At 74.1% G+C, this 107,659-nt stretch carries 100 protein-coding genes, 1 pseudogene and 1 riboswitch (1 of these 102 only partly in view); of the genes and pseudogenes, 58 read left to right on the top strand and 43 right to left on the bottom strand.

Annotated elements, in window-relative coordinates; translation table 11 throughout:
• Positions 1-296 precede the first annotated feature (296 nt).
• From IEZ31_RS14175 to IEZ31_RS14165, 3 genes are read left to right on the top strand one after another with little or no spacing between them, the layout of a single operon-like run.
• Positions 297-923 carry a dihydrofolate reductase family protein gene (locus IEZ31_RS14175; RefSeq protein WP_190250269.1) on the top strand — a complete coding sequence of 209 codons (627 nt, stop codon included), beginning with the start codon at positions 297-299 and terminating at the stop codon, positions 921-923.
• A gap of 14 nt (positions 924-937) precedes the next feature.
• Positions 938-1,273, top strand: coding sequence for a YciI family protein (locus IEZ31_RS14170; RefSeq protein WP_190250268.1), 336 nt, complete (start codon positions 938-940; stop codon positions 1,271-1,273).
• Positions 1,270-2,469, top strand: coding sequence for an RNA polymerase sigma factor (locus IEZ31_RS14165; RefSeq protein WP_190250267.1), 1,200 nt, complete (start codon positions 1,270-1,272; stop codon positions 2,467-2,469). Before IEZ31_RS14170 ends, IEZ31_RS14165 begins: the two co-directional genes overlap by 4 nt.
• On the opposite strand, the gene IEZ31_RS14160 is transcribed toward IEZ31_RS14165, so the two are convergent.
• The 3 genes from IEZ31_RS14160 to IEZ31_RS14150 all read right to left on the bottom strand — a co-directional run bounded on the left by IEZ31_RS14160 (position 2,453) and on the right by IEZ31_RS14150 (position 4,750).
• Positions 2,453-2,644, bottom strand: a complete 192-nt coding sequence (locus IEZ31_RS14160; protein ID WP_190250266.1) for a DUF1918 domain-containing protein — start codon at positions 2,642-2,644, stop codon at positions 2,453-2,455. The two genes, IEZ31_RS14165 and IEZ31_RS14160, sit on opposite strands and share 17 nt — an antisense overlap.
• A 68-nt stretch (positions 2,645-2,712) precedes the next feature.
• Positions 2,713-3,705 carry a zinc-binding alcohol dehydrogenase family protein gene (locus IEZ31_RS14155; RefSeq protein WP_190250295.1) on the bottom strand — a complete coding sequence of 331 codons (993 nt, stop codon included), beginning with the start codon at positions 3,703-3,705 and terminating at the stop codon, positions 2,713-2,715.
• A 37-nt stretch (positions 3,706-3,742) separates the two neighbouring features.
• Complete coding sequence (locus IEZ31_RS14150) at positions 3,743-4,750, bottom strand: Acg family FMN-binding oxidoreductase (protein WP_190250265.1); 1,008 nt, start codon at positions 4,748-4,750, stop codon at positions 3,743-3,745.
• A 216-nt stretch (positions 4,751-4,966) separates the two neighbouring features.
• On the opposite strand from IEZ31_RS14150, the gene IEZ31_RS14145 reads away from it, so the two are divergent.
• Positions 4,967-5,608, top strand: a complete 642-nt coding sequence (locus IEZ31_RS14145) for a response regulator (RefSeq protein ID WP_190250264.1) — start codon at positions 4,967-4,969, stop codon at positions 5,606-5,608.
• Between the two features lie 43 nt (positions 5,609-5,651).
• Positions 5,652-7,319 carry a GAF domain-containing sensor histidine kinase gene (locus tag IEZ31_RS14140; RefSeq protein WP_373294582.1) on the top strand — a complete coding sequence of 556 codons (1,668 nt, stop codon included), beginning with the start codon at positions 5,652-5,654 and terminating at the stop codon, positions 7,317-7,319.
• 167 nt (positions 7,320-7,486) lie between these two features.
• Here IEZ31_RS14140 and cydC read toward each other — a convergent pair whose 3' ends face one another.
• The 6 genes from cydC to IEZ31_RS14110 form a co-directional block, all read right to left on the bottom strand.
• Entirely contained in the window at positions 7,487-9,247 is a 1,761-nt protein-coding gene (gene cydC / locus IEZ31_RS14135; RefSeq protein WP_229834959.1) for a thiol reductant ABC exporter subunit CydC, read from the bottom strand.
• A gap of 140 nt (positions 9,248-9,387) precedes the next feature.
• On the bottom strand, positions 9,388-11,049 hold the full coding sequence (gene cydD / locus IEZ31_RS14130) for a thiol reductant ABC exporter subunit CydD (protein WP_190250263.1): 1,662 nt from the start codon (positions 11,047-11,049) through the stop codon (positions 9,388-9,390).
• Positions 11,046-12,050, bottom strand: a complete 1,005-nt coding sequence (cydB, locus tag IEZ31_RS14125) for a cytochrome d ubiquinol oxidase subunit II (RefSeq protein ID WP_190250262.1) — start codon at positions 12,048-12,050, stop codon at positions 11,046-11,048. Before cydB ends, cydD begins: the two co-directional genes overlap by 4 nt.
• A gap of 11 nt (positions 12,051-12,061) precedes the next feature.
• Positions 12,062-13,462 carry a cytochrome ubiquinol oxidase subunit I gene (locus IEZ31_RS14120; RefSeq protein ID WP_190250261.1) on the bottom strand — a complete coding sequence of 467 codons (1,401 nt, stop codon included), beginning with the start codon at positions 13,460-13,462 and terminating at the stop codon, positions 12,062-12,064.
• Positions 13,463-13,527: 65 nt separating this feature from the next.
• Positions 13,528-14,412, bottom strand: a complete 885-nt coding sequence (locus tag IEZ31_RS14115) for an NAD(+)/NADH kinase (protein ID WP_190250260.1) — start codon at positions 14,410-14,412, stop codon at positions 13,528-13,530.
• A gap of 37 nt (positions 14,413-14,449) precedes the next feature.
• Positions 14,450-15,508: an SPFH domain-containing protein gene (locus tag IEZ31_RS14110; RefSeq protein WP_190250259.1), complete on the bottom strand. Its 1,059-nt coding sequence runs from the start codon at positions 15,506-15,508 to the stop codon at positions 14,450-14,452.
• A 79-nt stretch (positions 15,509-15,587) separates the two neighbouring features.
• Between IEZ31_RS14110 and IEZ31_RS14105 the strand changes: the two genes are divergently transcribed.
• The 4 genes from IEZ31_RS14105 to IEZ31_RS14090 are packed head-to-tail and all read left to right on the top strand — an operon-like array spanning position 15,588 to position 19,209.
• Positions 15,588-16,253, top strand: a complete 666-nt coding sequence (locus IEZ31_RS14105) for an NUDIX hydrolase (RefSeq protein ID WP_190250258.1) — start codon at positions 15,588-15,590, stop codon at positions 16,251-16,253.
• Positions 16,250-17,200 (top strand): serine hydrolase domain-containing protein, encoded by a 951-nt coding sequence (locus IEZ31_RS14100; RefSeq protein WP_190250257.1) that lies wholly within the window; start codon positions 16,250-16,252, stop codon positions 17,198-17,200. The genes IEZ31_RS14105 and IEZ31_RS14100 overlap by 4 nt, the downstream gene beginning before the upstream one ends.
• 31 nt (positions 17,201-17,231) lie before the next feature.
• Positions 17,232-17,915 carry a sporulation protein gene (locus tag IEZ31_RS14095; RefSeq protein ID WP_190250256.1) on the top strand — a complete coding sequence of 228 codons (684 nt, stop codon included), beginning with the start codon at positions 17,232-17,234 and terminating at the stop codon, positions 17,913-17,915.
• 28 nt (positions 17,916-17,943) lie between these two features.
• The gene (locus IEZ31_RS14090; RefSeq protein WP_190250255.1) at positions 17,944-19,209 is read left to right on the top strand and encodes a L,D-transpeptidase; all 1,266 of its coding nucleotides are present in this window, start codon (positions 17,944-17,946) and stop codon (positions 19,207-19,209) included.
• 74 nt (positions 19,210-19,283) lie between these two features.
• Here IEZ31_RS14090 and IEZ31_RS14085 read toward each other — a convergent pair whose 3' ends face one another.
• From IEZ31_RS14085 to IEZ31_RS14075, 3 genes are all read right to left on the bottom strand, one after another.
• Complete coding sequence (locus IEZ31_RS14085) at positions 19,284-20,282, bottom strand: hypothetical protein (RefSeq protein WP_190250254.1); 999 nt, start codon at positions 20,280-20,282, stop codon at positions 19,284-19,286.
• Positions 20,283-20,529: 247 nt separating this feature from the next.
• The gene (locus IEZ31_RS14080; RefSeq protein ID WP_190250253.1) at positions 20,530-21,783 is read right to left on the bottom strand and encodes a sialidase family protein; all 1,254 of its coding nucleotides are present in this window, start codon (positions 21,781-21,783) and stop codon (positions 20,530-20,532) included.
• On the bottom strand, positions 21,780-22,301 hold the full coding sequence (locus tag IEZ31_RS14075; RefSeq protein ID WP_190250252.1) for a SigE family RNA polymerase sigma factor: 522 nt from the start codon (positions 22,299-22,301) through the stop codon (positions 21,780-21,782). The genes IEZ31_RS14080 and IEZ31_RS14075 overlap by 4 nt, the downstream gene beginning before the upstream one ends.
• 116 nt (positions 22,302-22,417) lie before the next feature.
• On the opposite strand from IEZ31_RS14075, the gene IEZ31_RS14070 reads away from it, so the two are divergent.
• Both IEZ31_RS14070 and IEZ31_RS14065 read left to right on the top strand, forming a co-directional pair.
• Entirely contained in the window at positions 22,418-23,035 is a 618-nt protein-coding gene (locus IEZ31_RS14070; RefSeq protein ID WP_229834951.1) for a ThuA domain-containing protein, read from the top strand.
• Positions 23,020-24,108 carry a Gfo/Idh/MocA family protein gene (locus IEZ31_RS14065; protein ID WP_190250250.1) on the top strand — a complete coding sequence of 363 codons (1,089 nt, stop codon included), beginning with the start codon at positions 23,020-23,022 and terminating at the stop codon, positions 24,106-24,108. Before IEZ31_RS14070 ends, IEZ31_RS14065 begins: the two co-directional genes overlap by 16 nt.
• A 47-nt stretch (positions 24,109-24,155) precedes the next feature.
• Here the strand turns inward: IEZ31_RS14065 and IEZ31_RS14060 are convergent, their stop codons facing one another.
• The gene (locus IEZ31_RS14060; RefSeq protein WP_190250249.1) at positions 24,156-25,439 is read right to left on the bottom strand and encodes a sialidase family protein; all 1,284 of its coding nucleotides are present in this window, start codon (positions 25,437-25,439) and stop codon (positions 24,156-24,158) included.
• On the bottom strand, positions 25,436-25,987 hold the full coding sequence (locus IEZ31_RS14055) for a SigE family RNA polymerase sigma factor (RefSeq protein ID WP_190250248.1): 552 nt from the start codon (positions 25,985-25,987) through the stop codon (positions 25,436-25,438). Before IEZ31_RS14055 ends, IEZ31_RS14060 begins: the two co-directional genes overlap by 4 nt.
• An 84-nt stretch (positions 25,988-26,071) precedes the next feature.
• Here IEZ31_RS14055 and IEZ31_RS14050 point away from each other — a divergent pair, with 84 nt between their 5' ends.
• The 3 genes from IEZ31_RS14050 to IEZ31_RS14040 are packed head-to-tail and all read left to right on the top strand — an operon-like array spanning position 26,072 to position 27,669.
• A complete protein-coding gene (locus tag IEZ31_RS14050) occupies positions 26,072-26,452 on the top strand; it encodes a PPOX class F420-dependent oxidoreductase (RefSeq protein ID WP_190250247.1) in 381 nt (126 codons plus the stop codon).
• Positions 26,449-26,760: a hypothetical protein gene (locus IEZ31_RS14045; RefSeq protein WP_190250246.1), complete on the top strand. Its 312-nt coding sequence runs from the start codon at positions 26,449-26,451 to the stop codon at positions 26,758-26,760. The genes IEZ31_RS14050 and IEZ31_RS14045 overlap by 4 nt, the downstream gene beginning before the upstream one ends.
• Positions 26,761-26,784: 24 nt before the next feature.
• A complete protein-coding gene (locus IEZ31_RS14040; protein ID WP_190250245.1) occupies positions 26,785-27,669 on the top strand; it encodes a hypothetical protein in 885 nt (294 codons plus the stop codon).
• Here IEZ31_RS14040 and IEZ31_RS14035 read toward each other — a convergent pair.
• Both IEZ31_RS14035 and IEZ31_RS14030 read right to left on the bottom strand, forming a co-directional pair.
• Positions 27,656-30,880, bottom strand: coding sequence for an ATP-binding protein (locus IEZ31_RS14035; RefSeq protein ID WP_190250244.1), 3,225 nt, complete (start codon positions 30,878-30,880; stop codon positions 27,656-27,658). The two genes, IEZ31_RS14040 and IEZ31_RS14035, sit on opposite strands and share 14 nt — an antisense overlap.
• Before the next feature lie 78 nt (positions 30,881-30,958).
• Positions 30,959-31,591 (bottom strand): HNH endonuclease family protein, encoded by a 633-nt coding sequence (locus IEZ31_RS14030; RefSeq protein WP_190250243.1) that lies wholly within the window; start codon positions 31,589-31,591, stop codon positions 30,959-30,961.
• Between the two features lie 186 nt (positions 31,592-31,777).
• Between IEZ31_RS14030 and IEZ31_RS14025 the strand changes: the two genes are divergently transcribed.
• Both IEZ31_RS14025 and IEZ31_RS14020 read left to right on the top strand, forming a co-directional pair.
• Entirely contained in the window at positions 31,778-32,089 is a 312-nt protein-coding gene (locus IEZ31_RS14025) for a DUF4287 domain-containing protein (protein ID WP_190250242.1), read from the top strand.
• A complete protein-coding gene (locus IEZ31_RS14020; RefSeq protein WP_190250241.1) occupies positions 32,086-32,850 on the top strand; it encodes an META domain-containing protein in 765 nt (254 codons plus the stop codon). The genes IEZ31_RS14025 and IEZ31_RS14020 overlap by 4 nt, the downstream gene beginning before the upstream one ends.
• On the opposite strand, the gene IEZ31_RS14015 is transcribed toward IEZ31_RS14020, so the two are convergent.
• On the bottom strand, positions 32,836-33,219 hold the full coding sequence (locus tag IEZ31_RS14015) for a DnaJ family domain-containing protein (protein WP_190250240.1): 384 nt from the start codon (positions 33,217-33,219) through the stop codon (positions 32,836-32,838). The genes IEZ31_RS14020 and IEZ31_RS14015 overlap by 15 nt on opposite strands.
• Positions 33,220-33,257: 38 nt before the next feature.
• On the opposite strand from IEZ31_RS14015, the gene IEZ31_RS14010 reads away from it, so the two are divergent.
• Positions 33,258-33,866 (top strand): DedA family protein, encoded by a 609-nt coding sequence (locus IEZ31_RS14010; protein WP_190250239.1) that lies wholly within the window; start codon positions 33,258-33,260, stop codon positions 33,864-33,866.
• Here the strand turns inward: IEZ31_RS14010 and IEZ31_RS58185 are convergent.
• Both IEZ31_RS58185 and IEZ31_RS14005 read right to left on the bottom strand, forming a co-directional pair.
• Entirely contained in the window at positions 33,835-33,957 is a 123-nt protein-coding gene (locus IEZ31_RS58185; RefSeq protein ID WP_268241668.1) for a hypothetical protein, read from the bottom strand. The genes IEZ31_RS14010 and IEZ31_RS58185 overlap by 32 nt on opposite strands.
• Positions 33,958-34,005: 48 nt before the next feature.
• On the bottom strand, positions 34,006-34,875 hold the full coding sequence (locus IEZ31_RS14005; RefSeq protein ID WP_190250238.1) for a hypothetical protein: 870 nt from the start codon (positions 34,873-34,875) through the stop codon (positions 34,006-34,008).
• 25 nt (positions 34,876-34,900) lie between these two features.
• Between IEZ31_RS14005 and IEZ31_RS14000 the strand changes: the two genes are divergently transcribed.
• Both IEZ31_RS14000 and IEZ31_RS13995 read left to right on the top strand, forming a co-directional pair.
• Positions 34,901-35,608: a FadR/GntR family transcriptional regulator gene (locus IEZ31_RS14000; RefSeq protein ID WP_190250237.1), complete on the top strand. Its 708-nt coding sequence runs from the start codon at positions 34,901-34,903 to the stop codon at positions 35,606-35,608.
• A 9-nt stretch (positions 35,609-35,617) separates the two neighbouring features.
• The gene (locus IEZ31_RS13995; RefSeq protein WP_190250236.1) at positions 35,618-36,820 is read left to right on the top strand and encodes an MFS transporter; all 1,203 of its coding nucleotides are present in this window, start codon (positions 35,618-35,620) and stop codon (positions 36,818-36,820) included.
• Here IEZ31_RS13995 and IEZ31_RS13990 read toward each other — a convergent pair.
• Positions 36,806-37,657, bottom strand: a complete 852-nt coding sequence (locus IEZ31_RS13990) for an NAD-dependent epimerase/dehydratase family protein (protein ID WP_190250235.1) — start codon at positions 37,655-37,657, stop codon at positions 36,806-36,808. The two genes, IEZ31_RS13995 and IEZ31_RS13990, sit on opposite strands and share 15 nt — an antisense overlap.
• 187 nt (positions 37,658-37,844) lie before the next feature.
• Between IEZ31_RS13990 and IEZ31_RS13985 the strand changes: the two genes are divergently transcribed.
• Entirely contained in the window at positions 37,845-38,783 is a 939-nt protein-coding gene (locus IEZ31_RS13985; RefSeq protein ID WP_229834949.1) for an MBL fold metallo-hydrolase, read from the top strand.
• 60 nt (positions 38,784-38,843) lie between these two features.
• Here IEZ31_RS13985 and IEZ31_RS13980 read toward each other — a convergent pair whose 3' ends face one another.
• The gene (locus tag IEZ31_RS13980) at positions 38,844-39,005 is read right to left on the bottom strand and encodes a hypothetical protein (RefSeq protein ID WP_190250234.1); all 162 of its coding nucleotides are present in this window, start codon (positions 39,003-39,005) and stop codon (positions 38,844-38,846) included.
• Between the two features lie 200 nt (positions 39,006-39,205).
• Between IEZ31_RS13980 and IEZ31_RS13975 the strand changes: the two genes are divergently transcribed.
• The 6 genes from IEZ31_RS13975 (at position 39,206) to IEZ31_RS13950 (ending at position 46,636) form a co-directional block, all read left to right on the top strand.
• On the top strand, positions 39,206-41,233 hold the full coding sequence (locus IEZ31_RS13975; protein WP_190250233.1) for an Hsp70 family protein: 2,028 nt from the start codon (positions 39,206-39,208) through the stop codon (positions 41,231-41,233).
• A 189-nt stretch (positions 41,234-41,422) separates the two neighbouring features.
• On the top strand, positions 41,423-42,532 hold the full coding sequence (locus IEZ31_RS13970) for an ROK family transcriptional regulator (RefSeq protein ID WP_190250232.1): 1,110 nt from the start codon (positions 41,423-41,425) through the stop codon (positions 42,530-42,532).
• Positions 42,533-42,554: 22 nt separating this feature from the next.
• Positions 42,555-43,796, top strand: a complete 1,242-nt coding sequence (locus IEZ31_RS13965; RefSeq protein ID WP_190250231.1) for a 6-phospho-beta-glucosidase — start codon at positions 42,555-42,557, stop codon at positions 43,794-43,796.
• Entirely contained in the window at positions 43,784-44,770 is a 987-nt protein-coding gene (locus tag IEZ31_RS13960; RefSeq protein ID WP_229834947.1) for an N-acetylglucosamine kinase, read from the top strand. The genes IEZ31_RS13965 and IEZ31_RS13960 overlap by 13 nt, the downstream gene beginning before the upstream one ends.
• A 7-nt stretch (positions 44,771-44,777) precedes the next feature.
• Complete coding sequence (locus tag IEZ31_RS13955) at positions 44,778-45,323, top strand: helix-turn-helix domain-containing protein (RefSeq protein ID WP_190250230.1); 546 nt, start codon at positions 44,778-44,780, stop codon at positions 45,321-45,323.
• A complete protein-coding gene (locus IEZ31_RS13950; RefSeq protein ID WP_229834945.1) occupies positions 45,293-46,636 on the top strand; it encodes a pyridoxal phosphate-dependent decarboxylase family protein in 1,344 nt (447 codons plus the stop codon). The genes IEZ31_RS13955 and IEZ31_RS13950 overlap by 31 nt, the downstream gene beginning before the upstream one ends.
• Positions 46,637-46,814: 178 nt before the next feature.
• Here the strand turns inward: IEZ31_RS13950 and IEZ31_RS13945 are convergent, their stop codons facing one another.
• Positions 46,815-47,957 carry an NAD(P)-binding domain-containing protein gene (locus IEZ31_RS13945; RefSeq protein ID WP_190250229.1) on the bottom strand — a complete coding sequence of 381 codons (1,143 nt, stop codon included), beginning with the start codon at positions 47,955-47,957 and terminating at the stop codon, positions 46,815-46,817.
• 266 nt (positions 47,958-48,223) lie between these two features.
• On the opposite strand from IEZ31_RS13945, the gene IEZ31_RS13940 reads away from it, so the two are divergent.
• Together IEZ31_RS13940 and IEZ31_RS13935 are read left to right on the top strand one after the other, a co-directional pair.
• The gene (locus IEZ31_RS13940; RefSeq protein WP_190250228.1) at positions 48,224-48,763 is read left to right on the top strand and encodes a TetR/AcrR family transcriptional regulator; all 540 of its coding nucleotides are present in this window, start codon (positions 48,224-48,226) and stop codon (positions 48,761-48,763) included.
• 10 nt (positions 48,764-48,773) lie between these two features.
• Positions 48,774-50,942, top strand: coding sequence for an MMPL family transporter (locus tag IEZ31_RS13935; protein WP_190250227.1), 2,169 nt, complete (start codon positions 48,774-48,776; stop codon positions 50,940-50,942).
• Between the two features lie 53 nt (positions 50,943-50,995).
• Here the strand turns inward: IEZ31_RS13935 and IEZ31_RS13930 are convergent, their stop codons facing one another.
• The 4 genes from IEZ31_RS13930 to IEZ31_RS13915 form a co-directional block, all read right to left on the bottom strand.
• The gene (locus tag IEZ31_RS13930) at positions 50,996-53,185 is read right to left on the bottom strand and encodes an MMPL family transporter (RefSeq protein WP_190250226.1); all 2,190 of its coding nucleotides are present in this window, start codon (positions 53,183-53,185) and stop codon (positions 50,996-50,998) included.
• A gap of 83 nt (positions 53,186-53,268) precedes the next feature.
• Entirely contained in the window at positions 53,269-54,813 is a 1,545-nt protein-coding gene (locus IEZ31_RS13925; protein WP_229834943.1) for an FtsX-like permease family protein, read from the bottom strand.
• Entirely contained in the window at positions 54,810-55,508 is a 699-nt protein-coding gene (locus tag IEZ31_RS13920) for an ABC transporter ATP-binding protein (RefSeq protein WP_190250225.1), read from the bottom strand. Before IEZ31_RS13920 ends, IEZ31_RS13925 begins: the two co-directional genes overlap by 4 nt.
• Complete coding sequence (locus tag IEZ31_RS13915) at positions 55,505-56,041, bottom strand: PadR family transcriptional regulator (RefSeq protein ID WP_190250224.1); 537 nt, start codon at positions 56,039-56,041, stop codon at positions 55,505-55,507. The genes IEZ31_RS13920 and IEZ31_RS13915 overlap by 4 nt, the downstream gene beginning before the upstream one ends.
• 107 nt (positions 56,042-56,148) lie before the next feature.
• On the opposite strand from IEZ31_RS13915, the gene IEZ31_RS13910 reads away from it, so the two are divergent.
• Positions 56,149-57,762, top strand: coding sequence for a chitinase (locus tag IEZ31_RS13910; protein ID WP_190250223.1), 1,614 nt, complete (start codon positions 56,149-56,151; stop codon positions 57,760-57,762).
• A 10-nt stretch (positions 57,763-57,772) separates the two neighbouring features.
• Positions 57,773-58,588 (top strand): serine hydrolase domain-containing protein, encoded by an 816-nt coding sequence (locus IEZ31_RS13905; RefSeq protein ID WP_190250222.1) that lies wholly within the window; start codon positions 57,773-57,775, stop codon positions 58,586-58,588.
• On the opposite strand, the gene IEZ31_RS13900 is transcribed toward IEZ31_RS13905, so the two are convergent.
• Positions 58,570-59,274: an SDR family NAD(P)-dependent oxidoreductase gene (locus IEZ31_RS13900; protein WP_190250221.1), complete on the bottom strand. Its 705-nt coding sequence runs from the start codon at positions 59,272-59,274 to the stop codon at positions 58,570-58,572. The two genes, IEZ31_RS13905 and IEZ31_RS13900, sit on opposite strands and share 19 nt — an antisense overlap.
• Before the next feature lie 99 nt (positions 59,275-59,373).
• Here IEZ31_RS13900 and IEZ31_RS13895 point away from each other — a divergent pair, with 99 nt between their 5' ends.
• Positions 59,374-60,012 carry a TetR/AcrR family transcriptional regulator gene (locus IEZ31_RS13895; protein WP_229834941.1) on the top strand — a complete coding sequence of 213 codons (639 nt, stop codon included), beginning with the start codon at positions 59,374-59,376 and terminating at the stop codon, positions 60,010-60,012.
• A 136-nt stretch (positions 60,013-60,148) separates the two neighbouring features.
• Entirely contained in the window at positions 60,149-60,628 is a 480-nt protein-coding gene (locus tag IEZ31_RS13890) for a S8/S53 family peptidase (RefSeq protein ID WP_190250220.1), read from the top strand.
• Positions 60,629-60,667: 39 nt separating this feature from the next.
• On the opposite strand, the gene IEZ31_RS13885 is transcribed toward IEZ31_RS13890, so the two are convergent.
• A complete protein-coding gene (locus IEZ31_RS13885; protein ID WP_190250219.1) occupies positions 60,668-61,648 on the bottom strand; it encodes an aldo/keto reductase in 981 nt (326 codons plus the stop codon).
• Positions 61,649-61,877: 229 nt separating this feature from the next.
• Here IEZ31_RS13885 and IEZ31_RS13880 point away from each other — a divergent pair, with 229 nt between their 5' ends.
• Positions 61,878-62,816, top strand: coding sequence for an ArsR/SmtB family transcription factor (locus IEZ31_RS13880; protein ID WP_190250218.1), 939 nt, complete (start codon positions 61,878-61,880; stop codon positions 62,814-62,816).
• Positions 62,817-63,282: 466 nt separating this feature from the next.
• On the opposite strand, the gene IEZ31_RS13875 is transcribed toward IEZ31_RS13880, so the two are convergent.
• Together IEZ31_RS13875 and IEZ31_RS13870 are read right to left on the bottom strand one after the other, a co-directional pair.
• Positions 63,283-63,741: a MarR family winged helix-turn-helix transcriptional regulator gene (locus tag IEZ31_RS13875; RefSeq protein WP_190250217.1), complete on the bottom strand. Its 459-nt coding sequence runs from the start codon at positions 63,739-63,741 to the stop codon at positions 63,283-63,285.
• A 10-nt stretch (positions 63,742-63,751) separates the two neighbouring features.
• The gene (locus IEZ31_RS13870; RefSeq protein WP_190250216.1) at positions 63,752-64,372 is read right to left on the bottom strand and encodes a GTP cyclohydrolase II; all 621 of its coding nucleotides are present in this window, start codon (positions 64,370-64,372) and stop codon (positions 63,752-63,754) included.
• Between the two features lie 144 nt (positions 64,373-64,516).
• On the opposite strand from IEZ31_RS13870, the gene IEZ31_RS13865 reads away from it, so the two are divergent.
• A complete protein-coding gene (locus IEZ31_RS13865) occupies positions 64,517-65,845 on the top strand; it encodes a dihydrolipoyl dehydrogenase family protein (protein WP_190250215.1) in 1,329 nt (442 codons plus the stop codon).
• Here the strand turns inward: IEZ31_RS13865 and IEZ31_RS13860 are convergent.
• On the bottom strand, positions 65,828-66,415 hold the full coding sequence (locus IEZ31_RS13860) for a TetR/AcrR family transcriptional regulator (protein ID WP_190250214.1): 588 nt from the start codon (positions 66,413-66,415) through the stop codon (positions 65,828-65,830). The two genes, IEZ31_RS13865 and IEZ31_RS13860, sit on opposite strands and share 18 nt — an antisense overlap.
• A gap of 73 nt (positions 66,416-66,488) precedes the next feature.
• Between IEZ31_RS13860 and IEZ31_RS13855 the strand changes: the two genes are divergently transcribed.
• Positions 66,489-68,738 (top strand): putative bifunctional diguanylate cyclase/phosphodiesterase, encoded by a 2,250-nt coding sequence (locus IEZ31_RS13855; protein ID WP_190250213.1) that lies wholly within the window; start codon positions 66,489-66,491, stop codon positions 68,736-68,738.
• Positions 68,739-68,742: 4 nt separating this feature from the next.
• Positions 68,743-70,764 carry a prolyl oligopeptidase family serine peptidase gene (locus IEZ31_RS13850; RefSeq protein WP_229834938.1) on the top strand — a complete coding sequence of 674 codons (2,022 nt, stop codon included), beginning with the start codon at positions 68,743-68,745 and terminating at the stop codon, positions 70,762-70,764.
• On the opposite strand, the gene IEZ31_RS13845 is transcribed toward IEZ31_RS13850, so the two are convergent.
• Entirely contained in the window at positions 70,765-72,009 is a 1,245-nt protein-coding gene (locus IEZ31_RS13845) for an MFS transporter (RefSeq protein ID WP_190250212.1), read from the bottom strand.
• Between the two features lie 122 nt (positions 72,010-72,131).
• Between IEZ31_RS13845 and IEZ31_RS13840 the strand changes: the two genes are divergently transcribed.
• The gene (locus IEZ31_RS13840) at positions 72,132-72,788 is read left to right on the top strand and encodes a hypothetical protein (RefSeq protein WP_190250297.1); all 657 of its coding nucleotides are present in this window, start codon (positions 72,132-72,134) and stop codon (positions 72,786-72,788) included.
• Here the strand turns inward: IEZ31_RS13840 and IEZ31_RS13835 are convergent.
• A complete protein-coding gene (locus IEZ31_RS13835) occupies positions 72,763-73,953 on the bottom strand; it encodes an anthranilate synthase component I family protein (RefSeq protein ID WP_190250211.1) in 1,191 nt (396 codons plus the stop codon). The two genes, IEZ31_RS13840 and IEZ31_RS13835, sit on opposite strands and share 26 nt — an antisense overlap.
• A gap of 132 nt (positions 73,954-74,085) precedes the next feature.
• On the opposite strand from IEZ31_RS13835, the gene IEZ31_RS13830 reads away from it, so the two are divergent.
• Positions 74,086-74,295 (top strand): DUF5999 family protein, encoded by a 210-nt coding sequence (locus tag IEZ31_RS13830; protein WP_190250210.1) that lies wholly within the window; start codon positions 74,086-74,088, stop codon positions 74,293-74,295.
• A 43-nt stretch (positions 74,296-74,338) separates the two neighbouring features.
• Here IEZ31_RS13830 and gcvP read toward each other — a convergent pair whose 3' ends face one another.
• On the bottom strand, positions 74,339-77,158 hold the full coding sequence (gene gcvP, locus IEZ31_RS13825; protein ID WP_373294575.1) for an aminomethyl-transferring glycine dehydrogenase: 2,820 nt from the start codon (positions 77,156-77,158) through the stop codon (positions 74,339-74,341).
• A gap of 84 nt (positions 77,159-77,242) precedes the next feature.
• A riboswitch (glycine riboswitch) is annotated at positions 77,243-77,349 on the bottom strand.
• A 33-nt stretch (positions 77,350-77,382) separates the two neighbouring features.
• Between gcvP and IEZ31_RS13820 the strand changes: the two are divergent.
• The 3 genes and pseudogenes from IEZ31_RS13820 to IEZ31_RS13810 form a co-directional block, all read left to right on the top strand.
• Positions 77,383-78,036 (top strand): annotated as a pseudogene (locus IEZ31_RS13820) (nucleotidyltransferase domain-containing protein); the annotation flags it as partial.
• A 159-nt stretch (positions 78,037-78,195) separates the two neighbouring features.
• Entirely contained in the window at positions 78,196-78,945 is a 750-nt protein-coding gene (locus IEZ31_RS13815) for a nucleotidyltransferase domain-containing protein (protein WP_190250286.1), read from the top strand.
• Positions 78,938-79,765, top strand: coding sequence for a class I SAM-dependent methyltransferase (locus IEZ31_RS13810; RefSeq protein WP_190250208.1), 828 nt, complete (start codon positions 78,938-78,940; stop codon positions 79,763-79,765). Before IEZ31_RS13815 ends, IEZ31_RS13810 begins: the two co-directional genes overlap by 8 nt.
• Here the strand turns inward: IEZ31_RS13810 and IEZ31_RS13805 are convergent.
• Positions 79,725-80,612: a hypothetical protein gene (locus IEZ31_RS13805; RefSeq protein ID WP_190250207.1), complete on the bottom strand. Its 888-nt coding sequence runs from the start codon at positions 80,610-80,612 to the stop codon at positions 79,725-79,727. The genes IEZ31_RS13810 and IEZ31_RS13805 overlap by 41 nt on opposite strands.
• Positions 80,613-80,842: 230 nt before the next feature.
• Here IEZ31_RS13805 and clsA point away from each other — a divergent pair, with 230 nt between their 5' ends.
• From clsA to IEZ31_RS13745, 12 genes are all read left to right on the top strand, one after another.
• Complete coding sequence (gene clsA / locus IEZ31_RS13800) at positions 80,843-81,433, top strand: cardiolipin synthase ClsA (protein ID WP_229834936.1); 591 nt, start codon at positions 80,843-80,845, stop codon at positions 81,431-81,433.
• The gene (locus tag IEZ31_RS13795) at positions 81,430-82,293 is read left to right on the top strand and encodes a DUF881 domain-containing protein (RefSeq protein ID WP_190250205.1); all 864 of its coding nucleotides are present in this window, start codon (positions 81,430-81,432) and stop codon (positions 82,291-82,293) included. Before clsA ends, IEZ31_RS13795 begins: the two co-directional genes overlap by 4 nt.
• Complete coding sequence (locus IEZ31_RS13790) at positions 82,290-82,622, top strand: small basic family protein (RefSeq protein WP_190250204.1); 333 nt, start codon at positions 82,290-82,292, stop codon at positions 82,620-82,622. The genes IEZ31_RS13795 and IEZ31_RS13790 overlap by 4 nt, the downstream gene beginning before the upstream one ends.
• Positions 82,619-83,332, top strand: coding sequence for a DUF881 domain-containing protein (locus tag IEZ31_RS13785; protein ID WP_190250203.1), 714 nt, complete (start codon positions 82,619-82,621; stop codon positions 83,330-83,332). The genes IEZ31_RS13790 and IEZ31_RS13785 overlap by 4 nt, the downstream gene beginning before the upstream one ends.
• A 14-nt stretch (positions 83,333-83,346) precedes the next feature.
• Positions 83,347-83,730: a glycine cleavage system protein GcvH gene (gcvH, locus tag IEZ31_RS13780; RefSeq protein ID WP_190250202.1), complete on the top strand. Its 384-nt coding sequence runs from the start codon at positions 83,347-83,349 to the stop codon at positions 83,728-83,730.
• Positions 83,731-83,901: 171 nt separating this feature from the next.
• Complete coding sequence (gene odhI, locus IEZ31_RS13775) at positions 83,902-84,342, top strand: oxoglutarate dehydrogenase inhibitor Odhl (protein ID WP_190250201.1); 441 nt, start codon at positions 83,902-83,904, stop codon at positions 84,340-84,342.
• A 76-nt stretch (positions 84,343-84,418) separates the two neighbouring features.
• Positions 84,419-85,060 carry a transcriptional regulator FtsR gene (gene ftsR, locus IEZ31_RS13770; protein WP_229834934.1) on the top strand — a complete coding sequence of 214 codons (642 nt, stop codon included), beginning with the start codon at positions 84,419-84,421 and terminating at the stop codon, positions 85,058-85,060.
• A gap of 190 nt (positions 85,061-85,250) precedes the next feature.
• Positions 85,251-85,715, top strand: a complete 465-nt coding sequence (locus tag IEZ31_RS13765; RefSeq protein ID WP_190250199.1) for a bifunctional nuclease family protein — start codon at positions 85,251-85,253, stop codon at positions 85,713-85,715.
• 822 nt (positions 85,716-86,537) lie between these two features.
• Positions 86,538-87,086 carry a MerR family transcriptional regulator gene (locus IEZ31_RS13760; protein ID WP_190250198.1) on the top strand — a complete coding sequence of 183 codons (549 nt, stop codon included), beginning with the start codon at positions 86,538-86,540 and terminating at the stop codon, positions 87,084-87,086.
• A 636-nt stretch (positions 87,087-87,722) separates the two neighbouring features.
• A complete protein-coding gene (locus tag IEZ31_RS13755) occupies positions 87,723-88,670 on the top strand; it encodes a GlxA family transcriptional regulator (protein WP_229834932.1) in 948 nt (315 codons plus the stop codon).
• Positions 88,658-89,296: a DJ-1/PfpI family protein gene (locus IEZ31_RS13750; RefSeq protein WP_190250196.1), complete on the top strand. Its 639-nt coding sequence runs from the start codon at positions 88,658-88,660 to the stop codon at positions 89,294-89,296. The genes IEZ31_RS13755 and IEZ31_RS13750 overlap by 13 nt, the downstream gene beginning before the upstream one ends.
• A gap of 4 nt (positions 89,297-89,300) precedes the next feature.
• On the top strand, positions 89,301-89,912 hold the full coding sequence (locus IEZ31_RS13745) for a DUF2461 domain-containing protein (RefSeq protein WP_190250195.1): 612 nt from the start codon (positions 89,301-89,303) through the stop codon (positions 89,910-89,912).
• 7 nt (positions 89,913-89,919) lie between these two features.
• On the opposite strand, the gene IEZ31_RS13740 is transcribed toward IEZ31_RS13745, so the two are convergent.
• Together IEZ31_RS13740 and IEZ31_RS13735 are read right to left on the bottom strand one after the other, a co-directional pair.
• Positions 89,920-91,305, bottom strand: a complete 1,386-nt coding sequence (locus IEZ31_RS13740) for a glycosyltransferase family 4 protein (RefSeq protein WP_190250194.1) — start codon at positions 91,303-91,305, stop codon at positions 89,920-89,922.
• 25 nt (positions 91,306-91,330) lie between these two features.
• Entirely contained in the window at positions 91,331-93,331 is a 2,001-nt protein-coding gene (locus IEZ31_RS13735; protein WP_190250193.1) for an amylo-alpha-1,6-glucosidase, read from the bottom strand.
• Between the two features lie 261 nt (positions 93,332-93,592).
• On the opposite strand from IEZ31_RS13735, the gene glgX reads away from it, so the two are divergent.
• The 5 genes from glgX to IEZ31_RS13710 all read left to right on the top strand — a co-directional run bounded on the left by glgX (position 93,593) and on the right by IEZ31_RS13710 (position 100,928).
• Entirely contained in the window at positions 93,593-95,698 is a 2,106-nt protein-coding gene (gene glgX, locus IEZ31_RS13730; protein ID WP_190250192.1) for a glycogen debranching protein GlgX, read from the top strand.
• Entirely contained in the window at positions 95,698-97,899 is a 2,202-nt protein-coding gene (treY, locus tag IEZ31_RS13725; protein WP_190250191.1) for a malto-oligosyltrehalose synthase, read from the top strand. The genes glgX and treY overlap by 1 nt, the downstream gene beginning before the upstream one ends.
• Before the next feature lie 2 nt (positions 97,900-97,901).
• Positions 97,902-99,605, top strand: coding sequence for a malto-oligosyltrehalose trehalohydrolase (gene treZ, locus IEZ31_RS13720; protein WP_190250190.1), 1,704 nt, complete (start codon positions 97,902-97,904; stop codon positions 99,603-99,605).
• A 71-nt stretch (positions 99,606-99,676) separates the two neighbouring features.
• Positions 99,677-100,033, top strand: a complete 357-nt coding sequence (locus IEZ31_RS13715) for an ArsR/SmtB family transcription factor (RefSeq protein WP_190250189.1) — start codon at positions 99,677-99,679, stop codon at positions 100,031-100,033.
• Complete coding sequence (locus tag IEZ31_RS13710) at positions 100,017-100,928, top strand: SRPBCC domain-containing protein (protein ID WP_190250188.1); 912 nt, start codon at positions 100,017-100,019, stop codon at positions 100,926-100,928. Before IEZ31_RS13715 ends, IEZ31_RS13710 begins: the two co-directional genes overlap by 17 nt.
• A gap of 2 nt (positions 100,929-100,930) precedes the next feature.
• Here the strand turns inward: IEZ31_RS13710 and malQ are convergent, their stop codons facing one another.
• The 6 genes in view from malQ to IEZ31_RS13680 are tightly spaced (at most 57 nt apart) and all read right to left on the bottom strand, a layout consistent with a single transcriptional unit that may run on beyond the window.
• Positions 100,931-102,775, bottom strand: a complete 1,845-nt coding sequence (malQ, locus tag IEZ31_RS13705; protein WP_190250187.1) for a 4-alpha-glucanotransferase — start codon at positions 102,773-102,775, stop codon at positions 100,931-100,933.
• Positions 102,772-103,575, bottom strand: coding sequence for an MEDS domain-containing protein (locus IEZ31_RS13700; RefSeq protein ID WP_190250186.1), 804 nt, complete (start codon positions 103,573-103,575; stop codon positions 102,772-102,774). The genes malQ and IEZ31_RS13700 overlap by 4 nt, the downstream gene beginning before the upstream one ends.
• A 41-nt stretch (positions 103,576-103,616) precedes the next feature.
• Positions 103,617-104,375, bottom strand: a complete 759-nt coding sequence (locus IEZ31_RS13695; RefSeq protein ID WP_190250185.1) for a DUF427 domain-containing protein — start codon at positions 104,373-104,375, stop codon at positions 103,617-103,619.
• A gap of 10 nt (positions 104,376-104,385) precedes the next feature.
• Positions 104,386-105,273, bottom strand: coding sequence for a polyphosphate kinase 2 (gene ppk2 / locus IEZ31_RS13690; protein WP_190250184.1), 888 nt, complete (start codon positions 105,271-105,273; stop codon positions 104,386-104,388).
• Between the two features lie 57 nt (positions 105,274-105,330).
• Positions 105,331-106,944: a vWA domain-containing protein gene (locus IEZ31_RS13685; protein ID WP_190250183.1), complete on the bottom strand. Its 1,614-nt coding sequence runs from the start codon at positions 106,942-106,944 to the stop codon at positions 105,331-105,333.
• Positions 106,941-107,659: the 3' portion of a hypothetical protein gene (locus IEZ31_RS13680; RefSeq protein WP_190250182.1), read on the bottom strand. The gene runs 325 nt beyond the window's last position; 719 of the gene's 1,044 nt are visible here — the last part of the coding sequence; its start codon lies off the right edge, out of view; its stop codon occupies positions 106,941-106,943. The genes IEZ31_RS13685 and IEZ31_RS13680 overlap by 4 nt, the downstream gene beginning before the upstream one ends.

Below are 107,659 nucleotides of genomic sequence, written 5' to 3'. Positions count from 1 at the left end.
CATCTGGCTGTCCCAGCAGCCAAATCCTTCCCACGATCATGGAGAGCCCGCCGAACCCGGCCGGCTACCGCCCCCGGGCCCCGGCCCCCGGCCCCCGGCCCCCGGCCCTCGGGCCCCCCGACCCCCGGGGCCCGACCCCCGGGCCCCTTCGGGCTCGCCAAGCCCGCCGGGGCGGCGGTTGCCGAGTTTGTGCGGGAATGTCCGGAGCGGCGCGGAAAATCTTGGTGGGCTTGTCGAAAAGGCGGCCGCGTTGTTCGCCGGGTGGGGTGTCAGGGGTTTCGCGAGAGGAGTTCGGCGTGGGGAAGTTGGTCGTCATGGCGTTCATGACGTTGGACGGGGTGGTGCAAGGGCCCGGTGGGCCGGACGAGGACCGGGAGCACGGGTTTGCCCACGGAGGGTGGGCCGTGCCGCACTTCGACGACGCGTTGCTGGGGCACGTCGAGCGGTTCGTGCGCGGCGCGGACGGGCTGGTGCTCGGGCGGCGGACGTACGAGGTCTTCGCGGCCACCTGGCCGCTCGCCGGGGACGACGACCCCGTCGGGAGCAAGCTCAACCGGATGCCCAAGTATGTCGGGTCGCGCACGCTCCAGGGGCAGGAGCTTGCCTGGGAGAACGCATCGCTGCTCGGGGACGACGTCGCCGGCGAGCTCATCCGGCTCAAGCGGGACCGGGAGTTGCAGGTGCACGGCAGCGGCGGGTTTGTGCAGGCGCTGCTGCGGCAGGGGGTCGTCGACGAGCTGCACCTCATGACCTTCCCGGTCGTGCTCGGGAGCGGGAAGCGGCTCTTCGGCAGCGGTACCGTGCCCGCCACCTTCAGCGTCGAGGACAGCGTCGTCACCGGAAAGGGGGTCAGCGCCGTGACGTACACGCGGCGTGGAGGCGTCGAGTACGGTGCGATGGGGCCCGAGACCGGGAACTGGTGAGACGGGAGCAGCGGATGCCGCAGTACGCCATCCTCATCTACGAAGCCGAGCTCCCCGGCGGTGTCGCGGACATCCCGCCGGACGTCATGGAGGCCAACCTGCGCGCCGGGGACGAGATCGCCGCCATGGGGGTGCGGGTCGTCAACGAGCAGGCGTTGCAGCCCAGCCGGCTGACGCGGACCGTGCGCGCCGGCGGGCTGGTCACCGACGGGCCGTTCCTGGAGAGCAAGGAGGTGCTCGCCGGGTTCTTCGTCGTCGAGGCGCAGGACTTCGACCAGGCTGTGGCCGTGGCGCGGCTGCTGCCGATCATGGACGGCGCGGTCGAGGTGCGGCCCCTGCTGACCGGATGACGGTCGGGCAAGCCGTCGAGGACGCGCACCGCAGCGAGTGGGCCGCCGTGCTCGCCGCGACGGTGCGCGTCACGCGCGACCTCGACCTCGCCGAGGAGTGCGTGCAGGATGCGTACCTCGCGGCGCTGCACGACTGGCGGGAGCGCGGCATCCCGGACCGGCCGGGCGCGTGGCTCGTCACGGCGGCCCGGCACAATGCGCTCGACGCGCTGCGCCGGGCCGCGACCCTGCGGGCCAAGCTGCACCTGCTGGTCGAGCCGGAGTCGCACGAGGACGACGACCCGCTGCGGCTGGTCTTCCTCTGCTGCCACCCGGCGCTCAGCCCCGACGCGCAGGTCGCCCTGGTCCTGCGGCTGGTGTGCGGGGTGCCGGCCGCCGGCATCGCCAAGGCGTTCCTCGTCAGCGAGCCGACGATGGCGGCGCGGCTCACCCGGGCCAAGAAGAAGATCACGGCGGCGCGGATCCCGTTCCGGATGCCGCCGGCGGCGGAGCTGCCCGGCCGGCTGGACGCGGCCCTGACCGCGGTCCACCTGCTGTTCACCACCGGCCACACGGCGCCGGACGGGCCGAGCCTGGCCCGCGACGACCTCGCGGCGCGGGCGCTCGACCTGGCCCGGATGCTGCACCGCCTGCTGCCCCGCGAGCGGGAGGTCCGTGGCCTGCTCGCGCTGCTGCTGGCCAACCATGCCCGGCGGGCCACCCGCACCGGGCCGGACGGGCGCCTGCTGCGGCTGTCGGAGCAGGACCGCTCGGCCTGGGACCGGCGGGCGATCGCCGAGGCCGACGCGCTCGTCGTCGGGGCGCTGCGGGGCGGGCGGCCCGGCCGGTTCGGGCTGCAGGCGGCCATCGCCACCCTCCACGCGAGCGCCCCGGCCTGGGCCGACACCGACTGGCCGCAGATCCTGGTGCTCTACGACGCCCTGCTGGACGCCTGGCCGTCACCGGTCGTCGCGCTCAACCGGGCCGTCGCGCTCGCCGAGGTGCACGGGCCCGGGGCGGCCCTCGCCGAGCTCGACCCGCTGCTGCGGGACGGGCGGATGCGGCGGTACCACTACCTGCCCGCGGTCCGCGCCGACCTCCTGCGCCGGCTCGGCCGCGCCGGGGAGGCCGCCGACGAGTACCGCCGGGCCCGCGACCTCACGGCCAACGCGGCCGAACGGGCGTTCCTGAGCGCCCGGCTCAGCGAGCTCGGCTAGGCAGCACCCGGGCGTCCGGGCCCGGCACGACCAGGCCCTCGTGGCCGTCCTCCCACCGTACGGTGTACGGCGGCGTGTGGTCGTCGTGATGCACCTCGGTGATGACGCCCTCCCGTCGGACGTCCCCGACGTGGGCGCCCTCCACGATCAGCCGGTCTCCGACGTTCGCGTGCATGGTTTCCTCCCTCGTACTCCTGGTGGCCGTCCTTTCCATGGCACGCCGCGACGGCCGCCCGGTCAAGCTCAGGGCACCAGGACCGCCGCGCCGGTCACCCGATCCGCGGCCAGGTCGGCCAGGGCCTCGCCGGCCTGCGCGAGCGGGCGCGGCCCGGCGGTCACCCGCAGCGGGTGGTCCTGGGCGAAGGCGAGGAAGTCGCGGCCGTCGTCGCGGGTGTTGGCGGTGACGCTGCGCAGCGAGCGCTCGTAGAACAGGTGCTCCTCGTAGTTGAGCGTGGGGATGTCGGTGAGGTGGATGCCGGCGATCGCGAGCGTCCCGCCCCGGTCGAGGTGGGACAGCACCACCGGTACCAGCGAACCCACCGGCGCGAAGAGGATCGCCGCGTCGACGGGCTCGGGCGGCCGGTCCGCGCCGGCGGAGGCCGCGCCGAGGTCGAGGGCGAGCCGCTGGGCGGCCGGCGCGCGGGTGACCACGTGGACGGTGGCCCCCTCGGCCAGGGCGACCTGCGCGGCGAGGTGGGCCGAGGCGCCGAACCCGTAGACGCCGAGCCGGCCGCCGCGCGGCAGGTCGGCCCGGCGCAGCGCCCGGTAGCCGATGATGCCCGCGCACAGCAGCGGCGCCACGTGCACGTCGTCGTAGGCGCCGGGCAGCTGGTAGGCGTAGTCGGCCGGCGCGACGGTGTACTGCGCGTACCCGCCGTCCGCGTGCCAGCCGGTGTACCGCGACGCCGGGCAGAGGTTCTCCGCGCCCGCCCGGCAATAGCGGCACGTCTGGTCGGTGTGCCGCAGCCAGGCGACGCCGACCCGGTCGCCGATCGCGAAGCCGGCCGCGTCCGCGCCGGCGTCGACGACCTCACCGACGATCTCGTGGCCGGGCACGGTGTCCGGCCGGACCGGCGGCAGGTCGCCCTCGGCGAGGTGCAGGTCGGTGCGGCACACGCCGCACGCGGTGACCCGCACCAGCAGCTCACCCGGGCCGGGCTGCGGCACCGGCAGCGACACCTGCCGCAGCGGCCGGGTCCCGATCGGCCCCGGCCGGTGCACCTGCCATGCGAGCATGCGGGCCATCCGTCCATGCTGCCCGGCGGCGGCCGGTCTATCCCTCGACGATCTCCACCGCGTCGCTGGCGGCGCGGCGCGGCGAGCGGGGGCCGGTGTCGCCGCGGCCGGGGACGCCGATGCGCACCACGATCGCGGGGTGACCGACGTTGCCGATCGCCCGGCGCAGCGTCTCGCGGGCCGCGACGATCTCGACCATGTCGCTCATCGGCGAGGTGGCCAGGCCCTCGGCGGTCGCGGTGAGCAGCACGGCGCTGAGCGCCTCGCCGGCGGCCAGCCAGTCGCGCGGCGTGTCGTGGTCGGTGACCACGACCGCGTACCGGGCGAACCGGTCGGCGACCTCCGGCGCGTCGTACACGCTCGCGTCGGTGTCCCGGCCGGTGAAGCTGCGGATCGGCACGGTCCGGGCGCCGTTGGGCTCGGTGGTGGCGGGCGGCACGCCGGTGCCCGAGCCGTCGTCGGTGTGCACCCAGGCGGCCAGGTCGGCGCGGTAGGCGGGGTCGGCCCGCTCCACGTCGGCCGCGTGGCCGGCGGCGACGACCACGGCGGTGACCTCGGCCGGGTTGACGAGGTGCAGGTGGGCGCCGGCGGCCTCGGCGGCGGCCCGCATCCGGTCGAGGGCGGGGGCGGGCACGGCCACGTCGAGGAACGGCCGGCGGTCGGAGCGCCGGACCGAGATGGCCCGCCGGAGCCGCTCGGCGTTCCCGGTCTTCGGGACGCTCCCGGTGTACCGCAGGACAGCGAGCAGATCGGGTTCGTCCGCGTCGGGCAGGTGTGTCACGTCCACGCCGGCCCCGGCGGCGCCGAGCGCGACGCGGGCGTGGTGCAGCGCCACGCCGCAGCTGAGCGTCATGAGCCGCCCGTCGGGGTCGAGCGCGGGCAGCTGGCGGCGCCGGTCGGCGCGCAGCTCGGCCCGGTCCCCGGCGATGCGCCACTGCCAGGGCTGGGTGTTGAGCATCGACGGTGCGTCGAGCGCCGCGAGGACGGCCGAGGTCAGCGTCCGGTTGACGGCGCTGCCGCGGTCGGTGAACTGGATCGCAGCCATGATGGGCTCCTCGGAGGCTCGTCGGTGGTACGCCTCCCACGATTGCCGCCGGCCACCCGCGCCGTTCAGAGGCCCCGGCCCCGTCCGTCCGGGACCTTCGGCCCGATGCCCCGGCCGCCCCGCGCCCGCCGTTGTTTGCGCTGCTGTCCGCCCGGCCCCCGACCCACGGGACCTTCGGCCTGTGCCGGTCGGCCCTCCACTTGGTAGAAATAGGACATGATCCGGGTGTATCTGCTCGACGACCACGAGGTGGTCCGCTACGGCCTGCGGGAAATGCTGGAGCGGGAGGGCGACATCGAGGTCGTCGGCGAGTCCGGCTCGGCGGTCGAGGCGACCCACCGCATCCCCGCGCTGCGGCCCGACGTGGCCGTGCTCGACGGCCGGCTGCCCGACGGCAGCGGCGTCGACGTGTGCCGCGACATACGGTCGGTCGACCCGTCGATCCGGGCCCTCATCCTCACGTCCTACGAGGACGACGAGGCCCTCTTCGCGTCGATCATGGCGGGCGCCTCGGGGTATGTGCTCAAGCAGATCCGCGGCACCGACCTGGTCGACGCCGTCCGGCGGGTCGCGGCCGGCCAGTCGCTGCTCGACCCGGCCGTCACCGCCCGGGTGCTGGAGCGCATCCGCAAGGGCCCGGAGCAGCCCGACGAGCTGCGCAACCTCACCGAGCAGGAGCGGCGGATCCTGCTGCTCGTGGCCGAGGGCCTGACCAACCGGGAGATCGCCGAGCGGATGTTCCTGGCCGAGAAGACGGTGAAGAACTACGTGTCGAGCGTCCTGGCGAAGCTCGGCCTGGAGCGGCGCACCCAGGCCGCGGTGCTGGCCTCGAAACTGCTCGGGCGGCCGCACCCTTAGAATCGCCGGGGTGGGCAACGAAGATCCGGGGTGGCAGCTGCCGCTGCCGTCGCTGTCGCGGGTGGACCTCGACGCGCTGCTGCAGGAGCTGCTGACGCGTGTCCGCGAGGTGATGACCAGCCGCGAGCGGCTGCGCGCCCTGCTCGACGCCGTCGTCGCCATCGGCGCCGACCTCGACCTGCACAGCACTCTGGAGCGCATCGTGCAGGCGGCCTGCCGGCTGGCCGGCGCGCGGTACGGTGCGCTCGGCGTGATCGGGCCCAACCGGATGCTCATCGAGTTCATCAACCAGGGCGTCTCGCCCGAGGAGCGGGCCGCGATCGGTGACCTGCCCCGCGGCCACGGCGTGCTGGGCGTGCTCATCGACGAGCCCCGGCCGATCCGGCTGGAGGACATCACCAGGCACCCGCGGGCGTACGGGTTCCCGGCCAACCACCCGCCCATGCACAGCTTCCTGGGCGTGCCGGTGCGCATCCGCGACCAGGTGTTCGGCAACCTGTACCTCGCCGAGAAGCACGGCGGGGAGCAGTTCACGCAGGACGACGAGGACCTCGTGGTGGCGCTGTCGGTGGCGGCCGGCGCCGCGATCGAGAACGCCCGCCTCTACGCGCAGACCGCCCGCCGGCAGCGCTGGCTGGAGGCGGCCGCGGAGATCACCGCCGTCCTGCTCGGCGAGGTCCGGCGCACCGAGGCCCTGGAGCTGGTCGCGACCCGGGCCCGCGAGGTGGCCGAGGCCGACCTGGCGATGGTCCTGCTGTACGACGACGCGGCCGAGGACCTGCGCATCGAGGTCGCGGTCGGCGGCGACCCCGGCCTGGTCGGCGCGTCGGTCGACGTGCGCCGCAGCGACTTCGCGACCGTCCTGCTCAGCGGGCACCTCTCCGTCGTCGAGGACCTCGGCACGGCCGCCGCCTGGCCCGTCCCGCTCTCCACCGGCACCGCCCTGCTCGTGCCGCTGGCCGCGGGCGGCGTCCCGCTGGGCGCGCTCGTGGTGGCGTATCGCCCGGACAGCGTCACGTTCGCCGAGGACCCCGACGTGGCCCTGGTCGAGACGTTCGCCGGCCAGGCCGCGCTGGCCCTGGAGCGGGCCCGCTCCCAGGACGAGCGCGAGATGCTGGCCGTGGTCGGCGACCGCGAGCGCATCGCCCGCGACCTGCACGACGTGGTCATCCAGCGCCTGTTCGCCGCCGGCATGCAGCTGCAGGGCGCCGCCCGCCTGCCCGGCCGCGCCGACCAGCAGGAGCGCATCGACCGCGTCGTCGACGACCTGGACGCGACGATCCGCGACATCCGGGGCAGCATCTTCGAGCTGCGCGCCGTCCCCGGCGACAGCCTGCGGGCCGAGCTGCGCCGCGTGGTCGACGAGGCCCGCGGCCCGCTGGGCTTCCGCCCCGACCTGCGCCTGGACGGCCCGGTCGACACCGCGGTCACGGCCCCGGTCCGCAAGGCCCTCCCGGCGGTGCTGCGCGAGGCGCTGAGCAACGTCGCCAAGCACGCCCAGGCGACGTCGGCCCGCGTCACGGTGGACGCCCGCCCGACCAGCCTGACGCTGGTGGTCGAGGACAACGGCCGCGGCTGCGACCCGGCGACCAACCCGGAGGGCAACGGCCTGCGCAACATGCGCGCCCGCGCCGAGGACCTGGCCGGCACCTGCGCGGTCGAGCCCGCGACCCCGGCGGGCACCCGCCTGACCTGGCGCGTCCCCCTCTAACCCGCCCTCGCCGCACCGCCCCGGCGCCGTGCCCGTCGTCGGCCCCATTGATCGATGGAGCGTTCCGGCTGCCATGACGACCAGAACGCGCCATCGATCATGGGCGCGGCGGGAGCCGGGCGCGGCGGGAGCCGGCCGCGGCGGGAGCCGGCCGCGGCGGTGCGTGGTCAGACCGTGGCCGCCTGGGCCGGCGCGCGGAGCGGCGGTCGTGGCGGGGGCCCGGTGAGGGTGCCGGCGTCGAGGTGCAGGACCTCGTCGACGGCCGCCGGGTCGACGGGCCGGTGGGTGATGAGCAGCACGGTGCGCCCGTGCGTGGCCGCCAGCAGGTCGTCGGTCAGCGCCGCCGCCGTGGGCTCGTCGAGGTGCTCGGTCGGCTCGTCGAGGACGACGATCGGGAACCCGGCGAGCAGGAGCCGGGCGAGGGCGAGCCGGCGGCGCTGCCCGCCCGACAGGGCCAGCCCGTGCTCGCCGACGGGGGTGGCGAGCCCGGCGGGCAGCGTGCGGGTCCAGTCGAGCAGCCGCGCCGCCCCCAGCGCGGCGTCGAGCTCCTCCCCCGTCGCGTCGGGCCGGGCGACGCGGAGGTTGGCCTCGATCGTGGTGTCGAACAGGTACGCACTGTCGTCCAGGCACCCCACCACCCGCCGCGCGTCGTCGCCGGACAGGTCGCGCAGGTCCGTCCCGTCGAGCGTGACCCGCCCGGCACGGGGGTCGAGCCAGCGCGCCAGCAGCGCCGCGATCGTGCTCTTGCCGGCCCCGCTCGGCCCGACGAGCGCGATGCGCCGACCGGGCGTCAGCGTCAGCGAGACCCCGTGCAGCACGTCCGGCCCGCCGGGCCACCCGGCGTCGACCCCCTCCACCCGCAGGGTCGGCACGCGGCCACCCGCGGGCAGCGGGCGCGGGGCGACCGGGTCGGGCGTCGGGTCGGCCACCCTGGACAGGGCCGTCAGGCGGGACAGGGCGGCGCGGGCGGCGGCGAGGCGCTGGACGGCCGGGGGCACGGCACCCACGGTCTCGAAGAGGGCCAGCGGCGTCAGGACGACGACGGCGAGCAGCTCGCCGGGCAGGGTGCCGGCCCGGACGGCGAGGGCGCCGGCGGCCAGGCCGGACAGCACGGCCAGGCCCGTGCAGAGGGCGGTCACCGCGGCCGACACGCCGGTCGTGGCGCTCGCGCGGCGGGTCGCCGTGAGCAGGGCCCGGTCGGTCTCGGCGAGGCGGGCGAGGGCGGCGGGCGTGGCACCGTACGCGATCAGGTCCGGCAGCCCCTCCACCAGCTCGACCGTGCCGGCGGCGAGCGTGCCGCGCAGCGGGGCCAGGCGGGCGTCGGCGCGGCGGGTGACGGCGGACTGCAGCAGCGGCACGCCGACGCCCGCCACCAGCAGCGCCACCGCCAGCGCCCCGGCGGCGGCGGGCAGCAGGGCGCCCACCAGCAGGACCGTGCCGAGGGCGGTGACCGCGGCGACCGCGACCGGCAGGACGACCCGCACGACGAGGTCGAGGACCGACTCGACGTCGTCGACCAGGCGGGCGACGAGGTCGCCCCGGCGAAACCCGGTCAGGCCGGCCGGCGCGAGCCGTTCGAGGCGCCGGTAGGTCCGCACGCGCAGCGCGCCGAGCAGCCGGAACGCGGCGTCGTGGCCGGTGAGCCGCTCCACGTACCGCAGCACGCCCCGCCCGATCCCGAACGCCCGCACGGCCACGATCGCGACCATGAGGTGCAGGACCGGCGGGTGCTGCGCGGCCCGGGAGATGAGCCACGCCGAGGTCGCCATGAGCCCGACCGCCGCCCCGGCCGCGCCGACCCCGGCGAGCACCGCGACGACCAGCCCGCCCGCCGCCGGCCGGCACCACCGCAGCACGTCCCGGACGGCCGCGACCCTCCGCCCGGCCGGCCGGGGCTGGGCGGTGTCGCGCGGGAGGGGCGGGCTCACGGGGTCACCGCCCGGCGTCGTGCCGGACCGGGGACGGGAGCTCGATCGGTCGGCGCGGGCGACCGGCGAGGAGCCCACCGGACCGAGCCACCGCGCGAAGCGCAGCGCGCCGTGCAGGCTCCGTGACACGGCCCGCGCGCTCACGGGGTCACCGCCGGGGCCGCGGCGGCCAGCGGGCGCGGGGCCGGGAGGGCGATCTCGCGGTCGGCCAGGGCGACCAGCGACGGCCGGTGGGCGACCAGGACGACCGTGCGGCCGGCCGCGTGGGCGCGGATCGCGGCCAGGACCGACGCCTCGGTCTGCGCGTCCAGGCCGGCCGTCGGCTCGTCGAGCAGGACCAGCGGGGCGTCGAGCAGGAACACCCGGGCCAGCGCGATCCGCTGGCGCTGGCCCGCCGACAGGCCGGCGCCGCCGTCGCCGAGGGGCGTGGCGAAGCCGGCGGGCAGGGCCTCGACGAACGGCAGGGCGCCGGCCTGGGCGGCCGCCGCGCGGACGGCCGCGTCGGTGGCGTCCGGCGCGCCGAGGCGGATGGCGTCGGCGATCGTGCCCGCGCCGAGCCACGGCCGCTGCGGCAGCCAGGCGATCCGCCGGCGCCACGCCGCCGGGTCCAGCGTGGCCAGATCGGCGCCGCCGACCGTGACGCGGCCCGCGGCCAGGGGCGCGAAGCCGAGCAGCACCGCCAGGGCGGTCGACTTGCCGCAGCCGCTCGGGCCGGTCAGCGCGACCAGCTCCCCCGGCCGCACCTCGGCGGTGAACGGCGGCAGCGACGGCTCGGACCGGCCCTCGTGCCGCACCTCCGCGCCCTCGAAGACGACCGGGCCGGCGGCGTCGACGGGAGCGGTGCCGGCGGCGGCGGCCGGGGTCTCCAGCAGCGTGAACACCTCGGTGGCGGCGGCCAGGCCCGCGGCGCTCGCGTGGTAGTTGGCGCCGACCTGGCGCAGCGGCAGATACGCCTCCGGGGCGAGGATCAGCACGAGCAGGGCGGTGGCCAGGGACAGCTCGCCGTCGACGAGCCGCAGGCCGATGCCGACCGCGACCAGCGCCACGGACAGGGTGGCGAGCAGCTCCAGCACGAGCGAGGACAGGAACGCGACGCGCAGGGTGCGCATCGTGACCCGGCGCTGCTGGGCGCTGATCTCGGCGACGATCGCCGCCTGCCGGCGGGCGCGGCCGAACACGCGCAGCGTCGGCAGGCCGGCGACGACGTCGAGGAAGTGGTGGGAGAGCCGGGCCAGCAGGCGGAACTGGCGCCGGTTGGCGGCCTCGGTGTGCCGGCCGACGAGCACCATGAACACCGGGATGAGCGGCAGCGTCAGGGCGATCGTGCCGGCCGCCACCAGGTCGGCCGGGGCGATGCGGACCAGGACGATGGCCGGCACGAGAGCGGCGAGCACGAGCTGCGGCAGGTATCGCGCGAAGTACGCGTCGAGCGCGTCCAGCCCGCGCGTCGCCAGGGTCACCACGTCGCCGCTGCGCCGCGCGCCCGGCCCGAGCGCGACGACGTGCGCGAACAGCCGGGCCCGCAGCTGGCGCTTCACGGCCGCCGCCGAGCGGGCCGCGGCCACCTCCTGGGCCCAGGCGACGGCGGCCCGGGCCGCGACGACCGCGGCCAGCCAGCCGAGCGTCGGGGTCAGCGCCGCGAGCGAGGCCCCGCCGAGGTAGACGGCGACGATCCCGTCGGCGAGCAGCGTCGCCTGGGCGACCACGAGGGCGGCGAGCGCGACGCCGAGCACGACCGACAGCGCCAGGTAGGCGCGGGTCGCCGACGCATACCGCAGCAGGCGCGGATCGAGCGGCCTCATGGGTGCGGCACCGGGATGTGCTCGACCCGCAGCCGCTTGCGGAACACCCAGTAGGTCCACGACTGGTAGAGCAGCACGATCGGCGTGAAGCAGACGGCGACGCCGGTCATGACCTTCAGCGTGTACGGCGTGGAGGCCGCGTTGGTGACGGTGAGGCTGTCGCCGCCGGCCAGGGTGGTGGGCATGACGTCGGGGAACAGCGTCACGAACAGCGCCGCGACGGCGATCACCAGCGTCGCGCCGGCGGCCAGGAACGCCCAGCCCTCGCGCCGGGCCCGCGCGGCGACGACCCCGGCGACCAGGGCCAGGGCGGCGGCGCCGGACAGCGCCCAGCCCCACGCGTCGTCGTGGGTGAGCTGGGTCCACAGCAGGAACCCGCCGGCGAGCGCGACCGCCGGGAAGCCCAGCCGGTAGGCCAGTCGGCCGGCCCGCACCCGCACGTCGCCGTCGGTCTTCAGGGCCAGGAAGACGGCGCCGTGCAGCAGGAAGAGCGACAGGGTGGTGAGCCCGCCGAGCAGCGCGTAGGGGTTGAGCAGGTTGAAGAAGCCGCCGACATACTCGTGGTCGGCGTTGATCGGCACGCCCCGGACGATGTTGCCGAAGGCGACGCCCCAGAGCAGGGCCGGCACGTAGCTGCCCACGATGATCGCCAGGTCCCAGCGTCGCCTCCACTGTGGACTGTCGACCTTCCCGCGATACTCGAACGCGAGGCCGCGCACGATGAGCGCCACGAGAATGATCAGCAACGGCAGGTAGAAGCCGGAGAACAGCGTCGCATACCACTCCGGGAAGGCCGCGAAGGTGGCGCCGCCGGCGACGAGCAGCCAGACCTCGTTGCCGTCCCAGACCGGGCCGATGGTGTTGATGAGCAGGCGCCGCTCGCGCTCGCCGCGGCCGAGGACCGGCAGCAGCATGCCGACACCGAAGTCGAAGCCCTCCAGCAGGAAGTAGCCCGCCCAGAGCACGGCGATGAGGACGAACCAGACGGTGGTGAGTTCCATGACCAGCTTCCTCAGTAGGCGAAGGCCAGCGGGCGATCCTCGTCGGACGCATCATCCGACTCGGGTACGACAATTTCCGGTGCACCGGCCCGGGCGTAGCGCAGCATCAGCATCAGCTCGACGACCGCGAGCCCGCCGTACAGCAGGGTGAACACGATCAACGAGGTCGCCACGTGCGACGCGGACACCGACGGCGACACGCTCTCGGAGGTCTTGAACAGGCCGAACACCGTCCAGGGCTGCCGCCCGACCTCGGTGAAGATCCAGCCGAACGAGTTCGCCAGCAGCGGCATCGCGACGGCGGACACGGCCGCGATCCACAGCCACCGCCCGGCGGGCCGCCGTCCGCGCCGCGTGGCCCACAGCGCCAGCGCCGCGACCGCCATCGCCAGGGCACCGAAGCCGATCATCAGCCGGAACGACCAGTAGGTGACGGGAACGTACGGCACGTAGTCGCCCTCGCCGTACCGCTCGACGTAGGCGGCCTGCAGGTCGTTGATGCCCTCCACGGAGCCGTCCAGCGAGCCCGTCGCCATGAACGACAGCAGCGACGGGATCCGCACCGACGCCAGCTCCGACCGCCCGTCCAGCGAGCCGACCGTGAAGACCGAGAACGACGCCGGTTGCGACGTCTCGTAGAGCGCCTCCGCCGCCGCCATCTTCATCGGCTGCTGCTCGGTCATCACCCGCGCCTGCAGGTCGCCGGTGACGAGCACGCCGACGCCCGCGACGAGCACGACCCACGCGCCGAGCCGCAGCGCCGGCCGGAACACCTCCGGCTGGTGGTCGCGGCGCACGTGCCAGGCGGCGACGGCCAGCATGAGGGCGCCGGCGGTGAGGAAGCACGCGGTGATGGTGTGCGGGAAGGTCACGAGGGCCGTGGAGTTCGTCAGTACCGCCACGATGTCGGTCAGTTCGGCCCGCCCACGTTCGGCGTTGACGGTGTAGCCGACGGGGTGTTGCATCCACGAGTTCGCGGCCAGGATGAAGTATGCCGACAGCATCGTGCCGATCGAGGCGAGCCAGATCGTCGCCAGGTGCACCTTCTTCGGCAGCCGGTCCCAGCCGAAGATCCACAGCCCGAGGAACGTCGACTCCAGGAAGAACGCGAGCAGCCCCTCGATCGCCAGCGGCGCGCCGAAGATGTCGCCGACGAACCGCGAGTAGGCGCTCCAGTTCATGCCGAACTGGAACTCCTGCACGATGCCGGTGACGACACCCATCGCGAAGTTGATCAGAAACAGTTTGCCCCAGAACTTGGTGGCGCGCAGGTACTCCGGCCGTCCGGTGCGCACCCACGCGGTCTGCAGCCCGGCGACGAGCGCGGACAGGCCGATCGTGATCGGGACGAAGATGAAGTGGTACACCGTGGTGACCGCGAACTGCCACCGGGCGAGATCGAGCGCGTCCATGTACCGCAGTCTTCCGGCCCAAAGTTGCAACCGGTCAGGGTCGAAGGTCCCGACCCGCGGGTGCGCTAGGTCACCAGCCGCAGGCGGCGGGCGGCGACGCCGATCGTCACCCGCTGGCCCCAGGCGAGCTCCAGGCGGTCCCCCTCCAGGCCGTCGGCGAACACGACCAGGCGCTCGCCCTCGCTCGCCAGCTCCAGGCGCTCGCCGGGGCCGAGCCGGCCGGCGGTGAGCGTGACGCCGGTCGCCGGCGACGGCCAGGCCTCGCGCACGAACCAGGTGAGCGCCTCCTCCCCCGCAGCGGGCGGCGGCGGGGCGGCGGCCCGCTCCCGGGCGATCGACGAGCACCAGCCGGTGGCGCCGGTCCCGGTGCCGACCACCACGCCGGAGGACGACTGCCGCTCCCGCCGTCCGTCCGGTGTGGACAGTGTGTACCGCGCGGACTGGTGCGTGGGGTGCCCGACGTACACCTCGTTGAGGCCGACGAGCTCCTGGCCGTCGTCGAGCCGCGCGGCGACCATCGTGAGCGGCTCGGCGGCGGGCAGCGCGCGCAGGATCGCCCCGACGGCGGCCGGCTCGTGGCGCACGAGGACGCCCGGGTTGCGGTCCGGCGCCGGGTTCACGCCGACGACCGGCTGGCCGTCGAGGTACTTCGCGACGTTCGCGACCAGCCCGTCCTGCCCGACGGCGACGACGACGTCCTCCGGGGCGAACAGGAACCGGGACAGGTCCTCGCGGTCCAGCCGGCCCCGCCGCCAGTCGGCCGGGACGGCCGCGCCCACGGTCGTGAGCGCGGCCTCCTGGGCCTGGTGGCGGGCCTCCACCTCGGCGAGGTCGCGGCCCCGCTGGCCCAGGAAGTAGGCCGCGGCGGCCCGGGTGCCGTGGCGCGCGAGCAGCTCGTCGAGCTCGCTGCGCCGCGACACCAGCACCACCCGCGGCGCAAGCGTGCTCACGCGCCCTCCGCTTCGCTCCGGAACCGCTCATCGCGACTCATCGCGACAGCCGCCCCAGCAGGTCGGTCACCACGTCGGGGGTGACCGTCAGCTGGCCGATCTCCGGCAGGTGGCCCGCCAGCTCCTTGAGCGCGAGCGCCTGCAGCACGGCCGGCGGCAGGTCGCGGTACGCGGCCAGGCGGCTCGCCTCGGCCTCCGCCTCGGCCAGCCCGACGGCCCGGACGCCGGCGGCGCGGGCCTCGCTGCGCAGCCGGTCGGCCTCGGCGTCGGCCGTGGCCGAGATCCGGGCCCGCTCGGCGGCGCCGGCCGCGGCGACCTGGGCGCGCTCCTCGGTCGCCTGGGCGGCGACGAGCGCGGCGGCCGCGTCGAGCTCGGTCTTGCGCCGGGTGTTGGCGCCGTGCTGCTCGACGAGCTGCTGCTCGCGCCGGGCCAGCTCGATCTTGTTCTGCAGCTCGTTCTCGGCGATCGCGCGCTCCTGCTCGACGGCGCGGGCCCGCCGGCTGTACGTGGCCCGGTCGGCCTCCTCCTGCACCGCCTCCCGCGTCGGCGTCTGCAGCGCCCGCTCCAGGTCGGGCTCGGGCCGGATCGCCACCACCCGGGCGCTGACCACGCTGACGCCGGTGTCGGTGAGCCGCGGGTCGCCGCCGAGCGCCGCCGACACCGCCTCGCGGACCGGCGCGATGCCGGCCGTGAGCGCCTCGGTGAGCGCCAGGCGGGCCAGCAGGTCGAGCGCCGGCTGCTGGGCCAGCTCGGCGAGCAGCGTGGCGACCTGGTCGAGCGGCTGGCCGCGCCACTGGCCGCGCTCGGGGTCGACGGAGAAGTCGAGGCGCTCGGCGGCGACGGCCGGGGCGCTGATCCGGTAGGTGACGGTGGCCTGGACGGTGACGTCGGCGAAGTCGCTGGTCCGCGCGTGGAAGAGCAGCGGCAGCTCGCGGTCGTCGACGGGCACCTCGGACAGCACTGCGTTCAGCGGCCGGTACCAGAACGACTGGCCGATGCCCTCGTGCCGGACGCGCCCCTTCACGTGGTGCCGGACCCAGCTGGTCGGCGCCCCGCGCAGGTGGCGCAGGAAGAAGCGGCGAGTCACGTCCGCCATGGTGGCCCTCCCGGGGTAAGTTATCGTCATACTGACGATATTCGCCCGAACCCTTTCTCGTCAACGTGGTGATAAATACATGACATCGTTCACCGTCACCGTCGACCTGGTGATGCTCACCATCCGCCAGGGCGCCCTGCACGTCCTGCTCATCCGCCGCGCGATCCCGCCGTACCAGGGCGCAAGCGCGCTCCCGGGCGGCTTCGTGCTGCCGGAGGAGGACCTCGGCGCGGCCGCGGCCCGCGAGCTCGCCGAGGAGGCCGGGATCGCCGCGCCCGGCCACCTGGAGCAGCTGGCCAGCTACGGCGCGCCGGGCCGGGACCCGCGCGGCCGGGTGGTCACGGTCGCCTACCTCGCGCTGCTGCCCGACGCGCCCGCCCCGACGGCCGGCAGCGACGCCGCCGGGGCCGAGTGGGTGCCGGTCGCCGCGCTGCCGGCCCTGGCCTTCGACCACGCCGGCATCCTGGCCGACGGCGTCGAGCGGGCCCGGGCCAAGCTGGAGTACACGCCGCTCGGCGCCGCCTTCTGTCCGCCGGAGTTCACGATCGCCGAGCTGCGGCAGGTGTACGAGGCGGTCTGGGACACCACGCTCGACCCGCGCAACTTCCACCGCAAGGCGACGTCGACCGAGGGCTTCGTCGAGCCGACCGGCCGGTCCACCGCCGGCGAGCGCGGCCGGCCGGCCGCGCTGTACACCCGCGGCTCGGCGACCGTCCTCTCCCCGCCGCTGCTGCGGTCGCGATGAGGGACCTGCTGGCCGAGGCGCCCGTGCCCGCCCTCGCGCTGTCCGTGTTCGACCGGGAGCGGGTGCTCGCCGAGCACGTGCGGGGCGCCGCCCCCGACGACTGGTGGGACCTGGCCAGCCTCACCAAGGTGCTCGTCACGCTGCCCGAGGTGCTCGCGCTGTGCGACGCCGGCCGCCTCGGCCTCGACCTGCGCCTGGGCACGCAGTGGCCGCCGGCCGCCGGGCACCCCGTGGCGGCCGCGACCGTCCGGCAGCTACTGAGCCACGACGCGGGGCTGCCGGCGACGCGGCCCTACTTCCGCGACGGCCGGCCGGTCGCCGCGGCGGCGCTCGCCGAGCCGCTCGACCGGCCGCCGGGCAGCGGCGCCGTCTACAGCGACCTGGGGTACATCATCCTCGGAAGGCTCGTCGAGGACGTCACCGGACGGCCGCTCAGCGCGCTTGCCCGCGACCGCACCGGCCTGCGGTTCGCGCCGCTGCCCGGCCCCGCCGTGCCGACCGAGCGGTGCGCGTGGCGCGGCCGGCTCGTCCGCGGGGAGGTGCACGACGAGAACGCCGCGGCGATGGGCGGCGTGGCCGGGCACGCGGGCGCGTTCGGCACCCTAAGCCTGGTCACCCGGGCGGTCCGGGACTGGTTCGCCGGCCGCGTCGTGAGCGCGGGCCTGCACCGGCAGGCGGTGCGGGGCTGGTCGAGCAACGGTTCGCAGGAGGTGTACGGGCTGGGCTGGTGGCTCGGGGGCACCCGCGGGACCGGCGGCGCACTGACCGGCCCGGGCGCGCACGGCCACACCGGGTTCGTCGGCAACCTGGTCTGGCTGGCGCCGCACCGCGACCGCGGCGTGGTCCTGCTCAGCAACCGGGTCCACCCCGTCCGCGGCGACCGCGCGCCCTTCGCCGCCTGGTGCGGGCGGCTGCTGGAGGCGGTGGCGCGGGACGATTCGCTGTGAACCGTACAGTGGCACGTGCTAGTGTCTCGTGATGATACGTGCCGAGCTGCATGAGCCCTGTGTACGCCCCGGCACCATGGTCCCCGGCGAGGTGCACCTGCGCGCGGGCGTCGCGGCGCTGCCACCCGGCGAGGTCACCCTGAGCGTCGAGACGCGCACGGGCGTCGCCGTCATCCGGCACCGCGTCGCGGTCGTGTCGCCGGTGCCGCCCGGCCGCAGCCGCTCGGTGCCGTTCCTGCTGCCACTGCCGTGGGAGACGCCGCTGACCCGGCCGATCCCGGCGGTCTCGGTGCTGCTGCGGACGGAGGCGCATGGCGAGAGCGTCGTCGAGCCGATCGACGTCCACCCGCTGCTGGGCCACCAGCGCGTGCTCGACGCCGCGCGCCGGCTCGGGTTCCGGCTCGTCGACGCCGCCCTGCAGACCGGTCCCCTCCCCGGGGTGCTCCGGGCCGTATCCTTCCACCAGGAGTTCACGTTCCGGCCGCCGGCCGGGGCGGAGCTGCGCGTGGTGACCGTCGCCGGCCCGTCCGCGGTCGACGTGGTCGCCCGGCTCGGCGGCGCGTCGCTCACGTTCGCGGTCGGCGCCGACACCGACCCGTTCGCGGTGCTGCGCGCCTGGATGCTGACCCAGATCCCGGCGCTGGCGCCGGCACCGACGCCGATACCGGATCGTGACGCAACCGGTGACCGGCTTCACCCCGTCTTACCAACGTGATCCCGGCCGATTCCAGAAGGCATCCCTCATGACGCCCGACCTCCCGCGCGGCACCACCCGCCGGTCCCTGCTCCTGGTCGCGGGGGCCTCGGTCCTCGCCGCGTGCACCGCCAAGCCCGGCGACGCCAAGCCCGGCGACACGTCCGGCGCGGGGTCGCCCAGCCCGTCGCCGATCCCGCCGGCCACCGCGCAGATCACCGCGCCGGCCGCGGGCGCCGCCGACGTCCACACCGCGACCGAGGTCGCCGTGGCCGCCACCAACGCCGCGAAGACCGAGGTGGTCTTCGTCGACGCGGCCGGCGCCTCGGTGCCGGGGGTCCCGCACCAGGTCGCCGGATCATGGATCCCGGGCCAGCAGCTGAAGTACGCGACCGCCTACGAGGCGCGGGTGACCGTCACCGGCAACGACGGCAAGCCGGTCACCGCCACGACGACGTTCACGACGATGAAGAAGCCGGGCAGCCTGGCCAAGGTGTCGAGCATCATCGCCAACGGCCAGACCGTCGGCGTGGCGATGCCGGTCATCATCAACTTCGGCGTCGACGTGGCCAAGGACCAGCGGGCCGCGGTCCAGCAGCGGCTCACCGTCGTCAGCAGCCCCGCGCAGGAGGGCGCCTGGCACTGGTTCAACGCCAAGGAGGTGCACTTCCGGCCGAAGGACTACTGGCAGCCGGGCACCAAGCTCAGCGTGCGCGCCGCGGTCGGCGGCCTGCCGGTCGGCGGGAAGTGGTATGGGGAGCGCGACGTCACCTTCGAGGCCGCCGTGGGGCGCAAGTTCCTCATGGAGGTCGAGAACAAGACCCACCAGCTGACGGTCACCCAGGACGGCGCCGTCATCCGCACGATGCCGGTCAGCCTCGGCAAGCCGTCCAGCCCGTCCGCGAGCGGCCACTTCATGATCATGATCAAGAACGAGTGGGAGTGGTTCGACTCCGCGTCCTTCGGCGTCCCGAACGACTCCGCCGACGGCTATCGCACCAAGGTCTACTGGCCGCAGCGCCTGACCTGGGACGGCGAGTATCTCCACTCGGCCCCCTGGTCGGAGAAGGACCAGGGCAAGCGCAACGTCTCGCACGGCTGCACCAACCTGTCCGCGGTCAACGCGGAGTGGCTGTGGAAGAACACCCTGATCGGCGACCCGGTGATCATCCGCAACACCGAGGAGCACGTGAAGTGGGGCAACGGCTGGACCGACTGGGACATCAGCTTCGACGAGTACGTGAAGGGCAGCGCCATCCCCTACACCCCGCCGGCGGCCTCGGCCTCGGCGTCGGCCTCCCCGTCCGCGTCCTGACCCCGTCCTGACCGCGGCCGGCCCGGATCGGCCCGGGGCAGCAGCGCCTGCCCCGGGCCTTCGCGCCGCAGGCTTCAGGCGGTGGCCGTCGCCCGGCGGCGGCCCAGCCGGACCAGCACCAGCCCGGCCACGAGGAGCAGCCCGCCGGTCAGCGTCATCGTCGTGACGTCGACCCCGGTGACGGCGAGGACCGGCCGCCGGTACAGCCCCGCGTCCAGCACCACCGTGGTGCCCCCGGCCGCCGTCACCGCGCCGGACAGCCCGGCGGTCACCGGCTGGCCGGGATCGACGACGGGCACGAAGTCCGAGTCGCGGGACCGGTCCGATCCGCGCCCGTGCCGCGTGAACGCCCACTGGACCGACGAGATGTCCCCGTCCGCGTCCACGGGCCCGGTCCCGATGGCGACGATGAGCGTCCCGGCGGCGACGGCCGGGACGTCGTAGGTCCCGTCGCCCCCGGTCACCGTCTCCAGCAGGTCCATGCCGGCCGCCGCCGACGCCCCGGCCGCCGGCCGCCGGCGCAGGTGGTCGCGCAACTGCTGGGCCAGGTCGGCGTCGGAGGCCGCGCTCAGCTCGCCGGCGCTGACGACGATGACGGGCAGCCCGCGGATGCCACGCTCGCTCGCCGAGCGGATGCCGTCGCGGTTGCTGTCGTTCCAGGCCCGCCCCCGCACCCGCACGGTGGCGGCAGCGGCCGCCGCGACGCCGCTGGGATCGGCCGCCGCACCCGCGGCCCCAGCGGCACCCGCCGCCGCAGCCCCAGCCGCGGCCCCAGCGGCACCCGCCGCCGCGCCGTTCGCACCCGCAGTTCCCGCCGCCGCGCCGTTCGCAGCGGCCGCCCCGTTCGCGTCCGCGGCCCCCGCCGCCGGACCGCCGGCCTGAGCGCCCGTCGCCGACGGGCCGGGCGACGCCTTGGCCTTCCCCGCCTTCCTGGCGCCACCGGCCGTCGCGCTCGCGCCGGCACCGGCCGACGGCGACGCGGCCGGAGCGCCCGGGGCGGCGTCGGCCGGCCCGGACGGTACCGTCGCCGCCACCCCCGCGGCCGTCATCAGCACCACTGCCGTCATCGCCACGCGGGACACCGCCCGCGCTCCCCTGAGTCCACCCCGAAGCACGACGCCTCGCTCCTGTTGCCGAAGAGGTGCCGCCCCGTGCGACGCCGGTGCGATCGTATGCACCTTTTGCACCTTTTATCCCCAACTACCGGCCGAACGGCCGGCGTGTCCCGCCCGCGCCGCTCGTGCCGTTGACGACGGGCGTCACCCCGAGCCAGTCAACCCGGTCGCGGACGTTCCGGGACGTCCGCGACCGGGCCGGGCGTCAGCGCTCGGCCGGGACCGGGAGACGGGTCCAGCGACGGCCGTCCGCCGAGCGGTACACCGCGTCGGCGTCGAACATCAGGTACACGCCCGGCACGGCGGACTGCACCGGGGCGCGCAGGCCGGTCACCACGGGGCGCTCGGGCAGGCCGTCCGGCCGCTCGGCGCGGTAGTGCTGGCCCTGGTCGGAGCTCACGTACCAGCGGGGCCCCCGGTCGTCGCGGATGAGCACCACGTGGGTGCCGTCGGCGGCGACGTACGTGTCCTCGCTGATGTAGTAGCCCCCGCCGATCGGCAGCGAGTGACCGGGGTCCACCGGCCGCCAGGTCGCGCCGCCGTCGGTGGTCAGCAGGACCCGGGCGGCGAGCCCGGCGGACGCGGTCGCCGCCGGGTCGGTGTCGTCCGCGCGGGTGGAGAGGATGGCGTACCCCGTGCGGCCGTCGGACGACGCCACCGCGAGGTGCACCACCTGCGGCTGGTCGAAGGCGTGCACCCGCCACGTGCGTCCCCGGTCCGGGGTGAAGGCGACGGCCGGGTGGCCCCCGATGCCGGGCACCGTGCCGGTGACCCACATCCCGGGCGAGGCCGGCTGGTCGGACACGGCGCCCACCACGAGGTCCGGCTGGCTGGCCAGGGGCGCCATCCGCCCGGCCACCGGGTCGACGGCGACCAGGCGGCAGCGCTCGTTCAGCCGGTAGGGCGCACACTGCAGCCATCCTTGCGGCGGTACCGCGGGAACCTCCTCCGCGACGAGGACCAGCTCCCGCCAGGTGCGGCCGCCGTCGAGGCTGACATGGTTGTGCCGGATGACCTTGGGGCCGCTCTGCCCGGTCTCGTCGCCCATGGTCTCCGTGGTCCGCAGCAGGACGCCGGGGGCGGGGGCGTCGACCTGGCCGTCGCCGAAGTCCTCCTGGCGCACCGTCCAGGTGCGGCCGCCGTCGTCGGAGCCGAGCAGCTTCGCCGGGCAGCCGTCGCAGCCGCGCACGCCGGCGTACAGGTGCCCGGCGTCCGTGGCGGCCGCCGACAGCACCGGCCCGCTGCCCTCCTGCGTCGGTGGCGGCGGCACCACGTCCGGCTCCGACCGCAGCGCGGCGAGCCCCAGCCCGGCGACGACCGCCACGACGACCGCGGCGGCGACCGCGCGCCGCCGCCGATGGCGCCGCCAGGCCTTGACGTACACCGCGTCGGCGCTGAGCCGCGTCGGCGGCGCGGCGGTGTCGGCCAGCTCCTCGAACCTCGTCCGCAGTCCGGTCATCGCCCCTCACCCGCTGTCGTCATCGCGTCGTCGGCACCGATCAGCTCGCGCAGTTTCGCCAGGCCGCGGGCGGTCTGGCTCTTCACCGTCCCGGCCGAGCAGCCGAGGGTGGCGGCGGTCGCCCCGACGTCGAGGTCGTGGTAGAACCGGCAGACGAGCACGGCCCGCTGCCGGGCCGGCAGCCGCCGCAACGCCGCCGTGAACGCCACCCTGCTCGTCGGGTCGTCGCCGTGCGCGTGCTCGGGCGGCTCGGCCACCGACCGCTCCCGCCGCCGCCAGACCCGCCGGACGTCGGCCAGGTACGCGCGCACCAGGCAGGTCCGCACGAACGCGTCGAGCGCCTCCCGGTCCCGCACCGTCCGCCACGCGACGGCCAGCCGCATGAACGCGGTCTGGGTCAGGTCATCGGCCCAGTGCCAGTCCCCGCACAACACGTACGCGGTCCGCCGCACCGCCTGTTGCCGCGCGACGAAGTACTCACGGAACTGGCGCTGGTCTTCACTCTCACCGCCGGGCATCGCACCTCCTCACTCCCTAGGTGCGCGCCGGCCCCGGATTCGGTTGCACGCGACACCCGCCACCATGACCCGGCCGGTACCGCCGGGAACCGCGGTCCCGATCTATGATCATCGGCATGGATCTCGCCGTCGTCGTTCGCGGAGGCTGGGAGGGGCACTGTCCCGTCGAGGCCACCGACCGCTATGTCGCCTGGCTGCGCGCCCAGGGCACCGAGGTGGTCACGTCCGAGTCGCTCGACGTGTACGAGGACGCCGGCCTCATGGGCCGGGCCGCGCTCGTCGTGCAGTGCTGGACGATGGGCACGATCACCGCCGGGCAACTGGCCGGCCTGTCGGCGGCCGTCCACGCCGGCACCGGGTTCGCGGGCTGGCACGGCGGCATGATCGACGCCTTCCGCGCCGCCCCCGACTACCAGCGCATCACCGGCGGCCAGTTCGTGCACCACCCGCCCGACTTCGTCACGTACGAGGTGCGCCCCACCACCGGCCACCCCGTCGTCGCCGGCCTGCCCCCGTTCACGGTGCACACCGAGCAGTACCGGGTGCACGTCGACCCGTCGATCGAGGTCCACGCGGTGACGGACGTCGACGGGGTCGCGATGCCGGTCGTGTGGACGACCGGCTGGGGCGCCGGCCGCGTGTTCGTGACGACGGTCGGCCATGAGCTCAAGGACCTCGAGGTCCCCGAGCACGACGAGATCATCCGGAGGGGCCTGGCATGGGCGAGCCGCTGACCGTCGGCATCGTCGGCGCCGGCAAGATCAGCGCCGCCTACGCCCAGACCCTGGCCCGGCTGCCCGGCGTCCGCCTGACCCGGGTGGCCGACCTGGACCTCGCCCGCGCCGCCGCCTTGGCCGCGGACGTTGCGGGCGCGCTGCCGGTGCGGCCCGACGAGCTGCTGGCGTCCCCCGACGTCGAGGTGGTGCTGAACCTCACCGTGCCCCGCGCCCACGCGGAGGTGGCCCTCGCGGCCCTCGCCGCCGGCAAGCACGTCTACGGCGAGAAGCCGCTCGCCACCGGTACCGGCGAGGCACGACAGGTGCTGGAGGCCGCCGCGTCGGCACGGCGCACCGTCGCCTGCGCCCCGGACACGGTCCTCGGCACCGGCCTGCAGACGGCCCGGGCCGCGCTGTCGGCCGGCGACATCGGCACCCCGGTGGCGGCCACGGCGTTCATGGTCACCCCGGGCCACGAACGCTGGCACCCGTCGCCGCAGTTCTACTACGAGCCCGGCGGCGGCCCGCTGTACGACATGGGCCCCTACTACCTGACCGCGCTGGTCCACCTGCTGGGCCCGGTCCGCCGGGTGACCGGCATGGCCTCGACGCCCCGCCCGACCCGCACGACCCTGGACGGCCTGGAGTTCCCGGTCGACGTGGCGACGCACGTGACGGGCGTCCTGGAGCACGCGTCGGGCGCCCTGACGACGCTGATGATGAGCTTCGACGCCTGGACGGGCCAGCTGCCCCGCATCGAGGTCTACGGCACCGAGGGCACCCTGAACGTCCCCGACCCGAACGGCTTCGCGGGCGACGTCCACCGCTTCACGGGCGCCGCCCAGGAGTGGGCGGTGCTCCCGGAGCTGGCCGGCTACCGCGACGCGGCCCGCGGCTACGGCGTCGCGGACCTGGCCCGCTCGCTGCGCGAGGGCACGCAGCCACGAGCCTCGGCGGACCTGGCCTACCACGTCCTGGACGTGATGGAGTCCCTGCTGGCCGCCGCCGCGACGGGCACGGCGACGACCGTGACCAGCACGTGCGCGGTTCCCCCACCGGTCCCGCTGGCGGCCGACCCGCAGGACGCGTAGGCCGTGCCGCCCGGGCGGGCCCGGTGTGCGCAGGGCGATCGGCCCGGTCAGGGCACGTCCGGCACGATGCGCCGCCAGTGCAGGCCGTCGGTGGAGACGTAGACCGCGTCGCCGGGGGCGTAGGCGAGGTAGCCGCCGCCGGGGAGCGCCTGCACCGGCGTGCCGGCGCCGTAGATACCCTCTGCCGGCAGGCCGTCGAGGGTCACCGGCGTGTAGTGGGCGCCGCCGTCCCGGCTGATCCGGAACGTGACCTTGCCGTCGCGGCCCAGATCGGCGATCACGTGCGCGCCGTCGGGCGTGACGAACGAGCTGCCGCCGCCGTAGGACCAGGGCGCCGTGCCGCCGGGGTCCACGCGCTGCCAGCTGTGGCCGCCGTCGGTGGTGCGGTGGACCCAGGCCCGCCCTCCGCCGTCGAGGCCCATGCCGGTCATCGAGACGGCGTACCCCGTGCGACCGTCGAGGCTCGCCAGCCGCGTGGAGTAGCTCGAGTCCCCGGGGGCCGCAACGTCGGTGAGCACCCGGGTCGACCAGGTCCGCCCGGCATCGTCGCTGACGGCCACGGCCGGAAGACGGGTCGCGGGGTCCTCGCCGCTGATCCACAGGCCGCCCGTCGCGGTCCGCAACGAGCTGCGGTAGGCGAGCGCCGGGGGGTTGGCCAGTGGTGCCGACCGGCCGAGCCGGGGGTCGCCGACCCCGACGTCGACCCCGACGCCCGCCTGCAGGTAGCTCGGTTCGAGCCACCCGTCGGCGGGTACCGACGGCGTCGGGGTGCTCTGCCGCTCGACCGCCTTCCAGGTCCGCCCGCCGTCGATGCTGACGTACACGCCGGACTGCGGCAGTATGCCCGGCGAAGCCACCTTCTGGGCCCGCACCACCAGGATGTCGTCGGTCAGCGGGGTCAGGTCGGTCGACTCGAAGCTGCCGAGGCCACGGCTGCGCACCTGCCAGGTCCGGCCGGCATCATCGGACCGGACGAGGTCCTGGTTGCAGTCGAGCCAGGCCGGCTCCGTCAAGCTGTCCGGGCAGTCGAGCACGACCGCGTACAGGTGGCCGGCGTCGCTGGCGGCGGCCGCGAACACCGAGCCGGTGCGCCACTGGACGGGCTGCTCGGCCGGTGGTTCGGGCGGCCGCGGGCCGGCGCCGCCGTCGAGGGTGGCGAACACCACTCCGGCCGTCAGCATGATCATGGCCGCGCCGGCGGCGGTCAGCGTGGCGGCGGTCAACCGGCGGTGGCGTCGCCGGCCCCGCGTGTAGAGGTCCCGGGGACGCAACCGGCTCGGCGGGGCGGGGGCCTGGGCGAGATCCTCCAACAGTTCCGACAGGTCGGTCACGGTGTTCCCTCCAGCGCGATGAGCGGTTGGATCCCGGGCTCGGGGAGTGGGTCGTCCAGCAACGTCCGCAGCCGGGCCAGGGCCTTCGCGGTCTGGCTCTTGACCGTTCCGGCCGAGCAGCCGAGCGCTTCAGCGGTCGAGGCGACCTCGAGGCCCTGGTAGAAGCGGCAGACGACGACCGCCCGCTGGCGCGGGGGAAGCCGGCGCAGCGCCGCGGCGAACACGACCCGGCGCGTGGCGGTCTCCGCGTTGTCGTCGGGCGTGCCCAGGTCGGGCAGCTCGGCCTGGCTGCGTTCGCGGCGTCGCCACACGCGCCGCGCTTCGCTCAGGTACGCACGAACGAGGCAGGTGCGGACGAACGCGTCCAGCGCCGCCCGGTCCCGTACCCGATGCCAACCGGCGGCCAGCCGGACGAACGCGATCTGGGTGAGGTCGTCGGCCCAGTACCAGTCGCCGCACAACAGGTACGCAGCGCGGCGAACGGCGTCACGGCGCGCCGCGAAGTACTCCTCGAACTCTGCGACGCTGGCGTCGTCGATGCCTGCCATGGCGCCCCCCTTCACCTGAAGGTGCGCGCCACCGGAGCATTCGGTTGCCCGATGTTCTGGACCCGGTCGGGCTACCCTTGCCGCATGACGGCCGTCGAGGAGCTCGGGCGCTCCAAGTATGTCAGCCTCACCACCTATCGCAAGGACGGGACGCCCGTCGCCACGCCCGTGTGGCAGGCGCCCGACCAGGGGGAGCTGTTCATCATCTCCAACGCCGACGCCTGGAAGGTCAAGCGGATCCGCAACGACCCGCGCGTGACGGTCACCGCGTGCAACGTCCGGGGGCGGATCGCGCCCGGGGCGCCGACCGCCGAGGGGACCGCGCGGCTGCTCGACGACGCCGGGACGCAGCACGCGCGGCGGCTGCTCGAGCGGCGGTATCTCACCTCGCGGATCGGCAACGCCCTCGCCCGCCTGCTGCGGCTGCGGCGGCCGCCGGCCATCGGCATCGCCGTCAGCCTGTGAGCGAAGCCGACCGGCCCGAACCCGAAGCGACCGGCGGGCAGCCGCTCGCCCTCCTCGTCGTGATCGCCGTCCTGGCCCTCATCCCCGCGCCCGTCGTCGCGCTGCTCGACATCGGGGACGCGACGACGCCGATCGGGGAGGACCTCTTCCGGCTCGGGGTGTGCGCGGTCGCGGCCGGGCCGCTCGTCGCCGCGTTCGTCAAGGCCCGCCGCGTCGGCCGGCACGGCGGGCGGGCGACCGCCGCCGTCTGGCTGCTGCTCGCCGGGCTCGCGGTGCTCGTCGCCGGGTCCATCGCCGGGAACCGATGAGGGACCCGGCGCGTCTCAGGAGGCATGAGACGGATCTGGGCGCTGTGGATCATCGGGCTCCTCGCGACGGCCGGGTGCGGGAACGCCGGCGGCGCCGGCGGGCCCGGTGGTGACGACCCCGAGCGGCTGCGGCAGCAGGCCCGGGAGCACCTCGCGCGGTACGACCGGGCGGTCCAGGACGCCGGAGGGCAGCAGCGCTTCGTCCCGGTCGGCGACCTGACCGGCCAGCTCGGGAACTGGGAGGCCGGCCGGGAGCAGAACAAGGCCGCGCTCCTCGCCGGGCTCCTCGTGCCCGCCGGGCCGCTGCCCGCGCCGCCGCAGGCGACCGGCACGGTCACCTGGGACGGCGGCGCCCCGCTCGACGTGCCGCTCGTCGGGGCCCAGGAGGCGCTGCAGGCGATGACCCGGTACGACTGCGGCGGCTGCGAGCCGCTGACCGTCACCGGCGCGCGGCTCGCCACGGCGACGATCGGCACCACGCGCGGGCCGGCGACGGTGCCGGCGTGGGAGTACACCCTGCGGGACACCGCCGTGCGGGTGACCCGGCCCGCCGTGGCCGCCTCGGCGGCCGTCACGGTCACGCCGCCGTCGTGGGACCCCTACCACGCACCCGGCGGCCTGCCGATCAGCTCGGCGACCGTCGACCCGGCCGGGACCCGGCTCACCGTCGCGTTCGTGGGCAGCCGCGGGCCGGCCAGCGAGCCGTGCGGGGCGGACTACACGGGCGAGGTCGTCGAGTCCGGCAACGCCGTGATCGTCATCATCGTGACCCACCCGCACGCGGGGGACGAGGCGTGCACCGCGATGGGGTACCCGCGCGAGCTGAGCGTCGACCTGGCCGCCCCGCTCGGCGAGCGGGCGCTGCTCGACATCCAGCAGGGGCTGCCGATCGCCGTCACCAGGACGTGAGCGCCGCCTCGGCCCGCGCGACGGCCGCCGCGTACTGCAGCTCCCGGGCCCGGCGCAGCGCCTCCTCGGCGAGCGCCCGGTCGCCGAGCGCGAGCGCCCGCACCCGCCGCAGGTCGGGCTCGGCGAACCCGCTCTGCCCCGGCAGGCCCCGCTCCAGCGCGGCCCCGGCGACGGCGGCGGCCTCCTCGGCGCGGCCGAGGGCCAGGCAGGCGTCGGCGTGCAGGGCCTGCAGCCGGCCGAACCGCAGGATCGTGTCGCCGAGGTGCTCCCGGGCGGCGTCGATGCGCGCCAGGCCCGCCGGGTCGCCGGAGCGGACCTCGGCCCAGCCCAGGACGATCCCGGCGAGGCTCTGGTACTCCCGGTGGCCGCCCCGCTCGGCGGTGGCGAGCGTGGCCCGGGCCGCCTCCAGCGTCGCCGCCGCGTCGTAGCGGTCGGCGGCGACGACGGCCGCGTAGTTGGCGACGTACATGTCGAGGAACGGATCGCCGACCCGGGCCGCCCGCTCCCGGGCCGCGCGCAGGTGCCGGTCGGCGGCGTCGAAGTCGCCGAGCAGGTTCGCCGCGATCGCGGCCGGGGCGAACGCGCCGATCACCGGGTCCCAGTTCACGATCGGGAACACCGGCAGGTCGCCGGCCGGCAGCGCGGCGAGCGCGGCGTCGAAGCACTTGTTGGCCCGGACCAGGTCGAGCTCGCTGGCCGCGGCGGCGCCCTCGTGGACCTCGGCGACGAGCGCGGCCCACGGGTCGGTGCTGCCGCCGGCGGCCGCCGAGCGCGCCACCTCGACGCCGCGGGCGGTGTTCCCGGCGGCGGTCTGGAAGGAGGCGTACCCCCACAGCGCCGGCAGCACGTCGAGGACGGGACGCCCCCGCAGTCGCAGCAGGAGCGGTTCCATGGCGGCGTACTGCGCGGTGACCACGGGCGCCAGGTAGCCGTCGGTGGCCTGGTGCATGTAGGCGAGCCGGATCCGCAGGTCGAGCTCGGCGGCGTCGCGCTTCTCGTTGGCCGGGGCCCGGTGCACCATGCCCAGCGCCTCCTCCAGCATCGCGGAGGCCTGCTCGTGCGCGGTCCGGTCGTACGCCTCCCGGGCCGCGTCGGCGAGCGCGGGCACCACGTCGTACGGCGACAGCACCGGCAGCGCCGCCCGCAGGTGGGTGGCCAGGTCGGCCGCGGTGGCCAGGCCGGTGTCGCGCAGCGCCTGGGCGGCCCGCGCGTGCAGGCGGGCGCGGCGCAGCGGCCCCTGGTCGAGGTACGCCGTCTGCCGCACGAGGTCGTGGGAGAAGCGCAGCAGGCCCGGGTCGTCGGTGGCGGTGAGCACGCCGGACACGACGGCGGTGTCGAGGGTGTCGAACAGCGCCAGCTCGTCGATCTGCACGACCTCGCGCAGCACCGGCACCGACACGTCGCGCCCGAGCACCGAGGCGACCGCGACCACGGCGTTGACCTGGCCGGGCAGCTTGGCGAGCCGGCGCCGGACGACCTCCTGGACCCGCACCGGCACGTGCTCGGGCTCCAGGGTGTGCTCGGCGACGAGGACCCGCAGCAGCTCGACGACGAAGAACGGGTTGCCGCCGGTCCGGTCGACCAGCATGGCGACGGTCTCGGCCGGCACCTCGTCGCCGGTGACGGCGCGCGCGAGCGTGGCCACGCCCTGCGCGTCGAGGCCGTGCAGCGGCAGGCGTACCGCCGAGGCGTCGGCCAGCAGCTCGCCGAGCGCGCCGGCGAGGGGTGCGTCGGGGGCCAGCTCGGCCTCGCGGTACCCGACGGCGAGCAGCACCCGGCTGCGCCGCAGCGCCTTGGCGAACATCGTCAGCAGCACGGTCGACGGCGCGTCGAGCCAGTGCGCGTCGTCGACGACGAGCACGAGCGGGGCCTGCCGGGAACCGGCCGCCGCGAGCCGGCACAGGCCGTCGACGATGCCCTGGTACAGCCGGGAACGGGCGAGGTCGGGGTCGGCGAGGCGCTCGGCGGCCGGCAGCGGCAACGTCTCGCTCAGGGTCGGGTCCAGGACCGCGGGCAGGTTCCCGTACGGCGCGAACGCCGCGGCCAGCTCCGCCTTCGCGCCGGACTCGGCGATCCCGCGCAGGATCTGCGCCCAGGGCAGGAACACCGGCGGCGCCTCCCCGTCGACGCCGGTGCCGGTGCCGACGTGGCCGGTCGCCCGCGCGGTGAGCTCCCGCAGCAGGGCGGACTTGCCGATGCCCGGGCTGCCGGAGACGAGCAGCAGGCGCCCGCGCCCGCCGGCGGCCTCGGCGAGCAACCGGTCGACGGTGCGCAGCTCGGCGTCGCGCCCGACGAGCCCGCCGTCGTCGGGCTCGCCGGGCTCCTGCTGGGGTTGCGGCTGCGGTGCCGGCGCCGTCACGGCCGGCGCCTTCGCCTGCGCGGTGAGGTGCGGCGCCTGGCGGAGGACGTCCTGCTCCAGCTGCTGCAGCGCCGGGCCCGGCTCGATGCCGAGCTCGTCGATCAGCCCGGCCCGGGCCCGCGCGTAGGCGGCGAGGGCGTCGGCCTGCCGCCCGCCCCGGTACAGCGCGAGCATGAGCTGCGCCCACACCCGCTCCCGGTAGGGGGCCTCGGCCAGCTCGGCCTCGCTGAGGTACACGACCTCGGCCTCCCGTCCGAGCGCGAGCAGCGCCTCGGAGCGCTCCTCGACCGCGGTGAGCCGCAGCTCGTGCAGGCGCCCGCGCTCGGCCCGCGCGAAGTGGGAGTCGCCGAGCTCGGGCAGCGGGTCGCTGCGCCAGAGCTTGAGCGCGGCCTCGAGGGTCCGCAGCGCCGCGTGGGGGTCGCCGCCCTCCCGCGCCTCCTCGACGGCGGCGGCGAAGCGGGCCGCGTCGACCGCCTCGGCGGGGACGTTGAGCTGGTACCCCGGCGCCCGGCTGACCAGGACGTTGGACTTGTCGCGCGCGCTGCGCCCGGGTTCGAGCGCGCGCCGCAGCCGCGACACGTAGGCCTGCAGCGAGGCGATCGCCCGCTCGGGCGGCTCGTCGGCCCACAGCTCGTCGATGAGCCGCTGCACCGAGACGGTGCGCCCGGGCTGGAGCGCGAGCATGGCGAGGACGGCACGCTGCTTCGGCGTGCCGGTGTCGACCGGCCCGTCGGCGTTCTCGACCTCGAGCGGGCCCAGGATCCGGAACTGCAGGATGTCCCCCTTTGCCCCCGCTCCGAACCCAGAGCCTACCGGCCGCGATCCCGGCCGGTTGAGGACCTGAACGGCCACCGCGACTCATCCGGTCGGCGGGCAACCCGACCCACCTGGCCGACGCCCGTCCGACCGGATTTGCCGCAAATGTGCCCGCTACGCGCAGGTGTTCAGCATCGACTGCAGGGCGGTCTTCTCGGACGACTGCAGCGTCAGGCCCCAGTAGTACTTGACGGCGATCCACATCCGCGCGTACGTGCAGCGGTACGACGCGAGCGGGGGCTGCCAGGTCGACGGGTCCTGGTCGCCCTTGGACTGGTTGACGTTGTCGGTGACGGCGATGAGCTGCGGGCGGGTCAGGTCGTTGGCGAAGCTCTGCCGCTTCGCCGTCGTCCACGAGCTGGCGCCCGAGCGCCACGCCTCGGCGAGGGGCACCACGTGGTCGATGTCCACGTCGGACGCGGCGGTCCAGGTCGCGCCGTCGTAGGGCGAGTACCAGCGGCCGGACGTCGCCGCGCACGCACTGTCGGTGACGACCGAGGAGCCGTCACGCTTGAGGACGGTCTCGCGCGTGTTGCACGAGCCGCTGATCGTGATCCAGTGCGGGAACAGGTCCCGGGAGTAGCCGCTCGTGGAGCCCTGCGTGGCCACGGTCAGGGCGTTGAGGTAGCTCTGGGCGGTGGACTTCGACGGGATGCCGGGCGGGGTCGCGCCGGCGGGGACGGCGAACGTGAAGGTGGCGAGCACCGCCGCCAGGCAGGCGACGATCCAGCGGTACGGTCGTGACATCACTGCTCCTTGATGAACATCGAGGACCGTCAGTGTCTATCGCGATCGTTCGGCCGTGAACATCCCGGCGGCGTCCTGCACCGCACATGATGATGAACTCTGGGTACCGCGCTTCCTCAGCTCCGTGTCGAAATCGGCCCGGCCCGTTCGACGCATGGGTGAAGGCACCGAGACGAGGGAGAGACCATGTCGTTCCAGGCGTACCTCGACGCGATCGAGACCAAGACCGGGCGCACCCCGCGGGAGCTGCTCGCCGACGCGGCCGGGAAGGGGTTCGAGGGGCCCGGCGTCAAGGCCGGTGACGTGATCGCGTGGCTCAAGGAGGACTACGGGCTCGGGCGGGGGCACGCGATGGCCCTCGTGCACGTGATCAAGCACGGGCCGAGGATCTCGTCCAAGCACGTCGGGAGCACCGGGGCGCACCAGGACGAGAGCGACACCCTCTGGCTCGACGGCAAGGGAACCCGGCCGGGAGCCGCCGCGTCCAAGACCGCATGAGACGAATCGCCGCGCTCGCGGGGGCCCTCCTGGCCCTGACCGGCTGCGCGCAGGCACGAGGCGACGAGACCGCGCAGCGGTCGCCGTGGGGGACCACCTACACGGCGACCGCCGTCACCGAGCAGGGCGCGCCGAAGCGCCTGGCCGACGGGACGACCATCGAGCTGCGGTTCACCACCGACGGCCGGCTCATCGCCCGGGCCGGCTGCAACCAGCTGAGCGGGCGGGCCCGCATCGACCAGCGGCAACTCCGCGTCGACGACCTCGCGACCACCGAGATGGGCTGCGACCCGGCCCGCCACGAGCAGGACCGCTGGCTGGCGGCGTTCCTGGAGGGCGGGCCGGGCTGGCGCCTCGACGGCGACCGGCTCACCCTCGACGGCGACGGCACCACGGTCGACCTGGTCGCCGCGGCGAACCGCCCGCTCACCGGCGTCCGCTGGGTCGTCGACACGCTGGTCGAGGGCGACGTCGCCGGCTCGGTGCCGGCCGGCGCGGAGGCGTGGCTGACCTTCGGCACCGACGGCAAGGTGAGCGGGAACGGCGGGTGCAACCAGTTCGGCGGCTCCTACACCGCCAAGGGGTCCACGATCACCTTCACGGGCCTGGCCTCGACCGCGATGGGCTGCCTCGACGATCGGGCGTCGTTGGAGTCGGCGGTCCTGCAGGTGCTGCGCGGCGAGGTCCGCTGGACGATCGACGGCGACCACCTCAGCCTGACCGCGCCCGGCGGGACGGGACTGCGCCTACGCGCGGCCTGAGCGCCAGTCGCGCAGCACGGCCTCGACGTCGAGGGGGCGCAGCACGGTCGGCGGCCCCTCGATCAGCCCCCGCCTGGCGCGCTCGATCCGGTCGTTGAGCTCGGCGACGGCGCAGCGCACGCGCTCCTCGGTGCGGTACTTGCGCAGCGTCGACGGGAAGTCCTCGACCTCGCGCCGCAGCCGCAGCGTCGGGGGAACGCCGCCGGCCAGGTCCTCCCGGTGGGCGAGGGACTTCAGCCACCAGTCCTCGTCGTAGAGCTCACCGTGGTCGGGCAGCGGCTTCCCGGCGCCGGGCAGGTTGTCGAACTGACCCTGCTCCTGCGCCTCGCGGATCAGCTTGTCGATGTGCGACTCGTACCAGCTGGTCATCGTCAGCCCATGGTACCCGCGGGGAGGATGATCGGAGTGTGGAGCAACTCCGGCGGTACGGCTATCCGGCCCTGTTCGTGCTGGTCCTGCTGGAGGGCGTCGGCATACCGACCCCGGCGGTCAGCGCGATCGTGGCCGCCGCCGTCCTGGCCGGCGAGGGCCACTTCAGCCTGCCGCTCGTGGTCGCGGTGACGCTGGTCGCGGCGGTGGCCGGCGACAACCTGGGGTACCTGATCGGCCGCCGGGCCGGCCGGCCGGCGATCCTGCGCTGGGGCCGCCGGGTCGGCCTGACCGAGGCCCGGTTCGCCAGGGCCGAGCGGTTCATCGCCGAGCGGGGGCTCAACGTGGTGTTCATCGCGCGGTTCATCGACGGGCTGCGCCAGACCAACGGCCTGATCGCCGGCGCCGTCGCCCTGCCCTGGCGCGCCTACGTCACCCGCGACGCGATCGGCGGCGTGGCCTGGACGGCCGTATGGGTGACCATCGGCGCCGTGACCGGCGGCAACCTCGGCCGGATCCGCCACTGGCTGACCCACGACGAGCTCCGCTTCGCCCTCGCGGCGGCGGTGGTCGCCGGCATCGCCCTGTGGTGGTACCTCCGCCGGCGCCGCCGGCCTAGCGGAACAGGAGGTTCACCCCGAGGGTGAGCAGCACGGACAGGACCACCGAGACCAGGATCATCAGCAGGCAGCCCAGCCCGCCGCCCAGCGGCCGGATGTCGACGTTGCCGAAGCGCATCCACCAAGTGTCGCTCAGGAGGCGAGCCGCCGGCGGCACCCGGCAGGGTCACGGCGCCGTCGGCGTCCACGCGTCCAGGGGGTAGCCGTACGACAGGTCGGCGTGGCCCGAGGAGAGGACGTCCTCCCGCCAGTACCGTCCACATCGGACGCAGCGGTGCACCGCCTGCCCCCAGGCGAGCTCCTCGACGAGCTCCAGCAGGGGGCGGGCCCGCGACCAGGCGCCGGTCAGGCGGAACGCCTCCCACCGCTCCCGCGGCGGGCGGAAGCGCTCGTGGCGGCACTCGCAGGTGACCGGCGGCGGGAGGTACGACTCCCGCCTGGCCCAGGCGAGGACCCGCGCGGTCTTGCGGCGGGACTTCCAGCCGCGCGAGGAGCCCTCGTGCCGGGCGGCCAGCGCCACGCCGTCGACCCCGGGGTGGACCAGGGCGCACGCGAGCGCGTCGTGGGCGTGGTACGGGCGGCCGCCGTCGTAGGCGTGCTCGGCCGCCGCCCGCACCGCCTCCGCCGGATACCCGCCCTGCGCGGCCAGGGCCAACCGGGCCAGCTTGGTGACCCGGCCCGGGAACAGCCCGGGCGCGACCGGGTCGCCGGGCGCCCCGAGCGCGAAGGACCGCACGGCGGGCGCCACCCGGGCGGGCACCGGCGGCACCGCACCGTCCGGCAGGAACCGCTGCCGGAGAAAACCCAGCAGCTCCTGTACCGCCGGGTCGTAGCCGAGCGCCGAGCGCAGCAGCGGCAGCAGGGCGGGGCCGGCCGCCGTCCCGGCCAGCAGCAGCCGCTCCACCGGCAGCCCGGGCAGCACCGCCCACGCGGCCACCGGATCCGCGACGTCGAACACCCGAAAGTCGCAGGCGCGCGGTTCGAGGGCCAGCAGCTGCCGCTCGACGGCACCGTCGATCATCACCACGGTCGGCACGGTGCCCAGCGTAAAGTGTGAGCCCATGACCGGCGGGGCGGATTTCGCGAAGCTGCGGCGCACCTCCGCCGCGGCCGATGCCGTCCGCGCCATCCAGGAGATGATCGTCGACGGCCGGCTCGTGCCCGGCCAGCGCCTGCCGCCCGAGCGGGAGCTCAGCGAGCTGCTCGGGATCAGCCGCCCGACGCTGCGCGAGACGATCCGCTCGCTGGTGAGCATGAACATCCTGGAGAGCCGCCACGGCGCCGGCACGTTCGTCGCCTCCCTCGACACCGCCGCGCTGCTGGAGCCGTTGCAGTTCGTGATGGCGCTCAACGAGCGGACCATCGACGAGCTGTTCGAGGCTCGGCTGGTGCTGGAGCCGGCCCTCGCCGCCCTCGCCGCCGAGCGGGCCGGCCCCGAGCAGGTCGCGGCGCTGCGGGCCGCGCTCGACGACGCCGACCCCCTGGTGGCCGACGTCCGCCTCCACGCCCTGCTCGCCGAGACGGCCGGCAACGCGCTGCTGGCGGCGATGCTGCAGACCCTGGCGACGCTCGGCCGGTCCAGCCGGGCCCGCACCGCGCAGCGGCCCGGCGTGCTGGACCACACCGCGGCCGACCACGCGGCGATCGTCGCCGCCGTCGCGGCCGGCGACCCGGCCGCGGCCCGGGCGGCGATGGCGTCCCACCTGACCCGGATCGCCCGGGCCGCCCGCCTTTCGAACACCGTTCACATTTCCGGGGACGCCCCGTAGCGTGTCGGCGTGATCGCACGCGGCACGGTGGCCCTCTCGTATTTCCTGTTCATCCTCGTGGGCCTCGGCGCCGGCGTGAACGGCGTGGTCCTGCTGCCGCAGCTGCAGGACTACGGCGTCGACCGCACCCTGTTCGGCCTGGTCTTCTTCGCCGGCTCGGCCGGGTTCGTCGCGGCCGGCGCGGTCACCGGCCCGGTCGTGCACCGCTGGGGCTGCCGGGCCGCGCTGCTGCTCGGCGTCGCCAGCTACGTGCTCGGCGGGCTGTACATCGCGACCCGCCCGTCGTTCGCCGCGTTCGTCCTGGTCCAGCTGCTCGCCGGGTTCGGCACCGGCCTGCTGGAGTCGGTGCTCAACGCCTACGTCGCCGCGCTGCCCGAGGCGACCGGCCGGCTCAACCGGCTGCACGCGTTCTTCGGCGCCGGCGCCCTGCTCGGGCCGCTGCTGGCCACCTGGATGCTGCGGTTCACCACGTGGCCGATCGTGTTCCTGGCCCTCGCCGGGGTGGCCGTGCCGCTCGGCCTGGCCGTCGCCGCGCTGTTCCCGCGCCGGGCCGCCGACCCCGCCGCCGCGGTGAGCGAGGAGCACGCCGGGCGGCGGCTGCTCGGGCCGGCCCTGCGCAGCCGGGTCGTGCTGCTCGGCTCGCTGCTGCTCACGGTGTACGTCGGGCTGGAGATCGGCGTCGGGAACTGGGCCTTCAGCTACCTGGTCGAGGCGCGGTCGGTGACGCAGACGGCGGCCGGCGCGACGGTCAGCCTGTACTGGCTCGGCCTGACCCTGGGCCGGTTCCTGCTCGGCTCGGCGGCCACGCGCGCCGGGCTGACGGCGGCCGGCCTGATGTACACCTGCCTCGCCGGCATCACCGTCGCCACCGCGCTGACCTGGGTGCTGCCCGGGGCGGTGCCGCTCGCGGCGGGCTTCGCCCTGCTCGGGTTCTTCCTCGGCCCGGTGTTCCCGACCGCGATGGTCGTCGTCCCGCCGCTGGCCGGCCCGGGCCTGGCGCCGACCGCGATCGGCGTCATGAACGCCGGCTCCGTCGTCGGCGGCGCCGCGCTGCCCTGGCTCGCCGGTGCGGTGACCCAGGGGTACGGCGCCTGGACCCTCATGCCGTTCGCGCTCGTGCTGGCGGTCGCGCAGCTCGCCGTGTGGTGGCCGGTCGCGGCCGGGTCGCCGCTGCGGACCCGGCCGCGGCAGGATGAGCTAAGCCGCGCGTAGCTCCTCGAGCAGCGTGGGGCGCTCGGGAGCCCAGCCGAGCGAGCGGGCCTTCGCGCCGGACGCCTGCTGGTCGAGCAGCAGCGCGTCGGCGAACAGCGGGCCGAACCGCTCGCGGGACGCCTCCACCGGCTCGGCGACGACGCCCTCGGGCCCGGCGGCCGCCTCGGCGATCTCGCGCACGGTCGGGCTGGCCCCGGACACCGCCAGGAGCCGGCCCAGCGCCTCGCCGCGGGTGACGACGAGCGCGTACAGCGCGGCGGCGTCGTCGACGTGGATCGTGGTCCAGTGCTGGCCGCCGTCGCCGACCAGGCGGATCCGGCCGGCCTCGTCGCGGCCGGGCAGCAGCGCGCCGGCCGGGATGCCGCCGCCGTGGCCGTAGACGATGCCGGGCGTGACGATCGTCGCCGTGAGGTCGGCGTCGAGCACCGACGCCTCGACCGGCAGGCGCCATTGCGTCAGCGCCGGCGGCCGCAGCTCGGAGTTCTCGGCGATGTCGGCGTTGTCGCCGTAGAGCCACACACCGCTGGTGTGGACGTACGGCTTGCCGGTCCCGCCGAGGGCCTGCGTGGCCGCCGCGACGACGGCCCGGTCGAGGCGCTCGGTGTCGGGGCCGCCGGTCGCGGCGAGGTGCACGACGGCGTCGGCGGCGGCGAACCGCTCGGCCGTCCACGCCACGTCGAAGGCGTCGCCGACGGCCGCGTCGGCGCCGTGCTTGCGCACCTTCCCGGCCGCTTCCTCGGTCCGCACGAGGGCGGTGACGTCATGCCCGGTCGCGGCGAGCCGCCGCACCAGCGCGGAACCGATGTACCCGGTCCCGCCGGTCAACACGATCTGCATGCGCCCGACGCTAGAGCGGCCGGCCGGGTGGCGTCTCGTGATACTGATCGCGACGACCGCCGGGAATATTCACGGCACTGTGCACCGGGGGCACCGGTCCGGGTCCCCGCCGGGCGGCGCTCGTCGGCCTTCGCCGAATGTGGTTACCCCTCCCCGCCGTGGGCAGTGCACGGCGATGACCTACCGCATGGATCGAAAGATGCTCGGAGCGGCGGCGCTCGCCGCGGCGGGGGCCGGGGCCGGGGTGGCGCTCGCCCGGTCGCTGCGGGAGGACGCCCCCGCGGTGGCTGAGCACGCGTGGACGGTCCGCGCGGCCCGCCCGGCCGGCGAGGCCGCCGAGGCGACCGCCACGTTCGTCGGCACCGCGACCGTCCTGCTGCGCCTCGGCGCGTTCACGCTGCTCACCGACCCGAACTTCCTGCACCTGGGGCAGCGGGCCTACCTGGGGTACGGGCTGTGGAGCAAGCGGCGCACCGAGCCGGCCCTGTCGATCGACGAGCTGCCGCCCCTCGACGGGGTCGTGCTGTCGCACCTGCACGGCGACCACTTCGACCGGGTCGCCCGCCGGGGCCTGCCGCGGGACCTGCCCGTGCTCACCACCCGGCCGGCCGCCCGGCGGCTGCGGACGTGGCGCTTCGGCGAGGCGGTCGGCCTGACCGACTGGCAGAGCGCTGAGTTCTCGGCCCCCGGTGAGACGCTGCGGGTGACCGCGGTCCCGGCCCGGCACGGCCCGCCCGGGGTGCACCTGCTCATGCCGGTGACGATGGGGAGCATCATCGACTGGCAGCGCGCCGACGGCCGGCGGCTGCGGCTGTACGTCAGCGGCGACACGCGCTACCGCCAGCGGGTCCTGCGCGAGATCCCGGAGCGCTACGGCGACATCGACGCGGCCCTGCTCCACCTCGGCGGCACCCGCATCCTCGGCGCGCTGGTCACGATGAACGCCCGCGACGGGGTGGCCCTGTCCCGCCTGCTCCAGCCGCGCCGCATCGTGCCGATCCACTACGACGACTACCCGGTCTTCCAGGAGCCGCTGTCGACCTTCCTGCGGATGGCCGAGGTGTCCGGCCTGGCCGACGCGGTGCGTCCGGTGATCCGCGGCCAGACGGTCGACCTCACGGCCTGAGCGGCGGCACCCGCCGCCCCGCCGCCACGCCCGTCACCGTGGTGGGGTGCCCCGCGGCGGTCAGCTGTTGAACACGCTGGCGAAGAACTCCCCGAATCCGTTGGCGATGTCGAGCAGGCCGCCGCCGATCGACGAGACGATGTTCGCCGCCGACTGCGGACGGTACGCAACGAAGAACACCAGGAACGCGAGGCCACCCCATCTGAGGATCTTCTTGACCATTCTGCTGCCTTCCTCCCTCCGGCCCGTGCGCATTCAGGGTAGTCGTTGAACTACAGGTAGTGAAGACGACCCATGCATGGTGCACTGACGATCGCAGCACACTGAGCCGTCATTCACGACGGTTCACTCACCGCTCCGTACAGGTCGCGAGAACCGATCGGCCGGATCTGCGGCCGGGGAGCGATCCGTATATTGGCCTCGTGGACGTGCGAGGGTACCGGCTCGGGGTCGACTTCGGTACCTCGAACACCGTGGCGATGCTGGCGTGGCCGGACGGGCACGTGCGCCCGCTGCTGTTCGACGGGTCGCCGACGCTGCCGTCGTCGGTGTACGACGACCCCGGCAACGGCCTGCTCGTCGGGCGCGACGCGGTGCACGCGGCGCGGATCAGCCCGGAGCGCTTCGAGCCCAACCCCAAGCGGCGCATCGACGAGCCCGCCGTGCTGCTCGGCGAGCGGGAGATCCCGACCGCCGACCTGTTCGCCGCCGTGCTCGCCCGGGTCGCCGGCGAGGCCCGGCGGGTGTCCGGCGGGCAGCTCGGCCCGGTCACCGTCACCTGCCCGGCCGCGTGGGCGCAGACCCGCCGCCGGGTGCTGCTCGCCGCGGCCGAGCGGGCCGGGCTCGGCGCCGTGACGCTGGTGCCGGAGCCGGTCGCCGCCGCGCATGTCTTCTGGTCGATGGTGGGCGACGCGGCCCCGCCCGGCTCGGCCTTCCTCGTCTACGACCTGGGCGCCGGCACCTTCGACGCCTCGGTGGTCCGCCACGGCGCGGGGGCGTTCACGGTACTGGCGACAGAAGGCCTCAGCACCAGCGGCGGCCTCGACATCGACGCGGCGATCGTCGGTTACCTCGGCGCCGCGCACGCCGGCAAGGACCCGGCCGCCTGGAACCGGCTCGTCCACCCGTCCACCAGCACCGAGCGGCGGGCCAGCCGGATGCTGTGGGACGACGTCCGCGCGGCGAAGGAGATGCTGTCCCGCACCGCGGCGACGATGATCCACCTTCCGGCGTACGACACCGACGTCCCGCTCGGCCGCGACCAGTTCGAGCAGCTCGCCCGCCCGATCCTGACCGCCACCGTGACCGCCTCCCGGGCCGCGCTCGCCACCGCGGGCCTGGCCCCGGCCGACGTCGCGGGCGTGTTCCTGGTGGGCGGCGGCAGCCGGATCCCGCTCGTCGCGACGCTGCTGCACCAGGCGCTGGGCGTCGCCCCGACGGTGGTCGAGCAGCCGGAGCTGGTCGTCGCCCAGGGCGCGGTGGGCGCCACGACGCTGTCCGGCCCGTCCCCGGCCGGCCCGCCGCCGGTGCCGGTGCCGCCGTCGTCCGCCCCGCCGTCCTACGCTGCACCCACCTCGGCGCCGCCGTCCTACGCCCCGCCCACCTCGGCGCCGCCGTCCTACGCTCAGCCGGCGTCAGCCGCGCCGTCGGTCTCGCCGGCCTCGGCCCCGCCGTCCCCCGCGAGCGCCTCGGCGGCCGTCCCGCCGCCGCCCGCGCGGGCCTCGGCCTCGGTGTCCGACGTGCCGTATCCCATGTCGGCCGTCCCCGCCTCGCCCGGCCCGGCGAACGCCCCCGTCTCCCCCGGCTTCGTGGCCGCCCCGGTGACCTCGTACCCGGCGCCGCCGCCCGGCACCTACCAGCCGCCCGCGCCGCCGCGGCCGCCCGCCACCCCGTTCGCCACCCCGTTCGCCCCGCCCGCCGGTCCCCCGCCGGTCCCGCCCGCCGGCCCCCCGCACGCGGCGCCCGCCGAGCCCGGCGGCGGGAAGCGGACCGTGCACCCCGCCCTGCTCGTGGTCGTGGCGGTCGTGGTGCTCGCGGTCGTGGGCGGCGGCATCTACGGCGCCCTGCGCCTGTTCGGCAACGACGACACCGGCGGCAACGGCGGCGGCGGTGACGGCGGTTCGTCGCAGGTCACCGCCGACGTCGAGCACGCCGACACCAACTGGACGAGCAACGCCGAGGAGTACGTGAACCACCCGGGCAAGAAGATCGCCTACAACTGCCCGGCGGACGGCACGATCATCACGGTCTACGGCTCCGGCCCGTACACCACCGACTCCTCGGTCTGCACCGCCGCGGTCCACGCCGGCCGGATCACGCTCGCGGACGGCGGCCGGGTGGTCATCGAGATCCGCGAGGGCCCGTCGTCGTACGAGGGCTCCACCCAGCACGACATCGCGACCACGGCGTGGGACGACGCCTACCCCTGGGCGTTCGACTTCGTCGGCTGAGCCCGGCCGAGCCCGGCCGAGCCCGGCCGAGCCAGGGATGAGCCAGGGCTGAGCCCGGTGCAGCCCGGCTCAGCCGGGCGCGTCAGGGCCGTGGGGCATGCCGAGAGCATTTGACACGACGCCGGGGCGGCCTTTACCTTTCTCCGCAACTGTTAATCAGTTTTCCTATTAGTGGCGGAGGAGCGGGCCGTGACCGTCGGAGGCTCCTCCAAGCTGCTCAAGGCGCTCAACGAGGCCGCCGCGCTCGGCTTCCTGCTCGACCGGGGCCGCCTGACCCGGGCCGAGCTCAAGCAGCTCACCGGCCTGTCCAAGCCGACCGTCTCGGAGGCCGTCCGCCGGCTGGCCGAGGCCGGGCTGGTCGTCGTCGCCGGCGAGGAGACCGGCCGCCCGGGGCCCAACGCCGAGGTCTACGCGGTCAACGCCGACGCCGCCTACGCCGTCGCCGTCTCGGTGCGGGACACCGCCGGCAGCGGCGCCCCGTCGGTCACCGCGGCCCTGCACGACCTGCGCGGCGAGCGGCGCAGCCGGCTCGCCCGGCCGGTCGACTTCACCTCGACCGACCCGGTCGCGGCGGTCGGCGAGACGATCGACGCACTGTGCGCCGCCGCGGATGTGGGCCGCGGGCCGGTCGCGCACGTGCAGCTCGCGGTCGCCGGCGCCTTCGACCGCCGCGACCGGGTCATCCACCACGTCGACGTGCCCGGCTGGAGCCGCCCCGGGCTGGTCGACGACCTCGAGCACGCCACGCGGGCCCGGGTCGAGATCGACAACGACGTCAACCTGGCGGCCCTCGCGGAGCGGGCGCACGGCGCCGCCCGCGGTGCCGGCGCGTTCGCGCTGCTGTGGCTCGGCGCCGGCGGCCTCGGCCTGGCGATCGACCTCGGCGGCGGCCGGCTGCTGCGCGGCGCCCGCGGCGGCGCGGGCGAGGTCGGGTACATCCCGATGGGCGCCGGCGACTTCCACGCGCTCGTCGGCCCCGAGGCGGTGGCCGCGCTCGCGGCCGAGCACGGGCCCGGCAGCGCCGCCTACCTCGACGCGCTCGCCGAGCGGATCACGCCCGGCCTGGCCGCCGTGGTGGCAATCCTCGACCCGCCGCTGGTGGTGCTCGGCGGCGAGACCGGCCGGGCCGGCGGCGCACCCCTCGCCGAGGCGGTCGCCAAGGCCATGTCGCACGCCGCGCCCCTGGAGACGGCGGTCGCGGCCAGCACGGTCGACGACGACGCGCCGCTGCTCGGCGCGGCCGACGCGGCGGTCCTCGCGGTGCGCGAGACGCTACTAGAGTCGACGCGCTCGCAGTGAAACAACGACAGGAGTCACAGGGTTGAAGATCGCGGTGGTGGGCGGCGGCTCCACCTACACGCCCGAGCTGATCGACGGCTTCGCGCGGCTGGCGCCGTTCGCGTCGGAGATCGTGCTGCTGGACCCGGCGGCCGAGCGGCTCGCCGTCGTCGGCGCGTTCGCGCAGCGGCTGCTGCGCACGCACGGCAGCGCGGCCACGCTGCGCTGGACGTCCGATGTGGACGACGCCCTCGCCGGCGCGGCCACGGTCGTGATCCAGCTGCGGGTCGGCGGGCAGGCGGCGCGCATCAGCGACGAGACGTTCCCGCTCGGGTGCGGCTGCGTGGGCCAGGAGACGACGGGCGCGGGCGGCTTCGCCAAGGCCCTGCGCACGGTGCCGGTGGTGCTCGACATCGCCCGCCGGGCCGACCCGGGCGCGTGGATCGTCAACTTCACCAACCCGGTCGGCATCGTCACCCGCGCGCTGCTCGACCACGGTCACCGCGCGGCCGGGCTGTGCAACGTGGCGATCGGCTTCCAGCGGCGCTTCGCCGCGCAGCTCGGCGTCGACCCGCAGGCGGTGACCCTCGACCACGTCGGCCTCAACCACCTCACCTGGGAGCGGGCGGCCTACGTGGACGGCGTCGACCGGCTGCCGGAGCTGCTGGCGGCGCACCGGGACGAGATCGCCGCCGAGGTTCAGCTCCCGCCCGCCGTCCTGACGTCGCTCGGCAACGTGCCGTCGTACTACCTGCGGTACTTCTACTGCCACGACGAGGTCGTCCGGGAGGAGCTCGGGCAGCCCACCCGCGGGGAGCGCGTGGCCGAGATCGAGCGGCAGCTGCTCACGATGTACCGCGACCCGGCCCTCACCACCAAGCCCGAGCTGCTCGGCCAGCGGGGCGGCGCGTTCTACTCGGAGGCGGCGGTCGGGCTCATCGCGTCGCTGCACCAGGACGACGGCGGCGTCCACGCCGTCAACGTCCGCAACGAGGGCACGTTCCCGTTCCTGGCCGACGACGCGGTCATCGAGGTCACCTGCCGGGTCGGCGCCGACGGCGCGCGGCCGGTGCCGGCCCCGCCGCTGCGTCCGGAGCTGGCCGGGCTAATCGCCGGGGTGTCGGCGTACGAGGAGCTGGCCGTCGACGCCGCCGTCCACGGCGGCCGCGACCGGGTCTACCGGGCGCTGCTGGCCCACCCGCTGGTCGGCCAGCACGACACCGCGAGCCGCCTCACCGACGAGCTGCTCGCCGCCAACCGCGACCATCTCGCGTGGCTGTCGTGACCGCGGTGCTCTACGCCGCCGCCGACGGGGGCAACTCGAAGACCGACGTGGTGCTCGGCGACACCGACGGGCGGATCCTGTCCCGGGTCACCGGCCCGACCACCTCGCCGCACGCGGTCGGCCTGCCCGCCGCCCTGGCCCAGCTCGCCGAGCTCGTCGGCAAGGCCCGCGCCGTGGCGCCGGACCGGCCGCTCGCGCAGCTGTCGGTGTACGTGGCCGGCGCCGACCTGCCGGTCGAGGTCGAGCGGCTCAACGCCGAGGTCGGCGCCCTCGGCCTGGCCGAGCGGGTGACCGTCGACAACGACCTGTTCGCCCTGCTGCGGGCCGGCACCGCCGAGCCCGACGCGGTCGGCGTGGTGTGCGGCGCCGGCATCAACGCCGTGGGCCGCCGCGCCGACGGCGCCACCTCCCGCTTCCCGGCCCTGGGCCAGCTCACCGGCGACTGGGGCGGCGGCCAGCACCTGGCCGCGCTCGCCCTCTACCACGCGGCGCGCGACGAGGACGGCCGCGGCCCGGCGACCGCGCTCACCGACGCCGTGCGGCTCCACTTCGGACGGTCCACGGTGGAGGACGTGAGCATCGCCCTGCACCTGGGCGAGCTGCCCGCCGGCCGGCTCGACGAGCTGTCCCAGGTCCTGTTCACGGTGGCCGCGGCCGGCGACCCGGTCGCCTCCCGGGTGGTGCGCCGCCAGGCCGACGAGATCGAGGCCCTGGTCCGCGTCGCCGCCGGCCGCCTCGGCCTGCTGGACCAGCGCTACACCGTCGTGCTCGGCGGCGGCGTGCTCACCGCCCGCCACCCCCAGCTCCACGACGACGTGGCGGCGCGCGTCGGCGCGCTCTCCCCGCACGCGGCGCTGACGGTGCTCGACGCCCCGCCGGTGGCGGGCGCGGCCCTGCTCGCCCTCGACGCCCTCCACGGCGCCCCCTGCCCGCCCGGCCTGGAGGCCGCCGTCCGCCGCGGAATTCCACTATAGTGGAGACATGGACGTCGAGGCGCTCGGCGGGCGGGTGCGGGCGGAGCGGAGGCGGCGGGGGCTGACCCTCGACGCGCTCGCCGGCGCGAGCGGGGTCAGTCGCAGCATGCTGTCGGAGATCGAGCGGGGCGGGCGAATGCCGACGGTGCTCGTGCTCGACCGGATCGCGACCGGGCTCGGCACGAGCATCGCCCGGCTGATGCAGGACGAGCGGCCGGTGGGCACCACCGTGCTGCGCCACCACGAGCAGGAGGTGGCCCGCGACCCGGCGGGCTGGGAGCGGCGGGTGCTGAGCCCGGTGCTGCCCGGCGTCGAGTTCGAGTTCATGCGCACGACGCTCGGCGCCCACGTCGACGCCGGGGTCTTCCTGCCGCACGGTGCGGGCTCCCTGGAGTACATCGGAATCGAACGCGGCACGCTGCGCCTCACCCTCGACGACGAGCCCCTCGAGCTGCACGCCGGCGACAGCGCCAGTTACGCCGGCGACCGCCGCCATGCCTTCGCCAACCCCGGGAGCGAACCGTGCGTCTACTACCTGGCGATGCGGCTCTGAGCCGCCGCGTCGCGGACCTCGTCCACGGCTACCTCGCGGACCTGCCCGCCGGTCCCGTCTGGCGCCCGCCGCACTTCGCCGCGTCGGCGGTGCCGCTGGAGGGCACGCCGGCGGACGCCGTCCTCGACGAGATCGCCGAGCGGGTCATGCCGCACCCGTTCGGCAACGGGCACCCGCGCTTCTTCGCCTGGGTCAACTCCCCGCCGCACCCGCTCGGCGTGGCCGCCGACGCGATCGCCGCGGCGATGAACCCGAGCGTGGCCGGCGGCGACCACGCCGCTGTGCACGTCGAGCGGGAGGTGGTGCGCTGGTTCGCCGAGCTGGCCGGCTTCCCGCCCGGGGCCGGCGGGCTGCTGGTGAGCGGCGGCTCCACGGCCACGCTCACGGCGCTCGCGGTGGCCCGGCACCGGGCCGCCGCCCGGACCGGGATCGACGTGCGGGCGCGCGGGCTGCAGGGACACGACCGGCCGTTCGTGCTGTACCTCGGCACCGAGGGGCACGGCTCCGCCCGCAAGGCCGCCGAGCTGCTCGGCCTGGGCTCCGACCACGTCCGGCTCTTCGACGACGTGGCGGCGCTCGACCACATGCTGGCCGCCTCCGGACGGGACATCCCGGTCGCGGTCATGGCCACGGCCGGCACCGTCAACACCGGCGCGATCGACGACCTCGCCGCCGTCGCCGGCGTGTGCGCGGCGCACGGCGTCTGGCTGCACGTCGACGCCTCGTACGGCGGCCCGGCCGTGCTCCTCCTCGACCGCTTCGCCGCCGCGCGGGCCGGCCTGTCCCGGGCCGACAGCATCTCGCTCGACCCGCACAAGTGGCTCTACGCGCCGGTCGACGCCGGCCTGGTCCTGCTGCGCGACCCGTCCCTGGCCCGCGACGCGTTCAGCCTCGTCCCGCCGTACCTGCGCGCGGACGGCGACCCGTGGTTCAGCGAGTACGGCTTCGAGCAGACCCGCCCGTTCCGCGCCCTCAAGGTCTGGGCGCTGCTCAAGCACCTGGGCGTGGCCGGCTACCGCGCGCTCGTCGAGCACGACCTGGCGGTGGCCGCCCACCTCGCGTCCGCGGTGGACCGCGCCGACGACCTGGAGCTGCTGGCCCACGGCCTGAGCGTGGTGTGCTTCCGGGTGGCCGGCTCCGACGAGCTCAACCGGCAGGTCCTCGCCACGGTCCAGGCGTCCGGCCGCGCCTACCTGGCCGGGACCACGGTGGACGGCGCGTTCGCCCTGCGCGCCTGCGTCGTCAACCCCGGCACGACCACCGCCGACGCCGACGCGCTGCTCACCGAGGTGCGGGCCGCAGCGCCACACTGACAACCCCTCCCGATCGCGCTGCACCGGGAGACGGACGCGGCTTCCGGCTCCGGCTCACCGGCGTCGGCGACCACCGGCAACTGCACACCCTGCTGGCCGGGCTGCTCATCGGGCCCGAACGCGGCGTGCCCATCCGAGAACTCACGCTCGACGCAGCAGTCGTCTCGGTCTTGGTCGATCAAGCGGCGCAGCGCATCAGTTCGTCGACTGCGATGCGCGCGGATGACGGGCAGCCCTTCGTAAAACCGTAGAAGGGGCCGAAGTCGCGGGTGGAGGCGAAGCCGATCACGTAGAGACCCGCCAGCGATGTTTCGAAGCCCTCGGTCAGGTCGGGGAAACCATCTGTCGTCCTCACCTGGTGCGAGACGCTGCGCAGGTAGGGGATGCGAGACAGGTCGGTCTTGTAGCCGCATGCGAAGATCACATGGTCCGCGATCAGCGTTGTCTGATCGGAGAGCCGAAGTCGCACATCTTCATCACCGGGCGTCACGTCGATGACCGCGCAGTGGGGATGGCTGGTGACAACCTCCGTGGCGAGGCGTGGGACGAGCCAGGGCTCGAGGGTGAAGCGGCCGACTCGCCAGAATTCGCCGGCGATCCGCCGTTGTTCCTCCGCGGAGAGTCGGCGCCACCATCCTCGCTGTGCCAGCGTTTGATCGATGTATGGGTCCACGAAGGACCAGCTGACCTTGGCGAACTCCGGAATGGGATGGCGATGCACCACGTGCACCTGCTCGGCGCGCCGGTCGCACAGCAGCGCTGCCCACTCGTAGGCGCTCTGCCGCCCTCCGACAATGGCGACACGGGCGGCGGCGAGATCCTCGAAGGTGACAAGCTCGCTGGTATGTGATCGGAGTGTCGGCGGCACGTCCTCGTGCCAGTGCGGGAGGTTGGCGAAGTAGCACATGCCCGGGACGGCAATAACCTTCTCCGCTGTGATCGTCGAGCCGTCGTCCAGGTGTGCGAGAAAGCTCCCGCTCGGTTTTGTGAGGTCGGTGACCATCCGTTCGTCGACTTCGAACGACGTGCGCTGACGGAACCACTCCGCGTAGTCGATGAAGACAGCGATCGGAATTGGGTCGAAGTCCTCGGGCCGCATCCCTCGGTCCTCGAAGAAGGCCCTGAAGGTGTAGTTGCCGCCGGCGTCGAGGTGCCAGTCGGGTCCTGAGCGCAAGAACATGTCAGCCGGCATCTGCTCACGCCAGAAGGCCATCGAATGGCCGACGATGTGCGTGTCGATTCCGTTGTCACGAGCAAAGGCAGCGGCCGAGTACGCGTACGGTCCCGCACCGATCACCAGGAGTTCTGTCCGCTTCGGCATAGTGCCTCCCGAACAGTCGGATACTTCTACGCTACCTCGGGCCCGCCATCACGCCGCGGCTGCACACCGGCGGGCGGGTCTACACGGCGCGGGACGGTGACGAAATGTCGGGATATCGGTGGCGAAGCAGGGCACCCCACAAGGGGATCCGGCACAGACTGAGGTGAACGGAGGCTGGGAGGGCGGTGTGAGGTCGCTCTCAAGGCTGGCCGATCGGTCAGGTTCTGACCGATCGGTCAGGCATGATGAGCGCCGGGAGGTGACCGATGGCTCGGAGCAACACGCGCGACGAGATTCTGGCCGCGGCCGCGCGCCAGTTCGCCCGCGCCGGGTTCAAGGGCACCTCGCTGCACGACATCGCGGTCGAGGTGGGGTGCTCCAAGGCCGCGTTGCTGTATCACTTCGACAGCAAGGAAGCGATCCTCACCGAGATGTGCGCGCCGGCGATCGCCGAGCTGCGGGAGCTCGACGCGAAGCTCGCCGGCCTCGGACCGGACGCGGCGCGGGCGGCGGCCATCGAGGGGTTCGTCGACCTGGTCCTGGGTTACCGCAAGGAGATCCAGGTCATCTACGGCGACCTCCCGGGCCTGCTCCAGCAGCCGGAGTTCCAGGAGGTACACCTCATGACCCAGCGTCTGCAGGCATCGCTGACCGGGCCGTCCGGCTCCCCCGCATCGCACGTCGCGGCCAAGCTCGTGCTGGCCGGTGCCGCGGCCGTCGCGTTCGACTGCACCGACTACCCCGACGACGACCTGCGCGCGGCGCTCATCGCGGCGGCCGCGCGAGTCCTCGCCCCTGAAGACTAAGGACACGGACATGGCAACTGTGCTGTACCGGCTTGGCCGCGCCTCGTTCCGGCACCGCTGGCTCGTGCTCATCGTGTGGGTCGTCGTGCTCGGCGCGCTCGGCGGCGCGGCCGCCGCGTTCCGCGGGCCGACCTCGAGCGACTTCACGATGCCCGGCACCGAGTCGCAGCGGGCGATCGACGCGCTGAAGACGCAGTTCCCGGAGGCGAGCGGCGCGACCGGCACGATCGTCGTCAAGGTGCCCGACGGCCAGACCCTCGCGGCGAACAAGGACACGATCGACGCGCTCGTCCTCGAGGCCAACAAGCTGCCGGGCGTGGTCGGCGCGATGAGCCCGTTCCAGACGGGGGCCGTGTCGCAGGACCGGTATGCGCTGGTCACCGTGCAGTTCAAGGAGCGGGCCGACAAGGTCACCGACGAGCAGCGCGCGGCCTACGAGGCCAGCGGCGCGGCGGCGCAGCAGGCCGGCCTGCGCGTCGAGCACGGCGGCGAGGTCATGAACACCGAACCCGAGGTCGGCGGCAAGGAAGGCATCGGCGTGGCCATCGCGCTCGTCGTGCTGCTGGTGACGTTCGGCTCCCTGGTCGCGGCCGGCATGACGATGCTCAACGCGCTGCTCGGCGTCGGCGCCGGCATGGCCGCGCTCTTCGCGCTGTCGAGCACCATCACGCTGACCAGCACCGCGCCGGTGCTCGCCCTGATGCTCGGCCTCGCGGTCGGCATCGACTACTCGCTGTTCATCACCTCGCGGCACCGCCAGCACCTGGTCGAGGGCCTGGAGCCGCAGGAGGCGGCCGGGCGCGCGGTCGGCACCGCCGGCTCCGCGGTCGTGTTCGCCGGCGCCACGGTCGTCATCGCCCTGGCCGGCCTGGCCGTCGTGAACATCCCGTTCCTGACCGTCATGGGCCTGGCCGCGGCCGGCACGGTGGCGGTGGCCGTCCTCGTCGCGATCACCCTCCAGCCGGCCCTGCTCGCCTTCGCCGGCCGCCGGGTCCTGCCCCGCAAGCAGCGCAAGGTCGCCGAGGGCAGCGTCGCGCACCACACGCGGAACTTCGGCTTCCGGTGGGCGCGCGGCGTCACCCGGCTGCGCATCCCGGTGATCCTGGTCGGCGTCGTCGGCCTGGCCGCGCTGGCCATCCCGGCCGCCGACATGCGCATCGCGCTGCCGGGCGCGAGCGCCGGCGCGGTCGACTCGCCGGCCCGCAAGGCCGCCGACCTCGTCACCGAGGGCTTCGGCCCGGGCTTCAACGGCCGCCTGGCGATGGTCGTGTCGTCGGACTCGCCGGAGCAGACCGCGAAGGCCGCGCAGGACGCGATGGCCCGGCTGCAGGGCACCGAGAACCTGCTCGCGGTCACGCCGCCGAACTTCAGCCAGGACAAGAAGACGGCGCTGCTGGCGATCATCCCGAAGACCGGCCCGACCGACGCGGCGACCGAGGACCTCGTCCACGCCGTCCGCGCGAAGGTCCACGCCATCGACGGCGCCGACATCGCGCTGACCGGGCAGACCGCGGTCGGGATCGACGTGTCGGAGAAGCTGTCGGACGCGATGCCGGTGTACCTGCTGCTCGTCGTCGGCCTGTCGGTCCTGCTCCTGATGCTGGTGTTCCGCTCGATCCTGGTCCCGCTGAAGGCCGCGGCCGGCTTCCTGCTCACGGTGGGCGCGACCTTCGGCATCACGGTGGCGGTCTTCCAGGAGGGCCACCTGGCCTCGCTGGTCGGCCTGGACACTCCGGGCCCGCTGGTGAGCTTCCTGCCGATCCTGCTCATCGGCATCCTGTTCGGCCTGGCCATGGACTACGAGGTGTTCCTGGTCTCCCGGATGCGCGAGGACTACGTCCACGGCGCCTCGGCCCAGGAGGCCACGGTCAGCGGCATGGGCCACGGCGCCCGGGTGGTGACGGCCGCGGCCATCATCATGACGTCGGTCTTCGCCGGCTTCGTCCTGGTCGACGACCCGATCATCAAGTCGATGGGCTTCGCCCTGGCCGCGGGCGTCGCGATCGACGCCTTCATCGTCCGCATGACGATCGTCCCGGCGGTGGTCTCCCTGCTGGGCCGCGCCGCGTGGTGGCTGCCGGGCTGGCTGAACAGGCTCCTGCCCGACGTGGACATCGAGGGCGAGAAGCTGCGCCACCACCTGGCCACCGAGCCGGAGCGCGAGCCCGCCCGCGTCTGACGCCGGTAGCGCCGAGGAGCCGGCACTCTCGGGTGCCGGCTCCTCGGGAGCCGTCAGCGGCCGGCGGTCACCAGCTCGCGCTCCGCCGGGGCCGGGGCCTCGTGCGGCACCGACGGAAGCCAGCCCAGCCAGCGCGGCAGCCACCAGTTGCGCTCCCCCAGCAGGGCCATCACCGCCGGCAGCAGGACCGCGCGGATGATCGTCGCGTCCAGCAGCACCGACGCCGCCAGGCCCACGCCCAGCTGCTTCGTCGACGCGATCGGCAGCGTGGCGAACAGGGCGAACACCGCCACCATCACCGCCGCGGCGCTGGTGATCACGCCCGCCGTGCGGGTGATGCCCTCCGTCACGGCGCGGCGCGTGGGCAGGCCGCGGTCGTGGCCCTCGCGGATCCGGCTGACCACGAAGACGTGGTAGTCCATCGACAGGCCGAACAGGATCACGAAGAGGAACAGCGGCATCCAGTTCGTGATGCCGTCCGCGGCGCGGAAGTCCAGCAGGGACTCGAAGTGGCCGTACTGGAACACGTACACGAGCATGCCGTACGCCGCCGCCACCGACAGCAGGTTGAGGACCACGCCGGTCACCGCGACCACCACCGAGCGGAACGACACCAGCAGCAGGACGAAGGCCAGGCCGAGCACGAAGGAGAAGACGACCGGCATGCTGCGCGCGAGCTGGTCGTTGAAGTCCTTCGATCCAGCGGTACCGCCGGTGACCCCGACCCACGCGCCGGGGAGCTTGCCGAGGGTCGCCGGGGCGACCGTGCCGCGCAGGGCGGCGAGGGCCTCCTCGGAGGCGCGGTCGGAGCCGCTGCCCGACAGCCCGACGCGGACGACGGCGACGGTGCCGGCCGGGTTGACCTCGACCGTCACCGGCTCGTGGAGCTTGCCGGTGGCGAGGGCCTGCCTGGTGAAGTCGGCGACGGCCGCGTCGAACGCGGGGCCGGTGACGGACGGGGCGCGCACCACGACCTCGGCCGGGTCGCTGCCGCCCGGGAACGACGTCTGGATCGCGACGAACGCCTTCGTGATCGGCGCCGACGGGGACAGATCCTCGACGCCCTCGCCCTTGGTGCGCAGGTCGAGCGCCGGGAACGCGAGCAGGCCCAGGGCCGCGGTCGCGAGCAGGGCCGAGACCAGCGGGCGGCGCAGCACCAGCCGCAGGATCGCGCCCCAGACCCGGCCCTCGGCACGCGTGCGGTACAGGCCGGGGATGCGCACGAGGTCGACCCGGTCGCCGAGCGCCGAGAGCAGCGCCGGCAGGACGGTCAGCGAGCCCAGCACGGCGGTGGCGACGACGAGGATCGTGCCGACGGCGAAGCTCACGAAGGTGGTGTCGCGGGTGAAGAACATGCCGGCCATGGCGACGATGACGGTCAGGCCGGAGATCCACACCGAGCGGCCGGACGTCTGGGCGGCGACGACGAGCGCGCGGTGGCGGTCGGCGCCGGCGCGGCGCTCGTCGCGCTCGCGGCGGATGTAGAAGAGGCAGTAGTCGACGCCGACGGCGAGGCCGACGAGCAGCATGACGTGCATGGTGGTGTCGACGGTCGGCGCGAGGCGGCTGGCGAACGCGAGCAGCCCGACGGCGGCCACGACCGCGGTGACGGCGAGGACCACCGGCAGCAGCGCGGCCACGACCGCGCCGAACGCCACGAGCAGGATGCCGAGCGTCACCGGGATCGACAGCATGGAGAGCCGGTTGAGGCCCTCGTCGAGGTCGTCGCCGATGAGCTTGTCGGCGCTCGCGTCGCCGGCCTGCCCGATGTACAGCTGGGGATGCTGCCGCTGGACCGCGGCCACGGCGTCGAGAACCGGCCCGACCCGGTCCTTGGCCGTCTCGGGGTCCCCCGTGACGGTGAAGGTCAGCAGGACCGCCCGGCCGTCCTCGGACCGCAGCGGCTCGCCGACCGGCCCGGTCACCCCGGTCGCCCGCACGGCCGCGGTGACCTCGGCGGCCGCCGCCCGCGCACCGGGGTCGTCCACGACGGGCGACCGGACGACGACCATCTCGCCGGCCTCGCGGACCGGGAAGCCGGCGTCCGCGATGACCTTGTCGGCCCGGCCGGACTCGCCGTTGCCGAAGTCCCCGGCGCCGGCCTGGGTGGTCCCGAAGTGTCCACTGAGGACGGTGACCCCGACGACGAAGACGAGCCAGCCGACGATGGCGAGCGCCCGGTGGCGGGCGCTCCAGATCGCGAACCGGGCCGCGATCCCGCTCACGTGCTCCCTGGAATGCATGCTGCCGACGCTATGGACGCGCGGCGCCCGGAACGATCCCGCGAACCCGCCGGACGACGGTGGGGACAGCCCTACCACCCGGCTCAGGTCACCCGGATCTCCTCCAGGTCGGTGCTCGGGCGCAGGAACAGCAGGCCGATCGCGACGATCGCCAGGACGGCGCCGAGGGCGACGCCGGCGTCGCGGGCGAGCTCGGCCCACGGTACCGGGACGGCGAGGTGCAGCTCGGGCTCCTTCGTCACCTGCCAGACCGTGGGGTCGTCGAGCGGCGTGGCGTCGCACTGCTCCGCGGTGGTGAGGCAGGTGGTCATCCCGCCGCCGCCCGCGTGCACCTCGGAGGCGAGCGAGGCCATCAGCCCGGCGCCGACGGTGAGCGCGATGAGGACGGCCGGGATCGCCGGCACGAAGGCCTGCCACAGGATCGAGCGGGCCAGCACCGGGCGCGGGACGCCGGTGGCGACGAGGGCGGCGTACGCGCGGCGGCGGGTGAGGATGCCGTCGGCCAGCGCGACGAGCATGCCGAGCGCGGCGAGCACGACGCCGAGCAGGACCGCCAGGTCGATGAGCGCCACCGTGTTCAGGTAGAACGGGTCCAGCTGCGGGTCCTGGAGCGGGTCGAGCGTGCGCTGGTACTGCGCCCGGATCCGGTCCTCGGCCGCGAACCAGGACCTGGTCCAGGCCACGCCGCCGGCGAAGACGACGCAGACGAGCAGCACGGCGAGGGTGCGCGAGCCGCTCCACGGGTCGGCCATGAGGCGGCTGCCGGCGAGCAGCGGCGCCGGGCGGCGGGCGTAGCGGTGCAGGAGGCGGCCGGTGGTGTACGAGAGCCAGCCGGTGCCGAGCACGACGCCGAACGCGGCCATGAGCGCACCGCCGTAGACGAGGACCGGGGACCAGTCGGCGAGCCAGGTGATCCGGTGTTTGTCGGCGAGCTTCATGAGCGGGCCCAGGCCGGTGAACAGGGCGATGCCGACGCCGAGGACGAGGCCGGCCCAGATCGCCGGCGGGCGCTCGCGGCGGGCCTTGCGGACCACGCCGAGCGGGCTGACGGTCACCCGGCGCATGACGAGGGCGGCGGCCAGCGCGGCGACGACGGGGATGGCGGCGACGCCGGCGGCGATCAGCCAGACCGGCGGGAGCACGTCGGTGGGCAGCGCCAGCCGGCCCTGGGCGTCGGGCTCGTCCAGCAGGCGGTGGCCCACGAGGTACCCGGCGAGCCCGAAACCCGCCCCGATCAGCGCGGCGACGCCGGTCTCGGCGGCCGCCACCGTGACCGCCTGGCGCGGGGTGGCGCCGGCCAGGCGGATCGCCGCCAGCCGCCGGTCGCGCGCCGGCGCGCCGAGGCGGACGCACTGCCCGGCGAGCGCGAAGACCGGCACGGTCAGCAGGATGAAGGTGAGGATGACACCGGGGCGCAGGCCGGGCTCGCGCAGCAGGGCGCTGCGGTACTGCTGGGCCCACTGATCGGCGTCGACGTGCCCCGGCACCAGCGGGCCGATGGCCAGCACGTTGAGGGCGGCGAGCACCGACAGCGCGGCGAGGGCGGCGCTGAGCGCGGTCAGCGCCACCCGCACCGTGTCGACGCGGGTGCCGGCCAGCGCCAGCCGCATCGTGGTCAGCGGGCTCACCGGCCGTGCCTCCCGCCCGGGACGGCGATGCCGAGGCCGCTGTCGTCGAGGACGCCGTCGCGGAGCACGAGCTCGCGGTCGGCGTACCCGGCGACGCGCGCCTCGTGCGTGACCAGGACGACCGTGGTGCGGTGCTCCTGGGCGACCCGCACGAGCTGGCCGAGGACCTGCTCGCCGGAGACGGTGTCGAGGGCGCCGGTCGGCTCGTCGGCGAAGACCACGGCCGGCTCGGTGACCAGCGCCCGGGCCATCGCGACCCGCTGCTGCTGGCCGCCGGACATCTGGCCCGGGCGCTGGTCGGCCACGTCGGCGACGCCGGCGCGGTCCAGCCACGCCAGCGCCGCCGTCCGCGCGGCTCGCCGCCCCGTGCCGGCGAGCAGCAGCGGCAGCGCGACGTTCTCCGCCGCGGTCAGCTCGGCGACGAGCTGCCCGAACTGGAACAGCACGCCGAACTGGGTGCGCCGCAGCCGGGAGCGGGCGGCCTCGGAGAGCTGGTCGACGCGCTGGCCGCGGTAGGTGACCTCGCCCGCGTCCGGCCGGATGATCCCGGCGAGGCAGTGCAGCAGGGTCGACTTGCCGCAGCCGCTCGGCCCGGTGACGGCGAGGATCTCGCCCTCGGCGACCTCGAGCGTGACGCCGCGGACGGCAGGGGTCGGCCCGTACGAGCGGACCACCCCTCGCGCGGAAAGGATCATGACGGTTCCCCCGGGTGTGGCGTCGCGACGCGCTCGATCGTGGCGGCGAGCCAGGTCAGGTCGGCGTCGAGGTGGGTGATGGCGTAGTCGGCGGCGATGACGTCACCGACGGTGGCGCCGGGCTGGGACTTGGCCCGGGTGAGCTCGCGCAGCCGGTCGACGTGCGCCCGGCGCTGGGCGGCGAGGTAGGCGAGCGCCTGCTCGGGCCCGGCGGCCAGCAGGGCGACGACGACCTTGGCCAGCAGCGCGCTGGCCACGTGCGGGGCCGGCTCCTCGACGGCGGCGAGCCACCCGGCCAGCTTGCGCCGGCCGTCCTCGGTCAGGGCGAACGTGGTGCGGTCGGGGCCGCCCTCCCGCTCCTGGCCGGACTGGCTGACGAGGCCGTCCCGTTCGAGCCGGCCGAGGGTGGCGTAGACCTGGCCGAAGCCGAGCGGCTTGGCCCGCGGCAACGTCCGGTCGTAGGCGTGCTTGAGGTCGTAGCCGTGCCGCGGGCCGCCCGCGAGCAGGCCCAGCAGCACGAACGGCGCTGACATGGCGACCACTATTCACCGGATGAATAGCGGGCGTCAAGCGGTACCCCTCTGGACAACAACAGTTAACAAACCTAATAATGGCGGCCACCGTCCATGGAGGTCCGTCCATGAAACGCAACCGCATCCTGCTTGCCGCCGGCGCCGTGGTCTCCCTGGCCGCCGCCCTTCTCGTGACAACGAACGCCTACGCCGCGAACCTGCTGACCAACCCCGGGTTCGAGAGCGGCAACCTGAGCGGCTGGTCGTGCACCGGCAGCGGGTCCGGTGCGGTCACGACGCCGGTGCACTCCGGCTCGTACGCCCTCAACGGCAACGCCACCGCCTCCGACAACGCCAACTGCACGCAGACCGTGGCCGTGCAGCCGAACACCGCGTACACGCTCTCCGGGTGGGTGCGCGGCAGCTACGTGTACCTGGGCATCACCGGCGGCGCGTCGACCTGGACGACGGCGTCGGCGTACACCAAGCTCACCGTGCCGTTCACCACGACCGCCGGGCAGACGTCGGTGCAGGTCTTCGTGCACGGCTGGTACGGCACCGGCGCGTACAACGCCGACGACATCTCGCTCGACGGCCCGGGCGGCCAGCCCACGGCCTCCCCGACCACGGCCTCCCCGTCGCCCTCGCGGTCGGTCTCGCCGTCGCCGTCGCGGTCGCCGTCCACCTCGCCGTCGCCCTCCACCAGCCAGCCCCCGGTGACCGGGCTGCCCAAGCACGCGCTCATCGGGTACCTGCACGCCAGCTTCGCCAACGGCTCCGGCTACGTGCGCATGGCCGACGTCCCGGCCGCCTGGGACATCATCAACCTGGCGTTCGGCGAGCCGACCAGCGTCACCTCGGGCGACATCCGCTTCCGGCAGTGCCCGGTCGCCGAGTGCCCGAACGTCGAGTCGGAGGCCGAGTTCATCGCCGCCATCAAGGCCAAGCAGGCCCAGGGCAAGAAGGTGCTCATCTCGATCGGCGGCCAGAACGGCCAGGTCCAGCTCACCACCACCGCCGCTCGCGACGCGTTCGTGTCCTCGGTCTCGGCGATCATCGACAAGTACGGCCTGGACGGGCTCGACATCGACTTCGAGGGGCACTCGCTGTACCTCAACGCGGGCGACAGCGACTTCCGCAACCCGACGACCCCGGTGATCGTGAACCTGATCTCGGCCCTGAAGACGCTGAAGACCCGCTACGGCACCAAGTTCGTGCTCACGATGGCGCCGGAGACGTTCTTCGTGCAGCTCGGCTACCAGTTCTACGGCGGCACGTCCGCCGGGGACAACCGCGCCGGCTCCTACCTGCCGGTCATCCACGCGCTGCGCGACTCGCTCACCGTCCTGCACGTCCAGGACTACAACTCCGGCCCGATCTGGGGGCTCGACAACCAGTACCACACCATGGGCGGCGCCGACTTCCACATCGCGATGACCGACATGCTCAAGGCCGGCTTCCCGGTCGCGAACACCGGCCAGACGTTCCCCGGCCTGCGGGCGGACCAGATCGCGTTCGGCGTGCCGGCCGCGGTCAGCGCCGGCAACGGCTACGTCGCCCCGGCGGTCGTCCAGGCGGCGGTCAACTGCCTGGTGAAGGGCACCGGCTGCGGCTCCTACACGCTGCGCGGCGGCACGACGCCCGCCTTCCGGGGCCTGATGACCTGGTCGATCAACTGGGACCGGTACTACGGCTGGGAGTTCATGAACGCCCACGAGCCGTTCCTCAACGCGTTGCCGTAGTTTCGTTCAGGTGAGCGCACTCGACATCGTCAAGACCTGGCCCGTGAACACCGCAGCGGTCGCGGTCGTGGACGCCGGCGGCGTCCGCGACCGCACCGGGCCGGACGTGGCGCTGCCGTGGGCGTCGGTCACCAAGCTCCTGACCGCGGTGACGGTCCTGGTCGCCGTCGACCGCGGCGACGTGACGCTGGACGAGCCCGCCGGCCCGGCGGGCTCGACGGTCCGCCACCTGCTCGCCCACACCTCGGGCGTGGCGTTCGACGAGGACCGGCAGCTCGCCGCCCCGGGACGCAAGCGGGTGTACTCCAACCGCGGCTTCGAGCTGCTGGCGGACTTCGTGCTGACCCGCACGGGCGGCACGTTCGCCGAGCTGATGACCGAGTCGGTCCTGCGCCCGCTCGGCATGGGCGCCACCCGCCTGGCGGGCTCCCCCGCCGCGGGCGCGGTGGGCCCGGTGTCGGACCTGGCCCTGCTGGCCCAGGAACTGCTGGAGCCGACCCTGGCCCAGGACCTGATGCCGGAGGCGACGCGGGTGCAGTTCCCGGGCGTGTCGGGCGTCCTGCCGGGCTTCGGCCGCCAGGACCCGAACGACTGGGGCCTGGGCTTCGAGCTGCGCGACGGCAAGACGCCGCACTGGACCGGCTCCCGCAACTCCCCCGGGACGTTCGGCCACTTCGGGAAGACGGGCACGTTCCTGTGGGTGGACCCGCGGGCGGGCCTGGCCCTGGCCTGCCTGACCGACCGGGACTTCGGCGAGTGGGCGGCCGAGGCCTGGCCCGCGCTGTCCGACGCGGTGCTGGACGAGCATCACCCCAGCGCGGGGTAGGTCTCCTCGAAGCGGTCGCGCTCGCGGTACGACCGCTGCCAGAGACCCGCCAGGAACTCCGGGTCGACCGTCGGGATGCCCGCCGCGGCCCCGTCGGCCAGGAACATGCGGTGGCCCTCGCTGCCGGCGATCATCGCGGCGACGTTGAGCGTGCCGACGTAGACGCCCTCGGCGGCCACCTCGGCGTGCAGCGCGGCGAGCCAGTTGCGGGTCGCCGCCATCGCCGGGCCGAAGCCGCTCAGGAACGGGCGGGGGTGGACCGCCGTCACGCCCTGCGTGACCAGGATCGCGCCGTCGCGGCGGCCGGTCATGCCCGGCAGGACCTGGTGGACGAGGGCGATGAGGGTGTGGGTGTACAGGTCGAGGTAGCCCCGCAGCCGCTGCGGGTCGAGCTCCCGGGCCGCCGTGAACCGTTCCGTCGGCGCCGGGCCGTAGTGCACCACACCGATCTCGCCGAGCCGCGCCGCGATCGCGCCGGCGAGCGCCGGGACGCCGTCGGGGTCGGCCAGGTCGGCCGGGAAGGCGGTCGCGTCGATCCCCTCGGCGCGCAGGGCGGCGGCGCGCTCCTCCAGCGGCCCGGCGCTGCGGGCGACGAGCGCGACCCGGTGCCCGTCGCGCCCGAACGCCCGCGCGACGGACACGCCGAGCCCGGTGCCGGCGCCGAACACGGCCATGACCTTGGACATGCGATACTCCTCGGGAAAAGTTGATGCTCTCATCAAGTTCCGCGGACGAGCGTAGCAACAAAGTTGAGGCATCTGTCAAGTTAGGGAGGTCCGGGCGGGGTGGCACTGCGGCGGGACGCGCAACGCAACCTGGAGCGGCTGACCGCGGCCGCGGTGGAGGTCTTCCACGAGCGCGGCCTGGACGCGCCGCTGGAGGAGATCGCCCGGCGGGCCGGCGTGAGCCCCGGCACCCTCTACAACCGGTTCGCCGGCCGCGACGCCCTCATCGACGCGGTCATGCCCGGGCTGATCGCGGCCCGCCTGGCGGCCGCCCGGTCGGAGGCGCTGGCCTGCGCGGACCCGTGGGACGGCTTCGTGGTCTACGTGACGCGGATGTGCGAGCTGCAGGCGAGCGACCCGGCGCTGGACGACGCGATGTCGCGCCGCTTCCCGGACGCCGCCGAGCTGACCGCACTCTGCGACGCCCAGCTGGACTTCGTCCGCGAGATCATCGCCCGGGCGCACACGGCCGGCGTCCTGCGCGCCGACTTCGCGGTCGAGGACCTGCCGCTGCTGATGTGGTCGACGTCGACGGTTGTGCGGGCCACGGCCGCGGTGGCCCCGGACACGTGGCGCCGCGCCCTGGCCCTGCTCCTGGACGGCCTGCGCCCCGCCGCCGCCCGTCCGCTTCCGGTCCCGCCGCTGACCGAGCCCCAGCTCCACGAGGCGATGACGTCGCTCGCCCTGCGGTCTCGCTGAGCGACCGTGTCGGCCGGTCGGGGCACCGGCGCGACGAGCGTCCGACAGGGCCGAGGAAATCCTGTCGGGCGTTCGGGGCATTGTCGTCACGGTGTCGTGACTTTGCCGCAACGCCGACCCGGCGAACCCGATCCGCGTGCTCAACCTGTCCTACGGCACCGGCGGCATGTCGGCGTCGGCCGTCGACCCGCTGATGTACGCCGTCGAGCAGGCCTGGCTGGCCGGGATCGTGGTCGTCGTGGCCGCCGGCAACGACGGCGGCGGCACCGCCTCGCTCACCAACCCCGCGACGGACCCCTTCGTCGTCGCGGTCGGCGCGTCCACCACGAACAACACCGTCTCCACGAGCGACGACGACCTGGCGAGCTACACCAACACCTCGACCGCCGCACGCAAGGTCGACTGCGGCGACCAGGACAACCAGCGCTGGGTCCCGCCGTACGCCTCGCGCACCTGGGCCGCCGCGACCTGGGCCGGCACCCCGTGGACGGGCACCGGCTCGTGGAGCGACCCGCAGTGGGCCGAGCGGTACTGGACGGGCCACTACTGGAGCGGTCACTACTGGAGCGGCCACTACTGGTCGGCCGACGACTGGTCGACCACCGGCTGGTCCTGACCGTGGTTGCGGCGGGGCGCCCGGGGCGCCCCGCCGTCGTCACCAGGCCCAGGCCTCGGGGCCCGGGCCGCCCTTGCCGATCGGCGGGAACAGCTCGTCCAGGCGGGTCAGGGTCTCGTCGTCCAGCCCGGTGCCGAGGGCCCGCAGCGCCAGGTCGAGCTGGTCCGGGGTGCGCGGGCCGATGATCGGGGCGGTCACGCCGGGGCGGGACAGCAGCCAGGCCAGGGCCACCGTGGTCGGCTCCAGGCCCAGGCCGGCGCAGAGCCGCTCGTAGCGCTCCAGGACCGCGCGGTGCTCCTGCACGCGGGGCGCGGCGTGGGTCGTGGTGCGGCCCGGTGCGGCCTCGCGCTCCTTGCGCAGGGCGCCGGAGAGCAGGCCCTGGGCGAGCGGGGACCAGGGCAGCAGGCCGATGCCGAGCTCGATCGCCGCCGGGACGACCTCGAGCTCGACGTGGCGGGTGAGGAGGCTGTACTTCAGCTGCTCCGACACGAGGCCCAGGCGGCCCCGGCGGTCGGCCGCGGCCTGCGCCGCCGCCAGGTGCCATCCCGCGAAGTTGGAGCTTCCGCAGTACACCACCTTGCCCTGCTGCACCAGGACGTCGAACGCCTGCCAGATCTCCTCCCAGGGCGTGCTGCGGTCGACGTGGTGCATCTGGTAGAGGTCGATCCGGTCGGTGCGCAGCCGGCGCAGCGAGGCCTCGCACGCCATGACGATGTGGCGCGCGGAGAGGCCGCGGTCCGTCGGCCGGTCGCTCATGGGCTGGTAGACCTTGGTTGCCAGGACGACCTCGTCGCGGCGGCCCGTGCGGGCGAACCAGCTGCCGATGTACTGCTCGCTGGTGCCCTCGTAGTCGCGGGCGCCGTACATGTCGGCGGTGTCGACGAAGTTGATCCCCTCGTCGAGGGCGCGGTCGAGGACGGCGTGGCTGTCGGCCTCGCCGAGCTGCCAGCCGAAGTTCATCGTGCCGAGGCAGAGGCGGCTCACGGCCAGCCCGGTGCGGCCGAGGGTGGTGTACTCCATGCGCCGGACCGTAGGCGCGGTCCGCGGACGGCGGCGAACCGTTCGACGCTGCTCGAACGGCTCGCCGTTCCACGCTGCTCGAACGGCTCGCCGTTCCACGCTGCTCGAACGGCTCACCGTTCCACGCTGCTCGAACGGCTCACCGCCGTTCCACGCTGCTCGAACGGCTCACCGCCGTTCGACGCTGCTCGAGCGCGAGCCGCCCGCCGGGACCGGCGAGAATGGATCCGTGAAACGGCTCGAACTCACCGCCGCCGACCTGCTCGGCGTGCGGTTCGCGCACTCCCCGATGGCGGAGGTGGTGACGAGCACGTTCGGGCTGCGGGGCACGGCGTGGCCGTTCGCCGCGTGGCGCGAACGCGTGGCCGCCGACGTGGCGCGGGCCGGGCTCGGCACCTTCTGGGCGGTCCTGGACCCGCCGACCGGTGTGGTGCCCGACTTCCTGACGCCGGTGCCGTCGGCGCCGCGCCCCCGGCTGTCCGAGGAGCTCCGCCGGATCGCGGCGACGCCGCTCGCCCGCGTGGAGGCCGAGCTCGCGGCGGCGGGCGTACCGTCGGCGGACCCGGCCGGCGTGCTCGACTCGCTGGTCCGGGAGATCGAGCGGTACCATCGGATCGCGGTCGCCCCGGTCTGGCCCCGGCTGCGGTCGGCCGCGGAGGCGGAGATCGCCGCGCGGGCGCAGCTGACGGCCGCGCACGGCCCGCGGTCACTGCTCGACGGCCTCCACCCGCGCCTGCGGTGGGACCCCGACGCGCTGCGCCTCGACTATCTCAAGGACGGCGACCACCCGCCGTGGTCCCTCGACGGGCACGCCCTGGCGCTGCTCCCGTCGGGCTTCGCCGGCCCGCACGCGTGGGTCATGGAGTCCGGCGCGGGCCGGGCGCTGTGGTATCCGCCGGCGGCCTACGGCGCGCTGTGGGCCGCCCCGTTCCCGCCCCCGGCGGCGCTGGCCGCCGTGCTGGGCGCGACGCGGGCGGCGGTGCTGTCGCTGCTGGCCGCCCCGTCGAGCACGGGCGACGTGGCGGCGGCCCTGAGCCTGGCCCCGGCCACGGCGTCCCACCACCTGACCGCGCTGCGCGACGCCGGCCTGGTCGTGGCCGCCCGGTCGGGCCGCCGCCTGCTGTACCGCCGCACCGACCTCGGCGACCGCCTCCACGACCTCGGTTAGCGCGGTCTCGGCCGGCCCACTCGGCCCCGCCCGGCCCCGCCCGGCTGTTCGGTCGGTGGCGGCGGGTGCTGCGCTAGCTTCGTCGCGCTCCCCCAGAGATGTTGGTCGATCCACCATCGCTTTTCGAGATCAACTTGAGGGTGTATCGACCAGCATCTAAGCGTTGAGCCGGCTCGTCGACCCGCCCGGCCGCATCCCGCCCGGTCTCGCCGGGATACTTCCGACTGCCCGACCCCTGGGGGTTGCGGTTGTTCTGGGCAACGACTGGGGGCCTTGCCCATGATCGATGGCGACTTCTGGTCGCCATGACAGCCAGAAGTCTCCTTCGATCATGAGCCGCTGCGGCGGCTTACGTCCGGGCGTCAGCCAGGAACGTCGGCCGGGTTGCCGGTTGCCGGGCGAAGGGATGTGTCGCCGGGAGCGGAGCTTCGGCGTTGCCGGCCACGGCGGGGAGCGCGGCGGCGGCTCACTCGCCGAGGGCGGGCAGCAGCTTGGCGGTGATCTCGCGGAGGCGGTCGACGTCGTCCTGCGTGAGGTGGTCGAAGACCAGGCGGCGCACCTCGGCCACGTGGCCCGGGGCGGCCGCCTCCAGCGCCGTCATGCCCTCGCCCGTCAGCTCGGCGACCTGGCCGCGGCGGTCGGTGACGCAGGCGCTGCGGCGCACCCACCCGCGCTGCTCCAGGCTGGCCACGGCGTGGGACAGGCGGCTCGTCGTGGTGCCCACGACCCGGGCCAGGTCGGTCATCCGCATCGACCGGCCGGGGCTGTCGCTGAGCATGGCCAGGATCTGGTAGTACGCGTGCGGGATGCCCGTGTCGTCGCGCAGCTGCCGGTCGAGGGCGGCCGGCAGCTGGATGAGCACCTGGGTGAGGTTCAGCCAGGTGCGCAGCTCGGGGCCGCTGAGCCAGCGCGGTTCGTCCGTCACGGGACCATCATCAGCCTGCGAGCGGGAGTTCGAGGGTGTGCCGGGTGCGGTCGCGCTTCGAGGTGAGGTACCGCACGTTCGCCCGCGACAGGTGCACGCCCGTCGCCACCTGCTCCACGATGCCGATGCCGAGCGCGTCGAGCTGCAGCGCCTTGTCGGGGTTGTTGCTCAGCAGCCGGATCCGGTCGACGCCGAGCGCCTCGAGCATCTGCGCGGCGGCGGTGTAGTCGCGCTCGTCCTCACCCCGGCCGAGGGCGACGTTGGCCTCGTACGTGTCGAGCCCGGCGTCCTGCAGCGCGTAGGCGTCGAGCTTCGCGTAGAGCCCGATGCCGCGCCCCTCCTGGCGCAGGTACAGCAGCAGCCCGCCCGCGGTGGCGATCCGCTCCACGGCCTCCCGCAGCTGCGGCCCGCAGTCGCACCGCTCGCTGCCGAAGACGTCGCCGGTCAGGCACTCGCTGTGCGGCCGGACGAGCGCCCTGCCCTCAGCCGCCGCGGCCCGCCAGTCCCCGAGCCCGAGCGCGAGGTGCTCCTTGCCGTCGGCGAGCCCGGTGAAGGTGAACACCTCGGCGGTCGCCGAGTACCCGTCCGCGAACCGCACCGGCACGCTGACCCGCGTCCGAACCTCGGCCATGACCCGCCCCCCAGTTGTTGCAGTTTCACGGACCAGCATCGCGCGCGGATCTTGAAACTTCAACAAACCGCCGCATGACCTGACTCACACGGGGCCCGGCGCAACGAACGGCCGGCGGCACCCTCGACGACTAGGGTGAGACGCATGGCGGAGCAGGTGGATGTCGTGGTCGTCGGGCTCGGCGTCGGCGGCGAGGAGGTCGCCGGGAAGCTGGCCGAGGCGGGCCTGCGGGTGGTCGGGATCGAGGGGCGGCTCGTCGGCGGCGAGTGTCCGTACTACGGCTGCGTGCCGAGCAAGATGATCATCCGGGCCGCGAACGCGCTCACCGAGGGGCGGCGGATTCCGCTGCTCGCCGGGAGCAGCAGCGGCACGCCCGACTGGGGGCCCGTCGCCAAGCGGATCCGCGACGAGGCCACCGACGACTGGGATGACACGGTCGCCGTCGAGCGGTTCACCGGGAAGGGCGGGATCTTCGTCCGCGGGTGGGCCACCGTCACCGGGCCGCGCACGGTCGCGGTCGACGGGCGTGAGTTCACCGCCGGCCGGGCGCTCGTCATCGGGACCGGGACCGAGCCGGCCATCCCGCCGATCGACGGCCTGGACGGTACTCCACTGTGGACCAACCGCGAGGCGCTGCGCACCGAGACGCTGCCGGAGTCGCTCGCCGTGCTCGGCGGGGGTGCCATCGGGCTGGAGCTCGCGCAGGCGTTCGCCCGGTTCGGGGTGCGCGTCACCGTCGTCGAGGCGCTCGACCGCCTCCTCGCCGTCGAGGAGCCCGAGTCGTCGAAGCTCGCCCGGGAAGCCCTCGAACGCGACGGGGTCACCGTCCACACCGGGGCGAAGGTCGACCGCGTCGACCACGACGGGACGGGTTTCACGCTGCACGGGCCCGGCGTCACCGCCGAGCGGCTCCTCGTCGCCACCGGGCGCAGGGCCAACGTGCTCACGGGGCTCGGGTTCGACGGGCAGCGGTTCATCACCGTCGACGAGCGCATGCGGGCCGGCGACGGGGTGTGGGCCGTCGGCGACGTCACGGGGCACGGGGCGTTCACGCACATGGCGATGTACCAGGCCGGGATCGCCGTCCGCGACATCCTCGGCCAGGACGGGCCGCCGGCCGACTACCGGGCCACGCCGCGGGTCACCTTCCTCGACCCGGAGATCGGCGCGGTCGGCCTGACCGAGGCCGAGGCCCGGGAGCGCCGGCTCGACGTGCGGACCGGGATCACGCAGGTGCCGTCGACCGCCCGCGGCTGGATCCACAAGGCCGGCAATGAGGGCTTCATCAAGCTCGTCGCCGCCGGCGGCGTGCTCGTGGGCGCCACGTCGGCCGGGCCGGTCGGCGGCGAGGTCCTGTCCGCCCTGGCCGTGGCCGTGCACGCGGCGGTCCCCCTGGACCGGCTCCGCAGCATGATCTACGCCTACCCGACGTTCCACCGCGGCATCGAGGACGCGCTACGCGCGCTCGAGTAACGACAGCGCCCGGCGCAGCAGGTCGCCCAGGTCGGCCGGCGGGTCGGACCACAGCCAGCGCCGCATCGCCACCCCGCAGGCCGCCGCCACCGCGCCGCCCAGGACCTCGGGCAGCAGGTCGTCCGGCTGCGCGCCGCCGAGGCGCTCGCGGATCGCCGCCGCCAGGGCGTCCTGGGTGGCGGCCTGCGCGCGCAGGTACTCCCCCTGCATCGCCGGCGTCGTGACCACCAGCCGCAGCCCGGCGATCCAGACCCGGTCCGGCACGTCCGCCGGCACGCCGCCGGAGCCGAGCTCGCTCAGCACCGCCTCGCGCAGCGCGGTCCACAGCGGCTCGCCGGGCGGCCGGGCCCGCAGGGCGTCGCCGATGCGCTCCGAGCGGTGCACGGCCAGGGCGCAGATCGCCTCGGCCTTGCCGCCGAAGTAGTTGTTGAAGGTGCGGGGCGACACGCCCACCTCGGCCGCGATGTCCTCGACGAGCACGCGGTCGTAGCCGCGCTCGACGGCCAGGCGCAGGGCGGTCAGCGCGAGGGCCTGGCGCGTGGCCTGCTTCTTGCGCTCGCGGAGCCCCATGATGTCCAGCCTACAAACACTGCGTGACACGCAAAATGTTCAGGTTGACACGCCGGGCGCCGATCGAACCGGGGTGAGGTGGCGGCGCGACCGGCTGTGGATCGCCCAGCTGGCCCTGGGCGGCGGCTCGACCGTGCTCTACGCGCTCGGCGTGGTGCCGGCCCTGGCCTTCGCCGTGGTCGGCGGCGCCTGCGTCACGGCCTGGGCGTTCGGCCCGCGCCTGCACAACGTCCACCCGCGGCGGCCGTGGCGGCTGCTCACCGCGGCCGGGATCTGCTTCCTGACCGGGATCATCGTGCGCGGGGTGCTCGTCGGGCAGCCGCCGCCGCTGGCCCAGCTCGGCGACCTGTTCACGGTGCTCGGGTTCGCCGGGCTGATCGCCGGGATCCTGGCGTTCCTCACCCGCTGGGGCATGGACCGGCACGCGCTGCTCGACGGGCTCATCGTGTGCATCGGCAGCGTCGTCGCCTCGCTGCTGCTGTTCGTGCAGCCGGCCCTGGCGATCCCCGGCCGGCCGGTCGTCGTCACCGTGCTCGCCGGGCTGTACCCGCTGCTGGACACCGTCACCGTGCTGCTCGTGGCGAACCTGGCGTTCACGACCGCGGTCCGGCAGCCGGCGTTCCTGCTCATCGGCGCGATGATGGCGCTGATCTTCGTGGGCGACGTCGGGTACGCGATCATCGGCCGGCACGGGGACGTGGTCGGCACGCCGCTGATGGACCTGCCGTTCCTGCTGGCGTTCACGTTCGGCGGGGCGGCGGCGCTGCACCCGACGGCGAAGGTGCTCAGCCAGGCCACCCCGCTGCCGATCCAGGCCTGGTCGGCGCGGCGCATGCTCGTGATCGGCCCGGCGGTGGCGGTACCGTTCCTGCTCACCGTCCTGCTCGCGCACGAGTCGCGGGCGTCCCGGCTGATCCTGGGGGCCGGCGGGGCGGCCATCGTGGCGCTGCTGCTGGTGCGGGCCTCCGACGCGGTGCAGCAGCACGCGGCGGCGCAGCGGCGCTTCGAGCACCAGGCCACCCACGACCCGCTCACCGGCCTGCCGAACCGCCGGATGCTGGCCATCATGGTCGAGCGGCTGCTGACCGAGCCCGGCGACCACGACGTCTGGATGTTCTACCTCGACCTCGACGGCTTCAAGCTGGTCAACGACTCCTGGGGCCACCACGCCGGCGACCGCCTCATCGTCGACGTCGGCGCGCGGCTGCGCCACGCCCTGCCCCAGACCGCCACCGTCGCCCGGGTCGGCGGGGACGAGTTCGTGGTCGTGCAGCGCTGCACCGAGCCGGAGGCGATGGCCGACGCCCGCCGGATCATGGAGTGCATCGAGCGGCCGCTGGTCATCGTCACCGCCGAGGGCGTCACCGCCGACGTCGTCGTCGGCGCCTCGATGGGCATCGTGCGGGCGGACCACCAGGACCGGGCGGAGTCCCTCATGCGGGACGCGGACACGGCGATGTACCGCGCGAAGGAGGCCGGCCGCAACCGCTGGACAGTCTTCGACGCGTCCATGCGCGACGCCGTGCGCGAGCGCCTGGAGATCGAGGTCGCGCTGCGCGCCGCGGTCGCCCAGGAGCAGCTCAGCATCGCGTACCAGCCGATCGTCGAGCTTCCCGGCGGCCGACCGGCCGGCGCCGAGGCCCTGGTCCGCTGGGAGCACCCGGTGCGCGGCTGGCTCGGCCCGAACATGTTCATCGCCGTCGCCGAGGACTCCAACCTGATCTCCGCGCTGGGCGCCTGGGTGCTGCGCGAGTCGGTGCGGCAGCTGGCCCGCTGGCGGGCCGGCGGGGTCGTGGACGAGGACTTCTGGCTCTCGGTGAACGTGTCGCCGCGGCAGCTCGGCGACGCCGCGTTCGCCGAGCGGCTCGCCGCCACCCTGCGGCAGGCCGGGGTACCACCGGCCAGCCTGGTGCTGGAGATCACCGAGTCGGTCATGATCGAGGGCAGCGACCTCGCCGAACGGGTGCTGGTCGACCTGCGCGCGCTCGGCGTGCGGATCTCCGTCGACGACTTCGGCACGGGGTTCTCGGCCCTCGGGTACCTGCGGCGCCACCCGGTCACCGGGGTCAAGATCGACCGGTCGTTCGTCAGCGGCCTGGGCGCGAGCGCCGAGGACGAGGAGATCGTCCGGGCGGTGGTGGCGATGAGCAGCGCCCTGCACCTGTCGGTCGTCGCCGAGGGCGTCGAGACCGAGGCCCAGCGGGACGTGCTCGTGTCGCTCGGCGTGCCGCTGGCCCAGGGCTGGCTGTGGGGCAGGGCGGTACCCGCCGAGCGGTTCGAACGGGACAGGGTGGGCGAACGGGTCCCCGCTCGGTCAGACTGATCGGATGACGGAAACGATCACCCGGGACGACGAGTACCTCTGGCTGGAAGACGTCGCGGGCGAGGAGGCCCTGGCCTGGGTCCGAGCCCGCAACGCCGAGACCACCGAGGCCCTGACCGGCAATGATCGGTTCGCCGGGCTGCGCGACGGCATCCGCGCCGTCCTCGACGCCGACGACCGCATCCCGATGATCGCCTGGCACGGCGAGCGCGTCTACAACCTGTGGAAGGACGCCGAGCACCCGCGCGGCCTGTGGCGGCGCACCACCCTCGAGGAGTACCGCGCCCCCGAGCCGCGCTGGGAGACCGTCCTCGACCTCGACGCGCTCGCCGCCGCGGAGGGCGAGAACTGGGTCTGGCAGGGCGCCGACTACCTGCGCCCGGGTGAGCGGCGCTGCCTGGTCTCGCTGTCGCGGGGCGGCGCCGACGCGGCCGTGGTGCGCGAGTTCGACCTCGTCGCGCTGCAGTTCGTGGCCGACGGCTTCACCCTGCCGGAGGCCAAGAGCGACGTCAGCTGGATCGACGAGGACCACATCTACGTCGGCACCGACACCGGCCCCGGCTCGATGACGTCGTCGGGCTACCCGCGGCAGGTGCGCCGGTGGAAGCGTGGCACCCCGCTCGCCGACGCCGAGCTGGTCTTCGAGGGCGAGGCCGACGACGTCTCCGTGCGCGCCTCGACCGACCCGTCCGCGCCCGGGCACCGGGCGGTCATCCGCCGCTCGACCGACTTCTTCCACGCCAGGCGGCACCTGCTGCGCGACGGCACGCTCACCGAGCTCGACGTGCCCGACGACGCCGGCGTCGACGTGCACCGCGAGTGGCTGCTCATCCGGGTCCGCACCGACTGGGAGGTCGCCGGCGCGACGCACCCGGCGGGCTCGCTGCTCGTCGCGAACCTCGACGACTACCTGGCCGGCGGGCGCGACCTCACCGTGCTGTTCACCCCCGACCCGCACACGTCGCTGAGCTACGCCGACTGGACCCGCAACGGCCTCGTCCTCGTGCTGCTCGCCGACGTCCAGAGCCGCCTGGAGCTGCTCACCCACGACGACGGGCAGTGGCGGCGGACCGTGCTCGGCAGCGAGCTCGGCCAGACCGACGTGTGGAACACCAACGCCGACACCGACGACCAGTATCTGCTGCTGTCCAGCGGGTTCACGCTCCCGCCGACGCTGCGCCACGGCGTCCTCGGCGGCGAGGGTCCGACGATCCTCAAACAGGGTCCGGCGTACTTCGACGCGGAGGGCATCACGACGCGGCAGTTCTTCGCCACGTCGGCCGACGGCACGCAGGTCCCCTACTTCGTCGTCGGGCGCCCGGAGGCCGGGCCGGGCCCGACGCTGCTGAGCGGCTACGGCGGCTTCGAGGTGTCCCGCGTCCCGGCGTACAGCGCGATCGTCGGCCGCGGCTGGCTGGCCCGCGGCGGCACGTACGTGGTGGCGAACATCCGCGGCGGCGGCGAGTACGGCCCGCAGTGGCACCGCTCCGCGCTGCGCGAGAACCGGCCCCGCGCCTACGAGGACTTCGCCGCCGTCGCCGCCGACCTGGTGGAGCGGGGCATCACCACCCGCGCGCAGCTCGGCATCGAGGGCGGCTCCAACGGCGGCCTGCTCATGGGCGTGATGCTGACCCGCTACCCGGAGCTGTTCGGCGCGGTCGTCTGCGCGGTGCCGCTGCTGGACATGAGGCGGTACCACCTGCTGCTGGCCGGCGCGTCCTGGATGGCCGAGTACGGCGACCCCGACGACCCGGACGACTGGGCCTACCTGCGGCTGTTCTCGCCGTACCAGAACGTGCGGGCCGCCGTGCCGTACCCGCCGGTGCTCATCACCACCTCGACCCGCGACGACCGGGTGCACCCCGGCCACGCGCGCAAGATGGTGGCGCTGCTGCGCGCGGAGGGCAAGGACGTCACGTACTACGAGAACATCGAGGGCGGCCACGGCGGCGCCGCGGACAACGCGCAGCTGGCGTTCAAGTGGGCGCTCGCGTTCGAGTTCCTGTGGCGGACCCTCAGCCGCTGATCAGGCGGCCGCCGTGGCCAGGGCGGCCGCGGCGGCCATCCGGCGGCGGGTGGTGCGGCGGTAGCGGAAGACCTGGGCCGCGCCGAAGCCCCACACGAGGTACTGCATGGCGAACGCCCACTTGAAGGTGCCCAGCGACGGGTGGTCCGCGCCCGGGGCGGTCCGGACGTCGAGCAGGACGCCGATGGCGACGATGAGCACGATCGACGCGACGAACCCGCCGACGTTGACGATGCCGGTCGCGCCGCCGAGGCGGGCGGCGGGGTTGAACGAGCGGGCGTAGTCGAAGCCGATCATCGAGCCGGGGCCGTTGACGGCGAGCACCAGCACCAGCGCGACCAGCAGCCACAGCGGCGCGCGGCCCGGCCACAGCAGCACCGCGCCCCACGCGGCGGCCGAGCTGCCGACGATGGCGAGGACGAGGCTGGAGCGGTGGTACGGCAGGCGCCCGCAGAAGTGCCCGACCAGCGGCCCGAGGACGATGCCGCCGACGGTCAGCAGCGACAGCAGCAGCGCCGCCGTCTGCGGGGACAGCCCCTCGCCCTGGGTCAGGAACGGGTACCCCCACAGCAGCGCGAACACGCAGCCGGAGAACTGGGTGACGAAGTGGGTCCACAGGCCCAGCCGCGTGCCGGGCTCGGCCCACGCGTCGCGCAGCCCCAGCTCGGCGGGCGGCGCCGTGGACACCCCGGCCGGCGCGTCGCGCAGCGCGGCCACCACCAGCGCCACGACCGCGGCGCCCAGGGCGGCGGCGCCGGCGAACGTCGCCGTCCAGCCCTCCTGGCGCAGCAGGAACACCAGCGGCGCGGCGCTGGACAGCGCGCCGAGCTGGCCGATCATGCCGGTCAGCTGGACCAGCAGCGGGTTCCTGGCCGGCGGGAACCACAGGGCGACGATCCGCAGCACGCTGATGAACGTCATCGCGTCGCCGACGCCGATGAGCACCCGGGCCGCGACGGCCGGGCCGAGGTCGTGGGCGTAGGCGAACAGCAGCTGGCCGGCCACCATGAGCAGGCCGCCGGCGGCGAGCAGCTTCCGCGAGCCGTACCGGTCGAGCAGCACGCCGACCGGGATCTGCATGCCGGCGTAGACCGCGAGCTGGGCCACGGACAGCATGGCGAGCAGGGCCGTGCCGACCCCGAGGCGCTCGGCCGCGGCGATCCCGGCGACGCTGAGCGAGGAGCGGTGGAAGACGGCGACGACGTAGGCGGCGAGCCCGACGGCCCAGATCAGGTAGCGGCGCATGGCGATCCGACGCTATCGGCTGGGCTCCCCGAAGTGTGCCGACTGTGACCGGCCTCAAGTGTGGCCTTGCGGACAGGCCATACGCTGTCGGCGACCGCTTTGCCGTTCTGAGGATCCCCGTCATGCGCGATCTGACCGTCACTCCCATCCGGTGGGAGCACTCGGGCGACGGCGAGTTTCCCTACCACGCCGAGGTGGACGGGCGCAGCCTCACCGTGCGGGTCAACGACTTCCCGGCCGAGCCGCTGTACACGCTGCTCGTGGACGGCGCCGAGCTGGTCGACCTCGACGACTGGCCGCCGGTGTGGCGCCGCCCGCCGGTGCCGTCGCACCTGCTGGACCTCGTGGCGCGTCCGGTGACGACCGACCTGCTGTGGACGTGGGCGCGGCGGATCTGCGGGGTGACGACCGAGCACGCCGCCGAGGTGGCCGCGCTGCTGGGGCTGCCGGCGCCGACCCAGGACGACTTCGGGCGGCTCTTCGTGCAGCCGAGCCCGCCCGGCACCGCCTGGCTGCAGCTGTGCATGAACGATCGGGCCGGGCTGTCCACGGTGGAGATCCGGTTCGCCGAGCCGGCGCTGACCCGGGCCGAGCTCGACGCGTGCTTCGGCCCGAGCCAGGAGCTGCCGCGGGTGCACTGGGACTCGCCGCACCTCATCGCCCACGCGGTCCGCACACCCGACGCGCCGCTGTCGTGCACGCTCTTCTCGTCGTTCACCGCCCAGCCCGACCCGTCGGAGCGGGCGTTGCAGGTCACCCTGCGGCGCGACCACCACTGAGCGCGCGCTTGAGCGGCGCCGTCTTGGCGGCGGCCTCGGCCACCTCGGCCCGCGGGTCGCTGTCCCAGACGATCCCTCCGCCGGCCCAGAGGTGTGCCCGGTTCGCGGAGATCGCGGCGGTACGGATGGAAAGCCCGAGATCCACGCTGGCTCGCCCAGTGTGGTCGTGCCCGATCCAGCCGAACGCCCCCATGCTCGGTCCCCGGCCGACGGGTTCGAGGCGGCCGGCGACCTCGACGGCGGCGCGTTTCGGCGCGCCGGTGACCGAGCCGCCGGGCCAGACGGCGGCCAGGAGCTCGGCCAGGCCGACCCCGTCGCGCAGCTCGGCGCTGACGGTGGACTCGGCCTGCCAGAGCCCGGACCAGCGCCGGATCGCGAACAGCTCGTCGACCCGGACGGAGCCGGTGCGGGCGACCCGGCCGAGGTCGTTGCGCTCCAGGTCGACGATCATGACGTGCTCGGCCCGCTCCTTCGCGGAGGCGAGCAGCTCGGCCCGCCCCTCGGGGGTGGCCGGCCGGGTGCCCTTGATCGGCCGCGTGGTGACCCGGCCCCCGGCCACCTCGACGAGCGTCTCGGGCGAGGCCGAGGCGACCCACCAGTCGTCCCCGTGGAGCACTCCCCCGTACTTCGCGCCCGGAAGGCCGGCGAGCCGGGCGAGCGCCTCCCGCGGGTCCCCGGAGAACGGGGCGCTCGCGTGGCCGACCAGGTTCACGACGTAGACGTCTCCGCGGGCGATCGCCTCCCGGACCGCCTGGACCGCCGCCGCGTGCTCCTCGGGCGTCCAACTGGGCGTCCAGGGCCCCGTGACGGCCCCCGGCCGGCGTGCAACTTCCATTCCGACACTGTGACGGTGCTCATAGACGACGGCCGCCAGATCCGGCACCGCCGGGGCCGGCGAGGCGGTCACGGAGGGTGGCGACAACAGCACCGCCGCCCCGCACACCGATCGGTCGGTCACGGAGGGTGAACCCGAAAAGTCCGAAATCTGAACACCGTGTGACGCCAGGAAGTCGCAGAGCAATCGAAGAGGGTCGCCACCGTCCCGGGAATGCCACTCCAGCCGGGAGCGCTCCCATATATATGCGCGACACGCGGTTGGTAGCCCGGGCGGGTGAAGATCCACCGACCCGCGCCGGTACCCGACGACCGGTCCTAATGTGCTCATACGAAGGGTGGATTATCCCCAAGTTGTGCCGTCACGTGTTCGAAATCGTGTCGTTGGCCGTAGTAGCGTGCATCACTGGTCATGTGAAGAACCACACAGGCCTCAACTGAACCTCTCAATCGGAGACCCCCGATGCTCTGCCAGCACCAACCAGCCTGTCCATCCGCCGACGACACCGACCGGGAAGCCGCACGCGTCACGGCCGCACACCCCGAGCAGGGGTGGAGCCTGCTGTGCAACGGCGTGATCTTCTTCGAGGACACGGGCGAACTGCTGCCCGACTGCAGCGTGATCGAGCCGCACCGCGGCCCGGCCCGCCACGTCCTGGTCGAGGCGGCCTGACCGCTACACACCGTAGCGATCAGGCCACTACGCTTCGTAACTTCTACTCCTCGAAGGCCGACGCCGGTGGGCATGCGCAGACGAGGTTCCGGTCGCCGTAGCTGTCGTCGATCCGGCGCACCGGCGACCAGTACTTCGCCGACGCGTCGACGCCCGCCGGGTACGCGGCCACCGACCGCGGGTATGGCCGCTCCCACGTATCCGCCGTCACCACCGCCGCCGTGTGCGGCGCGTTCGCGAGCGGGTTGTCGTCGCCGGGCCACTCGCCCGCCGCGACCCGCTCGATCTCCCGCCTGATCGCGATCATCGCGTCGCAGAAGCGGTCGAGCTCCGCGAGGTCCTCACTCTCCGTCGGCTCCACCATCAGCGTCCCGGCCACCGGGAACGACATCGTCGGCGCGTGGAAGCCGTAGTCGATGAGCCGCTTGGCCACGTCGGCCACCGTCACCCCGGTCGCCCGGGTGATCCCCCGCAGGTCCAGGATGCACTCGTGCGCGACGAGGCTCGCGCTGCCGGTGTAGAGCACCGGGTAGTGCTCGCGCAGCCGGGCCGCGACGTAGTTCGCCGCCAGCACCGCGGTCGCCGTCGCCTTCGTGAGGCCGTCGGGGCCCATCAGCCGCAGGTACGCCCACGGGATGGGCAGGATGCCGGCCGAGCCCCACGGCGCCGCCGACACCGGCCCGACCGGCGCGTCGCCCGACAGGAACGGGTGCGACGGCAGGAACTTCGCCAGGTGGGCCCGGACCGCGACCGGCCCGACGCCCGGCCCGCCCCCGCCGTGCGGGATGCAGAACGTCTTGTGCAGGTTGAGGTGCGACACGTCGGCGCCGAACTTGCCGGGCTTGGCGAAGCCGAGCAGCGCGTTGAGGTTGGCGCCGTCGACGTACACCTGGCCGCCGGCCTCGTGCACCTTCGCGCACAGCGCGGCGATGCCCTCCTCGTAGACGCCGTGCGTCGACGGATACGTGACCATGATGGCCGCGAGCCGGTCGGCGTGCTGCTCGATCTTGCGCTCGAGGTCAATGAGGTCGACGTTGCCCAGCTCGTCGCAGGCGACGACGGCGACCCGCATGCCCGCCATCACGGCGCTGGCGGCGTTGGTGCCGTGGGCGCTGGAGGGGATGAGGCAGACGTCCCGCCGCGCCTCGCCGCGCTCGTGGTGATACGCCCGGATCGCGAGCAGCCCGGCAAGCTCACCCTGCGAACCGGCGTTGGGCTGCAGGCTGACCGCGTCGTAGCCGGTCACCTCGGCCAGCCAGCGCTCCAGGTCCGAGATGAGGCGGCGATACCCCTGGGTCTGCGCGGCCGGCGCGAAGGGGTGCACGTTCGCGAACTCCGGCCAGGTGATCGGCTCCATCTCGGCCGTCGCGTTGAGCTTCATCGTGCAGGAGCCGAGCGGGATCATGCCCCGGTCGAGCGCGTAGTCCTTGTCGGAGAGCTTCCGGAGGTACCGCAGCATCGCCGTCTCCGACCGGTGGCTGCTGAACACCGGGTGGGTCAGGTAGCCCGACGTGCGGCGCAGCCCGGCCGGCACGGCGTCGGCGACGTCCTCGTCGACGTGCGTCGGGACCCCGAACGCCGCGAGGACGTCGCGGAGGTGGCTGAACGTCGTCGTCTCGTCGCAGGCGATCCCGACCCGGTCGGCGTCGACGCGGCGCAGGTTGACCCCGCGGGCGGCGGCCGCCTCGACGATCTCGTCGGCCCGCTGCGGAACGACCGCGGTGACGGTGTCGAAGAAGGCGGCGTGCTCGACGGTGATCCCGCCGGTCCGCAGCCCGGCCGCGAGCCGCGCGGCCATGTCGTGGGTGCGGGCGGCGATCTCGCGGAGGCCCTCGGGCCCGTGGTACACGGCGTACATGCTCGCGACGACGGCCAGCAGGACCTGCGCCGTGCAGATGTTGCTGGTCGCCTTCTCGCGGCGGATGTGCTGCTCGCGGGTCTGCAGGGCGAGCCGGTAGGCGGGGGCGCCGCCGGCGTCCTTCGACACGCCGACCAGGCGGCCGGGCAGCGTGCGCTCCAGGCCCTTGCGGACGGCGATGTACCCGGCGTGCGGCCCGCCGAAGCCCATCGGCACGCCGAAGCGCTGGGCGCTGCCGACGGCGACGTCGGCGCCGATGGCGGCCGGCTCGCGCAGCACGCACAGGGCGAGCAGGTCGGCGGCGACGGTGACGATCGCCTGGCTGTCGTGGGCTTTCGCGACGAGCTGCGCGTGGTCGCGGACCGCGCCCGACGCCCCCGGGTACTGCAGGTGCAGCCCGAAGTACTCCTCCGGCAGCTCCCCGGCGGTGAGGTCGACGACCCGGACCTCGATGCCGAGCGGCTCGGCGCGGGTCCGCAGCACGGCGAGGGTCTGCGGGAGCACGTCGCTGTCGACGACGTAGACGTCGGCCTTGACCTTCGACGAGCGGCGGGCCAGGGTCATCGCCTCGGCGGCCGCGGTGGCCTCGTCGAGCAGCGACGACCCGGCGACGTCGAGCCCGGTGAGGTCGGCGACGACGGTCTGGAAGTTCAGCAGCGCCTCGAGCCGGCCCTGGCTGATCTCCGGCTGGTACGGGGTGTACGCCGTGTACCAGGACGGGTCCTCCAGCACGTTGCGGAGGATCACGGGCGGCGTGTGGGTGCCGTGGTACCCCAGGCCGATCATCGACACGAGGGTCCGGTTCTGGGCGGCGAGGGCACGCAGCTCGCCGAGGACCTCCGCCTCGGAGGCCGCGAGCGGCAGGTCGAGGCCCTGGTGCCAGCGGATCGACCCGGGGATCGCCGCGCTCATCAGGTCGTCGACCGATTCATACCCGACGGTCTTGAGCATCCGGTCCTGCTCGTCGGGCGAGGGTCCGATGTGCCGGCTGGCGAAACTCGTCATAGCCACACTCTTCTGGGTCTTTTTCGGGGCAGGGATGCGGTGCTCCTCCCCCTCTGTCGCAGACACTGCAGACTCCAGAGGTGCCAACCCGACGCGGTCCTTCTGCCTGAGAGGTTCCGGGGAGGATTTGCCCCTTCGGCGCCGCCGTCTGTCGTCCTTTCCGGGACGGCGATCTCTCCCGCGCGGGTATTGCCGGCACCCCTAGGCTACCAACCGTGCATGATCTGACCATCGTGGCGTCGCACACGATCTATTCCGCCATCGTCGGATCCCGCGCCTACGGCCTGGCCGGCGAGTCGTCCGACACGGACCGCCGCGGCGTGTTCCAGGCCCCGACCCCGTCCTTCTGGCCGCTACGGAAGCCCCCGACGCACGTGGAGGGCCCGCTGCCGGAGCAGTTCAGCTGGGAGCTGGAACGGGCCTGCACCCTGGCCCTGTCGGCCAATCCCACGGTCCTGGAGTGCCTGTGGTCCCCGCTGGTCGAGCGGGTGACGGAGGCGGGCCGCGACCTGCTGTCGATCCGCGCGGCGTTCCTGTCCCGCCGCACGGCGCGCACGTACGGCGACTACGCCAGGGACCAGCTGGCCAAGCTGACCACGACCCGGGCGAAGACGGGCCAGGTGCGGTGGAAGCAGGCCATGCACATGGCCCGCCTCCTGCGGGCGGGCGCCCACGTCCTGCGCGAGGCCGAGATCCTGGTGGACGTCACCCGGTGGCGCGAGGAACTCCTGTCCATCCGCCGGGGCGACCTGACCTGGGAGGCATTCGCGACCCTGGCCGAGTCCCTGGAAGCAGACCTGGAGTCGGCGGCGGCATCGACCACCCTCCCGGACGCCCCCGACCACGCCACGGTCGAAGCGTTCCTGGTCACAGCCCGCTCCCGGTCGGCAACCACGTCGGCGCCCGCGCGCTCCGCAGCGCCCTTCGCCCACCGGACGCCCACGGCCTCTGCTCCCACCGCCTCTGCTCCCGCGACTCCTGCTCCCGCGACCTCTGCTCCCGCGACCCTCTCTCTTGCGCCCCTCCCTCCCGCGGCGGTGGCGGCGGGCGTGCCGGGCTGGGCCGGGGAGGTGGTCGACGAGCTGGCGTACCCGGTGGTGTTCGCCACAGTGAGCGGCGCGCACCTGTACGGCTTCGCGTCCGTGGACTCCGACCTCGACCTGCGCGCGTGCCACCTCCTGCCGCTCGCCGAGGTGGTCGGCCTGCACACCGGCCCGGAGACCGTCCAGTCCGGCGGCGAACGCGATTGCATGGAGCTCGACGTGGTCGCCCAGGAGCTCGCGAAGTTCATCCGGCTGCTGCTGAGGCCCAACGGCTACGTGCTGGAGCAGCTACTCTCACCGCTGGTCGTGCGCACCTCCGAGCTGCACGACGAGCTGGCCGCCCTGTCGCGCCACTGCGTCACCTCCCGGCACGCGCACCACTACCTGGGTTTCGCGGCCGGCCAGTGGCAGCTCTTCCAGAAGACCGGCGAGCTGAAGCCCGCCCTGTACACCCTGCGCGTCCTGCACACCGGCATCCACCTCATGCGCACCGGCGAGATCCAGGCCGACCTCCGCCCGCTGGCATCCCTCCCGTACATCGCCGACATGATCGAGGCGAAGCGGGCCGGCGAGCATCACCTCCTCCCCGCCGACCTGGTCAGCCGCGACCGCCTGGCGGACGACGTCGAGTCCCTGACCGCGACCCTCGAAGCGGCCCGCGACACCTCCGCCCTCCCGGCGGCCCCGTCGGCCGGCGACGCCCTGGAGGCCCTCCTGATCCGAACCCGCCTCGGCCATGCCTGACCGGCGCACCACGGTCCGGGCGTCCCTGATCTCGGCCTTCCACGACGACCTGTTCGCCACCGAGCCCACCGAGCCCAGCGCGCCCAACAAGCCCAGTGCGCCCAACGAGCCCAACGAGCCCAACGAGCCCGCCAAGTCCACCGAGGGCCTGCGCGGCGGGTCCACCGAGGGCCCACTCGGCGGGCCCGCCGCGCTCGGCGGAGCCGGCGGGGTCGACCCGGCCTGGCGGCTGGCCGGCTGGGGCAGTGCCGCGCTGCAGCGGATCCGCTTCGACGCCTTGCTGCGCGCCACCGCCTTCGCCGGCGGCACCGTCCTCGACTGGGGGTGCGGCCCCGGCGACCTCTACTTCCACCTCACCAAACTGGACCTCCCGTTCACCTACGTGGGGACAGACATCGACCCGCGCATGGTCGAGCTGGCGTCGAGCCGCGGTGTGCCGGACGTCCGCCTGGTCGACCTCGACTTCCGGCCGGAGCGCACCTACGACTACGTGCTCGCCAGTGGGATCTTCCAGTTCCAGGACCCGGACGACCCCCTCTACTTCCTCCCCATTCTGGAGGCCATGTACGACAATTCCGCGCGAGCGGCCGCCGCCACCTTCCTCAGCGCGCACCGGCGGGCGGCCGACAAGGCGCCCGACGAGCTGTACGTCGACGCGGCCACGATCGCCCGGATCGCGGCCGCGATCACCGACCGGTGGGTGGTCGACCACGCGTACCACCCCGACGCCGGGGACCTCACCGTCGGCCTGCGGGCGGCCGGCGGTACCGCCGCCGCTGTCAGAGCTTCCGGCAGCGCCCCGAGTCCGCCTCGACCATGAGCAGGGAGGCGTCGACCGCCTCGAAGTCGGAGCCCTTCAGCGTCTTGAGCGCGTCCAGCTGCGAGTTGCTCCACTTCGCGTCCTGGGTGCCGGTGAAGTACCACGGGGAGCCGTTGTCGGCCAGGATCGCGCCGTAGGTCTTCAGCGCCTGCGCGACGGCCCGCGCCTGGGGCGGGAACCGCGAGACGTCGACCGACGCCTTGAGCCGGAACCGGGCCCCCATCGGCGGCAGCGCGGCGTCGGTGGCGGCGCTCGCGGCATGCCGGGCGGGCCAGACGTACTGCTTGCGCGTCCTCGGCGCCGTGAACCGGATCGCGTGGTCGATCCGCCCCGCCGCGGCCTCGTCGGCGCGGGCCAGCCCGGCGAGGACCGACAGCCCGGCCGCGTCCGCCGACGTCCAGCCGGCCTTGCGCAGCTTGTTGCCGCGCAGGTCGAACACGGCGCCCGAGCCGGCCTTCCACGACCCGTCGGCGTTCGGGTGGGCCGCGTACAGCTCGTAGGCCTTGCAGGCGGCGGCGTCGTACACGATCACGTGCCGGTCGCCGTCCGCGGAGGCGCCGCCCTCGATCCGGGCGTCGCGCGGGATCGGGTACGGGCCGGGGTCGCTCTCGTCGGCGTACTCGAACGACACCTTCACCTTCGCCTGGCCGGCTGGCACCTGGGTGACGGGGATGCCGTAGCCGGTGCCGAAGTCCGGGTGGCCCTTGGCCGCCGCCCCGATGCTGGCCACCCAGGCGGCGGAGTCGCGGTGGACGGGCAGCTTGGACACGTCGGCGCGCCACACGTTGTCGGCCGGGAAGATCGTGCACGGCCCGGCCGAGGCGGGGGCGCTGCCGGCCGCGGACACCCCGGGGGACGGTGGAAGTGATGACTCCGGTACCGACGGTGACGACACGGGCAGAGACTGCGACTTGGCTGGCGGCGAACCGCAGCCCGCCAGTACGATGACCGCCACCAGAGCCACCGAGAACCTCATGCCGCCGCACGCTACCGGCCCACCGCGCTGCGCCTCCACGAGGTCACCCGGCCGTGCTGCTAGCATTCCCCCGGTTGCAGGCGAGCCGGGGGGAAGTGAGCGTGGTGGACCGGCAGGGGCTCGGGCCCGTCCTTACCGTCCCCAACCTGATCAGCTTCCTACGGCTGCTCGGCGTGCCGCTGTTCCTGTATCTGTTCCTCGCGACCGACGCCACCGGCTGGGCGATCACCGTGCTGGTGGTCGGCGGGCTGAGCGACTGGGTCGACGGGTTCGCCGCGCGGCGCCTCAAGCAGGTCAGCCGGCTCGGCGAGCTGCTCGACCCGCTCGCCGACCGCCTGTACATCCTGGCCACCCTCTTCGCGCTGACGTTCGAGGACGTGGTGCCCTGGTGGTTCACGATCGCGCTCATCGCGCGCGAGGCCGTCATGGTCCTGTGCCTCGTCGTGCTGCGGATCCTGGGCCACGGCCCGCCGCCGGTGCACTACGTCGGCAAGACGGCCACCGCCATCCTGCTCATGGGCTTCCCGATGATGCTGCTGGCGAAGTACAGCGAATGGGCCCATCCCTGGGCGCAGCCGAGCGGCTGGGCGCTGCTGTGGTGGGGCATCGTCCTGTACTGGGTGGCCGCCGTCTTCTACTTCATCCAGGCCGGCCTCCACGTGCGCGCCGGCCGGGCAGCAGCGGCGTCGTGACGGCGCCCCGCCGCGACGAACCCACCGAGCGTCGCCGCGACGACCTGCTGGCCGACCTGTTCCGCACCCCGCTCGACCCCGGCTACGCCGCCGCCGCGGCCGCCGGCAAGCCGCCGCCCCGCTGGGGCCGGTGGGGCCGGGCGGCGGCGCTCGCCGCGACCGGGTTCCTGCTCGCCGTCGCCTACCACCAGGCCGTCGCCGAGGCGCCCAGCGCCAGCCGGGCCCGCGACGACCTCGTCGCCGACGTGCGCGCCCGCCAGCACACCGCCGAGGACCTGCAGCGGCAGGCCGAGGAGCTGCGCGCCCAGGTCGACCAGGCCCGCGACGACGCCCTCGCCGACAGCGACAGCGCGGCCCGGCTCAAGCAGCTCGCCGCCGGCACGGGCACCGGCAGGGTGACCGGCGACGGCGCGGTGGTGCGGGTCGTCGACGCCCCGCCCGAGGTCGACCCGGTGACCGGCCAGGCCAAGGAGGAGAACCTCGGCATCGTGCTCGACCGCGACCTGCAGGACATCGCCAACGGGCTGTGGCAGAGCGGCGCCGAGGCGATCGCGGTCAACGGCCAGCGGCTCACCGCCACCAGCACGATCCGCGCCGCCGGCGGCGTGATCCTCGTCGACTTCAAGCCCGTCACCAGCCCGTACGACGTGACCGCCATCGGGCCGGGCGACCTGGCCCAGCGGTTCGAGGGCTCGCCGACGGCCAAAAGGTTCAAGCGGTACGTCGACTCGTACCGCATGCAGTTCAGCGTCAAGAAGCGCACGAAGCTGACGCTCGCCGCGGCGCCCGAGCCGCCGCTGCGGTACGCGCGCCCACCGTCCCCGTCCCCGTCCGCGTCCCCGTCCGGAGGTCCCCGATGATCGCGGTCATCGCCCTGGTGATCGGCGTGGCGGCCGGCATCTTCCTGGAGCCGACCGTCCCGCTGGGGCTGCAGCCGTACCTGCCGATCGCCGTCGTGGCCGCCCTCGACGCCGTGTTCGGCGGGGTGCGGGCCAAGCTCGACGGCATCTTCGACGACAAGCAGTTCGTCATCTCGTTCGTGTCCAACGTGCTCGTCGCGGGCCTGATCGTGTACCTCGGCGACCAGCTCGGCGTCGGCGGGCAGCTGTCGACCGGCGCCGTCGTCGTCCTCGGCGTGCGCATCTTCGGCAACGTGGCCGCGATCCGCCGGCACCTCTTCAAGGCATGAAGAACCTCTACGAACAGCGGCGGCCGCTGGCCGCGAACACGATCATCGCCGTGCTGCTGGCGCTGCTCGGGTTCGCGCTCGTGGTGCAGTTCAAGGCGCGCAACTCCGACGCCGAGCTGGCCGCCGCCCGGCCCGAGGACCTGGTGCGGATCCTGTCCGACCTGGACTCCCAGCAGGAGCGGCTGCGCCGGGACATCGCCGACCTGGAGGAGACCCGCCGCCAGCTCGACTCGGGCGCCCAGGGCCGCGACGCGGCGCTCGCCGAGGCCCGCCGGCGCGCCGACGAGCTGGGCATCCTCGCCGGCACGCTGCCCGCCGAGGGCCCCGGGCTGGAGGTCACGCTCAACTCCGGCTCCGAGCCGATCCAGGCGGCGACGATGCTCGACGCGATCGAGGAGCTGCGCGGCGCCGGCGCCGAGGCGATGCAGATCGGCGGCGCGAACGGCGCGGCCGTACGCATCGTGGCCTCGACGTACTTCGCCGACGGCGGCGACGGCCGCCTGCTGGTCGCCGAGTCGACGCTGAGCGCGCCGTATACGATCATGGTGATCGGCGGACCGGACACCATGCGGACGGCGTTGAACATCCCGGGAGGGGTCGTGGACAGCGTCCGGCAGCACGGCGGTACGGTTTCTCTGCGCGAAGCGGATCCGGTAAGAGTGACCGCGTTGCACACTGCCGGTGAGTTGAGATACGCAAAGCCCGCCTGAGAAGAAGGACCGACGTGATTCCCGAGGATCTGCGTTACACGGCCGAGCACGAGTGGCTCGCACCCGCGGAGGCGGGTGCCTTCAAGGTCGGCATCACCCACTTCGCCCAGGACTCCCTGGGCGACATCGTCTTCGTGCAGCTGCCCGAGGTCGGCACCACGGTCGGCGCCGGCGACTCCCTCGGCGAGGTCGAGTCGACCAAGAGCGTGTCGGAGATCTACGCGCCGGTCTCCGGCGAGGTGGTCGCCGTCAACTCCGCGCTCGCGGACGCGCCGGAGCTGCTCAACTCCGATCCGTACGGGGAGGGCTGGCTGGTCCAGCTCAAGGTCGCCGACGCCGCCGCCGTCGACGCCCTGCTCGACGCGGCGGCCTACCGGGAGCTGACCGAGGCCTCCTGAGCTCTATTTCCGACCTGGCTGCCGCGCGTCCGGTTGACCCGTTATTTCGGGCGTGACTAGGCTCGCTCAGTCAACCGTATGCGTTCTTGACGTTGCCACGCGGCGGCCGGCCGCGCGGATCGTCCCGTTGCACTCGGAAGACACCCGAGAACACGACCGTGAGGTGGTTCGATGACGCGCCCAGACGACGAGTTTCCCCCGCTCGACGTCACGTCCACGCTCAACCTTGGCGCCATTGAGGATGCCATCGAGGGGCCGGACACCGACGTGGTGCCCACCCGCGTGTCGGGCTCCCTCCCGCCCGGGACGGCCCTGCTCGCGGTCCGCCGCGGCCCGAACGCCGGGGCCCGCTTCCTGCTCGACCACGACGTCACCACGAGCGGGCGTCACCCCGACAGCGACATCTTCCTCGACGACGTGACGGTGTCCCGCCGGCACGCCGAGTTCCACCGCGAGGGCGGCACCTTCACGGTCCGCGACGTCGGCAGCCTCAACGGCACCTACGTCAACCGTGAGCGGGTCGAGGCCGCCACCCTGAGCAACGGCGACGAGGTGCAGATCGGCAAGTTCCGCCTCGTGTTCGTGGCAGGGCCGCGGCCCGACGAGAGCTGAGGCGATGACCGGGGCGTCGGCAGCCGCCTGGAACTCACCGGCCCCGGGTGACGAGGTCACCCGGGGTGACCGTCTCATGAGCATCGGCGAGGTGCTCGCCCACCTGCGCGGGGACTTCCCCGACGTCACCATCTCGAAGCTGCGCTTCCTGGAGACCGAGGGGCTGGTCGAGCCGCGCCGCACCCCGGCCGGATATCGCAAGTACACCTGGACGGACGTCGCTCGCCTGCGCTACGTGCTCACGGCGCAGCGCGACCAGTACCTCCCCCTGCGGGTGATTCGCGAGCATCTGGCGACGATGAGCGCCCCGCTGACCGAGGTGCGCCCGGCCGCTCCCGAGCCGCCGGTGGCGGAGCTGCGCCTCACGCGCGACGAGCTGCTGTCGCGGTCGGGGCTTGACGACGTACTGCTGAAGACCCTCGAGGAGTACGGCCTCATCCGGGCCCGCAACGGCTACGACGCCGACTCCCTGGAGGTGGCCACCGCCGCCGCCAGGCTGGCCGAGTTCGGGGTCGAGCCACGGCACCTGCGGGCGCAGCGGGCGGCGGCGGACCGCGAGATCGGCCTCTTCAGCCAGCTCGTCACGCCGTTGACCAGGCAGAACAGTCCGTCCGGCCGAGCCCGGGCGGCGGACACGGTCCACGAGCTCGCCGCGCTGACCCAGCGGGTGCACGCCGCTCTGGTACGGGCCGGACTGCGGGAGATTCTGGGCAAATGACCGTTTTGTGCGGTGCACCGACCCGGCCCGCCGGGTGCGCGGTGCCATCGACCGGCCGGTTCCTGTGGCCCCTCCCGACCACCGCGGGCGATCTTCGCCACTGCCCCGATCCCGGCGGCCTTGCGAGTGGCGCAGGTGCCGTCCGGTCCGTGTACCGTGCAGGGAGAGGCAAGTCGACACGGAGGCGGCAGTGCGAGAGCTGAATGTGGTCGGAGTTCGCGTGGAGCTGCCAACCAATCAGCCCATCGTGTTGCTCAAGGAGGTCGACGGCGACCGCTACCTGCCGATCTGGATCGGCGCGGTGGAGGCGACGGCGATTGCCTACGAGCAGCAGGGGGTGAAGCCTGCCCGGCCCCTGACCCACGACCTGATGCGAGACATGCTGGCCGCGCTGAAGACCCCGTTGCGCGCGGTCGAGATCGTGGAGATGCGCGACAACATCTTCTACGCCGAGCTGGTGATCGGCGACAACGTCCGCGTCTCGGCGCGCCCGAGCGACAGCATCGCCCTGGCGCTGCGGGTGGGCGCCCCGATCCGCTGCGCGGACCAGGTCCTGACCGAGGCCGCCATCGTCATCCCGGACGAGCAGGAGGACGAGGTCGAGAAGTTCCGCGAGTTCCTGGAGCAGGTCCGCCCGGAGGACTTCGCCGGCTGACCTCCTCCCCCGCCGAGACCGTCCCTGAGGGCCGGTCGGCGGGTGGGCGTGGGTACAACACCCCCAGAGCGGCGTGGCGTGCCCCGTCTCTACCGGTGTCCTCGGGTGTCCGCGCCCGAAGCCGGCCCGGGGCAACGACCGGCCGTCGCGCCCACAGCGCCCAGTCACCGACATACCGCCCGCCGCTCCCTCGGGCGCGCCTGCCGTGCCCCGATCTTGTGGGTCCGCGATCTCGTTGGTCCGCGATCTCGTGGTCCGTCCGGTGACGAAGGGACGCTCGGCGGGGGAAGTTCGGGCCGGCGGGGGTTGGTGTCGGTTAGAGTCGGGGCCTGACGGGTGTTTGGGGTGGATTAGCCGGGCTTCGGGTGACGCGCGCAGTGTGGGGTAGCACCAACACGCGGCGTGTCGCGGCGTTATCTCCCCGCAGACCCTCAAGGTGCGCTATAGGGTTGCGGGTGTTGACGCTGGAGGTGGGTCGCAATGCAACAGCCGCCCGATCCCGGGACACCTGGTCATGCCGTCGAACCGGCTGACGCACCGGCCGACGTGATGCCCGGCGCACGCGCCGACGCGTTGCCCGGCGGCCCTCCCGACCCGACCGGACCCGCCGGCCGCGGCGGATTCACGGCGGCCGTGGGCCACGCCGGACCCACCGGACCCACCGGACCCACCGGCCCCACCGGCCCCGCAGACCACGGCGCACCGACCAGCCCGGCCGACCGCGGCGGATACGCCGGAGGCGCCACGCACCCCGGCGGGACCGAGGCCGCGGCGGGCACCACTGGCGGGCCGGCCGGAGCACCCGGTGGCGCAGGCGCGCGCATGATGTCGGGAAGCCCGGCCGACGCGGACGACGTCGGGTACCGGGGGCCGACCGCCTGCCATGCGGCTGGCATCAGCTACCGGCAGCTCGACTACTGGGCCCGCACCGGGCTCGTCGTGCCGAGCGTCCGCGACGCGACGGGGTCAGGAAGCCAGCGGCTGTACTCCTTCCGGGACATCGTCGTCCTCAAGGTGGTCAAGCGCCTCCTGGACGCCGGAGTGTCGCTCCAGAACATCCGCAAGGCCATCGACACCCTCCGCTCGCGCGGCGTGGGTGACCTGGCCGGCATCACGCTCATCTCGGACGGCACCACCGTCTACGAGTGCCGCTCCCCCGAGGAGGTCGTCGACCTGCTGCAGGGCGGCCAGGGCGTGTTCGGCATCGCGATCTCGGGCGCCTTCAAGGAGATCGAGGGCACCCTCTCGCACCTCCCGGCGGAGGCCGCGACGGCGGCCGACGAGCTGCCCGTCGCGCCAGCCGGCGCACCGGCCGAGTTCCCCGCCGGGGACGAGCTCGCCATGCGCCGCGCCCGCCGCCGCGCCGGCTGAGCCACCACCTGCCACCTCCGCGCACGCCGGTCGATGAACACTCATCGGCCGGCGTGCGCGCTCGCTGGGAAGAGGGAGCCGCTTCCGGCGCGGAGGAAGCACCGGTAGCCGCAGCATCCCGGCGCTCGGGTGCGCCCGGCGGTGGAGAAGCCGGCTCCGATGGAAGAGATGGAAGAGCGGCCGGATCGGGTGGCGAGGTGGACCGGGATGTCAGGGCATCCTCGGATTTCGGCTTGCATTTGCGTGTCGAGGCGGGCTCGGGTGTCGACGTGAACGGAGGCGTCGCCGCCACGGCCGCCTCCACCTCCCGCTCCCGATCAGCCATGTCCAGCCGCGCCAGCCGCATCGCATGCCGGGCATGGAGCCCGTGCCGGCGCGACTCCCGGAACTCCGACCGCACCGCGAGGCGGTGGGCGCGACGCCGGTGCCACGCCGCCGTCGACTCGGCCAGCCGGGCCCGCCAGTCGAGCTCCCATCCCTCACCCATGCTCCGACATTAGAACACCCGTACGACAATTTCCGGGCGAACCGGCAAGAACGCCGAACCGGCGAGAACGGCAACCAGCGGGTGCATGGCCGGAAAGGTGGGATCCGTGGCGTTGTGGGCGGGCGCGGGCCCACCCGAGGATGGACAGCGTGCAGGACGTCCTCATCGTCGTGTTCGACGGGGTGCAGAGCCTCGACGTCACCGGGCCGCTCGAGGTCTTCGCCGGGGCGAACGTCGGGGTTCCCGGCAGCTACCGGACCCGCATCGGCAGCGTCGGGAAGCGGGCCGTCGTCACCTCCAGCGGGCTCACCGTCCTCCCCGACGTCGACCTCGCCGAGGTGACCCACGCCGACCTCATCGTCATCCCCGGCGGCGCCGGCACCCGGCACGGCCAGGACGACGTCGCGCGGTGGCTCCGGGAGCGCGCCGGCACCGCCCGGCGAATCATGGCCGTCTGCACCGGGGCATTCATCCTCGGCGATGCCGGCCTGCTCGACGGGCGGCAGGCGACCACCCACTGGGACCACTGCGCGGCCCTCGCGCGGCAGCACCGCACCACCCGCGTCGACCCCGAGCCGATCTTCGTCCGGGACGGCAACATCGCCACGTCGGCCGGGGTCACCGCCGGGATCGACCTCGCCCTCGCGCTCGTGGAGGAGGACCTCGGCCGCCGGACCGCGCTCCAGATCGCCCGGCACCTCGTCATGTTCCTCAAGCGGCCCGGTGGCCAGCGGCAGTTCAGCGTCCAGCTGCGGGCGCAGCTCGCCGAGCGCGACCCGGTCCGCGAGATCCAGCAGTACATCATGGAACACCCGGACGCCGATCTCACCATGAAGGCCCTCGCGGACCGGGCCAGGCTCTCCGAACGCCAGTTCAGCCGCAGTTTCACGAAGGAGGTCGGCGTCCCGCCCGGGCGGTACGTCGACCAGGCGCGCCTCGAGGCCGCCCGCAGACGGCTCGAGGACACCCGCGACGGCATCGAACAGGTCGCCAGGGCCTGTGGCTACGGCACGCCCGAGGCCATGCGCCGCGCCTTCGTCAAGGAGCTGGGCGTCGCCCCACTCGACTACAGGGAGCGTTTCCGATGCGCATCGTGATCGTGTTGTACCGCAGGATGACCGCCCTGGACGCCGTCGGCCCGTACGAGGTGCTGTCCCGCCTCCCGGGCGCCGAGCTCGTCACCGCGAGCCACACCAAGGGACCGGTCGAGACCGACACCGGCTTCCTCACGCTCCATGCGGACGAAGCACTCCACACCATCGGCAACGCCGACGTCGTCGTCGTCCCCGGCGGCCCCGACATCACCGACCAGCAGCAGGACCGGGAGCTCCACGAGTGGCTCAGGACCATCGATCCCACCACCACCTGGACCGCCTCCGTCTGCACGGGCTCGCTCATCCTCGGCGCCGCCGGCCTGCTCGCCGGGCGCCGGGCCACCAGTCACTGGCTGGCGATGAGCGAGCTCACCAGGCACGGCGCCACGCCCGCGGATGAGCGCGTCGTGCGGGACGGCAAGTACGCCACCGCCGCCGGCGTCTCGGCCGGCATCGACCTCGGCCTCACCCTCGCCCGGGAGATCGCCGGGGAGGCCGTCGCCATGGGCATCCAGCTGGCGATCGAGTACGACCCGCAGCCGCCGTTCGACGCCGGCTCGCCCGCGAAGGCCCCGCGGGAGGTGACGGCGTTCCTGACCGCCAACGAGCAGCTGGTCCTGCGAAGATGAGGACATGGCATTCCGCGGCTGGAAGGTCGACGCGCTGGAGTTCTACGAGGGGCTCGAGGCCGACAACTCCAAGACGTACTGGACGAGGCACAAGGACGTCTACGACGAGCAGGTGCGCGGGCCGATGACCGAGCTGCTCGCCGAGCTGGAGCCCGAGTTCGGCCCGGCGAAGATCTTCCGGCCGTATCGCGACGTGCGGTTCAGCGCCGACAAGTCCCCGTACAAGACCAGCTGCGCGGCGTCGTTCGAGCGGGGCGGCTACGTGCAGCTGACCGCCCACGGCCTGGCGGCCGGCATCGGCGTCTACATGATGGACAGTCCGCAGCTGCAGCGGTACCGCGCGGCGGTCGCCGACGACAGCTCCGGCGCGCAACTGCAGGCGATCGTCGACGGCCTGGCCTACGAGGTGACCTCACACGAGCAGCTCAAGTCGGTCCCGAGAGGGTTCGACAAGGAGCACCCGCGGGCCCACCTGCTGCGGCACAAGGGCCTGATCGCGTGGCACCAGTTCCCGCTCAAGCCCTGGCTCGGCACCGCCAAGGCCAAGGACCACCTGGTGACGTTCTACCGGGCCTGCAGCCCCCTCCAGGAGTGGCTGCAGGCCCACACGGGCTGAACCGTCGTCAGCGGCGCTCGACGGCCGCCATCACCACGTCGAACTGGCCGGTGCGCAGCAGGCCCTCGTCGCGCAGCGCCTCCCGGGCGGCCGACGCGCCGGCCTGCCAGGCGGCCTCGTGCACGGCCTCGGCGGCCTCGGCGAGCGACCCGACCGGCACCGTGGGCGCGTCGGCGAGCAGGTTGCCCGCCGGCACGAACACGACCGGCCGGCCGCCGGCGACCAGGGCCGCCTCGCGCCGCGCCTCGAAGGCCGGGGCCTCGTCGACCGCGGTGCCGTAGATGGCGGCGGTGCGGGCGGCGATGGCGTGCCACGAGTGCCGCTCGCGCACCATCTCCCGGGCCCGCGAGGCCAGGGTCTGGGCGAGCAGCGGGTCGGCCAGGAGCGCTCCCACGGCCTCGGCCAGCCCGTCGGGCTCGCCGACCGGGAAGCGGACGCCGGTCACGCCGTGCTCGACGATCGAGGCGAGGCCGCCGGTCGAGGCGACGACGAGCGCGGCCCCGGACGCGGCCGCCTCCAGGGCGACGGTGCCGGTCGGCGCGTAGCGGGCGGGCATGACGAAGGCGTCGGCGGCCGCCAGCACGGCGGCCAGGGTGAGCTGGTCGAGCCGGCCGGGGAAGCTGACCGCCCGGTGCAGCTTGAGCCGGCGGGCCTCCTCGATGAGGGCGCCGCGGTAGTCGCCCTCGCCGACGACGACGGCGCGGGTGCCGGGGTGGCGCTCGCGGATCGCCGGGAGCGCGGCCAGCAGGTCCTGGACGCCCTTCTCCTCGACGAGTCGCCCGGCGTACGCCAGCAGCGGCCCCTCGCCCGCGAACCGCAGCCGCGCCGAGAGCACGGCCCGCGGCGGCGCGGTCCACACGTCGGGGTCGATGCCGTTGGGCACCACGTCGACCCGCTCGGCGGGGACGTCGAAGAGGTGCTGGACCTCCCAGCGCAGGTACTCGGTCGGGACGATCACCCGGCAGGCCTCCGACCCGAGCCACCACTCGACCGAGTGCACCGACCGGCTGGTGTCGCCGGGCAGATACCCCTGGTGCCGCCCGGCCTCGGTGGCCTGCAGCGACGCGACGACCGGGATCCCGAAGCGCTCCTTGAGCGCGACGGCGGCGTGGGTGACCAGCCAGCCGTGCGCGTGGATCACCTCGTAGCCCGCCGGCGGCGCCGCGGCCACCGCCGCCTCCACCAGCAGGTGGTTGACGGCGATCGTGTGGGCCAGGTCATCCGCGGTGTCGGACTCGTCGCCGCTGAGCGCGGCGGCGTGCACGACGCGGACGCCCGCGGGCGCCGGCGCCGACCCGGCGCGGGTCACCACGGTGATCTCGTGGCCGGCCGCGGCGAGCGCCGCGGACAGCGAGGTTGACGGAACGTTCCAGGCGATCATCAATACGCGCATAGCGGATGCCTCTCGTCGCCGAATGTCACCGTAGCGCGTTCCGGCGCTTGCGCGGACCGGCTGCACGGGCCAACTTCATCTTTCCCGTCTGCGTGGGCTCTGCACCCTGCATCTTGCAGTTCTGCCTGATGGCGGCACGCGCATGGAGCACCGCGGCGACCGATCGGGCCGAGAACGGCGCTCCAGTCGCCCGGTGCGGCGCGTCACCCTCCGCGATCTCGCTCACCGACCCGAGACCGCACTCGCTCAAATGTGCCTCAACCCCGGCGAGCGTCGCGTCCACCGGTAGGCCGGCGGCGCACCGCGCGTCGACGTACGGCCCCAGCAGCCACGCCCACGCGGTGCCCTGGTGGTAGGCCGTGTCGCGCGGGACGACCCCGCCGCGGTGGCTGCCGTGGTACCCGAACTCGCCGGGCGCCAGGGTGCGCAGGCCCAGCGGGGTCACCAGGGTCGCGCCGACCGCCCGCAGGACGTGCTCGCGCAGGTGCGGCTCGTCGGCGGCGGGCGCGTACGGCAGGCTGAACGCGAGCAGCTGGTTGGGGCGCAGCACGGGGTCGTCGTGCTCGCTGCCGCCGCCCTTCGGGTACGGCGCCGGGCGCGCGTCGACGACGTCGAAGAGCCAGCCGTCGGGCGCGCGGAAGCGCTTCACGACCTGGGCCCGCACGGTGTCGCGGCGGCTCTGCACGACGGAGGCGTCGCGGCCGCAGCGCTCCCGCAGGGCGCAGACGGCGCCGAGCGCGTTGGCCCACAGCGCGTTGAGCTCGACCGGCTTGCCGTCGCGCGGGGTGACGGCACCGCGCGGGAAACGCGCGTTCATCCAGGTCAGGCCCGAGTGGTCGGCGTCGATGACGAGGAGCCCGTCGGCGGGGTCGACGCCGACGCCGTCGCGGGTGCCCTTCGTGTACGCCGCGACGACGTTCTCGACGGCCGGGAGCAGCTCGGCGGCGAGGTCGGCGTCCCCGGTACGGGCGACATGGCGCTCGACGGCGTGGACGTACCACAGCGGGCCGTCGGCGTCGCCGAGCTCGGTGGCGCGCATCCGCTCGCCGAGGTCGGCGTGGGCCTGCAGCAGCCGGCGGCCCTCCGCGTGCCGCCCGGTGTGCAGGAACAGCCCCTCGTAGGCGGTCATCGTGTCGCGCAGGTAGCTGCCGAACCAGGGGTAGCCGGCGATCACGGCCGGCGCGCCGTCGCGGGTCACGATGAACTGGTCGGCGGCGAGGACGAGCGCCCGGTCCACCCCCTCGCGGGCGCCGGACGCGCGCACCAGCCGGCGGGCCCGGCGGCGGGCGGCCTCGACCGTGGCGGCGGCGCCCGCCGGCGGCAGGTCGTCGGAGCACGCGAACACGTCCGCCGAGTCGCCCGCCGCGAGCGTGGCGGTGAAGGCGCCGGCGGCCCACAGGTCCTCGACGGCGTTGAGCCCGCGGGCGGCCTCCTCGCGGGCGTACGCGTCGAGGTACCACTCCCCGATCGCGCGGAAGCCCGGCCCGTGGACGCGGTAGGCGCTCTCGACCTCGATGCCGCCGTCGTCGAGGATCACCACGTCGGGCGAGGCCGACGTGCGGTCGCGCTCGGCGTCGGCGTCGCGCCAGGTGCACAGCGCGGTGAGGGACAGCTCGACCGTGGCGCCGGGCGGCGCGCTCACCAGGCGGTGGGTGACGGCGACGGCGTTGCGGCCGTGGACCATCGCGACCTCGCGCTCGAGCACGATCTCGCCGATGCGCCAGCGCCACCGCGGTACACCGTCGGCGAGCTCGAACTGCTCGAGGTGATGGTGGCCGGACGGGTCCAGCGCACCGGAGGCCCACTCGTGCACCGCGAGGCGGACGGTCGCGCCGCCGGGCAGGGTCAGGACCGGGTCCAGCGCGGCGAGCGCGAGCCGGCGGTCGGGAGTGACGAGGAGGCCGTGGTACCGCCGGGTGCGCAGTCCCGCGACGGTGCCGGTCGCGTATCCCCCGAGTCCGTCGGTGACCAGCCATTCAGCCTCGAATCCCGCGGCCGTGGAACAGGCATGCGGACCGAAGGTCATCACCGATCCTGGGGGCATGTGCCCAACTATGATCTGAACCCCCTTGCTTCAAACCCGCGCCACGGCGGAATTCGCCGGAGATTCATCCTGGAACGCTGTCGGATAGCCGACGGGGAGCCCGGCACGATTCATTATCGAGTGCGGTGGGCATATGGCAGCCAGCTTCGCGCGTACCCGCGCGTGAACTTTCGACGCACGTAACACGGTGGCAACGGGGCAGCCGTTGAGCACCGGGGTAACGACCTACGACAGGGGCGGGACATGCAGGTTTGGCCGGGCAACCGGTACCCCTTGGGCGCGACCTACGACGGCCAGGGCACCAACTTCGCGATTTTCAGCGAGGTGGCCGAGTCCGTCGAGCTGTGCCTCTTCGACGACCACGACGTCGAGGAGCGCATCCGGCTGGTCGAGGTCGACGCCTTCGTGTGGCACGCCTACCTGCCGGGGGTCGATCCCGGCCAGCGGTACGGGTTCCGGGTCGACGGGCCCTACGACCCGGCCCGGGGGCTGCGCTGCAACCCGCACAAGCTGCTGCTGGACCCGTACGCGAAGGCGATCGACGGGGACGTCAACTGGGACCCGGCCGTGTACGGGTACGACTTCAACGACCCGGAGCAGATGTCGACGGCCGACTCGGCGCCGTTCATGCCGAAGGCGGTCGTGGTCAACCCGTACTTCGACTGGGGCAACGACGCCGCGCCCCGGGTGCCGTACCACCACACCGTGGTCTACGAGGCGCACGTGAAAGGCCTGACGATGCGCCACCCGGACGTACCCGGCGAGCTGCGCGGCACGTACGCCGGCATCGGCCACCCGGCGATCGTCGAGCACCTCAAGCGCCTCGGCATCACCGCGCTGGAGCTGCTGCCGGTGCACCACTTCGTGCACGACCAGCGGCTCGTGGAGCTGGGCCTGTCGAACTACTGGGGCTACAACACGATCGGCTTCTTCGCCCCGTACCACGGCTACGCCCGCCGGCACCGCGGCCAGCAGGTCCAGGAGTTCCGCGGCATGGTGAAGGCGCTGCACGCGGCCGGCATCGAGGTGATCCTCGACGTGGTCTACAACCACACCGCCGAGGGCAACCACCTGGGCCCGACGCTGAGCTTCCGCGGCCTGGACAACGGCCACTACTACAAGCTCGAGGACGACGACAACCAGTACTACACCGACTACACCGGCACCGGGAACAGCCTGAACGTGCGCAACCCGCACTCGCTGCAGCTGGTCATGGACTCGCTGCGGTACTGGGTGACGGAGATGCGCGTCGACGGCTTCCGCTTCGACCTCGCCTCCACCCTGGCCCGCGAGTTCTACGAGGTCGACCGCCTGTCCACCTTCTTCGAGGTGGTGCAGCAGGACCCGGTGGTCAACCAGGTGAAGCTCATCGCCGAGCCGTGGGACGTCGGGCCGGGCGGCTACCAGGTGGGCAACTTCCCGCCGCTGTGGACGGAGTGGAACGGCCGGTTCCGCGACACGGTCCGCGACTTCTGGCGCGGCGAGCCGGCCACGCTCGGCGAGTTCGCGTCGCGGATCTGCGGCTCGGCCGACCTCTACCAGGACGACGGGCGGCGGCCGTTCGCCAGTATCAACTTCGTCACCTGCCACGACGGCTTCACGCTCAACGACCTCGTGTCCTACAACGAGAAGCACAACGAGGCCAACACCGAGGACAACCGCGACGGGGAGAGCTACAACCGCTCGTGGAACTGCGGCGTGGAGGGCCCGACCGACGACCCGCACATCAACTCGCTGCGGGCGAAGCAGCGCCGCAACTTCCTCACCACGCTCATGCTGTCGCAGGGCGTGCCGATGATCTGCGCCGGCGACGAGCTGGGCCGCACCCAGCGGGGCAACAACAACGCCTACTGCCAGGACAACGAGATCAGCTGGGTCGACTGGGAGAACGTCGACGAGCAGCTGCTCGCCTTCACCCGCGGCCTGGCGCTGTTCCGCGAGCGGCACCGGGTGTTCCGCCGCCGGCGGTTCTTCACCGGCCGGCCGGTCCCCCGGCCCGACTCGGCGGCCATCCCGGACGTGGCCTGGTTCGCCACCGACGGGCGGCAGATGACCGAGGAGGACTGGGACAACCACTTCGGCAAGGCGGTCATGCTGTTCGTCAACGGCGAGTCGATCACCGAGCGCGGCTCGCACGGCGAGCGGCACATCGACGACTCGTTCCTGCTGTGCTTCAACGCCCACGACGAGCCGCTCGACTTCGCGATCCCCACGCAGGAGTACGGCAAGGAGTGGGAGCTGGTGATCGCGACCGCGACCGGGCCGGCCCGCGACGGCGTCTCCTACCCGGCCGGCGGCACGATCACCGTCCCCGACCGGTCGCTCGTCGTGCTGGACCGGACGGTCTGATGGTCCCGTCGGCGACCTACCGGGTGCAGGTCCGGCCGGACTTCGACCTCGACACCACCGCCGGGCTGGCCGGCTACCTGCACGACCTCGGCGTGAGCCACCTCTACTCGGCGCCGCTGCTGGCCGCGACGCCCGGCTCGCCGCACGGCTACGACGTGGTCGACCCGCGGATCGTGAACCCGCAGCTGGGCGGGGCGGCGGCCCTCGACCGGCTCGTCGCGGCGCTGCGCGCGCAGGGGCTCGGGCTGGTCGCCGACATCGTCCCGAACCACGTGGGCCTGTTCCAGCCGGCCGCGAACCCGATGTGGTGGGACGTCCTGGCCACCGGACGTGCCTCGCCGTACGCCGCCTGGTTCGACATCGACTGGGACGCCGGCCCGCTCGTGGTGCCGGTCCTCGGCGGCGAGTCGCTCGACGAGCTGCGGGTCGAGGGCGGCGAGCTGCGCTACTACGGGCACCGCTTCCCGATCGCCGAGGGCACGGCGGGCGGGACGCCGCAGGAGGTGCACCTGCGGCAGCACTACCGGCTGGTGTACTGGCGGGAGGCCAACGAGCGGCTGAACTACCGCCGCTTCTTCGCCGTCACCGAGCTGGCCGGCGTGCGGGTGGAGGACCCGGCGGTGTTCGACGCCACGCACGCGGAGATCCTGCGGTGGGTCCGCGACGGGCTGGTCGACGGCATCCGGGTCGACCATCCGGACGGCCTGCGCGACCCCGGCGGCTACCTGGCCCGCCTCCGCGCGGCGGCCCCGGACGTGTGGCTGGTCGTGGAGAAGATCCTGGAGGACGGCGAGCCGCTGCCGCCGTGGCCGGTCGACGGCACCACCGGCTACGACGCCCTCGGCGAGGTGTGCGGCCTGTTCGTCGCCGTTCGTGACGATGCCGGCGACTGGGCGCAGGAGGCGCACGAGCAGAAGCTCGACGCGACGAGGCGCCTCTTCCGGGCCGAGCTGCACCGCCTCGGCCGGATCAGTGACCCGGACTGGGAGGAGCGCCTCGCCGAGCTGGCCTCCTGCTTCGAGGTGTACCGCACCTACCTGCCCTACGGGCGCGAGTACCTCGACCGCGCCCTCGGCGAGGCCCAGCGGCGCCGGCCCGACCTCGACTTCGACCCGCTGCTGCCCCGCCTGACCGACCCGGCCGACGAGCTGTGCGCGCGGTTCCAGCAGCTCACCGGCGCCGTCATGGCCAAGGGCGTCGAGGACACGGCGATGTACCGCTGGAACCGCTGCATCGCGCTGAACGAGGTCGGCGGCGACCCGTCCCGCTTCGGCGTGCCGCCGGGGGAGTTCCATGCGGCGGCCGCGCGCCGGCTGGCGCAGTGGCCGGCGACCATGACCACGCTGTCGACCCACGACACCAAGCGCGGCGAGGACGTGCGGGCCCGCCTGGCCGTGCTCACCGAGCTGCCGGACGAGTGGGCGGCGGCGACCGCCCGCTGGCGGGCGGTCGCCCCGCTGCCCGACCCGTCGTTCGAGGACCTGTTCTGGCCGACGGTCGCGGGCGCCTGGCCGATCGAGCGGGACCGGCTCAGCGCGTACTTCGTCAAGGCGGCCCGGGAGGCGAACCGCTCGACGTCGTGGAGCGACCCGTCGGCGGCGTTCGAGGCCGCGGTCGAGGCCGCCCTCGACCGCGTCTTCGGCGAGCTGCGCGACGACGTCACCGCGTTCGCGTCCGCGATCACCCCGTTCGGCTGGAGCAACGCGCTGGGCCAGAAGCTGGTGCAGCTCACGATGCCCGGGATCCCCGACGTGTACCAGGGCAGCGAGCTCTGGGAGAACTCGCTGGTCGACCCGGACAACCGGCGGCCGGTCGACTTCGCCGAGCGGCGCGACCTGCTCACGGCCCTGGACGCGAGCCCCGTGCTCCCGCCGATCGACGTGTCCGGGGCGGCCAAGCTGCTCGTCGTCAGCCGGGCGCTGCGGCTGCGGCGGGACCGGCCGGAGCTGTTCACCGGGTACGCGCCGGTGCCGGCGACGGGCGTCGCCGCGCAGCACGCCGTCGCGTTCGACCGGGGCGGCGCGCTGGCCGTGGCCACCCGGCTGCCGGTCACGCTGGCCGCCGCCGGCGGCTGGGGCGACACCGCCCTGGAGCTGCCGCCGGGCGCCTGGCACGACGTGCTCACCGACCGGCCGGTGACCGGGCCGGCGCTGGGCGGGCTGCTCGACACGTATCCGGTGGCACTACTGGTAGGGGGCTGAGCGTGGAGTTGCGGGTGTGGGCGCCGGCGGCGCGGCGGGTGTCGCTGCGGATCGACGGGCGGACGGTGCCGATGGCCGCCGCGGACGGCGGCTGGTTCACCGCGGTCGACGACGGCGCCGGGCACGGCAGCGACTACGGCTTCCTGCTCGACGGTGCGGACCCGCCGCTGCCCGATCCCCGCTCCCGCTGGCAGCCGGCCGGCGTGCACGGGCCGAGCCGGGTGTACGACCACACGCGGTACACCTGGAGCGATGACGCCTGGACCGGACGGCAGCTCGCCGGAAGCGTGATCTACGAGCTGCACGTCGGCACGTTCACCCCGGCGGGCACGTTCGACGCCGCGATCGAGCGCCTCCCGCACCTCGTCGACCTGGGTGTCGACCTCGTCGAGCTGCTGCCGGTGAACACCTTCAACGGCGAGTGGAACTGGGGCTACGACGGCGTCGGCTGGCACGCGGTGCAGGAGTCGTACGGCGGGCCCGACGGGCTCAAGCGGTTCGTCGACGCCGCCCACCGGGCCGGCCTCGGGGTGCTGATCGACGCCGTCTACAACCACTTCGGCCCCTCCGGCGCGTACGCCCCGCGGTTCGGCCCCTACCTGTCCGGCGGCGCGAACACGTGGGGCCGGTCGCTGAACCTCGACGAGGCCGACTCGGGCGAGGTCCGCCGGTTCATCATCGACAGCGCGCTGCAGTGGCTGCGCGACTACCACGCCGACGGCCTGCGGCTCGACGCCGTGCACGCGCTGGTGGACCGGGGCGCCACCCACCTGCTCGAGGAGCTGGCGGTCGAGGTCGACGCGCTGTCCACCGCGGTCGGCCGGCCGCTGTCGCTCATCGCGGAGTCCGACCTCAACGACGCCAAGCTGATCACGGCGCGGGAGGGCGGCGGCTACGGCCTGCACGCCCAGTGGGACGACGACGTCCACCACGCGCTGCACGCGATGCTCACCGGCGAGCGGCAGGGCTACTACGGCGACTTCGGCTCCCCCGGTTGCTTCGCCACCGTCTGGCAGCAGGCGTTCTGGCACGCCGGCACCTGGTCGTCGTTCCGCCGCCGCGTCCACGGCCGCCCGGTCGACCGGTCCCGCATCCCCGGCCACCGTTTCGTGGTGTGCCTGCAGAACCACGACCAGATCGGCAACCGCGCGACGGGCGACCGCCTGACGGCGTCGCTCTCCCCCGGCCTGCTGCGCGTCGGCGCGGCCCTGCTGCTGACCTCCCCGTTCACCCCGATGCTGTTCATGGGCGAGGAGTTCGGCGCGCGTACCCCGTGGCAGTTCTTCACCAGCCACCCGGAGCCGGCGCTGGCGTCGGCGGTCGCTTCCGGTCGCCGCCGAGAGTTCGCCGAGCACGGCTGGGCCGAGGGCGAGGTCCCGGACCCCCAGGATCCGGCGACGTTCCACCGCTCCAAGCTGGACTGGGACGGCCGGGACACGGACCTGCTGGCGCTGTACCGCGCCCTGATCCGCCTCCGCAAGACCGAGCCGGACCTGTCCGACCCCCGCCTGGACCGCGTCCGCGTCGTCCACGACGAGGGAGTCCTGATCGTGGACCGGGGCGCCCGCACAGTGATCGCCAACCTGACCCCCGACCCGCGCACGCTCCCGCTCACGGCCGAGTGTCTCCTGCTCACGACCGACCCGTCCGCGCTGCTGCAGGGCGACTCCGTCACCGTCCCGGGTGAGTCCGCGGTGATCCTGTGACGGCTTGACTTTTCGCCGGCCGGCGGCGTTAGATAACCAGGAGGTTAGATAACCGACTGGTGAGGTAACGCATGGTCGCTGACCGGCTTTCCGTGACCTTCGCCGCGCTCGCGGACCCGACGCGGCGGGCGATTCTCGCGCGGCTCGCGCGCGGGGAGGCCACCGTGAAGGAGCTGGCCGAGCCGTTCTCGATCAGCGGGCCGGCGATCTCCAAGCACCTGCGGGTGCTGGAGCAGGCCGGGCTGATCTCGCGCGGGCGGGAGGCCCAGTGGCGGCCGTGCCGGCTGGAGGCCGGGCCGCTGCGCGAGGTGGCCGCGTTCACCGAGGAGTACCGGCGGTTCTGGGACGAGAGCTACACCCGGTTGGACGCCTACCTGCAGCTGCTGCAGGACGATGTGAAGGAGCCGCACGATGACCACGACCGGTGAGCCTGGACGGCTCGGCGTCACCGACTTCGACCTGCCCAGCGCGCTGGAGGTCCGGATCGTCCGGACCGTCGCCGCGCCCCGCGCGCTGGTGTTCGACGTGCACACCCGGCCCGAGCACCTGCCGAAGTGGATGGTCGGGCCGCCCGGCTGGACGATGCCGGTGTGCGAGATCGACCTGCGGCCCGGGGGAACGTTCCGGTACGTGTGGCGGTCGGAGTCCGGCGAGGAGCTGACGATCACGGGCACGTTCCAGGAGGTGCTGCGGCCCGACCGGCTGGTGAGCACCGAGGGATGGAGCGGCGGCGACTGGCCGGAGACGCACAACACGGTGACGTTCACGGAGCGCGCGGGCCGCACGACGATCACCACGATGATTCGGTACCCGTCGCAGCAGGCCCGGGACGCCGCACTCGGCTCCGGCATGCAGCAGGGCCTGGACGCGGGGTACGCGGGACTCGACGCCTACCTGGCCACGCTCGAGATCGAGCCCGCCCTCCCGGCCGCGCCGTCGATGCGGCTGGAGCTGGTGCCCGTGCCGGTCGCGGACGTCGACGTGGCCCTGGCGTTCTACCGGGACAAGCTGGGCTTCGTGCTGGACCACGACGTGCAGCCCGGCAACGGTTCGCGGGTCACGCAGCTCACTCCGCCGGGGTCGGCGTGCTCGATCGTGCTGTACAAGGACCTGCCGGGGCTGGACCTGGCGCCGGGCACGCTGCGGGGCCTGCACGTCGTCGTCGACGACATCCACAAGGCGCGGGAGGTGCTGCTGGCCCGCGGGGTCGACGTCGGCGGGGTCGACGACCTCGGCGGGATCCTCTACGCACCGTTCAGCGACCCGGACGGCAACACCTGGCTGCTGCAGGAGATCCCGGCCGGCGCCGGCCGACCCGACTAGCTCTAGGCGTTGAAGAGGTCCGCGATCTGCTGCATGCGGGCGTCGCTCGTGAGCTCCTCCAGGGGCAGCGGCAGGGGGATGCGCCAGTTCGGGTACTGGTCGGTGGTTCCGGGCAGGTTCGGCTGGCGCACCACGCCGAGCACGTCGTAGGGCGAGGCGAGCACGATGCGGCACGGCGTGCGCTTGAGCAGCCGGTGCATGGCCAGGACGATCTCGTCGTCGGTGCTGTCGGGCTCGGTGAGGCCCTCGGCGTCGAGCAGGTCGAGCAGGGCGGTGCGCTCCAGCGCGGCGGCCGCCCACTCGTCCTTGACGTCGCGGCCGAGCACGCCGGCCTCGGCACGGGCCAGCACGTGCTCGCCGGCCAGGAACCCGGCCGCGGTCGGCAGGTCGTGGGTGGAGATGCTCGCCACGGCGTTGGCCGGCCACTCGGCGGGCGGCAGGAACGCGCCGGCGTCGTCGCGGGTGAACCACAGCACCGCGGAGCCGAGGATGTTGCGCTCCTGCAGGGTCCGGGTGACGACCGGCTCGACGGTGCCGAGGTCCTCGCCGACGACGACGGCGCCGGCCCGGGTGGCCTCCTCGACGAGGACGCCGAGCATGGCGGCGTCGTCGTAGTGGACGTACGTGCCCTCGGCGGGGCCGCGGCCCGGCGGCACCCACCACAGCCGCCACAGCCCGGCGACGTGGTCGACCCGCAGCCCGCCCGCGTGCCGGAAGATGTCGCGGAGCAGCTCACGGTAGGGCTCATAGCCGCTGGCGGCGAGCCGGTCGGGCCGCCAGGTCGCCAGGCCCCAGTCCTGGCCCCGCTGGTTGAACGCGTCGGGCGGCGCGCCGACCTTGGCCCCCTGGGCGACGACGTCCTGCAGGGTCCAGGCGTCGGCGCCGCCGGGGTCGATGCCCACGGCCAGGTCGTGGACGATCCCGACCGCCATGCCCGCCGCGGCCCGGTTGGCCTCGGCGAGCTGCTCGGCGCAGCGCCGCTGCAGCCAGGCGTGGAACGCCACCCGGTCCACGGGCGCCGCCTCGGTGGCCGCCATCCCGGGCCGGCGCAGCGCCGCGGGCCACCGCCGCCAGTCGGCGCCGTGGAGCTCGGCGAGCGCGGTGTAGGTCGCGAAGTCGCGCAGGGCGGCGTCGGTGCCGGGCTCGGCCGTGCTGGGCTCCTCGACCGGGAACAGCAGGGACAGGGCGGCGTGCTTGGCGCGCCAGGCCGTGCCGTAGTCGATGAGGCCGTCCCGGGCCGGTGCCGGGCGCAGGGCGTCGACCTGGGCGCGCAGGGCCGGGGGCGCCGCGCGGTACTCGGGCAGGTCCGGCACCCGCAGGTACAGGGGGTTGACGAAGCGGCGGCTCGACGGGGAGTACGGTGACGCCGGGAGCGGGTCGACCGGGGCCACCGCGTGCAGCGGGTTGACCAGGATCGCGCCGGCGCCGGTCGAGGCGGCCCAGCGGGTGAACGCCGCGAGGTCGGCGAAGTCACCGACGGACCACGAGTCGCGCGACCTCAGCCCGTACAGCTGGATCATCCAGCCCCACGTCCGCGGCGGCTCGGGCAGGGACGCCGTCGTGCCGACCCGGCTGCGGGGGGCCGGCTCCGGGCCGAGGAGGGCGAGCACCGAGGCGACCACGTCGTCGGGGATGTCGACGCGCTGCTTGCCGGACGTCTCGTAGTGGGTGGCGACGCCGTGCGCGGCGGCCAGCGCGTGCAGCTCGTCCGCGGGCCCGTCCGCGCGCGTGGGCTCGGGCCCGTCCCCGCGGGTGGGCTCGGGCCCGTCCCCGCGCGTGGGCTCGGGCGTGGACTGCGGCTTGGACTGCGGCGTGGGCTCCGGTGAGGGTGACACGTCTCCGGTCATACCCGCGCCACCTGGTCGCGAAGCACCAGTGACGGCACGTCGTCGGCGCCGACGAGCCGCAGGGCCTGGCGGACGCCGCGGCCGCAGCGCACGACCGTGTGGCGGGTCGGGCGCGACGCGGCGAAGCGGACCAGCGTGCCCGCCCCCGCGGCATCGACGAACACCAGCTCGCTCGCATCGACCAGCACCACGCTGTCGGACACCGCGAGCAGGGCCAGGATCGCCGGCAGCGCGGCGCCGTTGGACGCGTCGAGCTCGCCGGCCAGCCGCAGGTGGGCGCCCCACCCGCCGATGGTGAACCGCAGCAGCGGGGCGGGGTGGGTGGCACCCAGCCGGGCGAGCAGGTCCTTCGCGAAACGGCGGCGGTCGTACAGGCAGAGCGCGGCCACCCGCCCGTCGCCGAAGAAGCGGGCGACGCGGGTCTCGTAGCCGAGAAGGTCGTCGTCGCGCAGCCCGGCGGTGCGGGTCCAGGTCATCTCGTCGGCCACGCAGATGCCGGCGAAGCCGTCGGCGAGCGCCTCCTCGCGCAGGGCGTCGAGGCTGTCGAGCATGTCGTGGCCGCCGAAGCCGAGCCCGCCGAAGCCGGTGCCGAACCGCAGCACGCTGAACTGGCCGACGCGGGCGTCGGGGACGGCGGCGGTGAGCGCCCGGGCGAGCTCGACGGACCCGGCGTCGAGGAACATCACGACCCGGTGGCCGGCGCCGACGCCGTGGCGCGCGAACGCGACCATCAGGTCGCGGCACTCGTGCTCGGAAGCGTAGGTCAGCGACAGATGGTCACCGAGCCGCCACGCGTCCACCGCAACAGCGTACGACCCCTGGACCAGGCGACTGACGCGGCCTACGCGGGCGGCGGCTGCCGGACGCCGTCGAGGTACACCTCGACCCGTTCGTTGTAGAAGCAGGCCAGTCCGGCGATCTTCTGGCTCTCCGGCAGCGGGGTGCGGTAGATCCAGACGAGGTCCTCGTGCAGCCGGGGCCCGGCGGGGCCGCCCTCGACCTCGACCGACCAGTGGTGCGCCTCGCCCTTGTAGGGGCAGTGGGTCACGGTGGCGGACGGGCGCAGCAGGTCCATCCGCACGTCGGTGAGGGGGAGGTAGTACCGCGTGGGCAGGCTCGTCTCGAACAGCAGGCGCGGGCTGCGGGACTCGGCCAGCACGACCCCGTCGAGCTCGATGCGCACGGTGCGGCTGCTGGCCAGGATGTCGACCCGCTTGTAGGGGTCGCGCGGGTGGGTGTAGACGGGCTCGTCCTCCTCGAACCACTCGCTCATCGCGGCCCAGTCGAGGCGGACGGCGTCGCGCAGCTCGGCGAGGGGCGAGTCGGTGAACCGGCGGGCCGCGGCCTTGGCCACGCCGCCGGCGGTGACGACGTCGAAGATCTCGGCGGTGCCGCGGCTCGGCGACCGCTCGGTGGTGCCGGTGTCGACGAGCTCGGCGTGCACGTCGGGCGACGGGATGTAGTACGCCGGGTAGTAGGGGACCTCCCACACGAGCAGCGGGCGCAGCGTGTCGGCCACGAGGCTGCCGCCGAGGAAGGCTCGGACGCGTTTGGGGCCGGTCTCGACGCGCACCCGGCCCCGATGGTGGCTTTCGGTCACGCTCCCAACGCTACAAGCGGGGCGCGTCGTCCGCGGAGTCGTCGGCGAGCGAGGCCGGGCCGACGATGAGCGGATCCGGGGTGCCCACCAGCTCGTGGTCCTTGCCGTCGTAGTCGAAGCGGCTGAGCACGTGCCGCATCGCCTCCAGCCGGGCGCGCTTCTTGTCGTTGCTCTTCACCACGGTCCACGGCGCGTCGGCGGTGTCGGTGTAGAAGAACATCGCCTCCTTGGCCTCGGTGTAGTCGTCCCACTTGTCGAGCGACGCGAGGTCCATCGGCGACAGCTTCCACTGCCGGACGGGGTCGACCTGCCGGATGAGAAACCGGGTGTGCTGCTCGTTGCGCGACACGGAGAACCAGAACTTGACCAGCTTGATCCCGGACCGGACGAGCATCCGCTCCAGCTCGGGCGCCTGGCGCATGAACTCGAGATACTCGGCGCGGGTGGCGAAGCCCATGACCCGCTCGACGCCGGCCCGGTTGTACCAGGACCGGTCGAACAGCACGATCTCGCCGGCGGCCGGCAGGTGCCGGATATACCGCTGGAAGTACCACTGGGTGGACTCCCGCTCGCTCGGCTTCTCCAGCGCGATCACCCGGCAGCCCCGGGGGTTGAGGTGCTCCATGAACCGCTTGATCGTGCCGCCCTTGCCGGCGGCGTCGCGGCCCTCGAAGAGCACGACCAGCCGGTCGCCCCGCGCCTTGATCGTGTTCTGCAGCTTGAGCAGCTCGATCTGCAGGAGCCGCTTGGTGCGGTCGTACTCGTCCCGGCTCATCCGCTCGTCGTACGGATAGTCCTCCCGCCAGGTGTCGACCGGCTGCCCGTCCTTGCGCAGCAGCACGGGGTCGTCATCGTCGTCGTCCTCGACCAGATAGTCGTCGAGCGAGAGGTCGGCCATTGGATTGATGTACCCGCCCCGGGAGGATTTCACCACTCCCGGGGCTTGAACATCGCGTTACTGGTACCCACGGATCTCCTTGAAGGCGGCGGGCAGCGCGCCGGTGCGGGCGTCGAACGACCGGCCGCCGGTCAGCGTGGCCACCTGCTGCATCTCGGCCACGTTGCCCTCGCCGAACAGGATCGTGAAGACCGGGATCTTCGGCAGCTGCGGCAGCCGGGCCTGGAACGCGGCCAGGTCGGCGCCGACGGTCCGCTCGCCGTCGGTGAGCAGCACGATCGAGGTGAACCGGTCGGGCTCGGCGGCGATGAGCGGCGCGGCCTGGGCGTACGCGGCGAGCAGGGCGTCGTAGATCGCGGTGTCGCCGGCCGGGGCGAGCCCGCCGGCGTAGGCGCGGATCTGGTCGAGGGTCGGCTGCACGTCGGCCTCGGGCACGTCGAACCGGCGGGTCTGGCCGGGCTTCGTGCTGAACGGGATCATGAGCACCTGCTCCCGGCCGTTGAACCGGGTGAACTGGCCGGCCAGGCTGGTGTCGGCGCCGGTGAGCCCGGTCAGCGCGGCCTTGAGCCCGGCGATCCGCTCCCCCTTCATCGACCCGGACACGTCGAGCACGTAGATCGTGCGGGCCGGCTTGCGCAGGCTGTCGCCGAACGCGCCGATGAGGGCGTTGGCGGCCTCGAGCTTGCCGGGGAACGGCAGCTCGGGCAGCGAGCCGCCGGCGGGTCCGAACTCGCCGGACAGGGCGACGCCGGGCACCGCCGGGCGCCGCCACGTCCTGGCCATGATCTCCTTCTGCACGCTGGGCCGGCGCAGGTAGTCGGCGACCGCGGCGTAGTTGTTCCTCGTCTGCTCGGGCACCCCGCTGAGCAGGGTCAGCGGGTAGTCGGCGCTGACCACGCCGTCGGACGGGTACACCACGGTCATCGGCTCGGTCAGCTTCCCGGACGCGTTGAGCGACAGGATCACCGACTCGTAGTTGACCAGCCCGTCGACGGGCTTGCCCTCCTGCTGCTGCTTGAGGAACGCGTCGGCCAGCCAGCCGGACGAGCCGGCGGTGAGGTTCTGCCCGGCGAAGAACGCCCGCAGCCGCGGGGTGAGCGGCGCGATCTGCTCGGCGGTGAGCGCCGCGCCGGTGCCGGCGAGCGCGGCCGCGACGCCGACCAGCGCCGAGAAGCCGGAGTTGGAGCTGGCCGGGTTGGTCATGCCGTAGCTGAACCTGTGCTCGCCGGCGGCGACGGCGATCTCGCTCCAGGTCGGGCGGTGCTCGGTCCAGCCGAGCTGCTGCGCGACCGAACGGCGCAGGCCGAGCACGACCGGCGAGGTCGCGACCTTGGTCGCGGTGCCGATCTTGTCGCCGGCGCCGGGGTGGAGCTGGAGGTACCGGTTGCTGGCGAACCAGGTCGCGTCGTACTGCTGGGCCGCGGTGCCGTTGACGACGGTCTCGACGCCTTCGAGGGTGCCGGTGGTGCTCAGCTTGACCGTGACGCCGGTCGCGGCGGCGGCCGCGTCGAGGATCGGCTGCAGGTCGGCGAGCTCGCTGCCGGCGAGGACGCGCAGGACGCCGCTGCCCTTGAGGTACGGGCCCTCGCCCTGGTCCGGTGTGGCCTTCTTGTCGCTGGTGCACGCGGTGAGCGCGACGAGCGCGAGCGCGAGCCACGTGAAGCGCCTCATGCGAGCTTCTCCTCGACCTTGGTCAGCAGGGTGTGCAGGGTGGTCTGGTCAGGGGCGGGCACGGCGCCGACGATCAGCTCCGGCAGGCGGGCGTCGCCGGGGCGGACCCTGTCCAGCACGGGGCGGGACACCGCCGGGTCCAGCGCCCGGAAGCCGTGCTCGGCGGCGAGGCGCTGCAGGCCGGGGTCGGTCTGCAGCAGCTTCGCGACCTTCGCGCCGGCCTCGGTGAACGGCACGGCCGTGTGGGCGCACATCACCGTCGGCGTCGGGTAGATCAGCGTCTGTCCGCCGGTCGGGGCGGTGCGCGTGGCATGGTCGACGAACTGGGCCTCGTAGATGAGCACCAGGGGCGCGAAGTTGCTGCCCTGCAGCAGGTACTTCTCGAACGGCTCGCCGCTCGTCGTGTCGACGGCGCCCTGGTCGGCGAACAGCTGGGCGACCTCGGCCACGTCCCCCTTGGTGACGCTGTCCAGCAGCGCCGCGTACATGGCGGCCGAGTTCGAGTCCTGCGGGTGCGTGGTCGAGACCAGCACCTTGCGCTCGGCCGGGTACGCCGCGTTGCCCGGGATCTGCTTCCACAGCAGGCCGGTGCGATGCCGCTCGACCAGCCTGGCCAGGTCGAGCCGCCAGACGCCGGTGCCGTCGCGGGAGGCCAGCCCGGCGGTCTGCAGCACGTCGACGATCGGCGTGAACGTGGCGACGGCGAGGGGCGAGC

Origin of the sequence: Dactylosporangium sucinum (assembly GCF_014647515.1) — a bacterium.
Lineage (GTDB): Bacteria > Actinomycetota > Actinomycetes > Mycobacteriales > Micromonosporaceae > Dactylosporangium > Dactylosporangium sucinum.
Note: the sequence above shows the minus strand (reverse complement) of the source record. Positions and strands in the feature narration are given on the sequence as shown.

Excerpts from the sequence above, each read along its gene's own strand:
- IEZ31_RS14170 (WP_190250268.1), top strand. The coding sequence starts at position 938 with ATGCCGCAGTACGCCATCCTCATCTACGAAGCCGAGCTCCCCGGCGGT.
- IEZ31_RS14165 (WP_190250267.1), top strand. The coding sequence starts at position 1,270 with ATGACGGTCGGGCAAGCCGTCGAGGACGCGCACCGCAGCGAGTGGGCC.
- IEZ31_RS14160 (WP_190250266.1), bottom strand. The coding sequence starts at position 2,644 with ATGCACGCGAACGTCGGAGACCGGCTGATCGTGGAGGGCGCCCACGTC.
- IEZ31_RS14155 (WP_190250295.1), bottom strand. The coding sequence starts at position 3,705 with ATGCTCGCATGGCAGGTGCACCGGCCGGGGCCGATCGGGACCCGGCCG.
- IEZ31_RS14150 (WP_190250265.1), bottom strand. The coding sequence starts at position 4,750 with ATGGCTGCGATCCAGTTCACCGACCGCGGCAGCGCCGTCAACCGGACG.
- IEZ31_RS14145 (WP_190250264.1), top strand. The coding sequence starts at position 4,967 with ATGATCCGGGTGTATCTGCTCGACGACCACGAGGTGGTCCGCTACGGC.
- cydD (WP_190250263.1), bottom strand. The coding sequence starts at position 11,049 with ATGAGGCCGCTCGATCCGCGCCTGCTGCGGTATGCGTCGGCGACCCGC.
- cydB (WP_190250262.1), bottom strand. The coding sequence starts at position 12,050 with ATGGAACTCACCACCGTCTGGTTCGTCCTCATCGCCGTGCTCTGGGCG.
- IEZ31_RS14120 (WP_190250261.1), bottom strand. The coding sequence starts at position 13,462 with ATGGACGCGCTCGATCTCGCCCGGTGGCAGTTCGCGGTCACCACGGTG.
- IEZ31_RS14110 (WP_190250259.1), bottom strand. The coding sequence starts at position 15,508 with ATGGCGGACGTGACTCGCCGCTTCTTCCTGCGCCACCTGCGCGGGGCG.
- IEZ31_RS14105 (WP_190250258.1), top strand. The coding sequence starts at position 15,588 with ATGACATCGTTCACCGTCACCGTCGACCTGGTGATGCTCACCATCCGC.
- IEZ31_RS14100 (WP_190250257.1), top strand. The coding sequence starts at position 16,250 with ATGAGGGACCTGCTGGCCGAGGCGCCCGTGCCCGCCCTCGCGCTGTCC.
- IEZ31_RS14095 (WP_190250256.1), top strand. The coding sequence starts at position 17,232 with ATGATACGTGCCGAGCTGCATGAGCCCTGTGTACGCCCCGGCACCATG.
- IEZ31_RS14090 (WP_190250255.1), top strand. The coding sequence starts at position 17,944 with ATGACGCCCGACCTCCCGCGCGGCACCACCCGCCGGTCCCTGCTCCTG.
- IEZ31_RS14080 (WP_190250253.1), bottom strand. The coding sequence starts at position 21,783 with ATGACCGGACTGCGGACGAGGTTCGAGGAGCTGGCCGACACCGCCGCG.
- IEZ31_RS14075 (WP_190250252.1), bottom strand. The coding sequence starts at position 22,301 with ATGCCCGGCGGTGAGAGTGAAGACCAGCGCCAGTTCCGTGAGTACTTC.
- IEZ31_RS14070 (WP_229834951.1), top strand. The coding sequence starts at position 22,418 with ATGGATCTCGCCGTCGTCGTTCGCGGAGGCTGGGAGGGGCACTGTCCC.
- IEZ31_RS14065 (WP_190250250.1), top strand. The coding sequence starts at position 23,020 with ATGGGCGAGCCGCTGACCGTCGGCATCGTCGGCGCCGGCAAGATCAGC.
- IEZ31_RS14055 (WP_190250248.1), bottom strand. The coding sequence starts at position 25,987 with ATGGCAGGCATCGACGACGCCAGCGTCGCAGAGTTCGAGGAGTACTTC.
- IEZ31_RS14050 (WP_190250247.1), top strand. The coding sequence starts at position 26,072 with ATGACGGCCGTCGAGGAGCTCGGGCGCTCCAAGTATGTCAGCCTCACC.
- IEZ31_RS14040 (WP_190250245.1), top strand. The coding sequence starts at position 26,785 with ATGAGACGGATCTGGGCGCTGTGGATCATCGGGCTCCTCGCGACGGCC.
- IEZ31_RS14030 (WP_190250243.1), bottom strand. The coding sequence starts at position 31,591 with ATGTCACGACCGTACCGCTGGATCGTCGCCTGCCTGGCGGCGGTGCTC.
- IEZ31_RS14025 (WP_190250242.1), top strand. The coding sequence starts at position 31,778 with ATGTCGTTCCAGGCGTACCTCGACGCGATCGAGACCAAGACCGGGCGC.
- IEZ31_RS14020 (WP_190250241.1), top strand. The coding sequence starts at position 32,086 with ATGAGACGAATCGCCGCGCTCGCGGGGGCCCTCCTGGCCCTGACCGGC.
- IEZ31_RS14015 (WP_190250240.1), bottom strand. The coding sequence starts at position 33,219 with ATGACCAGCTGGTACGAGTCGCACATCGACAAGCTGATCCGCGAGGCG.
- IEZ31_RS58185 (WP_268241668.1), bottom strand. The coding sequence starts at position 33,957 with ATGCGCTTCGGCAACGTCGACATCCGGCCGCTGGGCGGCGGGCTGGGC.
- IEZ31_RS14000 (WP_190250237.1), top strand. The coding sequence starts at position 34,901 with ATGACCGGCGGGGCGGATTTCGCGAAGCTGCGGCGCACCTCCGCCGCG.
- IEZ31_RS13990 (WP_190250235.1), bottom strand. The coding sequence starts at position 37,657 with ATGCAGATCGTGTTGACCGGCGGGACCGGGTACATCGGTTCCGCGCTG.
- IEZ31_RS13985 (WP_229834949.1), top strand. The coding sequence starts at position 37,845 with ATGGATCGAAAGATGCTCGGAGCGGCGGCGCTCGCCGCGGCGGGGGCC.
- IEZ31_RS13980 (WP_190250234.1), bottom strand. The coding sequence starts at position 39,005 with ATGGTCAAGAAGATCCTCAGATGGGGTGGCCTCGCGTTCCTGGTGTTC.
- IEZ31_RS13955 (WP_190250230.1), top strand. The coding sequence starts at position 44,778 with ATGGACGTCGAGGCGCTCGGCGGGCGGGTGCGGGCGGAGCGGAGGCGG.
- IEZ31_RS13945 (WP_190250229.1), bottom strand. The coding sequence starts at position 47,957 with ATGCCGAAGCGGACAGAACTCCTGGTGATCGGTGCGGGACCGTACGCG.
- IEZ31_RS13940 (WP_190250228.1), top strand. The coding sequence starts at position 48,224 with ATGGCTCGGAGCAACACGCGCGACGAGATTCTGGCCGCGGCCGCGCGC.
- IEZ31_RS13935 (WP_190250227.1), top strand. The coding sequence starts at position 48,774 with ATGGCAACTGTGCTGTACCGGCTTGGCCGCGCCTCGTTCCGGCACCGC.
- IEZ31_RS13930 (WP_190250226.1), bottom strand. The coding sequence starts at position 53,185 with ATGCATTCCAGGGAGCACGTGAGCGGGATCGCGGCCCGGTTCGCGATC.
- IEZ31_RS13920 (WP_190250225.1), bottom strand. The coding sequence starts at position 55,508 with ATGATCCTTTCCGCGCGAGGGGTGGTCCGCTCGTACGGGCCGACCCCT.
- IEZ31_RS13915 (WP_190250224.1), bottom strand. The coding sequence starts at position 56,041 with ATGTCAGCGCCGTTCGTGCTGCTGGGCCTGCTCGCGGGCGGCCCGCGG.
- IEZ31_RS13910 (WP_190250223.1), top strand. The coding sequence starts at position 56,149 with ATGAAACGCAACCGCATCCTGCTTGCCGCCGGCGCCGTGGTCTCCCTG.
- IEZ31_RS13900 (WP_190250221.1), bottom strand. The coding sequence starts at position 59,274 with ATGTCCAAGGTCATGGCCGTGTTCGGCGCCGGCACCGGGCTCGGCGTG.
- IEZ31_RS13885 (WP_190250219.1), bottom strand. The coding sequence starts at position 61,648 with ATGGAGTACACCACCCTCGGCCGCACCGGGCTGGCCGTGAGCCGCCTC.
- IEZ31_RS13870 (WP_190250216.1), bottom strand. The coding sequence starts at position 64,372 with ATGGCCGAGGTTCGGACGCGGGTCAGCGTGCCGGTGCGGTTCGCGGAC.
- IEZ31_RS13865 (WP_190250215.1), top strand. The coding sequence starts at position 64,517 with ATGGCGGAGCAGGTGGATGTCGTGGTCGTCGGGCTCGGCGTCGGCGGC.
- IEZ31_RS13860 (WP_190250214.1), bottom strand. The coding sequence starts at position 66,415 with ATGGGGCTCCGCGAGCGCAAGAAGCAGGCCACGCGCCAGGCCCTCGCG.
- IEZ31_RS13850 (WP_229834938.1), top strand. The coding sequence starts at position 68,743 with ATGACGGAAACGATCACCCGGGACGACGAGTACCTCTGGCTGGAAGAC.
- IEZ31_RS13845 (WP_190250212.1), bottom strand. The coding sequence starts at position 72,009 with ATGCGCCGCTACCTGATCTGGGCCGTCGGGCTCGCCGCCTACGTCGTC.
- IEZ31_RS13840 (WP_190250297.1), top strand. The coding sequence starts at position 72,132 with ATGCGCGATCTGACCGTCACTCCCATCCGGTGGGAGCACTCGGGCGAC.
- IEZ31_RS13835 (WP_190250211.1), bottom strand. The coding sequence starts at position 73,953 with ATGAGCACATTAGGACCGGTCGTCGGGTACCGGCGCGGGTCGGTGGAT.
- IEZ31_RS13830 (WP_190250210.1), top strand. The coding sequence starts at position 74,086 with ATGCTCTGCCAGCACCAACCAGCCTGTCCATCCGCCGACGACACCGAC.
- gcvP (WP_373294575.1), bottom strand. The coding sequence starts at position 77,158 with ATGACGAGTTTCGCCAGCCGGCACATCGGACCCTCGCCCGACGAGCAG.
- IEZ31_RS13810 (WP_190250208.1), top strand. The coding sequence starts at position 78,938 with ATGCCTGACCGGCGCACCACGGTCCGGGCGTCCCTGATCTCGGCCTTC.
- IEZ31_RS13790 (WP_190250204.1), top strand. The coding sequence starts at position 82,290 with ATGATCGCGGTCATCGCCCTGGTGATCGGCGTGGCGGCCGGCATCTTC.
- IEZ31_RS13785 (WP_190250203.1), top strand. The coding sequence starts at position 82,619 with ATGAAGAACCTCTACGAACAGCGGCGGCCGCTGGCCGCGAACACGATC.
- odhI (WP_190250201.1), top strand. The coding sequence starts at position 83,902 with ATGACGCGCCCAGACGACGAGTTTCCCCCGCTCGACGTCACGTCCACG.
- ftsR (WP_229834934.1), top strand. The coding sequence starts at position 84,419 with ATGAGCATCGGCGAGGTGCTCGCCCACCTGCGCGGGGACTTCCCCGAC.
- IEZ31_RS13760 (WP_190250198.1), top strand. The coding sequence starts at position 86,538 with ATGATGTCGGGAAGCCCGGCCGACGCGGACGACGTCGGGTACCGGGGG.
- IEZ31_RS13750 (WP_190250196.1), top strand. The coding sequence starts at position 88,658 with ATGCGCATCGTGATCGTGTTGTACCGCAGGATGACCGCCCTGGACGCC.
- IEZ31_RS13745 (WP_190250195.1), top strand. The coding sequence starts at position 89,301 with ATGGCATTCCGCGGCTGGAAGGTCGACGCGCTGGAGTTCTACGAGGGG.
- IEZ31_RS13740 (WP_190250194.1), bottom strand. The coding sequence starts at position 91,305 with ATGCGCGTATTGATGATCGCCTGGAACGTTCCGTCAACCTCGCTGTCC.
- IEZ31_RS13735 (WP_190250193.1), bottom strand. The coding sequence starts at position 93,331 with ATGACCTTCGGTCCGCATGCCTGTTCCACGGCCGCGGGATTCGAGGCT.
- glgX (WP_190250192.1), top strand. The coding sequence starts at position 93,593 with ATGCAGGTTTGGCCGGGCAACCGGTACCCCTTGGGCGCGACCTACGAC.
- treY (WP_190250191.1), top strand. The coding sequence starts at position 95,698 with ATGGTCCCGTCGGCGACCTACCGGGTGCAGGTCCGGCCGGACTTCGAC.
- IEZ31_RS13715 (WP_190250189.1), top strand. The coding sequence starts at position 99,677 with ATGGTCGCTGACCGGCTTTCCGTGACCTTCGCCGCGCTCGCGGACCCG.
- IEZ31_RS13710 (WP_190250188.1), top strand. The coding sequence starts at position 100,017 with ATGACCACGACCGGTGAGCCTGGACGGCTCGGCGTCACCGACTTCGAC.
- malQ (WP_190250187.1), bottom strand. The coding sequence starts at position 102,775 with ATGACCGGAGACGTGTCACCCTCACCGGAGCCCACGCCGCAGTCCAAG.
- ppk2 (WP_190250184.1), bottom strand. The coding sequence starts at position 105,273 with ATGGCCGACCTCTCGCTCGACGACTATCTGGTCGAGGACGACGACGAT.
- IEZ31_RS13685 (WP_190250183.1), bottom strand. The coding sequence starts at position 106,944 with ATGAGGCGCTTCACGTGGCTCGCGCTCGCGCTCGTCGCGCTCACCGCG.